Genomic DNA, 110,181 nt, shown 5'->3' on the forward strand with positions numbered 1-110,181 from the left:
AAATCCCATCGAGAAAAAGTGGGCTCAAGTGAAGTTTTTACGCCAAGGTTGGATGGAAAATGACTTATCTAAATTGTTTTATGATATTCATCCAAAACATAACTCTTTTGTAGTGCAGTGACTATAGATAGTTGTGAAGTTTTTGAATATTCTTCTTAGAGGTAGTGGTAGATTTTTCGTCAATATAGCTCTTAGCAATAATTTTAAATAAGTCCTTCTGCTCATAGTTATTTTTATCATTATTTTTATGTTCAGTAGGATCAATATTATCAGCCAGTAATGCTTGAGCTTTATCACGTACCAGCCGAGCCTCTTTTAGTGACACCTCTGGTTTAAATGTAGAGCCAATGATTTGCTTGGCAGATTTATAAATACCAATCTGATAAGTTTTTTGCTTTGGCTTAAAATCTTTAGGGGATTGATAGCGATAAGTCACCTGCCAAAACAACGAGCCATTGGGATGTTGTATGAGATATAAATTGTTGCCATCACCATGGCGCGTAACTTTGGTGGGTGTGGACTGTTTGGCGATTGCTTTCACACCAGCGTCAGTTAATCGATAGTCTTGTCTTCTCGTCATGGCTTATACCTCAAAGCGCTCAGAGGTTTAACAACAACCTCACTGCATAATTAACAACAGAAAATGACGTTGTATATTATTTAACAACTTATTTAACAACATTGTAGAGGTGCTAGCAGGTAATAACAAGTAATCAATAAAGACAACTATGTATATGTATAAGGGGTTTGGAGGGTTTGAGGTAATGCGAGGTTATGTCTAAATACAATGATTGGTGCGCCCACCAAGACTCGAACTCGGATCGATCGCTTAGGAGGCAACTGCTCTATCCTGTTGAGCTATAGGCGCATTATGGAGTGACATTGTAGAAAAAAGCAGTCGTAAAAGCAATCAGCAAAAAGGTAAATACAAATAATTTATTGCGATTCGCTATTACCAAGCGCATCAGCGACATTTACTGGGTTATTACCGGATGCCTTGCTCGCCTGTGAAGAGGGTTCAAATAAGTCATTTACACTGTTCTCATAGCCATTGATATTATAGTACTCGTATTTTTCTAATATAGTTTGACCGGCACTTGAGAGTAAAAAGTTACGGAAACTAACGGCAACAGGATTATCGGTCAAAACCACACCTTCAAGCGCTTGATCATCTTTTAGAGCGTAATTAAAAGAGGTTAGTGTGCGTGCTTCTTTGTTGGTGCTATTGGGAGTAATGTCATCATTATCAGTCTTATCGTCATCCGTATTGCTATTGACCGAGTTAGCACCTGTTTGATTTTGATTACTACTGTGTTGAGTGGCTTTTAGCTTCTCTTGTAGGGGCGAGAGACGCTCTTTGGACAGCTCGTTATTGGCAATAATAATATCTGTGTCAGAGATCAGATCAGAGCGTTCGTCGTTCGATATCGTTAGTAACGTATTAGCAGGAATATAATTCGCCAAAACTTGTATATGAGGATAGCGAGACTCAAAGCTCACAATAACGTCATCTATCGGTACTTGTAGGCTTTGTTCTGCACGAATAGAAAGCGTACTATCAGGGGAGGTGTCCGTGCTTTCTTCGTTTGCGGCAGGTGCAGGTTGCGTCTCACTGGTTATGATAGGCAGCGGGTCTGTATTTTTGTGATTACTGGTCCACAACCAAGTAAGGAGAGCGATAAAAATTGCTACCAGCAGGGAAATTAGTCCAACCAGTAGCAGTTTGTAGTCTTTCATATATTACTGCTCTCTATCTATTAATGGGTTCGTCTTAAAAGTTGTATCAGTCACTATATAGGATATAGCGTTTCTTTAAAGCTTGTGATCCATGACTTCATCAGTTAGCTGTGCCAACATATCCGCAAACACGTCCTTTTCTATGGCAGATGATTCTAACGATTCATTGTGTTTATTGCTATCATTGTCATTAGTATTGAAATTAGAGGGTTGAACGCTTGCATCAATAAACTCATTAGCAGTTGTTCTTTCATAGCCCACTGCTTGATGGGCTGCTAATGGTGACTGACCTGCTGTCAGTCTGTCTTTCAACCATTTAAAGCCATGTGTCTCCCACCACAACTCAAAACGCGATAACGTGCTACCACGCACTGCAGCAGGTAAATCTAATGTGCGTAGTTTTTGTGCCAGTATAGGGTCGCTAATAGCTTGGTGAATACTAAGATATAGTGAGCGACTGTCATCAACATACGGGCGCCTGTTTTGCCATGATCTGTCATCGATTTTCATACGTGGTAGGCACCAAAGCTCACCACGATAATAAACAACGTACAAACGCTGCTTAGGATGGACAAAAATAGCATCAATAGGACGTAATGGCATAATATTCAATAACCCCGTAAAAGTGTCGTCTTAATATAGGGTGTAACAGCTGATTCGAAAAAGCCACGCCCTTCATCTTTTCATAATCAAAACACTTGTAACTATGTGTGTGATCAATGCGACAATAGATGTCGCAAGGTATTATAATACTGGTATTTATACTAGCAAACGATAACCATCAATGGCACACTGATATATAGAGTGATTTTTTATCTTCTCAATATTTATTACTATCGTTACCAATGCGCTTGGGTCATATATATAATGACTTTTGCTCATTGTGACCAGCATAACGACCCATATACTAGCAGAAATGCCATGCAGTAACGACTACCAAACATGCATTGATGAGTGTTGTTTTCAGCGCTGTCCATGCAGTGGCTGATTACTGACATGAGTCTTTTACTAGTATGTTTTAGCCTGTCAGTCACAATAAACAGCCTTTCTTAACATTCATATTCTACGCCTACTTTAATCAGATTATTGTCTATGTTTACCATCATTCAGTCGCACCGTACCGAAAACCTTGTCGATCAACTACTTGAACAATACCAGTCAAAAAGCCAGCATGTTTTTGAGCCCTTTATTGTTATTGTGCCCTCGATGGTATTGGGTGATTGGTTGGATAAAACAATTGCTAGCCGCGCGGGGATTAGTACGTTGGTGCGTACTAAGTTTTGGGGTCAGTATCAATGGACACTCATGCAAGATGTGCTCACCCGGCACAATGCCTATTTGTTAGAAGCAGATCCTGAAGCGGCTACATTGAATGTGCCTGAAGTTGCTGTGTTGTCACCAACGGTGATGCAGTGGCGCCTGTTTGGTTATCTCACTTACTATCAAGAGTTGATTGTTAAGGATGACACCCACCCAGTACATCCGCTATTGGCATCCTTGATTGATGAGCCGCAAGTAGCAACGACGCAAGAGGGCGTACAACAAGATAAGGCGCAGCAAGACGCTCGTATTTGGCAGCTGGCAAGTGATTTAGCAAGAGTGTTCAACCGTTACTTGACCCACCGTGAGGACTGGCTTGCGCTATGGTCACATAATATGCCGCTCAATGTAGACGCATTGATAGCAGATAAAGATGCGTTATCACTACGCTTTGATCAGTACGCACGCGGCACACCGGAGTGGTTGGTGGCGCATTATGTAGAGCTTGAGGCAGCGCAGCGATTCTTATGGTCGCATCTGTTTGCCGACGTGCATCAACACCGTGTAAGCATCGAAAACACTTTTTGGTCAGCTCTAGAAAATAATAACGCGAATGAGCGTGCTCAGTTGCCCAAAGTATTGCGTATTTTTACTATTCAGCAACTGCCGCAAACCGAGCTTGATTTTTTGCAGCAGTTGTCCAAATATATGAAGATCACGCTATTACACTATAATCCTTCTAAGCTATTCTGGGCAGATATTGTTGATAAGTCTTGGCTACAGCGCCAGCAAATCATCAATCCCGAAAGCGTATTTTTACGTGATTATGGGCATAGTTTACTGTCTCGTTTGGGTAAGCAGTCTCGTGATACTTTTGCTATGCTTGCCAATTTATCAGGTAACGAACAATATCAAGATGATTTAGTAGAGTGGCATGATAGTTTTGATGATGATCTGAGCCGTATCAGTGATGAGAGTGAGCACAGCATGGCTGATTCTGGTCGCTCTCAAGCCATGCAAAATAGCCAAAGTTTATTGCGACGTTTGCAAAATGACGTATTGATGCTTGATGAGCAATCGACCCAGCAAGCTGCGGCAACAACAGTCTCTCAAGCCGTAAATGAGCAAATAGTGTTGGGCGCTGAGCCAGAGTCGCCATGGTATGACGATGACGTACTAGAAAACAAGCGTTTTGAAAAGGATCGTTTGTGGGCAATCTCTGCTCAAGACAATAGCCTAAGCATTCACTCCTGTCACAATTTGCAGCGTCAGCTTGAAGTACTACGTATTATGATTGGCCGTTGGCTCAATGAACCTATTAAAACTGGTGAGAAAAAACGCCATATATCAGATATCGTGGTGTTATTGCCAGATGTTGAGCGTCATCATGCGCTGATTGGCTCTATTTTTGTTAGTGGTAAGGGCCAAGATGGCTTAACCTTACCTGCGAAGGTGACGGGCGTTGTCGATGCTGATATTCGCCAGTTATGGGAAGCGATCATCGGGTTTTATAAGCTACTAGGCAGTCATAGTGCCCGTTTTGAAGCAGCTGAAGTTTTAGACTGGCTGATGCTACCGCCCTTATTTGAGAGTTTTGGGTTGACCCGTGAACAGATGAGCCGTGGCTGCGATTTGCTGCTAGAAGCAGGCTTTGTTCGTGGTTTTGATGAGCGTCATCTAAAACAAACTTTAGATATCAACGACTATGATTATCGCTTTAGTTTTGCCCAAGCATTAGATAGGTTAACCTTGGGTCTTGTGATGCCAGAAGCAAATCTCAGCGACTGCCTATACCCTTTAGAGGAGAGTGAGTGGCCAGGTACTGCTGTGCCCGAGATGAGCTTGCCACTGGCACAGGTTAGCCTAAATGACGCCATGATTGTAGAAGCGCTTTGCCGTATATATACAGGCTTGGTGGCAAGGCGTGATGATCATACACAAAAAATGAAGGCAGAAGATTGGTTAGATCAGATTGAGTCGCAGGTGATCCACCGCTACTTTGGTGATGTCGATCAAACGCGTACGACGCGTGCCATCTACAATGCAATGAATGGTTTTAAATCAAGCTTACGTGCCAATCGTCACTATAGACAGTACTCTAGTGGTGATATCGACAACAGAGAAGTGGAGCAAAAGCTGGCAGGCGTTGAGCAGCTGCCACTAAAGCTGAGCTTTATGCTAGACAGTATCGAAGCAGAACTTGAGAGTCAGCAGGTCAGTGCGGAGCCTACGGGTGTGATTACTTTTGGGCGATTTGGGGCGCTTAGGAACGTGCCTTTTGAGCTGGTGGTGATGCTCAATATGGACCTCTCTGAGTTTCCTGGGCGTGATCGTGACAACCGGTATGATTTGATGAAAGCGACCAATTCACGTCGCGGTGACAGAGTCAGCGAAGATGACGACAATGGGGCATTTTTGGATGCGCTACTGTGCGCTCGCAGTGCATGCTGGATGTTCTACAATGGCCAAAGCTTGACCGATACCCATGAACATCTACCTGCCAACCCAGTAAGTGAGTTGCTACAGTTTTTACAAGGTGAGGTACAGTGGCAGGTGAACTCACTTGAGACGTTGTCTGAGGATGTCGATCCAACGACAGAAAGCCTTAAACGTTATCTACCAAAGCTCATCAAACAGTGGCTGGTTACTGAGCATCCAGCACTGCCTTTTCATAAGAGCTTATTTGAAACAGATATTGAACATCCCCCTGTGCAAAATATTGATACCTATAGTGTCAACATTGACCCAAGCAATCCCGCTGATGATGTTCAGAATAGCAGTCCTGCCGCTGCGGCCGATGAGCTAGACGATCTACTAAATAAAGCCATGCGAAGCACCAAGCTGGCCCAGAAAAAACAATTCCCACCTGCGCCACTGTGGCACGCTGTGTTTGAGACATTACAAAAGAGAGACTCCAGCAAATACCCACAACTGGTTGGCTTACCTACAAAAGCACAGTATGAATCAATAGCTAAGCTGCTTGGTCGTAGTATGGGTCAGCTTGGACAGATAGATGACCAAACCATGTCTACATTGGTTGATATGCTGGGGCTAGATACACTTTTAGGTAATAGCGATACTGACAGTATGGCTAGAGCAGTGCTTATCCCAGCAGTATCCGATAGCGTATTCAACATCGGTGAGATCGATGTTGAAGGTATGTTGATATATCAAGTACGCCATCCCGCCAAAGCTTTTTTGCGCACCCAAAAGGTACATGTGGTGCAGGGTGAGGATGCATTAGCACATCAGGAACCGCTATTTTTGGACAGCTTAACGACTTATCAGATTAAAGAGTATTTAATCAACAAGCTGGCGGATGATAAGCGTACTGATAGCACTGCTTCGAAAAATATCTCAACCTTGATGTATCAAAAAATCATACCAGCAGGGGTAGCACGCCAAACCACCCTACCTAACCAACAACAAAAGCTGCAGCAGCAGTGCATAGAGTTTGAAGAGCAATTAATTGCTAATGGATTTGTTGATAGTAGCCTGCTAAGTGAAGGCGTAGCAGACAATACTACAGGCCTACAGTTACTAACGCCCACCGCTGAACATCCTATTCAGGTGGCGCTGCCAACGATCTTGAATGGTACTGATAACGAGATACTGTGCAAGCTATTACCCGAAAAGGTTAAGATTAAAGGGGTAGTGCCGATATTACAATCAAAATCAGAATTACAGGCACTAGCGTCACCAGACTCTATAGATACTCATAATAGTAGCGCTGCTGTTGAGACAGCGACGGCCTATGCTGAGCAATCACCCAAGCAGTGGTTGAATATACTGCCCAATTCTGCCAGTCCAAAACACTTACTCAAATTTTGGCTGTCGCATTTATATTGGCAGGTTGCCAGACGGACCACTGCTGAGCAGATAGCTTTAGATGACGGCGTGAGTATTTGGCGCTTTAATAAACCCAGCTCACAGGTAAGTGCCTATAAAGATTTCATCGCATTTAAACTAAGCCCCATCGTCTATGAAGATGCAGTGATAGAACTGATAAAGTGGACGATTTTTGGCAACCTATCGGGCCAAGTTCCCATGACATTATTGCCTGAATATGCATTAAGTTATCTGGCTAAGTGCTCCAAATCGCAAGAAGATGATAATGAAAACGACAGCTATTGGCCAAAACGAGCAGACTTCTCAGATTGGCTAAGACCGGGCTATCACTCAGACATGGTATACGACACTTGCTCTCAGCATGCCATTTGGCAATATGTACTGCGTGATCAAGATGCCTTTAGATCATTATCAGCATCATTAACTACTTTGGCGCAGCCATTGTATGCGCCGATGTTTACGGCACTAAAAGGATTGGATAACTAGTGCTTAGTGTCTTTTTTTATTCTTTTGATCTCATTAATAATAATTAAAAGTATGCGCTTATATGACAGATTTTACTGACACAACCGAAATTATTGAACCTTCTGTACAACCAAATTTATTTGACGATCATCCAGATGTTTTGGGTGACTCAGGGGCTATAGCTGAAGAAAAAGAAGAAATAGTACCAGCGGTTGCGGTTGCATTGACGGGTCAGCATCTTATCGAAGCCTCAGCGGGCACAGGTAAAACGTGGACGCTGACAGGCATTGTACTGCGTTTATTGATCGAAGCGCGGCGTGCGCCAGAGCAAATCATTGCCACAACCTTTACTCGAGCCGCCGCTGCCGAGATGCGTCAGCGCATTCACGACCGTCTGGTAGAGTTCTATCAGCTATTACAGTGGGTCAACAACCTGAGTGCAGATATCAATAACAAAGATAACTTATATCCCAACCTATTGCAGGTACTACCTGATAGTGGCGATAACAATAACAACAAGGATAAGCCAACAAGCAACGACTCAAGTATCGAATCAAATACCGAAATAGATGTTGATGAGTTTAATCAAGATATTGACCATGACAATAAATATGCTCAGCAGGCGGCCCGAGAAAAGCGCGCACAAGTCAAAAAATACCGTGAAGAATGGTTAATAGAGCAAGCCAAACACGTACGCCTAAATGACATTATGCAAGACCCTGTGAATCTGCACTTGGTCGGTTATTTGCTCGATCATGTGTATAGCTATCCTATGGCAGAGGCGATACGGCGCACCGCATTAGTATTAACGACATTGGATAAGCTATTTGTCGGGACACTTGATAGTTTGGCGCAAAAGTGGCTGATCGAGTACAGTAGTGAGACAGGTCATCAGCAAGGTATGGCAATTATTGAAGACAGCAGTATTGAGCTGGTTACTGACAGTATTATTCATGATGAGCTGCGTCAGTTTCAAAGCCGTTTGTATCATGAGCAGCCCAAACTATATGCGCTTATGGATCAGCAAGGTAAGCTGACAGCAGTAGGTGATCATAAAAAATTCGTTTCTCGCTCGCTGAAATTTATTACTGCGCCGATTGATGAGATAACACTAGAGCAAGGTTTTGATTTTGATGCGTATGAAAAGCTGATTCATGATTTTGCCCAGTTAGATCTAGCAGATATTCAGCCCTATCTAAATTCTGATTACAGAAAGTCTCAAGGGTTTCGTGGAAACTCTAATTTAACCAATCATTTCGATGCTCTTGTCGATGTTCATCAAAAGGTAGGGCAATATCAGCTGACATTTAGCAGCTACTTGAATGAGCGTGAAAGAAAGATATTGACGTCTTTGCAGGATGCCAGATATCCAAATGAAGATGGCAAAATTAAAAACTTTAATAAGAATAGGGAGAAAGAGCATCAGTCCCTTTTTGAGTTAGAGACCATTAGTACATTGATGGCGCTCTTAGATATAGTTGAAGGGTTAAATCAGCATGTTTTATTGGTTTTAGCCAACCTCAACCGCCATATCGTGCTTGCGGTACGCAATAGACTGCCAGTTATTTTAGAAGAGCGAGGAGAGACCACATTTAGTCTACAAATGGTGCGCTTAAACCAAGCATTAACAGGTCGACAAGGCGATAAGCTGGCGCGTTATATACGTCATCATTACCCCATTGCATTAATTGATGAGTCGCAAGATATCAATGGCGAGCAAGCCACTATGATTGAGAGCATCTATTTGCCAAAGCGTAATGGCAAACAGTCGGATAATGACAAGCAATCGACTACCAAAAAATCCAGTCATGAGTTTTTACTACTGGTTGGTGACCCAAAGCAAGCGATCTATGGGTTCCGTGGTGGAGATGTGACCAATTATAACTATATGAAAGCGCAGTTTGACAAAAGTACCATTTGGACACTCAACACTAACCGGCGCTCCACCCTCAGTTTGATTAACGCACTCAACTGCTGGTTTGGTATACCTACAGCAACAACTGCTGAGAACAAGCTGGCGCAGCTAGGCAGTGGTATTTATTATCAGCACAGCAAAGCCGCAAAAAAGCAGAGTGAATTGTCTTGGTTTAAGAATTCAGACGAAAAAGATAGTGGTTTGATGACAGAGGTACTCTCTACTCAGCCAGTGAGTGTACTACACTTGCCTAATGGAAAAGATAGCGAGCTTGACTATGATGAGTATGAAATCACCGCACGTCATATTGCTAGCTTGCTCAGTAGTGGTCAGGCATTAAACGATCAGCCGATTCAGCCCAGTGATATTGGGGTGCTAGCCCGTACCAAAAAAGATCTAAAACAGGTTGAAGATGAGCTAGTCAAACTGGGCGTACCCACCTTGACCACCAGCGACGTCAGCATCTTTGAAACGATCATGGCAGAAGATATCGCAGCGCTACTTAGTGCCATGCTATACCCGTATCGTCATGACATGATTAATCGAGTGTTGACCAGCCATCTGTACGGACTGAGCATCAAAGATGTCCAAGCTATGATGATGGATCATGAATCAGGTGTGGTTGAGAGTGATGACAGACTTAATAGTATCAATCCAAATAGTAGCGATGTTCAAAATATAGAATATAAAAAGAGCTATCAGGATTTTATTACGTATCTAAAGGAAGGGGCACAGCGTTGGCAGCACTTTGGTATCTTGTCAGCGCTGCACTATTTATTGGATAGAAGCCCCATACAGTCACAAGGCGTTTGGCAAGCTCTAGCCGCTCATCCAGAAGGTGATCGACATATCATGGATTTACGCCATGTGATGGATGTATTGGCACAGTATGGCTTAGGCATGGGTGAGCATGAGCTGCTGGCTTGGTTTAGGCAACACATAGAGACCGCACCCAATAGTGATTGGGCGAAGCAGTATCCGCTACCGACAGAGTCTGGCGTGCAGCTCATGACTATTCATAAGTCAAAAGGGCTTGAGTTCCCCATAGTCTATGTACTGGGTATGGGAGACGCCAGTAGGAAGTCAGGCAATAATGAGAAGCATGGTCTATATCTATATAATGCCCAGCAATCGCCTTCAGCGTTAGTACAGCAATCCACAGAAGGTCAGTCAATGGGTAATCAGCGCCGTTTTTCTGCGTTACAAGGATCTGCCACTAAAGATGCTTACTTCACTGATATCGAGACAAATGAAGGTTTTGATGAGCTACGCCGACTTGGTTATGTGGCATTTACGCGGGCTAGTGAGCAACTTTATGTGGTGTTGCGAGATCCTAGTAATAAGACAGGGTTTGAGCTAAAACCAGTATTTTATTGGTTTGACTCTCCAGACGCAAAATTTGAATTACCTGATAGGCTAAAAGGCACGATAGGTATGCTTAGAGGGCATAATATCAATGAGTTCTATAATAGTCATTATGCTAAAACAGTAATGTCAACAGATAACGAACTTACCATAGAACCCACGACAGAAGCGATTGAGTATGCCGCCTTCACTGATGTCATGAAAACGAGCTATTTTTATGGTTGGGCGAAGACCAGCTTTACGGCGTTAGCTCGTCAGCTAGACGAATCAACACAAACAATGGCTGTTGTTGATGAGCGTATTGATGATGCGATAGACATTGATATGGCAGACACTGCTAGATCGGCTGAGTCTTATCTTCATAGTAGCCTTGATAGTAATGCGTCTCTCGAAAAAATTGATGAGATGAGTCCCAAGTCAGAAGACGATATTCGCTTTACCTTCATAAAAGGCGCTAATGCAGGTACGTTTTTGCATGAGATATTTGAAAAAATTGACTTCACTAACAAACCGCAGTGGTCTGGTGTGATCGATAGAGCCGTCAGTAGTTATCAGCTACCGCTGGTGTATAGCAGTGCTGAATATCAAAGCCGTAGAGCACAAGGCAACCGAGAAGAGAGTTCTGTCTTATTTAACGCTGATGCAATAGATACGACAAAGCATGAAGCGTTGATTACTTGGATTGAAGAGGTGCTGTGTACTCCGTTGCTAGCGTCCAATCAGCCACTTTATTCTCTCAACGAAGAGCAACGCTTTGCTGAATTAGAGTTCAATATGGGGCTGTCAGAGCGCTTTAAAGCAGAAGATATCAGTCAGTTATTTCAACAGTATCTACCTGATGAGACAGACAAGCATGTCAATCTCGTGCCGCAAAATAGGCCGCACTTGTATCGTTACTTACGCGGTGAGATTGACTTGGTTTATGAGCATGCTGGCAAGTATTATGTGGTCGATTATAAGAGTAATTTTTTAGGGAATAGCCTAAGCGATTATAATGAAAGTACACTCAAAAAAGCCATGTCTAAAGCAGGCTACTGGCTACAAGCAGCGATTTACCAAGTAGCATTACATCGATTCCTTTCAATGAGAATCGCTGATTATGCGGGTAATGAGGACAAGTATTTGGGAGCGGTAGAGTATGTATTCCTACGAGGGGTATATAACCCCAACGATCAAGCAGCTGCTACCGTGTCGCAAGAGGCTAATGAAATGAGCGAATCGCCTTACAACGGTCGCTATGGGCTTGTGACTTGGGATATTCCAATTGATTTTATCAAAGGTCTAGATGCATTGTTTGGTATGCCTGACTAGTGGGTTCTGTACAACGATTTGATACCCAAAAACATTATATTGATTCACCAGATCATCACAGAGACATATCATGAGTAACAAGAGCAACAATAAAAGCAAAGCGGCAGTTGACCTGCAGGAAAGTTGGGCCAGTACTATTAGTGACTATATTCTACTACGCCGCGGACAAACCTACTCAGCTTATCAGGCGACAGACTTAGAAGCGAATACTGGCAGCAGCCTAACCGATGATCAAACCGACAAGTTAGAAGACAGCTACTTATTTACTGCTTTGTTTATGATGCTAGCAACTCATTTAGAGGAGGGGCATACTGTATTGACTATCACCGCTACTGAGCACGAAGTACCGTTACAAGGTCAAATTAACCATGAAGTAGTCACGCTATATGGCTGGCAGCAACAGCTATTAGAAATGCTAGCTATGCCACTCTTTGTTCTGATAGATGATGTACAGGCAAGTGATGACGCTGGCGACGAAATGTCCTTGTTTGATTTATTAGATACTTTATTTAGTAAGCGAGATCAACTTTGGATACAGCTCGCGCTCAGTAATTATGAAAAGGACATGCTAAACAAGCGTTTTGATGCGATTACTATGCTATATCAAGTACTAAGAGATACGGATTTAGTTTATTTCATGCATTTAATCGATGTTCATGCTTTATTCGGAGAGGTTCAAACTAGTGGCAATAATAATAAAAATAGCCTAAGCAATAGAAATAAACCTATTATATACGAAGAGACCCACAACAAAAATGCAGGAAAGTCTATAACTTTTTGGCTTCATCGTGCATGGCAAGCTGAATTTAATTTAGCAAAAAATATCAACAATATTTTGAATCAAAAAGTAAGCCCTCTACAAATAGCAATACCTCAGAGTCTTCACGAAAATCAAATAAAGGCGATTAATGTCGCTAACAATAACGCGTTTAGTATTATTACAGGTGGCCCAGGGACGGGCAAGACATATACTGTGGCTCAGCTAGTGATCGCCCTACAACAGGCTTCAGAGGGTAAGGGTACTGAAGAGAATATTAAATTCAGTACAGATAGTGCCAGTTTAGCGTTAGCAGCACCAACTGGGAAAGCAGCGCAGCGTATGCAAGAGTCTCTACAAGCGGCTCTAGATGCAGCAGATGTAAAGCTGCAATTGCAAGAAGCGAAAACGATTCATCGTTTATTAGGTATTGGTCGAACGGGTAGTCCACGCTATGGTGCTGATAATCCACTGGGCGAAGATATCATTATCGTTGACGAGGCATCAATGTTAGGGGTTGAGCTTGCAAATTATCTTGTCAGTGCGGTAAAACCAAGCGCAAGACTTATATTATTAGGAGACGCCAATCAACTAGCAGCAGTCGATGCAGGAGCAGTATTGGCAGACCTGTGCCGCATTCCATTACTACAACCTATACATGCGGAGTTAACTGAAAGTCGCCGATTTAGTGCCGATTCAGGTATCGGTAGATTAGCTTACGAAATCAACAATACAAAAGCAGACACAAAAGCAATTTGGCAACTCCTAAAAAATGATAACGCATTGAACTTTCAACATATAAATATGATCCAGACAGAAGACTCTAAAGGTAACAAACTAAAAAATAGCCTAAGCAGTGAAAAAAATATCTTAGAAGTCACGGCACATTATAAGAACTATCTAAACAAGATAGAGGATCTTTTAAGAATCCCAATAGAAAAATCTGTGCCACATTCGGTAAAAACTACAGTCGCATCACTAACAGAAACCTTCAACGAATTTAGAATTTTGAGTGCTGGTCATAGTGGAGAATGGGGCGATCATTATATTAATAATTATCTTACCCAGTGGCATCTGACTGAGCTAAAACTACCACTCGGTCAAAACACATGGTTTCATGGTCGCCCAATCATGGTGCTACAGAACAATTATGAGTTAGGACTATTTAATGGTGATATTGGGTTTTGTTTACAAACCTCAGATGATAAGAGTAGGTTGGAAGTGTTTTTTGAAAATAAGACGCAAGGGATTGCGGTCAACTTACTGAATGAGGAACTGATTGCTACGGCATATGCAATGACTATCCATAAGTCACAGGGGTCTGAGTTCGATCATGTGGCAATTACTTTTGACAACAGCCATACTAGATTACTGAGCAAAGAGCTTATTTATACAGCAGTCACACGTGCCAAGAAAAAGGTGACGATATATAGCACCAAACATGCTTTTGAAATAGCAGTTAAGACACCAACGGAGCGTCATACTGGCTTAGCCTTGCAGTTTTAGCTATTGTAGTATTTATTCTGTTTTTCATACAATAAAAAAGCATCCAACTTGGATGCTTTTTTATGATTGACACATTTCAAAGAGTATAAGGCTTACACTTTATCTTCTTTGATAGCATAAATACCGGGTAGGTGACGCAAGTAACCGTGGAAATCCATACCACAGCCATATACATAGCGATCCGCCACGTTGATACCTACAAAATCAACATCAAAATCTGCAACTTTACGCTCGTGTTCTTTGTTTAATAGTACACAGCACTCAAGCGATAAAGGTTTTTCTTTACTTAGCTCTTCGACAACAGCTTTTAGGGTAATACCTTCGTCAAAAATATCATCAATCAACAATACGTGCTCGCCTTCAATGCTCACGTCAGGCTTGAATTTCCAGTCGAGGTCATTAGTACCTTCGTTGTCACGATAACGCGTCGCATGGATATAGTGCATACGATGATAGAACGTCAGGTGGGTAAGTAACTGGCCAGCTGGAATCAATCCGCCATTCATAACAACCATTACAATTGGGTTCAGACCAGCGTAGTGTAGATTAAGCTGAGCGGCTAGGCGCTCATAAGCAGCGGCTACTTCGATACTGCTGATAAGGCACTCTGAGTTGCGTAATGTTTTTTCGATTTCTTGGTTACTGATTTGGGTCATCGGGTGCGCCTTTGGTAAAAAGTGCCGCTTATTTTAGCAAATTTTAGTGAATTTGCCCAACGTCATAAAGCGTTTAGGACAAAATTAATCTAACTTTTGGGGTTATTCTGGCTTTTCTACAATAAATGGGCGGTAATAATTTGCTAAACGGTTAAGCGAGTCATTGGGTAAGTCGGGTAATAGCTTATTGAGGGCCATATTCATACCCTTATCAATTGCAGATTTAGCAACCGGTACTGACTTACGCTTGATCATACCGAGCTTCAAGGTTTCCGCATAGCGAGTTACAAAATGAGTTAGCGTGGCGTCGTTCATCGTTTCTAGTGCTGTCTTGAACTTGGCTCTATCGACGTGCTCCGGTGTGATAGCAGCAAACCCTTCGACAATGGTTTTTGCATTTGCTTCAGACAGCTTGAATCCTACTCGTTTGGTGCCTTCATTATCGATAAATGTCGCATGATCTCTCAAAAAATGAAAGCTCGGTAATACTTCTTCGTTATTTTCCTTACCCAATAAGATATTAATTAGGGTATCGGTCGTACTCTCAATCGTTCCAACGATTTTACGCATAGAAGCTTGACGCTCAGGGTTTGGAATAATCTCTACCAAACCAATTAACAAATTGTCCGTCAAGTCACGAGCAGTCTGGTGTGTAAGCGCATCGCGGTAAGGATAGTATTCCACGTGTTCATCTGAAGCAACGACTTGTTCGGCCTCACTGATTAATGCTTTTAATTTATCTGAAGGGTGGAATCCAAAATAATGTGCCATTGCGCTTCCTTTATTTGTTGTTTTTCATCTCTTACATACGTTACATTTGTCGTGAAATCGGTTACTATTCAACCAGAATTTTAAATAAAGACTCACCACACTATATGCTACTTAGTGACGTGCTCTAATTGTAAAATGCAAGATTGTACTGATATTTGTCTTTCAACATTCCTACGATTTATCCAACTATGGGTGAGATGAGTCACTCACCGCACACTAATTTAGCATATTTTTTATATTTTGATTTAAAAAGCTTGAACTTATACGGCTACCTACTACTTGTCTAGGGAGAGATGAGATGAATAGTGCTATTGTACTTCTATTCGGCGTTGCTGCCATGCTGTGCGGCTACGTGTTTTACTCAAAATTCATTGCTACTAAGATATTGGCATTGGATAACAGCCGTCCCACGCCAGCACACACTATGAAAGATGGGGTCGATTATGTCCCCACCAACAAGTATGTGCTTTGGGGACATCATTTTACATCGGTGGCAGGTGCTGCACCGATTATCGGTCCTGCGATTGCTGTTATTTGGGGCTGGGTACCTGCCGTTATTTGGGTAGTATTTGGCACCATTTTTATGGCTGGTGTACATGATATGTCAGCCATTTGGGCAAGTATGCGCAATAGAGGCCAGTCGATTGGCTCTATTGCTGGTACTGTCATGGGCACGCGTGTCCGTAGTCTGATGATGGTTGTGATTTTCTTGCTATTGCTGATGGTTAATGCCGTATTTGGTGTGGCTATTGCAAACATGATGATCAAAACCCCATCTGCTGTACTGCCAGTTTGGGGAGCCTTGGTAGTTGCGCTTATCATTGGCCAGTGTATTTATCGCTACAAGATGAATCTCGTTTGGGTATCTATCATTGGTGTTAGTGCACTATATGGCCTTATCTATCTTGGCCCTATGTTCCCGATTGTATTGCCTGAGACGGTCTTTGGACTGCCTGATAATGCGGTTTGGATTATTATTTTGTTCAGCTATGCAGCTATCGCCTCGTTGCTACCTGTATGGATGCTGCTTCAGCCTCGTGATTACATCAACGGATTGCAGTTGTTTGTCGGTTTGATTCTGTTATATGCTGCTATTTTTATTGGTAAGCCAGACATCGTGGCACCAGCAATAAATACAACATTGCCTGTTGATACACCGTCACTTATGCCGCTATTGTTTGTGACCATTGCTTGTGGTGCGATATCTGGGTTCCACGGTCTGGTTGCGACAGGGACGACATCTAAGCAGATTGATAAAGAAGAAGACGCGCGTTTTGTTGGTTATTTTGGCGCATTAGGCGAGGGCATGTTGGCGCTTGGCGCAATTTTAGCAGCAACAGCAGGCTTTGCGACACTTGGAGATTGGCAAGCGGTCTATCAAAAATTTGGTGATGGTTCTATCGGTGCCTTTATTGATGGCGGTGCGACTATTTTGAATGCTGGTGTTGGTATCGATATGGTGTTATCACAGACGATGCTTACAGTTATGGCAGCATTGTTTGCAGGTACCACCATGGATACTGGCGTACGCTTACAACGTTATATTTTCCAAGAGTTTGGCGAGTTTTATAATTTACCAATACTGAATAAAAGCGTCGTGGCAACGTTACTTGCTGTTGGCAGCTGTTTGCTATTAGCCTTTGGTGCTGGTGGTATTGATGGTGCTGGTGGTATGATTATTTGGCCATTATTTGGTACAACTAACCAGCTCATGGCAGCATTGACCTTAATGATTGTAACGGTCATTTTGCTACGCAAAGGTAAGCCAGTTTGGTACACCTTAGCGCCGTTATCATTCCTGTTGGTCATGACTGTCTTTGCACTACTGATTCAGTTAAAAACCTTCTTCACAGATGGAAATTGGCTGCTGATCATCATGGATATCATTATCTTGATCGCTACAGTCTTAGTGACGTTCGAGAGTCTATCCGTACTACGTAAAGAGTGGTCAATACATAAAGGTAAAGGCGGAGAGGTTTAAGCTTTTAGTTGTCTAACATGTTTACCAAACAAAAACGCTAGCAGCAATTGCTGGCGTTTTTTGTATCATATAGGCATGATAGATAACAATAAATAAGAAAAGGGGTGAGTGTATTATGGAAAATAAAAATATTTTAGCAGACACCAAAAGCGCCCAACCATGGTGGCAACGGTTTGCTGCTGGTCTAAATGAGTTTTATCATGCGCCTTATCGACAGACAATGGCACGAGCTGCCCGTGATGAGGAGGATTTTTTTATGCTACTCATGTTTGCTGAGAGTTTGGGCATCGATAATCCCGCCAGCTTTTATACGTTAGAGTTGCAGCCATTATTTTTAGAGAACTTTCATGAGTGGCATACGCGTATGGGCATGGATAGATGTCCATTTGATCATGTTGGTTGTTGCTAGGGGTTTGGTAGCTAGAGAAAAATAAAAACAGTTTGAAAAATGAGATAGAGATATGGCATTACATCACTTACATGGATTCGTAGAACAGCTAACGACACAGCCGATTATATTTATCGGGGGCAAGGGCGGTGTAGGAAAAACCACCACTGCGGCTGCACTTGCCAGCTATTACGCAAGCCAACAGCAAAAAACCTTAATTGTTTCAACCGATCCTGCACACAGTTTGGGTGATGTCCTAAATACCCGTTTAAAGAACGAGAAAACAGTCATCTCTCCCTACCTAGATGCCATCGAGCTAGACCCTGATATTATCGTTGACGAGCACTTTGCCCAAGTTGAACATACGATTAAGTCCTATGCCAATCCAGATATGATGCCCAAAATTCGTGAGCATTTGAGACTATCAAAGTCAGCACCTGGTGCCCAGGAAGCAGCGATGCTTGAATCAATGTGTCAGCATTTGGTTGCAGCCGCGAGTGCAGGTTATGAACATATTATCTTTGATACTGCACCTACGGGACATACCTTAAGATTATTGGTACTACCAGAGATGATGGGAGCATGGACAGATGGTCTACTAGCGCAGCAGCGTAGACAAGCCAAACTGCGCTCAGTGGCGACGCATTTGGACAGTCATAATCAGAAAAGTAATCAAAAGAGCCATCAAACCGACTCCCTTACAAAAGAAGTGCCAAATCCATTTGCAGCAAAAAAAACTGATCGCTGGGAGCAAGCGGTATCGGTATTAGAGAAGCGCAAGCAATTATTTCGACAGGCAGGGTTACTACTACATGACCGCACCCAAACCGCAATTGTATTGGTTATGACTGCGGATGTTCTGCCATTGGCAGAGACTAAGCGAGCTATTGAGCAACTAGAAGAGAGTAAGCTCACACCAGCAGCGATAGTTATTAACCAGCTGATAACGCTCACTCAATCGGATGAGTTTTGGCGCCGCCGTGCAGAGCGCCAACAGCAGTTAATGCAGGATATTGAAAAGAATTTTTCCAAGTATCCCTTGTATCCGATTTATCTACAGCAAACAGACGTACGCGGCACCGAGGCATTAAGTGCTTTATTGGAGGCAAAAAACTAGCGGCACAAAACTAATGTAGCCCTATTAGGTTTTGCTTACTGTATATGGTTACGATTCGCGCTTATATGATTGCAGCTTACCTGACAGCGACCATGCCATGTCTGTACGTAGCAACTGCGCTTGTTCGGACTTGCCACTGCTAAGCGATGACCATTGCGGTTTGCCGCGAGCTTTTTTTAGCTCGCTTGGCAATTTGTGTGTGGGCCATACGGTAATAGATTGAACCTCTTCATTATCGTCATCATTATTTAATGATGTCTCAAGGCTATCTTTTTCGCCTTTGTATAACAGTTGAGTGGCGTCTGTCGCAGCATGACCGCGATGACGCAAGGCAGTGAGTAAGTCTATCGCTCGCGTAGCAAGCAATGTCAATGTCGCAGGATCGATATATAAGCGTTTTACTCCTGTGATTCTATCAGCAATACTACTGGTATTAGACAGTAACCCGCCTGCGATACCGCCAATTGCAGCACCTAAACCCAATGTCGTGCCAAGCGCCGCTGCATCAATACCCAACCCCAGTAGCGCACCCGCTGCGGCACCAGACGTGGTGCGGATACCATAGCTTTTGAGCAATTCAGGATCGAATGGGTCTTGTTGGTAGGCTTGCAGTTCAAGTGGGGTTACCGCCACAGCATTATCATAGAATTTATAAAGATTAAGAAGGTTGTGCTGCATCGCACGCTCACTTTGTCTGACCGCTTCTTGCATTTGTGCCAATATAGGCATCGGGTCATCATCTTCATTGATCTCACGTACGAATGCAGCGACATTCAATAAAAAATCCGCAATGATGATATTGGCTTCATCATACAGCTGTGCCCAGTCCTCAGTCCGGCGCTGCATCAATTGCTCAAGCATCTCAGAGTGGGTGAGCATGGTAGCAAGATTGGTCCATAAACGCATCTCGTCCTCAAACTCAAACGCAACGGAATCAAAACGTGTAGAGATATGTAGATTGCGTCTTGCCAGCATGGTCTGCCAGTCATCGATATTGGCATCCTGACTGTCAGTAAAATTAAAAACGGGCATGACAGGAATAGCCGCCCAAGATAAAATAGCCAGCTCGTCTTTATATTTACCCAATACAGGCTCGCGCGCATCTACCACATATATGGCCATATCACTTGCTAGCAGCTGACGAATCACCTTGGCTTCTTGGCTATAATCATAGGACAAGTCATAGCTGTCTGCACCTTGAGCAACATCGGCAGCCAAAAATTGCTGCAAACGCTCAATACCATCACGGCGACTGGCGGTATTATCCTCCAACCAGTCCATCAGTCCTGATGCATCCTCTAGACCTGGCGTGTCGTACAATGCTACCAGTATCTCCCCCGTTTTACTGTCTGTCAGGCTGGCTTGTTCCACATGGCGTGTGGTTGCTGCTTCGTTTTTGACCTCACCAAAATACACATCTCGCAATAAGGTACGCAGTATGGACGTTTTACCGGTATTGGTATGACCAACCACTGCTAATTTTAGTGCTTCGCCACTGGCAATGGTTTTCTTTGTCGTATTTTTGGTTGCAGTTGGCGCTGCTGATTCATTTGATACCGGTTGATTGTCATCAGTCAGCTTTGGCTGATCGATTGCCGCTTGCAAGCTATTGGGGCTACTATTGAGATTGTCGTAGTTATTTGAGTCACGAGGCAACGCCTTATCTGCAAAGAGACCAACAGGCTTATGGTTTTCGTGATCATCTTTTTTATTATCATTATTCATAATTGCGTCTTATCATTATTGATGACTAAAATAGCCATATATAGTAAAAAAAATCTGGTTGAGTGTTGGTTATGCATACGTACTATTGCTTCGATACATCGCCGTTATAAATCACCTATGAGATTGCGCTAGGCGGGCGTAATAGTACCTTGAGCTTTTTCTTAAACCCTTTAGCACGAAAAAACCGCTGCCACATGCGGTAAAAGACCCCAAATATCAGACTAATAATCTTGTCATGGCTATCCTCACCAACTGCACCATATCTGACGGGATTATTGCTTATATCTTCTTCTACATAAGTACCAAACCAACGGTCAAAAATAATAAGGACGCCGCCGTAGTTTTGGTCAATATATTCGTTATTGGTGCCATGATGGGCGCGGTGATTGGATGGTGTGTCAAAAATATACTCAATCCATTTTGGGAATTTCCCAACCGTCTCGGTATGGATAAAGAACTGATAGATCAGATCTAGCGCATAAAAGAAAAATACCCAGACAGGATGCACGCCTAGCAGCATCAGTGGAACAAAGAACAACCACCATCCCGTTACTGAGTACAGCAAACTCTGGCGCATAGCAGTCGATAAGTTCATGTTATCATCTGAATGATGTACGACATGCGCTGACCAAAACCAATTCATACGGTGTGATGCACGGTGAAACCAATAGTAGCTAAATTCAACAGCGACAAATATAGGGATGGCAGTCAGCCATGTCACCTCGATGGTGAACAATCGATACTGATACAACCACAGGCAAATAGGTAGCACGATCAGTGCTTGGACAATCAGCTCAAACCCTAAATAGGAACCACCCAAACTAAAATTGGTCATCGCACGGCGCCAGCTAAAGTGCTTACCGTTACCACGCCTAGACTGATAGAACCACTCCGCCAAAAACAATAAGAAGAAGGGACCGCCTGCCAGCGGCAATAACCATTCTTGCCAGTGTGCAGGTAAGATACTTGCCAGCATCGGCTGCCATGACTCGGGGGAGGCCGCTAGTATGCTTTGGTTTAGTGCCTCTTTGTAATCGTCTAATACCTGACCATACTGACCGAGCGTCAAGAGAGTATTGTCTGCTGCCATATCGGGCTCCTAGCCACTATAAAACATCCTTGTTATCTCAATGACTGTTATCGCTAATTTTTAGCGGGTCATGAGAGGTACAACCATTGATCTATCATACTTGTGTTATGTTGTTTTAGTTACGATGACAAGTACCGTTAAAGAAGTCCCTTAAAAATACGACCCTAAAAGAGTCAACAGTCTAATAATTAACGTCAACTAAGCCAATGTTTCGCGCAGAGAGTGCGGTTTGCCACTGCTGATAGCGAACGGCTTGTTTGTCTATTGGGGCATTGTTAGGTGTCAAATCAGTATCAGTAAGTGGTTGAGTGTCACTGAGTAGCTGTACAATCAGTCCATCTGTTGCATGAGCGGCGATTTGGTCAAGCTTACGTAGCGTACCACGGTCAGGCAATGCCTTACTATGAATACCTAGTAGTACTTGTACGGGATGCTCATCCAAGTAGTCTTTGAGACGTGCCATGTCCTCACGGTCATCCACAATACCGAAATTCTCAATGCTTTCTGATTTTTCAAGACCTGACTGCCACCATGTTTGCTGATCTGAGGGGTATTCGAGTAGGGCAACCAGTTTCTTGCCAGCACTCACCGCCGCTTTGGGTGCGATAGGTGCTGGCGCTTCTGTAAAGTCATCGGCATCAACCACATGGCGCTGCCAAAAATTGATTATCTTTTGATAATACGGCTGCTTGATGTCTAAACGCATTTTTTTGCGGCGGAACATCAAGGCACAAAACGCCCATGCGATCGCGCGCGGCACAATGCCATACATAAGCAAGCTACCCACTAGTAAGCCTGCCCATTGCCGTGCAACAGACAATGGCATGGCGTCTGTCACAAGGCGGCTTTGGGCAATGGCGGTACTGTCTGGCACATCGAACCCAACCATACTTGGCAACCAGCCGAGTATTTGAGTCAAGCTTACTAGTGCCTGATCAGAGAGCAAAGTCGACTCCCAGCTAAAGCTATACTGGCGCACAATCAACAAAAATATAATCGCAAGCAGCATACCCGTCAGCGTTGCAAGCCACAACTGATGGCTGAATCTACCCAGATACCAGCGCATACCGCTATGCTGCAATTGTCGCTCATACAGATCGACTGCCGCCTTGGTCACATCGTCCTTACCACGTATGAGGTAGCTTGGACTGACAAAGCTGGCAAACCAACTGGGCGCTTGTTGGTCTCGGTTGATGAGTGTCATGACCAGCCAACCGCCAAGCATAATAGTGTGGAACCCAAGCAAGCAGACCAGTACATAAAAGAAATTCACGACGTTGGACTGCAAGAGGGTAAACAATCCCAAAAACCCTGATAGGCACCACACCACACTCATGACAATCATAATGCCTTTTATGCGACCATCAATTTTACCAAGTACCCGAGCGAGCGCCCCATTGCTATCGATACGAGATGCACGTCTGTGCAATTTTTGGATAGGTGTGCCATCCTCACCCTGTAGTTTTTCAGTGATAAGTAACGGGTCAGTAGCAAACACATGCTGATCGCTCTCTAAGGCACGTACTAGTTCGGTCAATTGGTCTTGAGGTGATAGCATAAGGCGCTGATATCCGTATAAAAACATCAATATAAAAATAAGATACAACAAAACGTCGGTCTAATCGCTAGCAATTATTGTAGCGTATATTGACTATAGCAAACCCTCATAAAATCAGCCAAAATAAATAAAGACTTATAAACAAGGAAAAGTATCATATGAATGACAAAATTTACCTGATTATCGGTGGTACAGGCGGTATTGGTCAAGCTATGGTCCAGCAGCTGGTGCAAACCAATCACAGCCATAGTGTACAAATATTTGCCACTTATCATCGCACTGAGCCTGATATCGAAACAGAAAACCTGCACTGGCTACCGATGGATATCAGCGATGAGGACAGCATCAAAAGAGCGGCCGATACCATTAAGCAAACAGTCGGTCATCTAGATTGGGTCATCAACTGCGTGGGGTTATTGCATACAGATACCGCGCAGCCAGAGAAAGCGTTGCGACAAATAGATACCGAGTTTTTTTTGCAAAATATGCAAATCAATGCGCTAGCAGGGTTGCTCATCGCCAAGCACATCAAGCCATTGCTTGCCAAAGCTGAACGTAGTGCTGAGCATCCAGCGATTTTTGTGACCATATCGGCCCGTGTTGGCAGTATTACTGACAATCAGCTCGGCGGTTGGTATAGCTATAGAATGAGTAAGGCGGCGCTCAATATGGGTATGAAAAATCTAAGTATCGAATGGGGCAGGTCACTAAAAGAAGTGTGCGTGGTTGTCATGCAACCAGGCACTGTTGATACTCAGCTCTCCGCGCCGTTCCAAGGCAATGTCGCTGAAGGACATCTGTTCTCACCAGCATATAGCGCGAAGTGCTTGTTAGATGTGCTATCAGGTATGACAGCTGCTCAATCAGGCAGTTTCGTCGATTGGGCGGGAGAGTCCATACCTTGGTAGCAGTTATATTAGCTAAATAAGACCATAAAAGATACGCCGTTAGTAAGCCATGAATAAGTCCATAAACTCATTTACCGGTGTTTGTTCTAGTCTTTCTTGATCGTCACACAATTCAATGATCTGCTGACAACGGCTGTCGACAAAGCGGGTTGCCAGACTGGCACGGAACTTTGCCTCCAATACAGGAATGCCTTCGGCGCGTCGGCGTTTATGACCGATGGGATATTCAATGGCAACTTTTTCTGTGCTGCTACCATCTGCAAAAAATATTTGAATGGCATTGGCGATAGAGCGCTTACTGGGATCATGATAGTCCTTTGAGTACTTTACGTTTTCTTCTACTACCATTTTGCCGCGTAGCTCATCGATGGATAGATGCTCCTCGTGATAGTCGTCCTCGTAGTGCTCCGCCATTAGATCACCTGTCAATAGTGGCACAGCTACCATATATTGTAAGCAGTGATCGCGATCCGCTGGGTTATCAAGCGCGCCTTCTTTTGAGATGATGCGAATCGCTGAGTCATGCGTAGTCAAAACTATTTTTTCGATATCATCCACTCGGCCTTTGACATGTGGATGCAAAATGACCGCTGCTTCACAAGCGGTCTGGGCGTGAAATTCAGCAGGAAAGCTTATTTTGAATAAAATATTTTCCATCACGTAACTGCCAAAATCACGCTGAAAGGTAAAACGGCGCTCGTCTTGTGGCTTTGTGGCCAGATCCTTATTGGTATGGCTAAATAGCACATCATAAAACCCCCACTGCGATGCGGTGAGTGCTCCAGGAATGCCCATCTCGCCACGCGCGGTGATATCTACTAGGCGTACTGCACGACTGGTAGCGTCACCGGCTGCCCATGATTTGCGGCTGCCAGCATTGGGGGCATGGCGATAGGTACGCAGTGCCTGACCATCAACGAGGGCTTGTGAGATAGCGGCCATGATACGCTCACGGGTTAACTGGTAGAGTTTGGCAATCACCGCAGTTGAAGCAAGTTTGACCAAAAACACATGATCCAGGCCCACACGGTTAAATGAGTTTTCAAGCGCGAGTACGCCTTGAATTTCATGCGCCATGATCATCGCCTCAAGCACAGTTTTCATTGTGAGCGGCGCTTGTCCTTGGCTGATGTTTTTCTGACTGATATAGTCCGCGACCGCCAAGATACCACCTAAATTATCGGAAGGATGGCCCCATTCAGCAGCGAGCCACGTATCGTTATAATCAAGCCAGCGTACGATACAGCCGATATCAAAAGCGGCTTTGATTGGATCTAGCCGATAAGCAGTACCAGGAACACGCGCGCCATGTGGTGTTATCTGGTCGGAACAATTAGGGCCTAAGTGCTTGGTACACTCAGGAAATCTCAGCGCCAGCAGACCGCAGCCAATGGTGTCCATCAGGCAATAACGCGCGGTGCTCCATGCCTCAGCAGCGTTCGATGATTCGTCATCTATTGAATAATTAAGCACATAATCGGCAATCTTTTGGATTTCGACGTCGTATTCCGGACGAACATTGCTCTCTACGGTTGCATTTTTTGTATTTGCATTGGCTGTATTTGAATGATTATTTGACATGGTTGTGTCCTCTTCCTTGAGTGTGCCGCTTTATTAACCAATGATTCTGGTTATCCTTTTAAAGCCATCGTCATTTAAAAGTAGCACACTCAATATGGAACAACCAATTTGAATTGTGTTAAGAATTAAGACCTTACTTGCCGTTTAAATCATGAGATATAGCAACCCTAAGATAAACAGCGCCGCTATAATAAACAGCAGAAAACTCAAAACTTTGGTTGTGGTTGATGCGGTGTCGGTGCTCTCTTTTTTGACTTTATTTTTCTTGGCGACATACAGTACCATCTTTACATGCTCGATATTGTCCTCGAGATAATGCTCGCCTTCAGGCACAAAGCCCAAAGACTCATAAAAACTTAGCAAGTACACCTGGGCCGAGATAATAATCGGGCGCTTTTTGCCATATTTTTTGCGGCAGTGGGCAATCGCTTGTGTCATCATTTGCCGTGCTAGACCGTCACCTCTATGCTCGGACAGTACGAGCACTCTACCAATAGCTGGCATAGTAGTGTGGTTGGTTTTGATGGCAGGATCAGCAACCGATAGATTTGATTTTAGTGTATTAAATTCGGGCGGGACGATGCGGCAATAGCCTACTAACGCTGCGTTTTGATGGGCAATAAGGTGCAAGCAATCGAAATCGACCTCATCCATATCTTGATACGCACAGTTTTGTTCGACAACAAAAACTTGCGAGCGTGCTTTTAGGATATGATAAAGATCAACTGAGGTCAGCTCGTCAAAGGTTTTTAGAGAAAATTCACAATTCATAATGGTTTAGGTTCTGGCAATAGGCGGTAAAATAGGGGCATTATAACGATTTAAACAGGCATTCACCATGCCTAACCATTGAGGGTTTGGCTAATCTTATCTAAGTTTAGGCTATCAGACATAGCGCTAAAGATCTCAAAATACTTACCGCGCTGGGCATACAGTACTTCATGTGTGCCTGTCTCAACCACTTCACCATTTTCTATGACTACCAGATCATCAGCATCGATGATTTGAGCAATGTTATGTGAGACCATGATGACGGTACGGTCCTTTTTGATGAGATCTAAGCTTTTTTTGACCTGCTGACTGGCGATAGCGTCTAGGCTGGCGGTCGGCTCGTCCAAAAACACAATAGGTGGGTCTTTTAGAAACATCCTTGCCAGCGCGATACGCTGCTGTTGACCACCTGATAAGGATTTGGCGGTACTCTCATAGCCATCAGCTAACCCTATAATCTGCTCGTGGATAGAGGCTTTTTTTGCCGCAATAATAATGTCATCAATGCTGGCATTCATATTGCCATAGCGGATGTTTTCACTGATCGTACCCGAAAAAATATGATTGCTCTGTAGTACTAGCCCAATGCGTTGACGCAGCTCGTGAGTATCGCAGTCAGTCAAATCATGACCATCTAAACATATCGTGCCAGCGTCTGGCGCGTAGAACTTGACCAACAGATTAATAATGGTGCTTTTGCCAGCACCAGAGAGACCCACTAATGCAGTGATACGATTGGGCTTGATGGTAAAACTAACGTTTTTTAGCGCTTGTGTACCATTCGGATAGGTAAAATCAACGTTTTTAAGCTCGATATGGCCTTTTAGATTGTCGCTACTGATGCCAGCAATATTTTCGACTTGTTTATCGTCTTCTAAAATATCAAAGAAACCTTCGGCATAGGTCAATGCATTATTGATCTGGTCGTAGATACGGTGTAATTGACGGATAGGGGCGGCGACATTCTGAAATAGCATGACATGAAACAAAATCATACCAATAGTCATCTCACCTTGTAGCACAAAATACGCGGTGAGTAAGATAATAACCACGACGCCAATCTGCTCGATAAAGGTTTTGATAGCGTCATAAACAAAACCAATACTGCGAATACGCAGCTGATTATCCGTCATTTCTTTTTGAATGGCTAAGTGCTTCTCAGCTTCGATAGACTCACGAACGAAAGATTTGACGACGCTGATCGAATTGATCAAGGAGATTACCAAACCACTTTTGGCTTCGCGAAACCCGCGCATCTGCCGACGAAAGCCTTGCAGACGGCGTGCTTGCTTTTGGCTGATAAAAAAGTAAATAGGTATGATGACAAGGCCGACCATGCCAACCCAAAAATTGGTCGAAAACATGATGATAAGTGCCACAATCGCATTGGCAAATAGCGGTAGCATATCGATAAAGAAGTTTTGCACCAGGCTGGTAAGACTGTTGACACCGTAATCGATACGGGTTTGCAGTTTGCCACTGTCATTCTCACTGCTGGTATAAAAAGCCATGCGATAGGTCAGGATGCGCTCAATGATGCGCTGTGATAAATCGCGCGACAGATTGATGCGAATTTTTTCACCAAAAAAACGCTGACCAAAAGAGATAAATATCGACAGTATCTCTTTAGTCAATAACACCGCGCTAATAATACCTAGCATACGCAGACCCGCCTGCCATGGCTCAGCAAGCGTGGCAATCTCGGTCAAGGTATCGACGGTATAACGCAGCACAAACGCGTTGACCTGCGCGGTAAAGGAGCCTAATGCGGTCAGCGCTAAGGTGGCAATAATAAGTAGGCGGTAGGGTGCAGCAAATACTGCCAGTTTTTTTAGAATATCCCACAGCAGCGCTCGCCGTTCTTTCTTTTCGACTGGAGGTTTTTTGTCTAATTGCACGCGGCGGGGTTGGGGAGATGTTGGCATAACACTCTATCGTAAATTAAAATAAGCCATGGCTACGCTTAAAATGCATCCGCTGGTACAAAAACTTCACCAATCATAATACGCCTTGCTGAGCGACTCATCGACACTTTTTTGGCTTGCCAGCTTCCATCGACCAGTTCGGTTTTTCCGCCGACGAGCAATGTCCCTGATGGATGACCAAAACGTACCTCGCTAAGTTGCTGCTCAGATTGACCGCAACCAGCTGCTTGGTTGACCAGTGTACCTTGTGTGGTTGCCGCGGCAGCAATGGCGACGGCTGCTGTGCCCATCATGGCATGATGCAATTGCCCCATGCTCATGGCACGTACGACTAAGTCAATCTCGCTTTCATCGACCGATTTACCACTAGAGGCGGTATAGCTCTGTGCTGCGCCTACCCAAGCGATTTTAGGAATGTGTTGACTGGTCTGTGCCTCGCTCACGTCTTTGAACAATCCCATCGCCACGCCGCCTGTGGCACGGATTTTCTCAAGTTTGGCAAGTAGTTCGCTGTCGCTGTTGATGTCACCTTGTAGCTCAGTACCTGTAAAGCCCAAGTCTTCCGCTTTCATAAAGATGGTTGGGATACCTGCGCTAATAAAGGTCGCCTTGACACTATCGGTATTTAAACCGCAGCCCATCACATCGAAGTCATCGATCAAGTTGCCAGTAGGGAACATATCGCTAGTGGCATCTACAGGATCGATAAACTCGATTTTTACTTCAGCAGCTGGGAAGGTCACGCCGTCTAATTCAAAGTCACCTGTTTCTTGGACTTGCACCTTATCATTTGCACCTTTATACACTGGCACATGGGCAATAATCGTTTTACCGATATTCTCTTGCCAAATACGTACTTCACAAATACCGCTTTCAGCATCTTCGTCGATACTATTAGCAATTTTGTCGGCATCGACCAAACCCATATTAATGGCACAGGCACCAACGGCCGCAGTTAAGTTGCCACAGTTTCCCGCCCAGTCAATCATAGGCTTGGCGATATTGACTTGTCCAAACAGATAATTCACATCGTGATCTGGTCTGTCAGAGGCTGATAAAATGACCGTTTTTGAGGTGCTAGAGCTACCATTGCCGAGACCATCGATTTGCTTACCGTAAGGATCTGGGCTACCGATGACACGTAGCAAAAATTGATCACGTGCCGCGCCAGCGACTTGGCATCGCTCAGGTAAATCAGACAGTTTAAAAAACGTCCCCTTTGAAGTGCCACCGCGCATATAGGTAGCCGGAACGGATATTTGTGGGGCAAAAGAGGGCTTTGGTTTAGACATTTTTTAAATTCCTGTTTAGTATTTTCAACAAGGTAAAACGATATAAAATACTTCGATCAAAAAAAACAGTGAAACGACTAAAAAATCTAGCTGATACACCAATTAAAGAAGTCTCTAATTTCATCTAAGTCATCAACACAGTTTTCAACACTTTCAGTGGCCAATCTCTGTCTGAATCTTAACCACTCTCCATTATTTTTAGTTTCGAAGCATAAGTGTGGCTCTATAGCTCCTTTAGACCAAACCCAAATGGAGTGATTTTTCATATCTTCTCTTATTTTATCAAGATGAACCTTGGCATCGCTTTCTGCTGCCATTAGCTCATAAACGTCACTGGCTCTAAAACCTTTTTTGTTACAAGGATGACGACCTTTTAGCTCAAAACCATGCGTTGATTGAATTTTTCCTATGATATTTAAACACTCTTCAGTAGAGGTGTTCTGTTTTTCTATTAAGTTTTGTTTTATTGCGCCTGTAAATGCGAAATCTAAGTCAGCTAGAGCTTTGGTGGCTATTCCCATCTTCTCAAGTATATCTATCATATTTGGAATATTGTTTGCTCCACTTGCAATGACTAGAGCAAGTTTATGTTCTCCTAGAGTCTTTCCAGTCACACTATTGAAAAGAGCTGGCAGTACTGTTTTTTCCGTAGCTCCTTCAGCTATTAAAATCTTATCAGAAAATAAGATTTGTCCAAGATTATAGGTATCAAATAGCAATCTAGCTTGTGAATTATTGTCAAGTAAGGTTTGTTCAAGAGCTTCTTTCAGTCTTGTAGTTACCATAGTTCCATTATTATTCTTTCTAATAATATTAGTAATTGGTATGTCTGATTGTTCAATCATATAAGGCGAATGTGTAGAGAATATAATTTGATATCCTCTATTAGAGAGAATTTTAAGAGAAGATCGTAATAACTCAATTGCTTGTGGGTGTAAAAATAACTCTGGTTCATCAATTAAAAGTATGTTTGTCTTTCCTTGCTTGGCTACATCTTTTGTTATTTCTGCTAAATGTCTAATCAATGTCATTTGAATAGCACGCTGTGAACCATGACCCATATCGATAAAATCGGACTGTCTTGCTGTGCCAACTTCACTAACTTTGATTGTTCCTTGTTTAAACAAATCTGCAATACTTGGAGTTGGTATATCAATATTTAACGATAACCCCGGAAAGAAATCACCAATCTTGTCATTGATGGAGGAATCAAAACTAGATAGCTCGTTCAGTCTCTGACTACCATTCAAATTTAGTTTTTTCCCCACTACTTCAAGAGCCTTATTTATCTCTGTTGCTTTAGAGTCTATAATTTCTTTTTGTAGGTGAGCGATGAGTTTTCCTATTGTATTACTCGCTTTAAACTTAGAAACGTCCTCTGCCGAATCTTCCATTGAGTTTATGAAAGTTGGCTCAGGAAATAGCGTGGTTATCGCTTGTGGTAATCCATTAGGATTTGTCCACACACCAAGCTGTAGTTCTGAAGGTTTCTGTATACCCATCACAACAGAGTTTTTTCCAGTACCAGGTTTCTCTTGAAAGAATCGAACATACAATGAACCTTCTTCAATATGTGGCTCAAGGCTAGTAATCTGTTGTTGGCTTAAATGCTGTAGAGATGTGTTATCGAGACCTTCTAGTAATGCAATAATCTCGATAGGTTTTGTATTATCAAAAAAGCTTGATTCATTTTGACCTTTCCCACGTACTAAAGTATCGACGCATTTTAAAATATTTGATTTACCAGCATTATTATATCCAACCAAAGGCGTATAGTTTTCAAGAGTTATCTTTGTTTCTTGGCATGATTTATAATTCTGTATGTGTAGTTCTTTAATTTTATGCATTACTACTCCAAATTATATTTATCAAACTCAAGTTGACTATCTAAGTCTGAGATAGCTTATCAGAAATCATAATAAAAGAGGTGAAAGCTGATTTAATATGAGGTCTTATCCTTAAGACCACGTACCGTAAATTGACCAGCACGATACTGTTGAATAGACTCAGATAAATGTGAACTATTAGCAGGCGACTTCAATAAATAAAGTGTCTCCATTAAACTATTGTAATGATCAAGCGACATGATAACTGCACCCTTATTGTTTTGACGACCTATAGTGATCAAGTCATCATTACAATTTACAGTATCTAAGACCGCTTCAAGGTTTTTGTTCGCCTTAGAAAAACTGAGAGTTTTCATAGAATTTCTCTTAGTAATAACCTCTATAAAGTATCATACAAATATCCGTTATTATCAACGAAAAAACCGATGTCATATAAGGATATACAACATCGGCGACTTTTATATCTTGCTATTTATCATGCTAAAACCTACAGGATAATGCTAGACAATATCTAGCGTACCTTCGATAAACTCTTTAGCAAAACGTTGTAGCATACCACCAGCATTGTACATTTTTACTTCATCAGCCGTATCTAAGCGGCAGATGATAGATGTCTCAGTGGTACTACCATCGGCACGATGAATCACTAGAGTCATCAGCCCGCCAGCAGACACTTCGCCCGTAACATCAAAAGTTTCTGTGCCATCGATATTTAGCGTATGGCGAGTCACACCTTCCTCAAACTGTAGCGGTAGCGCGCCCATACCCACCAAGTTTTGGCGATGAATACGCTCAAAATCTTCAGCAACGACGGCTTCTACACCAGCGAGACGCACCCCTTTAGCAGCCCAGTCACGACTTGAACCTTGACCATAGCCATCACCTGCGATGATGATAAGCGGCTGTTCACGGTTCATGTAGGTTTCAATGGCTTCCCACATGCGCATGACCTGACCTTGTGGCTCTACGCGCGCCAGTGAGCCTTGGACAACCTCACCACTTTCATCACGTACCATCTCGTTTAATAGCTTAGGGTTGGCAAAGGTGGCACGTTGCGCAGTTAAATGGTCACCGCGATGGGTCGCGTACGAGTTATAGTCCTCAGCAGGCAAGCCCATGGTGTCTAAGTACTCGCCAGCAGCGGACGTACCAAGAATAGCGTTTGATGGTGACATATGATCGGTTGTAATATTATCACCTAGGACAGCAAGTGGACGTAGGCCTGTCAGTTTGTTTTTCTTAGCCATTTTGCCTTCCCAGTACGGCGGACGGCGGATATAAGTGGTCATTTCGCGCCAGTCGTATAGTGGGCTTAATGCCTTGCCCGTGTCTTTTTTGGCTTCATCAAACATAGGAATATATACAGAATTGAACTGCTCAGGCTTAACAGCAGCCGCAACGATGGCATCGACTTCATCATCATCGAACCAGATGTCTTTTAGATAGACGTCATTGCCATCCGTGTCTTTACCCAATACGTCTTTTTCAATATCAAAACGAATGTTACCAGCGATCGCATAAGCAATAACCAGTGGCGGTGATGCCAAAAATGCTTGCTTGGCGTATGGATGAATACGACCATCAAAGTTACGGTTACCCGACAGCACTGCCGTGGTAAATAAATCATTGTCGATGATTTCTTTTTCGATATCAAGGTCAAGCGCACCGCTCATACCATTACAGGTGGTACAAGCAAAGCCAACCACATCAAAGCCGATTTCTTGCAATTCTGGCATCAGACCTGCTTCTTCTAGGTACATTTTGACCGTTTTTGAGCCAGGTGCTAAGGATGACTTCACCCAAGGTTTACGTAATAATCCTTTGGCATTGGCGTTACGAGCAACTAAGCCTGCGGCAACCATGTTGCGTGGGTTTGAAGTGTTGGTACAGCTGGTGATCGCAGCGATAATTACTGCGCCATCTGGCATTAGACCATCTTTTGGCTCTGGTAGCTTTTGATCGGGCGCGTGGGCGATACCTTTGGCAACCAAATCATCAGTTGATACGCGGGCATGTGGACGCGACGGGCCTGCCATATTACGACCTACTGATGACAAATCAAACTCAAGGACACGTGCGTATTCGGCTTTTTCCATGCCATCAGCCCATAGGCCAGTTTGCTTGGCATACTGTTCAACCAATTTGATTTGTTCTTCAGAACGACCAGTCAGTCGCAGATAGTCAGTGGTTTGCTCATCGATATAGAACATCGCGGCAGTGGCACCATATTCAGGTGTCATATTAGAGATTGAGGCACGGTCACCAACGGTCAGCTGACGGGCACCTTCACCAAAGAACTCAATATAAGTAGAGACCACACCTGCATCACGTAAGAATTCAGTCATCGCCAGTACCAAGTCCGTACCGGTAATGCCTTTTTGTAATTTACCCGTTAACTTAACACCAACGTAATCAGGCAGACGCATATATGATGGGTTGCCTAGCATGACGCTTTCAGCTTCTAGACCGCCGACACCGATTGAGATCACACCTAGGGCGTCGACCATCGGCGTGTGACTATCAGTACCAACTAGCGTATCGGCAAACGCGACTTCTTCACCTGCTTTATTGTGCACAACTTGTACGACAGGTGACATTTTCTCTAGGTTGATCTGATGCATGATGCCGTTACCAGGCGGCACGACGTTTACATTGTCAAAAGCATACTGACACCAGTTAATAAAGTGAAAACGGTCATCGTTGCGGCGCTCTTCAATCGCACGGTTTTTCTCAAATGCATCTTCTTCAAATCCTGCATGCTCAACAGCCAAAGAATGGTCAACAATAAGCTGAGTTGGCACAATAGGGTTTACTTTAGACGGATCACCACCTTGCTCAGCGATGGCGTCACGCAAGCCTGCCAAATCAACAAAGGCCGTCTGACCCAAGATATCATGACAGACTACGCGGGCAGGGTACCAAGGAAAGTCTAAATCTTGCTTACCCTCGATATGCTGTTTTAGGGCATCGGTTAACTCTTCTGGTGGGCAACGGCGTACTAAGTTTTCACACAATACTTTTGAGCAGAATGGTAGCTTGTCATAAGCACCTTCTTCGATACGCTCGACCGCTTCACGGGTGTCAAAGTAGTAAAGGTCAGTATCGGGAAGTGGTTTTTTGAATTCATCGTTCATTGGTTGTACTAGGGCGTTGTCCATAAGTCACCTTTGGCTGTTGGCTAATTTTCATAAATAGTTAAGCGATAATATCAGGTAAAAAGTCATTCCTTTAGCAAAAACATCGTTTGCGTAGGCTTTGCTAAAGAAGTGATATTAAAAAATAGAAAGGTATGGTTTATATAAAGAGTAATAGGCATATGATGATTAAGCCTAAACAGTCAACAAGGCTAAATTATTATATCGTTATCAGCCAGCACTATCGCTAGCTGATAACGTTACTTAATAAGCTGCCTAATAATAAGCATTTAACACTAACTGTCTTAACGCGCGCTCATATCTGGCACTGGACGCAGATCTTCACCCGTATATTCTGCACTTGGGCGAATGATACGGTTGTTAGCACGTTGCTCAAATACGTGAGCGGCCCAACCAGTCAAGCGTGAGCAGACAAAGATAGGTGTGAACAGTTTGGTTGGGATGCCCATAAAGTGATAGGCAGAAGCATGGAAAAAATCAGCATTACAGAACAGTTTTTTCTCGCGCCACATCACTTCTTCACAGCGAACCGATACTGGGTATAACACTTCATCACCGACGTCAGCAGCCAGTTTTTCAGCCCAGCTTTTAATCACCACGTTACGTGGATCTGACTCGCTATAAATTGCATGACCAAAGCCCATGATTTTGTCTTTACGAGCCAGCATGCCCATCATCTCTGTCTCAGCTTCATCAGGTGAGCTAAAACCTTCAATCATATCCATAGCCGCTTCATTCGCGCCGCCATGCAATGGACCACGTAATGAGCCGATGGCACCAGTGATACAAGAGTGAATATCAGATAGAGTAGATGCACACACACGAGCGGTAAAGGTCGACGCATTGAACTCATGCTCTGCATACAAGATAAGCGAGACGTTCATGACTTTTTCATGTAGCTCGTTTGGCTTTTCGCCTTTGAGCAGATGCAGGAAGTGTCCACCAATAGTGGCGTCGTCTGTATCAGTCTCGATACGCACATTATCATGGCTAAAACGATACCAATAGTTGATGATCGACGGGAACGCTGCCAGCATACGGTCAGTTTGATCATTTTGCTGAGCAAAGTCAGTCTCAGTTTCAAGATTGCCAAGCATCGAGCAACCAGTACGTAGCACATCCATTGGATGCGCGTCGCTTGGAATGCGCTCAAGCACATCTTTTAATGCTTGTGGTAGGCCGCGTAGTTTTTTTAGCTTGGCTTGATAGGCATCAAGCTCGCTTTGCGTAGGCAAGTTACCGTATAGCAGCAGGTACGCCACTTCTTCAAAAATACACTTGTCGGCTAGTTCTGATACGTCATAGCCGCGATAGGTCAGACCAGAGCCTGATTTGCCGACGGTAGATAGAGCGGTTTTACCAGCGACTTGTCCGCGTAGACCTGCGCCTGACAATACTTTTGTTGATTGGTTTTGTGCTGCCATGGTTACATTCCTTTTGTAGGTAGCTTTTTTGGGTGAAAACAGTATTTCTAACAATGTTTCTGATGAGAAATTTATTGATTAATGACCGACTATAGCGCCAGTTGAGCGTTATGCAGGCTGTTCAGGCTGTGGACCGTCTAAGTCGACATTACAACGCTTAAACTCAGCTTCAATAGGGCCGTTCAAGACCTCCATCGCGCTGCCTTCGCCTTCTGCATTATTGATTTCCATATACTTGACACCCAGTGGCGACTCCATAAATGTCTGGATTTCAGTCATTTCTTCTGGGGTGGGGTCAGCCATTGGGGTTGCGACTTCTTCGCCATTCATGACGCGCAATTGCTCATTGCCAAAAGCAAGCAGCTTTTTACCTACATCCGACGTATAAAAGCTATCTAGCTCTTTTAACTCTGCATCGGTGAATTGAGACTTATAAAAGCTATCAACTTCGGCTTTACCCAAGTCCTTATCACGCGATTCAAGGCAGCTGACTTGCTCTTCACTGAGCGCACCACTATTGATAATTGGCGCAAACAGTAGACTGTTAACGGTATCTAACGTAATTGTCGTCATGACCAAGTCGTCTTGAGAGACAGCATCTGATGGCACAGCTTGGGTCGCAACTGTATCGGTTGCTTCACTGGTAGTCGTGTCAACGTTATCGACGGTTTCTGGCGTGTTATCACAGCCAGTTATGAGTAGTAGTGCCGCCAGCGTACTACTGAGTAGTGACGCTCTAAAAGCAGTATGAGAAGTAAGCAATGACATAAATAACCTAAAGGTAAATGAATACGAATTTTAAGAAGATAAAACACCCAGAGGTAGTGTATCTTCGCAGCGTTAATAACAACCAATCGCTAGTTACTTGTTACTAGCAAATAGCTTGTCTAATGTCTGCTCAAACTCATGATAGTTTAAGAAATCATAGAGCTCCATACGGGTCTGCATGGTATCGACGACTTTGTCTTGTGTGCCATCATTGAGTAGATGCTGATAGACGTTCAGTGCCGCTTTGTTCATGGCGCGGAAGGCTGATAGCGGATACAGCACCATCTCGACGCCCACACTATACAACTGGTCAGTGGTGTATAGATCTGTCTGACCAAACTCTGTCATGTTGGCCAATACAGGAATGTCCAATACATCAGTAAACTTATGATACATCTCGATATCGGTTAGCGCTTCTGCAAAAATCATATCTGCACCCGCTTCTTGGAACGCAACAGCACGTTCAACCGCAGCATCTAACCCTTCTACCGATAAGGCGTCAGTACGAGCCATCACTACAAAATCAGGGTCAGTTTTGGCGTCTAATGCTGCTTTTAGACGATCTACCATCTCTGAGATGCTGACGATTTCTTTGTTAGGGCGATGGCCACAGCGCTTTTGAGCGACTTGGTCTTCGATATGTACAGCAGCGACGCCTGCTTTTTCCATTTTTCTAATGGTTTGAGCGATGTTAAACGCGCCACCAAAGCCTGTATCGATATCTACCAGCAGCGGCGTATCGACTGCGTCAGTGATACGGCGAGCATCTTCTAGTACATTATCGAGACTGGTCATACCAAGATCAGGTAGACCAAATGAAGCATTGGCCACGCCAGCACCAGAGAGATACAACGCTTGATGACCGACTTGGGTAGCCATCATCGCTGTATAAGCGTTGATAGCACCTGCGATTTGTAATGGTTGATTATTATCATTTTTTTGAGTGAGAGCACTGCGAAAGCGCGCGCCTGCTGAAGAAGTTGTCATGCTAGTATCCTTGCAGATAGAGAAAGTATTATCATTGTTGTGACTGATTATACCCAATTATTGACCTCTAAAAAGCTTGCTGATAAAATTATTAATTATCTAAACTAAAAATTAATATTAAAATATTTAACAGTATTCATAATATGAATAGCATTATGTGTATATTGATGTTCCACTAGAATAAGTATTCATATTGCTTAAATAACCGTATTAAATAATAGTGTATATTTTACATTTAGTTACAATTACTAGACCTATATTTTCTCTTTTTTTGAGAGTCAACCATCAAAAAAGCCCTAATAGCTAAGCTATTAGGGCTTTTGTTTGAGCCAGACTATAAATCTTAGTTTAAGAGAATAGACCTGCTAGGTTTGCTAAGAACAACAATGCAAAACCTGCTAAGAATACCAAACCTGCGATAGATAGTGCATTCATACCTGCTGATAGTTTCTTATGTTTTTTGACCAGTGAGTAATTCAACCAACCAAAAATAGGCGCAGAGACAAATGCCGATATCATGGCAAACTTAAGCATGGCGCCCAATTGCCCTGTGAAGAAGGTAATAATCACGAGCCCGCCACCGATAGCATAAGTCGTCCAAAAAGCGATCTGCTTTTTATTGATCTCACTCTCACCTTTAAGCAAACGCCAGCACTCAGCATTGGCACGTCCATAACCATCAGCACAGGTAATAGTCGTGCCGAACATACACATAAAGGCGACAAAGGCCACCAGTAGTCTTGACCATTCACCAATAGTTGCGGTATACATATTGATCAGCTGGTTGATATACGCGCCGCCAACCAATTCAATCTCTTGCCCTGAGCCATACTGGACGAATACACCTAATGATAAGAAAAACAACGCCAAAACCGCTGAAACCGCATAACCCACATTAAAATCAAGTAAGCCTTGTCTGTGGGTCGTGTGATCTGCTTTCACCTTGGCAGAAGTCCACATAGAAGTAATCGCTGCAAATTCAAGTGGTGCTGGCATCCAGCCCATTAGCGCCACAATAAAGCCTAATGTCGCCAAATTCCAAGGAGAGGCGGCAACAAAATCTACTGCCATCACGGTTGGCTTGCCAGCAGCAATGATAACCGCTGCGATGGTCGCTGTCGTAAGCGCAATCATAATCCACTTGGTGACGCCATCGAGTAGCTTATAGTGACCGGCTATCAAAAAGAACCAAGAGACCGCAACGATGATGAGAGACAACGCCATCGTCGATAGTCCAAGGGAGGCGGGTAGCATAAAGCCCAAAATTACTGCCGCAATCAGTGAGACCGCACCAGTGCTAATGACCGCTGATAGGATAGAGAGAATAAAATACACCCATAGATATAGCTTTGAGCGTTTGGCGTAGCCTGCAATCAAGCTCTCACCAGTATCGTAGACATAATCCGTTGCAAAGCGAAAAAACGGATACTTAAAAACATTGGCCAAAACAATCATGATTGCAAGCTGCCAGCCATATATGGCACCAGCCTGTGTTGACGAAATCAGATGCGATCCACCGATTGCAGCGGTCGCCATTAAAATACCTGGACCAAAGATGCGCCAACTAAAGCCTTCTTGCTGTGCAGTGACGGTATCGTCAGTGGTACTTGGGTTATTGAGTGGTTGTGTGGTCATGAATACCTCTAAATGTTTAAAACGGCAAATTATCACTTACCTGTGTCAGCTTGCCAATGATCAGTGGACAACCGATTTATGAGTTATTTTCTCTAAAACGATTAGTATCGTATCGACTTTAGCACACCAGTATGCTTCAGGAGAATGATTATTCTATTTATTAATAGTGATAGTTATTACTATTTGTTTGCTCTGCCATTATTTTTGGTTAGCATATTAATCTGATAATATCAAGTATTAGGGCAGATTATTTTTGGCGTTTCTTTATAACACAATATCCACACAATATCTGGTCATCTAAGGACGTTACACAAATTTTTGTCGCCGGTAGGTGATGCCTCGTTCTTCATAGACCTGATAGATAGCATTCAATAGCTCAGAGATACTTGGATGCACAAAATCTTTGAGGGTATGTAAGTAGATAGGGGAGGTGACATTTTCGTGTACCAAACGTTGATAGCTTATTTGTTCGGTACGTACGGTCTTTAGGCTGGCAGGTACCAAAGTAATACCTTCTCCAGCCGCGACCAAACCTAGTGCTACTTGCAAGTCACTTACCGTCGTCGTCATATACGGAGATATGCCGTACTGTGCAAATAAATGTAGTAAAGGTTCAGTGATTGGTTTATTAGATGCAAGTTGCTCACCGGCATCAGCTCTGATTGGTTTATCTAATTGGGTGTTGTCTGAATAACTACGAGCGTGCGCCGAGGGCGTTACTGTGGCTGCTATCGGTAAGTGCGTTTGATGGTATAAAATCAAGCGGTTGTTTGCCAGATCTATCAACCGCTGCTCCTCTACATAGGCAAGAGGATGCGATTTGGGTAGTGCGACCACATAGCGCTCATGACGCAGTAGTATTTGCTGAATCCAAGGGTCTTGATGCGCAAAACGCCCAAAACCCACGTCAATATCACCAGACTTGAGCGCCTCCATTTGCTGATATGAGCTAATATCTTTTAGATTAACCTCGATATCAGGGTTAGACTGCTTTAGCTTTGCGATGATTTCGGGTAATAAACCATATAGCACCGAGGGCACAAACCCAATGTTGAGCGCAGTACTTGGCGCGGATAAGCGCTGGGTCATACTGGTCACGGTCTCGATTTCTGTCAGTATGGTGCTTATCTTATCGTAAAAGAAACTGCCCGCTTCAGTCAGATGCAGAGGTCTATGGTAGCGATCAATCAGCACCACACCGATATCGGTTTCTAGCTGCTTGAGTAGACGGCTCAAACTTGGCTGCGACAGCCCTGTTTTTGTCGCAGCAGCACTAAAGCTACGTAAGTCTGCGACCGCAATAAAGGCATTAAGCTGTTTTAAATCCATATTATTGAGCCTATCATGATATATAGTCTTCATTAGGTGTTGTCTGAATAGGTGTGGGTGCAATCATTTGAGATGATACGCATAAATATTAGTGATATCGAACAAATTGTGCTTGAAGATAGGAGTGTGAGCAACTATATTGAGAACTAATGGTGCTGTTACATTTTAGCAAGAAAATTATCATTCATTTTAGCAGTCATTTACTGCCAGTAGAACGAACTGGCTTGGTGTTATTCTATGAGCGACGACAAAAAGAACATCGGTACTGACTTTGATGAAGAGTTGGCCAAACTGGTGCAAGAAAAGTCGCGTAAGCGTACCAAAAACAACATTTATGAGCGTTTTATTAGCCGTGTTAAGAGCACTGAAGATGATGAAAACATAAGTAACACGGGTAAGTCAAAACCACTGAACACAGCAGATAAGCTACCTGCTTTTGAGCCTTTGAGTGCAACAGAGCTGCTACTTTTTGAAGAAGACAATAGCGATCAAGCGCGAGTTTTAGAACCAGTAGATATCAAAACAACAAACGCTACCTTTGATTTTTCGAATCAAAATGCAGTGTCGCAGACCAGTCGACCGAGTATAGATGCGCTTAGGAACAAGGCTGTTAATAACAATATTGTTAATAACAGTGCTCTGAGCAAGAACGATCATACGCAAACCCAGCGCCTCGATACCAGCTTGGATGATCAGTATGTAGACGATAATGAGGAGACGGATACTTCTTTTACTGATGAGGATTCGGATACTAAAGGGTCATCATCAGAACCCCATAGCGCAGAGACAGCACCCTCACAGAGTACTGCCACCAGTAATAAAAAACCTATCATCATTGGTATGATTTTTGGTTCATTACTGATCGCTATAATAGTGCTCACACTCATATTCACAGGTGTATTATCAACCTCTACATCTGATGCTGATCGTAGTCTTGACAACAACCCAAAAGCAGTACCTACTACAACCGATACGCCAGCTACAAATCTTGATTCAACTACTCACGCTGATAACCAACCTACCACAGCACCTAACTCTGACGACGACGCGCTAGTACCAGTTGCCCAACAAAGCACTCCAAATGACGATGTACAAAACATACCTGTGAGCGATGAGGGAGAGGAAGAGCTTGCCAGCGATGTAGCTACCTCAGAGGCTGAGGCAGCCATCACTTATGAGGATTTCAGGGAAGAGTCACAGACCACACTATACCGCGAGACCAATGATTAACTCAGTATGTAGTTATGTAGCATCGTGTTGGCATCTATCATCATCCCATAACATTCTATCTAGCAACTGACACCATCTAACCGCTATTTTCTAGATTTATTAAAAGCGCTGTAAAAAACTGACACTTTAGTGCCATCGGTCATCTGATCCTGCTCATTGGTACCAAAAGACATTGCAATGTAACAAAAATACCATATTATTATACATATAAGGCGATTAGCAAACCGTCAATCATATGGACTGATTTGGTACTTACTTATGGACAGCTTAAAAAATTCAGATAGTAAAGGTATAAATCGACCTACCAGCACATTATCTCCTACAAATAACAGTAAACGACGAAGCACTGTGTTTACCATAGCTAGTGTCTTTCTTATTTTTGTAGTCGTGACCGCATTTGTCTCTTATCGCATCTCATCAACCCTCTCTCAAACCTCAAATTCGGGGACTGGTTTGACTACAAACCATGACCTCTCCTTGTTTTCTAGCCCAGAACACACCCAGAGCCTAGGTATCCAAGCCAGCCATGTCATAACTGATGCTAGAGAAACAGACACTATTATTAACTATAATGAGTTTAAACAAGAAGCTCAAAACATACTGTTCCGTGAAGAAGAGGAAATCATACAGGCGCAGTCCAATCCACATAGTGTCGCGCCTACGATTAGCGCGGAAGGCTTTAGATCTGAAGCGGATAAAACCTTATACCGTGATAGTGAGTATTAAGCCTCAATAGTTGATGGTAATGGTTACCGTATCGGTGTACTGATCGGGCATAAAATCCGTACTCGGGACAGTGACGTATACTGTCTGAGAAGTGCTCGTACCGGTCCCACTACCAGTGATGCCATTGCCAGTCGCGTTTGCTACGTTACCCCATATGGCACCACTAGGACCTGCAGTACGGCGTAACTGATAAGGTACCTTCAACACTAAACTACTGAGATCTAGTAAGCTGTTTTTGAAGGGTTTTAAAAAAAATTGAGGCTTCGCGAACGAAGCCTCAATTGATGTAAGTGTTTTGTTTGTCCCAAAACGGCTCTATCCAGTATTACGTAACCCTGCAGCTAGCGCATTGATACTACGGATTAATGGATCCTCTACGTTAATGTCGTCAGAATCGTCACTGCTCACAGTATCTTGCTGTCTGGCACGCTTTAATAGCTGAATCTGTATATAGTTAATTGGGTCTAGGTAAGCATCGCGCCACTGAAGGGAGGCGGCTAGATTTTGCTGGCTAGACAATAAAGAGTCTTGCTCAAGTAAGGAGTTCAATCCTGAATAGGTCAGTTTATGCTCATCGAGGACTTCGCTCATAATTTTCTCACGTAACGGCTCATCATCACATAATTGGCTATAGGCCTCGGCAATATTCATATTGGCTTTGGTAAAGGCCATCTCAATATTGCTCATAAACACACTAAAGAACGGCCATTTAGCGTTCATCTCTTTCATCAACGCTTCGTCAGCCTTAACGCTACTTAGGGCACTGCCGACGCCATACCAAGCAGGTAGGGTAAAGCGTGCCAGCGACCAGCCAAATACCCAAGGGATGGCTCTTAAGGTAGTTTTACTTGGTAGGCCTTTTTTGCGGTGGGCAGGACGTGAGCCAATATTCAGTAAAGAGATCTCTTGTACAGGCGTCACCTCTGAATAAAACTGATAAAACCCTTTGGTGTGATCAGTCAGCTCGCGATAACGTTGCTCGCCCGCGTCCGCTAAGCGTGTAAACAGCGCTTCATACTCTGTCAGCTCGGTCGGTTGTACCACAAACCTTGTTGAGCAGGCTTTGAGTGTACCCGTGATGGCCATGGTCAGCTCAAATACAGCAGTATCTGTATTGGCATACTTGGCATAGAGTACTTCGCCTTGCTCAGTCACTTTAATCTGCCCATGTAGCGTGCCAGCTGGCTGTGCGGCAATGGCTTTGTGCGTTGATCCACCACCACGGCTGACTGAACCACCACGACCATGGAACAACCGTGTTTTGATGCCATATTTTTCAGCAATACTGTTGATAGTCTGCTGGGCACTATACAACTGCCATGCAGAGGTAATGATTCCGCCATCTTTTGATGAGTCTGAATAACCCAGCATGATCTCTTGTGTATTATCCGTATTCTGTAGCAGGCCACGATACAGTGGATTGTCTAACACGGCAGGCAAGATTTTATCGATATTTTTAAGATCTTCGATGGTTTCGAACAACGGCGCCACTGGCAAATCAGCAGACAATTGACCTTCATCATCAACTCTGCATAAGCCTGCAAACCGCATGAGCAGCAATACCTCTAGCAGCTGGCTGGCATTATTGGTCATCGAGATCACGTAGCTGCCAAAAGTAGCCTGTCCCACCAGTTTGCGTAGGGTAGCAACCGAATTCATCAATGACAATTGCTCACGCGTTTTGTCTGTCAGGTTATCAGTGTAAATAAGTGGCGTACCTGGATTTTTTAGCAAACGCGTCAACCACTCTTGTCGCTCAATTTCACTTAGTGTCTGGTAATCGGGCAGGTTAGAGGCACTGGCAAAGATATCGGCAATCACTTCGCCATGGTAGGACGACTCTTGACGAATATCGAGCGCTGCCAAATGGAAGCCGCAAGTCTTTACTAGGCGGATGATATCGAGTAGTAATCCATCTGCATGCGCTTTGTCATGAGTAGTGACACTTTGGCGGATAATGCGTAGGTCTTCTAATAGTTCTTCTGGATTGGCATAGGCGTCTTTTTCAGCCTCGATGTCCGTACCTTTGCTTTGGATACGGCGATTGGTGGCTTTGACTTTAGTCAGGATGATAGAGAGCAGGCGACGATATGGCTCATTGCCATAGTCATCTAGGTTATAGTCAAACACACGCTGATCGAGCTCATCATAACTTTTAATTTTGGCATATACGTCAGGTGAAACGGTGACAATGGTGTCACTATGAATCAGCTGGCGGCGCAGTTTTTTGAGTAGTACTTGATAGTGACGCAGCACGGTATCAGCATGCATCAATACAGCAAGTTCTGTGGTCTCAAAAGTCACAAAAGGATTGCCATCTCTATCACCGCCAATCCATGAACCAAAGCTCATAAATGCAGGTAGTGGATAGTTTGTGAGCTCTGGATAGATATCGACAATGGCTTTTTTGATATTACGATATACTTTAGGAATGGCATTGAACAAACTGGCATTAAAGTAATGCAGGCCATTGTTAATCTCATCATATACCAATGGCTTACGGGTGCGTACTTCATCAGAAGACCATAGCAAGTCAATCGTTTGCGCGGTTTGCTCCTTGGCTTGCTCGTAGGCGAAGCTGTTTTCAGACACGTTGTTTAAAGCGTCACTATGTGTAAATAGGCTTTGTAAGATATTCATCGTGGTACGGCGACGCGCTTCGGTAGGATGCGCCGTAAATACAGGTGTAAATTTTAGCTGATCAATGAGCTCCTGCATTTGAGCGGGCTCAATATTACGCTCGCGGCACTCAAGTAAGGTACGACGAAATGATCCTTCCCAGCTTTGCTCAGATTGCATACGCTGTGCATGACGCTGCTCACGCAAGTAATTCTCTTCACTTAGATTGGCTAGGAAAAAATAGATAGAAAAGCCGCGTATGACGTTTTTTAAGGTTTGATTATCCAAAGAAGCAATAAAATCGATAAGCTGCTGTTTATGTGCCTCATTTGGCTCACGGCGCTGTTGAATAAAGCCTTTGCGCAGCGTCTCAATCGTATCTAGCGTCTGCTCACCAGATTGGCGAGAAATAGCATCACCTAATAATGAACCCAACAAGCTGGTGCGTTTACGTAGTACATTGTTATCTAGTGTCATCTTCAACCTTCCTATCAAATGAGTGGATACAATACTATGGTTATCTTATACGTAATATCCTTATGGTTTTTTGCAATTTAACATAAATAGGTGAGGCCTGCTTGATGTTGATGGTCAGTTGTTTATTTTTCTGACCTTTTTCTGATCTTTGTCATCCTATTGATTATGCCTGGCTCAGTTCGTTTCTAATGTTCTTCGTATAACTAACAGGCTTTGGTACAAGTTCTTCTAATTATGTTTTAGGATTATCTTACAGTTTATCTATCTCGCAGCTCATCTATATAATCAGCCCAATCTTGCATCATCTGTATTCTAGTATCGATTTCATCAAGTCTGTTGTAAGCTCCGCCATGTGTGTCTTTGATACGATGACCTAGCTGTAATTCTGTGACGATATCTGAATAGCGTAGCTCAGGCTGTTCCATAAGCAAGGTTTTAGCTGATGCTCGAAATCCATGCGCACATTGCACGTCTTTATATCCAAGACGGTGGAATATCTGCACCAACGTCGCTTTGCTGATATAAGCATTGCTTGAGCCACGCATTGAAGCAAACACATACTCCTTATGCCCTGTGATTGACTGGATATCTCGTAGACGCTCGATCACTTGCGTGGCTAAGGGAACAACTAAGTGCGAGACCATGTCATCGCGTCCTTCGCCTTTGGTCGGAGAGAACGCCCATATATTAGTATCCCAATCGATATCATCCCAGCGCATCGAGCGCAGATCGATACTACGTACAAACACGTAAGGTAATAAATTCATGGCCTCTAATGTGATTTTACTTGCACCTTTGAATTCAGACATATCTTTTAGAAGCGTCGCAAATTGATCTGGCTTAGTGATCGCTGGCAAGTGATTGCCTGAGTTAGCAGGGGCAAGCTCACCGCGAGTATCAATCGCCACATTTCTATCGCACAACCCTCGAGCAACAGCGAATGAAAACACTTTTTCAGTATACAAACGAGTGCTCGCACCAACAAAGGTGGCTTGATTGTCATTATTTTGAATTGACTCACACACACTAAGTATCATCTCGCTGGTGATATCGTTCATTCTCAAATCACCAATCTCGCTACACATATATCCTAGACATAAATCCCAAAATTTGAGGGTAGAGTCACTAAATGCGGATCTTTTAGACTTATTTTGATGGCGACCTGCTGTCTTGTGGTCGCGCCATGCTTGTGCAATCTCAGAAAACGTTGCATTTTTGAGGTGTGTGTATCTGTTGACTTGTTCTTTTTGCTGAATAGCTTTAGGGTCAGAGCCTTTGGCAACCATGTTGAGGATAGTCTCGGCTTTGTACTTCACCTCATATAAATCAATATCTTCGACTTTACCGAGCATCATTCTGGGGCGCTTGCCCTCGATATGCGGATGAGAGTAACGCAGGTAGTATTCTTTTTTGCCGTTTGGATAGACACGAATGCTCAAGCCTGCCACACCTGAGACACTAACTGAATAGTCCTTGTCTCGGTATTCAAGCTTATTGATATCGTTTGCGTGATCGACAGCCATAAGGTATATCCGTAAATTTGATTGGGCAGTTGCATAAGGTTAATAACCAAAGAAGAGTATTCTTCAAAAACGTACAAATAGTCATTGGACACCAATATGGACACTGGTATTAATCAGATAAAACCACAAAGTTATACTCCATAGGGTATGCATTATATAATTATCCCCAAGGTTAACTTGGGGATAATTGTACCATATTTACCTATATATCCAGTAGACTACGTAATAATTGAGTTATAGAGCATTTTTAGCCACTATTTAAAGACATAAATTTATAAAAAAATAAGCCAAACGCCTTATTTTGCAAGAGTTACAGACGATTATTTACTAAATCATTAGCCTTCTGCTTGCATAGAATATAACAAACAGGGTGGTAGTACGGTTCTATGCAAGTAGGAGAGCGTATTTTGAGGTCTATATTTTTATCTTTTACCCTAAAAGTGAATAAGTTCTACAAGTGGTAGATAATTAATTACAGAGATCTAAAAATAGCAGTGAGTGTTTTATGGATTACTTACGCCGAATCTATAGAAGATATCAATAATATTTAAATAGGGTAGGATAAATGACAAAGAATAAGATAAACTGCCATCGCAAGCGTTGACTTGATATATTTTATTTCAGACTAAGCAGTGGTATTAAATTGCCAAGAGTTATTAGCCAAAACGGATAACGCTGAGCAAGAGAATAGAGTAATCAGTTAGGAGTATAGTAGGTCGAGCATAAAAGAGCGCTTATAAAAGATTATTGATATTAAGGTGAACCACTATGGAACCAACACAAAACGCTATAGAACATAAACCTGTATTCATGCCCAAAGTCAACAGTGATAATCTGGTAAAAACAGATATGGTAAGAGTTGAGCGGCATGTGGGATTTTCGAGTAGACAAAAGAAAAAAACGATCAATGACTTGCATCAAGTCATTCGTAAAAAGTATGGGTTTAAACAAGTGCTGGAGCTGTCCAGTAAATCGGGCAATAAACTGAGTTTTCCGCTGAGTCCATTTAGCCTACAAATCACTAATGAGTATGATGGCAAGCAGTATAGTGTCGAAAATGCCTTTCAAGCCAGTATGGTGTTTGAAGATGGTGGTCCTTATGAAGACTTGTTGACTGTAGCACCCAGACAGGCCAGAAAAGATGAGCGATTGATGACATCAGGAGAGCTCACTGGTTACGACTACTTCGGTATGGAATGGGGCGTAGAGCCATTGACGACGTTTTATGATTGGCTATATGTGAATGCGCTCAAGCAAAATCCTCATTTGCATGAAGAGGTAATGCAATATCAAGCCTTTACTGATATTACTTTTAATCCTGCAAAATCTATTCATAATGCAGCCTACGCACTGGCTCTGTTTGTGGCACTAAATAAACGTGAGCTGCTCGGTAATGTTGAAGATCCAATGGCGTTTTATGACTTATGCAATGAGTTCAAAGTTAGCAATACTGAGCACCTGTTAGAAGAAGGTTGGGTTTAAGCGCTAGGCTAGCGCTCAATTGAGAATAATAAATAGTTTGAAATAAAGGTTGGGTTGCAGACAAAAGTACTAATCCAGATCTGAATCATTCCGCAAAATGTCATTTGCGAAATTGAGACTACCGAGGATGATTCGGTAGTTCATAGTAATGATAGCGATAACTTATTAAATACTTAGAAAGCAGTTGTCGCAAAATTTGCGACAACTTAAGTAATAGAATAGTTTTAACTTATTCTGGTTTTCATGTACTTAATGTACAAAGACCTGAAAACAATCTATGAACCCAGTCTTTTATAGACTATATTTAACATAATATACATTATGCGAAAACAAACCAATTGGTTCTGGGTAAATAAATTCACCCATAGAAAAAGCCCACGTATATAAAAATACATGGGCTTCAACGTCGTTACTAAGGAATATTTATATACTAACTTATTTCTTCTGAGATTAGCAATTCACTTATGAAATTAACAGAGTCAAATCTGTAAAATTCCCCATCAAGTACAAATTGACAATCCTCTAAATCTTGTGTGATTAGAACCTCGGTAATAACACCTTGTACAGTAACGACAAGGTCACCCAAAGGCGTATCATACAAAGACACATCACCCTTATAATCCCCATAAGGTTTATGAGTAAACTCAACCTGAGCACCTAGATATTTGGTAAAATATTGAATAGACATATTGAACTCCATTTTAGTTCGATTGTGTTTAGCAAGGCTCGCAGATTGCAGTCCGTGAGCCTTGTGTTTATGGATTAGAACATCACGTTGTGATTCTCTATATCCAGTTTCTGTTTAGCAACTACCTTCCTCATGAATGAATTCAATTCCCTAGATACATCAGAATGATTAGAAGCACAAAGCTTGCGAAACTCTTCCTTCAGCTCAGAATTGACCCTAAAGGTAATCGTTGTATCAAGCTCGGTACTAAAGTCGGTTCTACCAGGATCATAATCAAACATATTTAAACCCATAAAAGATGAAAGCAGACCCCTATCATACCGTTATTACATTGTAATAACAACGTAATAACGTGAAATAATTAAAAGAAACAGCTGAAAGCGTTTGTGTGTAAGGGATTGCGAAGAAATCAGGACTTGTTTCTAGTCCGAATATTCGCACTAGAGTCCACCATTAGATAGAGTGGACTTTACGGACGCGCGCCTAATCCACCGCTGCCGAAGTGGCGTTGTCATAGTCGCGCTATATGAGCTTCTAGAGTATTGAGGGGTTATCTAATGCCTTAACGCTACCTAATGGCGAAAAGATGCCATCAGGCGCTACAGGCGTTAGTATCAACGCTATGACTGCTGTGTAGACAAAAGATGTTAACTGTAGGGAAAAGAAACGACACTAGGAAGCTGGGCTGATTTCGCATAATGGACATTATGACGCCCCACTATGTGCAAAAAAAACCCACTGCTGGGACAAGTCTAGCAGCGGGCTTTTTTGTCATAACGTCTGTTACATTATGCGAAAACAAACCAGCGGTTTTAGTAATTGACTGAACAGCAATTAGTCATAATATAATTTATATTCTTTGCCGTGTGTTTTATTTTAGCTCAGTATTTTTAATATTAGTTTGGCCGTTGTTAGCGACAAGTTTCAAGCAAATGATTACGCAAAGTATCGCCATCTTTGTTTAAGATGTTACTGAAAACTTCTTATCCTGCGTATAGTCAGGATCTTGAGCGTTCCACAACACATCATAATCCACATTGCATGACATTTGGTGCTTATCAAAATAATCCTGTTCGAGCTGTATGGCTGCTTGTAGATCATCATCAGCATACTGCTGTAACACGGTAGGATTACTCATACCTTCGTCATCGATGTCTTGTTTATACATCTTGGTGATGGCAGCGATTTTCATAGCGGCTCTTGTGTCATCTATTTGTGTTACATCTGCTATAGCACTACCGACAGTTGTCAGTCCTATGATTGATAGCAATGTTAGCGTTCTATACGTTGACATGTCAGTCTCTACAAGCTTTATCCTATAAGTGTTACGGTCTATTACATCATAGCCATATTAGGACTATGATGTAATATCGTATCATTCAGGTTCACTTACCAAGATCTTGATTACATAGTGCTTTTATATTGTTCCCTTTATCGGTTTCTATGATGATTTTTGGGGCTAATTCATTCATTGCCAAGGACGTTTCTATGGCTGTATTGACCACTTCTTATGAGAAAAAATCTGCAACATTGGCCTGTAGTAGCTTGTTATTGGCTACTTTGACTGCGACTGGTTGCCAGTCTACCGTTGAGCCCGTCGAAACTCCTAACTCTCAGGCTATGAGTAGCCCGTTAACGATTGTCAGTACTGATATAAGTCAACAAACCCTTAGACAGCAAGCATTACGTATACAACGCGCACTGGCAAATAAGGACTTTTCTAGGATTACTAATGACATTCATCCCACACGTGGCGTTCGTTTTTCCATGTATGCTTATGTACGTCCTGAATCTGATAAAGTCTTTAGTCGCAGGCAATATAAGCAGTATTTGAGTCAGTCCAATATTCGCTTTACTTGGGGCAAAAAAGACGGCACTGGCGATTTACTCATCACGACACTACCTACATATTTGGATACATGGGTGAGTGGTAAAACGTTCGATAACGTAGCCATTAGGGTTAACGAGTCAACCAATAATGGTAATTCAATCAATAACCTAAAAGAAATATACCCACAATCAGAGGTTGTAGAGTTTTATTATAATGGTACTGAAGCATACGCTGGCATGGACTGGCGTGTACTACGCTTGGTATTTGATGAATATCAAGGCAAACGTTATCTCATTGCGGTTATTAACGATCAATGGACGACTTAAAGACTTTAAAGATGGATACCAAACTTAAGGAAGAATTATCGTAGCGCACTACCCTTTTCTGATTTTTAATAATATATATTCATTTAAAAGAATGTTTTATTGTTTTGACTCGAGAGGCTCTTGACGAAAAAACTTCACCATAATCTCATAAATATCCGGATAAGCATCGATGAGCTTTTGCGGAGTTTCGAAAAACACCTCGCTAAGCACCGCAAAAAACTCCGCGGGATTAGTCGCCCCATAGCGGTCTAATCCTGATTTACGATGTGTTTGAAAATCCTCAAAATCGCGGCTCATAATCTTTGTCCATCGCGCAGGATCCATATCGGGTTGCATCGGTGGAAAGCCATTGGCACGGCCATTCATCATATCGAGTTTATGGACAAACTCATGAATAACCACATTGTGCCCATCGCGTTCGCCTGAATGTTTGGCATCCTTCCACGAGAGAATAACAGGCCCGCGCAGCCATGCCTCCCCATTACGGTGCTGAGTACCTTCATGGACGATACCGAACTCATCTACTGTGCTACTGCTACTCTTATATGAGCCAGGATAGATGATAATAGATGACCAACCAGCATACCATTCAAGACTTAGGTTTAAGATCGGCAGACACGCTTGTAGTGCAATGGACTGTCTGACAGCATCGGTAATCTCAAAGTCATGAGCACCAGTGATTGATTTGTCAGCTAAGAATAAAGTTGCTAAATCAAATAAATGTGATTTCTCATCAGCATTTAGTCGATCTAAGATAACGATACGTTTGGCAGCCTGCATCCAATCAGCATGGTTGAACTCACTATTGTCTAATATACGCTGCTCACGCCAGTCTTTTATAATGCCAAACATAGTCGCTACCCCTATTCTTAAGTTATATATTATCTGTTTTTTATTGGTACTAAGCCTACTTGCAAGCCAAATGGGCGAAAAACTTGATTAAGCAGATCCACACTATAGTTGCCATTATCATTTTCTATATCTGATATCGTCTTGCGCGATACTTTGACGAGCGTTGCAAACTGCTCTTGGCGTACGTTTAATACCTGTACACGCAGTATCTTTAATGCTTCGCCTTGAGTGAGTATACCGTCTTGTAACTGTTCGACGACGTTGTTTTTAAATACCTTACGTGCATGACTGTCAAGTGGCAGCGCGTTTTTTGATGCACGCTGTTTTTGGTTGTTATTGATGAGTGAAGCCTTGTCTTCATGAATATCTTTATGGTAATTCATAATCCCACCTTTATCCTTAATACGTCTGATAGTGCCTGTTTTATCGGTCGATCTTTGAGTTTTTCAATTATGCAGGTCACACAGTTCATATAGGTCATGTTAATTCAGCAATCGCCATGCTTCTAAATTCTGAGGCAAATAATCAAAACCAATGGCTGGAAAGGATAAAATGCGCTCAGGCACACCCCTAGCAGCTAAACGCGTCTTCAAATTCAACAGATTTTTGGCTGTGGTTTTAAGCTCGCCTAATAACACTTCAGGCGGTACTACGTCTGCTAGCTGCTCAGCGATCAAATCAAAACGATAGCGACCTCCTGATTCAAGCTTATCAGACGACCATGCATCTACCGTTTTCCATTTTATGCTGCGCGGTATCCCTTCAGGGTCTGCACGCATCGGTGCAAAGTCGTATATAGGTGTCAGCCAAATCTGGTCTGCATCTCGCATAAAAGCATGATTACGTCCATGATTGTCTGAGTTGCCAAAAGCAATATTTAATAAATCGCGCTGTACCCATTCGATGACAAAGGCTTGCTTATCAAAATAAAAGCCCTCATCCACCATGTTTGAGCTTTCAATGAGTGCAATGAGCTCATGTATCACTGCATGATGATCCAACATAGCACCTGCACCCTTTTTCAGCATGCTATAAATAGACTCTATCGCAAAGCGCTTATAAGGCGAAGCTGACTGACCTATCTGAATATCAAAACGAGGCAACCACAATGAAGGATACCTATCACCTTCGATTAGCCTCATACCATCGATATCAATCGTCTTAAACCCCATAGCCGTCAACTCATGATAATAATGATACTCTGCACGCAAGATGTCACAGTCTAGACTCGTCCGCTGACCTCGAGGGTATTTGACCAAATAATACCTATCCTCGCTGTCCGCCAGTTGCTGATTATCGATCCAAATCGCTTCGTCATCACGCCAGCGTAATAGTAACTTAGGAGCCTCACCGCCAGCACCCGTCGCACCGCCTGCCATGGCGCCCTGCTCGCTTGCATACTCCAAAAAATTGACGTCGCGATCTGCTATATCAGCCAGCGTAAATAAACGCTGCTCGTCTTGTGTAGGCAGAGGGACAGCCTCTTTGATACGCAAATGACCTATCGGTGCGATAGTTGCACGCCTAAGCAGCTCATAATCCTGCTCTGCCTTTGATAGCCGCGTCAAATCTAAACGCTGCATCCAATATCTGCGACTAGCACCAGCTGGTATCATGTCATCTAAGACAGGTAACCAACCCTCTGTTATTGTCGTACCAAATAGTTCTACAGGATAATTGATAGATACGGCAAAGTGATTATCAGCTAAAAAATGCTCATAGCTATAATTATCACTGCCTTTATTATCTTGAGACAGACTTGTCGTCTCATCACTATATATAAGCTCTATCAATTCTTTGTCATCATTAAATATTAGCTTAGCAATGTCTTGCCAGCTATCATCAAGAAAGGCTTGTATGGTTAGTGATAAATTAGTCATATCAACTCAGATTTATGATAAATATATTACTCATTATATATAATTTCTTGATTATGAGTAATATATTTATCATATTATACTAGTTTACAAATTTATGAGCGTTATATTACTCATAAAAACGGACTATTTTTTACCTTATTCATCCTCTTCTAACCTATCGAATCAAGCTGTACTTCCACTACACGCAGCGCCATTGATTTCCAGTCCAAGTCCAAACCATCAGTAAATACCACATGATGACTGATACTGACATACCCGTGCACAATTGCCCATATGTCTAGAGCGATTTGCTGACGCTCTATCATACTCGTATCTTCGGATAAGTAAGATCCTGCGACTCGTACCAATTTTGCAAACGCGCTGTCCCGTGCAGCAATGGCTTCCTCTGATGGCTGATAGCCTGCATCAGACTCTCCAAAAATTAGCCGATAATGCGCTTCATATTTTTCAGCCACGTTGAGATATCCCAGGCATGACTCTAGTACCTGCGCTTTGCTGGCTCTGCCATCATCAGGTATGACATCCATGGCTTCACGTACCAGATGAAACCCCTCGATATACAATGCATCTAATATACCTTGCTTACCTTGGAAATGACTGTATATACCGATGGTCGATAGTCCTGCACGCTTAGAGATAGCACGTACACTCAAAGCACTCCCGCCACCCTCCAAAAACAGTTGGGAGGCTGCATTTAGGATTTTAGTTCTAGCGTCCATTAGATTCTCACTATGTCTTGACAATTATAACAGTGTTATATACAAACAGTTGTTATTAAATATCACGGATGAACCATTACCTTAGGAGCAAGGATGCGATGAGTATTCAACAACTAGAAACAGACTACCTAATTATAGGCAGTGGTGCAGTCGGCATGGCTTTTGCTGACGTACTGCTAGCAGAGACAGATGCCAATATCATTATCGTTGATAAGCATCATAAGCCAGGCGGTCATTGGAATGATGCCTATTCATTTGTCACACTGCATCAGCCATCATCATTCTATGGCGTCAGTTCGCGCGAGCTATGCGGCGGTACCCTTGACAATATAGGCTTAAATAAAGGATTGTCTGAGCTAGCGACAGGCGCTGAGATCATGTCTTACTACGATAAAGTCATGCGGCATACCTTTTTACCCAGCGGGCGTGTCCAGTACTTCCCGATGTGTGAGTATCAAGGAGATGGTCACTTTACATCATTGCTGTCAGGCACTACGCACAAGGTCAAAGTCAATAAAAAGGTCATCGATGGTACTTATTTCAAAACCTCCGTGCCAGCAACCCACACGCCAAGCTTTGACATTGCTGATGGCGTCAAATTTGGTCCATTGAATGACTTACCAAACCTCACTGAACCATGCGATGGTTATGTGGTCGTTGGCGGCGGTAAAACAGGTATTGATGCAGTTTTGTGGCTATTAGAAAACCAAATTGACCCTGATCAGATCACGTGGATTATGCCTAGGGATGCTTGGTTGATTGATCGCAAAAACACTCAACCATCACGCGACTTCTTTGTGCATACTATTGGGGCACAGGCGACTCAAGCAGAGGCAATTGCTGAAGCTAAAAGTATCAGCGATTTGTTTGATCGTTTAGAGCAAGGTGGCGTGTTGATGCGCATCGATCCAAATGTACGACCGAAAATGTTCCATGGTGCCACCGTGAGTAGTGAAGAGATAAAACAGCTACGCCGAGTCAAAAACATCATACGTAAGGGCCGCATCACTCGCATAGATAAAGACACTATTTATTTTGCTGATACGCATATCCCAACGACGACCAACACTATGCATATTGATTGCTCTGCCCGTGCGGTACCAGTAACAGAGACCTATACCGTATTTCAGGATAACACCGTCATCGTACAAAATATGCGTACTTACCAGCCTGTATTTAGTGCCGCATTTATCGCGCACATTGAAGCCAGTTATGATGATGACGCCATCAAAAATAATCTATGCCGCGTGGTACCACTACCCAATCATGACACGGACTGGTTGGTAGGTATCGTGGCACAAATGCAAAACCAGATGCGCTGGTCACAAGAGCCTGCACTACGTGAATGGTTGGTGAACAATCGCTTGGACGGTTTTACCAAGTTGGTACAGCCCTGTGAGAGTAGAACGCCTGAAGAGCTGGCTATCTTGCAGCGTCTAAAAAAAGCGATGCCACAAGCCGCCGCCAATATGCCTAAACTGATGGGTGAAGTCGTGCAAATCAATGCAGAGCGTCAAACTAATGCTACCCACGCCTAAACAGATAGTTACCAAGGAGATAGACATGCGAGAATTTCAGACCAATAAATCAGATTTTTCCAAAGCACGTTTACAGGAAACACCAGCTTGTATCCTCAATGAGGGTGAAGTACGTGTCAAAGTCGATCGCTTTGCCTTTACAGCTAATAATATTACTTACGCTGTCATGGGTAATCAGCTGCGATATTGGCAATTTTTTCCGCCGAATGGTGACGAGCCTGAGAAATGGGGAGTCATTCCCGTATGGGGGTTTGGTGATGTAGTGGAGTCTAGTAGCGACGCCCTACCTGTTGGTGAACGTCTATTCGGTTATTTCCCGCCAGCAAACGAGCTGATCATCACGCCCAAACGCGTCACGCAAACCAATCTGATGGATGGTAGCGCCCACCGTTCCGAGCTACCACCTGGTTATAACCTGTATCAGCGCGTCAATCATGAGCGGGGTTATGTTCGCGCCAACGACAACCAGCGGATGCTGCTATTTGTACTGCATCTCACCTCATTTTGCTTATATGATTTACTAAAGAGTAATGATTGGTTTGATGCAGAGCAGATCGTTATCATCAGTGCCTCGAGCAAGACCAGTATAGGTTTGGCATACGGTCTGGCCGAGGATACAGATGCCCTGCATGTCGTCGGTCTTACCTCGGACCGCCATACAGACTTCGTTGATTCGATTGATACTTATGACAGTGTATTGAGCTATGACGCTCTTGAGCGAATTGATGCAACCAAACCTACTGTTATTGTAGATATGTCAGCCAATACCGATGTCCTGAGTAGGCTACATAAGCACTTAGGCGACAACATGCGTTACACCAGTAATGTCGGTCTTACCCATTGGGATGAGCCGAGACATTCTGAGGGCATCATTCAAGCGCGTAGTCAGCAGTTCTTTGCACCCAGTCATGTGCAGCAGCGTATGAAAGAATGGGGCCCTGAAGCGTTCAATGAGCGCTCTATGCGCTACATTATGATGAGCATGGCAAAGACCAGTTCATGGCTGAACATTCAAGAGCTTGACGGAGTAGATGGTTTATTGAGTGCTTATCAAGATATCTGTGATGGCAGGATAGATGCTGATAAAGGCTTGGTAGTGGTCATGAAGGATGAAGATTGATATAAGTCAAAGTGACTGTTTATTCGTTACTAATAACTAATTAGCTGCTAATAACATTATATAAAAAAGCAGAGAGCCAGTTGCTGCGCTCGCTGCTTTTTTGTGTCAGGTCTTTATTGGGAAGTCTCAAGTTAAGTTTTTAGAGACTATAACTTCAAGACCTAAGCTGAACAAGCTCAAGGCGCCAAACCTTCCTCTTGTAAGTAATCATGCAGTCCTTCTGCAAACTGACGATATCCTATAGCATTGGCATGGATTCTATCGGATTTTAGTGTGTCATCAGATAGTACCGCTGACCAGCCGCCTGAGTATAGCGGTATGTCCTTCTCATCAGCCACCTCTTCATACAACGGATTGTCACTTACTTTACCGAATAATGCACTGGCACTTAGGTATGGTTCAGCAATCAGGACGACATCAATATTTGCAGAGTGTAAGGTATCAACCGTTCGCTCAATATTAGCACGCGTCGTATCAGGCTTAATACGCTGCAATACATCGTTACCGCCCACCCCAAGCAGTACCAAATCAGGGGACTGTTTGGTGATATCTTCTACTCGAGCCAGCACATCGGCAGAGGTATCACCGTTGACACCTGCATTCACCACTTTCCACTGGCTCAAGTCAGCAAGCACGCTAGGGTAAGCTGTCTCTGTACTAGCGCCATAGCCATAAGTGAGTCCCCAAGCGCTATCACCGTACTACCAGCGGGCAATACCTGGTGCTGTGATTCACTACTGCACCCAGTCAATCCGATACCAAATGAGAGTCCTATACTCGCCAGCAGCGAAAACTGTCCCCGTAGCTTCATGCCTGCTCCTGTTTCTATACCAATTAAATTTATCATCATCAAGCTGTTATTTTCTAAAACCTATTATTTAACTCTTGTTGTATGTTACTCAGTAACCGTTGTATAGTTCATACAGGAGATAGACTGCCTGTTGGGCGAAATACAAGTGCTACCTAGCTTAGCACAGACAGCGTAGTCGTCATAAAGTATAACTTTACCAAGGATACGTGAGGTACTTATGAACAAAAAATCATCTCAATCCCAGTCTCAGAGTCAATCTCAAGAAGACTCTTCAAAAGATCAAACCAAAGAACAAAGTCAGACGCAAAACTCGAATAAAGCCAAAGCCACCTCTGACGCCAGTATAAAAAACAAAGACAAGGATAACGTTTCGGAGCAAGCGCAAAACCAATCACAACATCAGTCAGCAGACACCACCCCCTCACAAGCACCCAGCTTTGATGAACTCCAAATAAGCGAAGGTCAGTATCGTCCAGTGGCACAGGCCGTTGGTGATTGGCTTGATAACATCAATATGGATGCCCTCAATTATCTAAACGAGCAAGCAGAAAACATCTTTTACCGCAAAGGGGTTACCTTCACGGTCTATAGCGATGCCAAAAATATTGAGCGTATGATTCCGTTTGATATTATTCCGCGTATTATTGCCGCGAGTGAGTGGAAACAAATAGAGGCTGGCTGCAAGCAACGTATTACCGCTCTGAATGCTTTTTTGCATGATATTTACCATGACCAAGCCATTATGAAAGCCGATATCGTACCTGCCAGCTATGTGTATGCCAGTGGCTGCTATGAGCCATGGATGATGGGTATTGAACTCGACAAACCGATCTACTCACATATCAGTGGTATCGATTTGATTCGAGACGAGTCGGGTAAGTTTTGTGTTCTAGAGGACAATTTGCGTACACCATCAGGTGTCTCATATATGCTTGAAAGCCGTAACATATCAGAGACACTACTGTCCGACATGTTCGCTGATACTCCTATTATGGGTATTAGCGACTACCCTAGCCGTCTTAAAGCCTGTCTTGCCAGCTCAACCTCCAAATATGATCCACAAGTCGTCATTTTGACCCCAGGACGCTTCAACAGTGCCTATTATGAGCACGCCTTTTTAGCGCATGAGATGAATGTACCACTCGTACATGGCTATGACTTGGTCGTTGAGGACAGCAAAGTCTATATGCAGGGTATTCGCGGTAAGGTACAGGTCGATGTGATCTATCGCCGCATTGATGATCCCTATATTGACCCGCTCGCCTTTCAGTCTGACTCTATCTTGGGTGTGTCAGGATTGATGAGTGCGTACCGTGCTGGCAACGTGGTTATCGTAAATGCACCAGGTACAGGCGTGGCAGACGATAAGAGCCTTTATCCATTTGTGCCAGATATGATCAAGTTTTATTTGAATGAAGAGCCTATCTTACCCAATATCGAAACCTACCAATGCCGTAAACCTGATGATCTTAAGTACGTGCTTGATAACCTAGACAAACTGGTGGTAAAAGAAACGCAAGGCTCAGGCGGCTACGGGATGCTTATTGGCCCAACCTCAACCAAAAAAGAAATCGAAGATTATCGCGTACGCTTGCTTGAAAACCCAGCCGGCTTCATTGCCCAGCCAACCATCTCGCTCTCTACCAACCCTACGGCTGTAAGCGACGGTATCGCGCCGCGACATATCGACTTGCGTCCCTTTATTCTCAGTCACGGTGATGGCACGGTAGATATTGTGCCCGGCGGATTGACCCGCGTGGCCATGGTTGAGGGTTCTTTAGTCGTCAATTCATCACAAGGTGGCGGTATCAAAGACACTTGGGTCGTTGATGACAGTCATTCAGAGACTCAGCTATCTGGCAAGTGTACGTCTTTATCATCACCAGTCGATGCCAATGCGTCAAGCAACGTTTCAGGGCATGCAAACTACTATGATCGCGTACAACCCTTAGAGGCAGGTTATGAGAGTTTAGACGATGCACCTATGATACTGCTACTCTCTACCGCCAGTCATTTAATATGGCTAGGTCGATACAGCGAACGCCTTTATCACTATGACGACGTCATGAAACAACTCATCAAGGGCGATCTAAAAAAATCACAGGTCAAACATCTGATCAGTCACTTAGGGTTTAATGCCGATAGTGAAGAGTCACTTAGAGCCATGAAAACACAAATGGTGTCTGATCTGGAACAAAACATCATTCCCAATATCGTGCAGTCGATTGAAGACAATGTACAAGAAGCCAAGGGTGTCATTGGCAAAGATACGGCTGAACTCTATAACTTGATCAAACGTCTATCAAGTGCTGGTACTTATCGCGCCGCGACCCTGCAGCTACATGCGTGTAATGCGGCGATGAAACAAGAGAATCCGACAGTGACTTGTTTTTGGCAATTAGGGCGTCACTTCGAGCAGCTTGAGCGAGCCGTCTTGTTGCAGGAGGACTCAATAGAGATCAGTCTTGACTTTAAGTACTGGATTAATCAATTACCAGAGAACACACGCTGGCGTGAGCTTATCCGCTTGACCAACCAGATGATTCGATCAAAGAAGTTTAGCGACTTTGAGCTGATCAGCAAAGAGTTCAACCTCATACTGCGTCAGGGTGTTTAGAGGGTGCATAGAAGGTGTATAGCCAATAACTAAGAGTAATTGCTTATTGAGACATACGAAATAAACAAAAAATAGAAAGATGCTATAAGGAAAATGCCATGAAACTTCAAATCAGTCATCAAACCAACTATTATTACGATGAGCTGGCGCAGCGTAGTGTACAGTATATACGCATGACCCCTATGCAAATGCCGCACCAAACCATCCATAAATGGAATGTCATGCTGCCTAAAGTGGCAACCAGCCAAAAGGACGGCTTTGGTAATGACTGGCTCACGCTCAGTCGTAACGAGGCACATAACAACTTACAGATGCAAGCGTCTGGTGTCGTTGAGATCAACACCGAAACCGAACGCTTGGAGGACATGGATCATGTCCCCTACCTGCTATTTACGGTACAAACCCCGCTGACTAAATGCTCACAAGCAATGCGCGAATTTGCAGCGCCGTATCTAAAAACGCCTACCCATGACAGCCTAAAGTCTATGGCAAATGCACTAATCATGAAAATGCCTTTTGTCAAAGATGTCACGCATGTGGGCACAACTGCTGCAGAGTCTTTTGCGATTGGTGCAGGTGTGTGTCAAGATCATACGCATGTATTTTTGAGTGTCCTGCGAGATCAACAGATTCCAGCGCGCTATGTGTCCGGTTATCTGTATGACCATACCGAAAACCATATGGCGAGTCACGCGTGGGCTGAGGTGTGGCTGGATGGTTACTGGTATACTTTTGATATCTCAAATCAGGCATTTACGCCGAACTCACACGTTTATGTGGCTATTGGACGAGATTATCTAGACACGGCACCTGTGCGCGGCGTACGAATGGGCGGCGGCTACGAAAATCTTTACAGTCTTGTACTGGTCACAAAGCTATCATAGCGTTTGCTATTTTTATTACGTTTATTTATTGAGGATACCTTATGACCTATTGTGCTGCCATTCGTCTAAAAGACGGTATGGTTTTTGCCAGTGACACGCGCACTAATGCTGGTGTTGATCACATATCGACATTTAGAAAACTGTATCAATACGGAATTGAAGGCGAGCGCTTCATGGTGCTGCAAACTGCTGGTAGCTTAGCGACATCGCAAGCGGTATTCAACAAACTACAAAACGACATTGATCAGCGTCTTGAGAGTAATCTTAATACGGTCGCCACTTTGTTTGATGCTGCGCAAATGGTTGGTGAATGTATGCGTGAAAAAATGAACTATGCCAAATCAGTCGCCAATTCTAGTCGCGATGGTGCTTTTACCAGCTCATTTATGCTTGGTGGTCAAATCAAAGGTCAGCCCCCTGAGCTATACCTGATTTATCCTGAAGGCAATTGCATCAAAGCCACAGAAGACACGCCGTTTTTTCAGTTGGGTGAAAGCAAGTATGGTAAACCTATTTTGGATCGTTCTGTCAGCTACGACACGGATGTGAGACATGCAGCGCGCGCCTTGATGCTCTCATTCGACTCAACCATCCAATCAAACTTGTCAGTAGGTATGCCTATAGATTTTGTGCTTTATGACAATGACAGTTTAACCTTACCAGTAGGCCGCCGTATCGATGAGAATGATGAATACTTTAATACGATTCGTCATCAATGGTCAGAGGCGCTACGTCGCACTTTGGTTGAACTGCCTAAATGTCCTGATGGTTATTGGGGGTAGTGTTTTCTACTAGGGCGTGCCCTTAAACCCAATTTAAAGACCAGTCGTCATATCCATAAAATCACACCATCAAAAACGGTGCGGTACGACTGTCTTTTGATTGGGCTACCGCTTCTGGTGTCCCTTGAGCGACAATCAGCCCGCCTGCATCGCCAGCCCCTGGCCCAATATCAATCATCCAGTCGCTATTGCTAGCCACCTGCATATCATGCTCAACCATGATGACTGTGTTGCCTGCATCGACGAGACCATTTAACTGAGCCATCAGCATAGACACATCAGCAGGATGTAGTCCTGTGGTTGGCTCATCTAGTATATAAAGGGTATCACCTCGCTGGGTGCGTTGCAGCTCGGTAGCAAGCTTAATTCGCTGGGCTTCACCGCCTGATAGCTCGGTAGCTGGCTGACCTAAACGCAAATACCCAAGACCCACTTGGAGCAACGCATCTAATGCACGCAATATGGGCGCTTCATCAGCAAAAAACTCATGAGCCGCCTCAACGGTTAGATTCAGCACCTCAGCGATGTTTTTGTCTCGATACGTGACAGCAAGCGTCTCGTCATCATAGCGCTGTCCATGACAGACTTGGCAAGGCGCATAGACGCTTGGTAGAAATAATAGCTCCACACTAACAAACCCTAAACCTTCACAGTTTGGGCAGCGTCCTTTGGTCGTATTAAACGAAAACCTGCCAGCATCATAGCCGCATGCTTTTGCTTGCTCGGTTGCGGCAAATAACTTGCGTACGTTATCGAACAGCCCTGTATAGGTTGCTAGGTTCGAGCGCGGCGTCCGTCCGATCGCTTTTTGATTGATGTTGATAAGACGGCGTATATGCTCCATGCCAGCAACAATCTCTCCGCCGGTTACCGACTCAAGCTCTTGTTCAAGCAAATCGGCCTCACCTACTGGCGCCTCTGCAATCGTTTTTTGTCCCAGTGCTTCGTTGATGAGATCAACTAGGGCTTGGCTGACGAGGCTTGATTTTCCCGATCCTGATACCCCTGTGACGCTCGTCATCACCCCAAGCGGAAACTCAACGTCTAGACCTGCTATGTTGTTCCGCTCGATATTTGCAAGTTTGAGCCATACTGAAGGTTGCCTTGTATTAGATTTTGACTGAGCATTAGATGTTTTATCGGCAAAGAGGTATCGACCCGTATGCGACTGCGTGACGTCACGCAGCCCCTCTACCGGACCACTATAAACAATCTCGCCGCCACGCGTACCCGCCTTTGGCCCAACATCAACCACCCAATCAGCATGTCTGATGACACTGACATCATGCTCAACGACAAACACAGAGTTGCCAGACGCAATCAGCTCATCTAACGCGCCAAGTAGTGCTTGTGTGTCGGCAGGATGTAGACCAGCAGAAGGTTCATCAAGCACATAAACCACCCCGAACAGCTGCGAGCGAATTTGAGTGGCTAACCGCAGGCGCTGTAGCTCACCAGGAGAGAGTGTCGGAGTGGTACGTTCAAGCGAGAGATAACCCAAGCCAAGCCTTGTCAACGCCTCAACACGAGAGAGGATATCGCTGGCAATACGCTGAGCGACAATTGCCTTTTCGCGGTTTGGGGTGTTATCAGCGATTTTGGTACGTGCAGTTTTCTCTAGTTTTTTTGCCATATCTGTAAGTGTAAGCTGTGAGAGCTCACCGATATCGAGACCTGCAAATTTTACTGCTAACGATTCTTTTTTTAGCTTTTTGCCGTGGCACTCTGGGCACTCAGATATCTGCATAAACTGCGAGACACGTTTTTTGGTACGCGGGCTTTGGGTAGTGGCAAAGGAGTGTAATATAAAATTTTTGGCACTGGTGAACGTACCCATGTAGTTTGGCTTTTCGCCCTTTTCAATCGCTTCACGTGTTTGCTTGATATTGTATTCAGGATAGACAGGCACTGTTGGCGTCTCGTCCGTGAACAAAATCCAATCACGCGTTTTCTTCGGTAATGTATGCCATGGTTTATCAATGTCATAGCCTAGTGTGGTCAATATACGGCTAAGATTTTGCCCTTGCCATGCTGGTGGCCACGCCGCAATCGCACGTTCACGTATAGTCTTGGTGTTGTCTGGAACCAATAATTCTTCGGTAACTTCAAACACACGGCCAATCCCCGAGCAGGTCGGACAAGCACCATCTGGTGTATTGGGCGAGAAAGCATCGGCATATAGTATTTCTTGCTCTGCTGGATAATCCCCTGCACGCGAGTACAGCATACGCAAACCATTCGATATCGTCGTCACACTACCCACAGAAGATCGTACCGAAGGTGTCCCTCGCTGCTGCTGCAACGCGACTGCTGGCGGCAACCCTTCTATAGCATCAACATCTGGCTCATCAACCTGATCAATCAGTCGTCTGGCATAAGGCGACACCGAATCAAGATAGCGACGTTGTGATTCGGCAAACAATGTACCAAATGCCAATGATGATTTTCCTGAGCCTGATATACCAGTAAAGACCACCAGTGCATTGCGCGGTAAGTCAATATCAATATTTTTTAGATTATGAACGCGCGCACCTCTAACCTGAATATTTTCTTGGTCGGGGTTGTATAGAGCATTTTTTACTGTGCTGGTCTTATTGACCGTCTTTTCTATATTTTTTGGGTTCGCCATAGCGTTATTATTCCTATCAAGTCGTTATTTATTTTTAACGTGCTTAGCTGTCTGTATTCTTAGTTATCTGTATTTGATTAGCAGAAATACTAACACGTACCTATGCAAAACCATGGCTGGGCTTACGTATCAATAGCATAGATAGACAAAACAATAACTCAAACCTTCAAGCGTTTAATAATAAAAAACCCGCATTGATGCGGGTTTTATTTAGTACTAAAGTTAGGATAACAGTGACTTGTAGGTTAAGACACCACCAACCGCATCGATTGTGAGCTTACTTGGCGTCTTTTTCAAATTCTGTGAAATCTGATTTGCGAATTTTTGCATGAACACCTTTGGTTTTATCAACCACTTGCGACACTTCAAAGTCGGTTGCAGCACTCAAATAAGCATAAGCTATTGACTCATCAATACCATATTCTTGATTCAAAAAACGAATAGCTTCACGAGTAGACTTTTTCATTGCCTCATCTAAATCTGCATCTAAGCCAGGGGTGATCCAAAATTCAGCATTTTCTGCCAATGGTTGCTCAATTTTTTTGCCAGGTACAGGATCCTTTCCAGCTTTCAACAATGTAAATTTAAATGTTGCACGTGCTGATGCTTCTAATGCTGTCAGTGCTACCTCACCATCACCTTGTGCAAAATGGCTATCACCCGTATAAAACAAAGCACCATTTACTTGAACTGGGTAGTAAACAGTAGCGCCAGCACCCAATTCATTAATATCTACATTACCACCGTAAAACGAAGGAGGTACTGAATGTACCTTTTCTGAGGTGTTAGCTGCAACACCCATCAAGCCCATAAACGGACTAAGCGGAAAACGAATAGATGAACCAGAAGCAGTCTTTAAGACACCTTCATAGTCACCTGAGGCACTTTTTTCTATGGGTGTGAATACCGAAACATTACCATAGCGTTCAGGGTTAGCTGCAGAGGCACCTGCTTGGGGTATCTTTTTAGGAAACTCTCCAGGTAAAGCACCCTTACCATGACGATTGGAAATAACACCGTAAGGAACACGCGGCTCTACCTTTAACACCTCGACCTTTAATACATCACCAGGTTTTGCGCCCTTTATTTCGATAGGGCCTGTCACAATATGAGGTCCATCTTTGTCGAAATCGTGATCCAATGTAGATTTAGTGATAGCTTTTGCTTCATCTAGAATAAATGCTGCGTTGACTCCTTTTGAGGTGAAAAATTTTTCAGCGTCACGCCCTTGATCTTCAAGTAATCCTTCATGTGACACCGTATCAAATGTGACAGTACTACCAGACGCCACAGATAATACTGGCTTGGCGTCTTTATTTGGCAAATAACCCCACGTAATGGTATCTAAAGTCGATGGTACATAATAGTTGCCCTTATAGTCGCCTTCTGTTAACTGAACAGGTTTGTTAGACATTTGCTTAAGCATAATAAAGCTGTCTGCGTAGGATGCTGAAGCACCAAATACGCTAAGGGCAACCAAAGAAAGCGCTGTATTTTTAAACATAAAAGATACCCTTAATAGTGATAGATTATAAATGCATCTATAACTCGGCAAGTTTTATGCCATACCCTAACAGCCATTTTAGCTAAGAAACGCACTACTTTATTGCATCAACTTGACTTAATGTAGTGCATTGCTGAATGAAAAGAACTCTTTTAGAGCATTCAGGAATTTTAAGTACACCTTAATATATTAAGACACGACCAACCGCATCAACTGGGTACTGATATAACCGCCAAACGTCCCGACAGCATAACCCAAAATACCCAAGAATACACCAACGGGCGCCAGCGACGGATGAAAAGCTGTTGCAACAATAGGCGCTGACGATGCGCCGCCAGTATTGGCATTGGAACCAACCGCTAAGAAGAAAAACGGTGCGCGAATGAGTCTAGCCACAGCAAAGACAATCACGACATGGATGCTCATCCACAATAAGCCGATGAGTAGTAAACGCCACTGAGAGACGATGCCAGCCAGATTGATTTGCATACCGATCGCAGCGATCAGCACAAAAATGAATACCGTCCCTACTTTGGATGCGCCTATATGGTCAAGGCGACGAATTTTGGTGAACGAAAATACCACTCCTATCAAAGTAATAATGACCACCATCCAAAAAAATGAACTGGCAAAGCTGTATTGTACTGCCCATTTGTATGGCGAAAAGAAGGCAGCAATTTGTTCGCCAACAAAGTGCGCGACTCCTACCATGGCAAAACATAAGCCGAACATCACCATCAAATCGTTGATAGTCGCTGGGCGGGCATGATCGCGCTCATAGCTCTCGACAGCTTTAATGACTTTATCGATACTACTGGTATCTGCCCTTAAGAATCGATCAATCTTGGCACTATGCTTTGCCATCACTAAAATAGCGAGTAGCCACAATGAGGCGTTGGTAGCATCGACCAAAATCATCATACCAAACAAATCATCACTGACCTCAAACAGCTCCTTCATGGCCGCTTGGTTAGCTGCGCCGCCTATCCAACTGCCAGCCACTGCAGAAAACCCACGCCATAGCGTATCATCAGTGAACATAGCAGGTGATACCCATTTTGCAATCCCTAAGCTGATAGGTCCACTGATAACAATAGCGACACTGGCGGCAAAGAACATGGCAATGGCCTTCCAGCCTAAGCCCAATATTTTGGGTACATCCATAGATAGCGTCATCAGTAACAAGCTGGCTGGCAACAGATAGGTGGCGGTAAACCCATAAATTTGCGCGCCAACCCCGTCAGCGAATACCCCTAAGCTGTTTAGGGTTGCTGGGATAAAGCAGCAGAGCACAATACCAGGCAATACCGCATAAAACCGACGCCAAAACTTACCTGGCAAGCCCTGAGTATAAAAAACCAGACCAATAATGGCCATGATAATACCAAAGGCCAATGGCAAGTTATCGATTGCTAGATTTGAGGTGGCAGGCATCAACGTGCTCCAAGACAGACAACAGACAAAAGTAAATCAGTATAGACAAGGCAAAAAACTCGCGCAAGCAGGCGTCAATGATTAATTTGCCGAATATGCTTTGATTGAAATAGCAAAACCACAGTAGCCAAAACACTCACTAAGTACCTAAAAGTATGGCAAGACCACATAAAAAAACAGACACGCACAAAAAAGCCAGATAACAAGTATCTGGCCTTTTATTACTATATATAAGCGATCAATGATATCAATCGCTCAATATAACAGTACTACGAGTTGTTACCACGGTTGCCGCCGTTAGAGCGACCTTGGCCACGGCTGTCAGAACGACCCGCTGGACGACCTTGGCTACCGCTTGGACGACCGCGACCTGTTGCAGCGCGCTCACCACGTGGAACACCATTGCTATCGCCACGGCTAGGACCACCAGTACGCTTGCCTTGATACGGCTTGCCGCCTGAACGCTCATTTGGCTTGCCAGATGAGTCACGTGGCTTACCTTGATAACCGCTGTCGTTACTAGCACGTTGGCCAGTTGAGGCACTATCGCTTGAACGACCACGACCACCGCCACTAGATTTGCCAGCATAGCCACCGCTTGAACGACCACGGCCTTGACCACCGCCGTTAGAGCGACCACGACCACGGCCACGACCTTTACCTTTGTTTTCGCTAGGTACGTACGTTTTCTTAGGCTCCATACCTTCGATAACACATACTTCCATCTTGCGATCTAAGTAACGGTTGATGGCATTTAGCTGTGGACGATCATCCATGCTACATAGGCTGATTGCGACACCAGTACGGCCAGCACGACCACAACGACCAATACGGTGGACGTAGTCTTCTGTTTGACGTGGTAAGTCATAGTTGATGACATGTGAGATGGCTGGTACGTCTAGGCCACGAGCAGCAACATCAGTCGCTACTAGAATTTTGCATTTACCATTACGCAAGTCTTGAACAATACGGTTACGCTTGCTTTGTGGCAAGTCACCATGTAGGAAGCTTGCTTTGTGACCTGCTTCTTGTAGCTGTTTTGCCAATTTTTCAGTACTGCGTTTGGTCGCAGCAAAGATAATGATTTGGTCCATATCTTTGTGGCAAACAATCTTATCAAGCAATTTGTTCTTATGTTCAAAATCATCACAGTAGTACACTTTTTCTTCGATGTGTGCAGATTCTACTTTGATAGAAACACGCTCAGGGTTCTTAGTAAAGCTCGCTGCGATTTTACCTACTGGGCCATCCCAAGTCGCTGAACACATAATGGTTTGACGATCTGTTGGCGCTGCACGAAGGATATCACTGATATCATCAGCAAAACCCATGTCTAGCATGCGATCCGCTTCATCAAGTACCAGTACTTCTAGGTTTGATAGATCAACACGGCCTGCATTGATATGGTCAAGCAAACGACCAGGGGTTGCAACGATGACTTGAACGCCTTTTCTCAAAGCAGTGATCTGACCGTTGTATGGTGCGCCGCCAACTAGTGGCACACAGAACAAACCGCGCATGTCTTTAGAGTACGTACGTACGCTGTCGTGTACCTGCTGAGCAAGCTCACGCGTTGGCGTTAAGATAAGTGCTTTAGTCAGCTTGTCAAAGCTCGTAGCACGGCTCAAGCGATCGAGTACAGGAATAACGAATGCGGCTGTTTTACCACTACCTGTTTGCGCTGATAATAGAAGGTCACGACCTGCTAGTGCAAAAGGAATGGCTTGTTCTTGAATAGGGGTTGGGTTGGTATAGCCACTGCGATCAAGCGCAGTAAGAATTGGCTTAGCAATGCCAAGATCAGTAAAGGTGACTTTGTTTTCTTCAGTGGCGTCAGTAGCAGCCGCTTCAGTATTTGTAGTAGTGTTTGGCGTGTCAGTGCTTTCGATGATACCGTTTTCAGCGGCAATGGTAGATAAGATGTCAGTCATAAGAATCCTTGGTAAGTATAAGCTGCTGTAAATTCAGCAAACTTGATGCATACCACTGATAACCGTTCACCACGCTGCTCTTATTAACTGACTACCGAGCAATATAAAATCGTCGATAATCAGAAACCAAGCCAATAGAGCTTAGCGTCTTTATAATAAATGCGTTCGTGCTGTCTGACGTATTTTGGTGGTAGTGCCGAGTGTCTTATCCTTGCTTGATATACGCTCATTATCGATGCTTTGTCCAAAGCAGATAAAGGCAAACAGCAACCAATCTAGACCCTATTTATGGGGCAGTAGATAAGATATGAGTCAAAAATAACGGATATTGTTATAAAAAGGTTATTTAAGTACACAAAATCATCGGCAACAATTACTTATGGTCATCCTAGACCCAAAATCGCAGGCGATGTTATCAATCTCATAATTCACGATAGCCTGAACTAACGTGGCGACGCAGTATAGCACAATAAAAAATTATATGTACCTATTTCTTCAGATACTGAGTAAATAGGCTTTATATCATCAAGATTGAGACTATTAAATAGTTGATCTCATACGATATATGACTATCTGACGACTTTGACATCAGTGACATAGGTCGGTAGCTGCCAAGCACCGCCCGCGTCGATAAGTCGGCAAAGTCCAGTGGTACTCTCGTGGCTTTTCTCAAACGCGCGTCCTGTCCATACCCAGTCAACTTTGCTCATACAGTCGCCGATACCGCGTCCTTTTTGTACTGAGCTCAGCTTACCTTTGTCATAGCTTGTAGCGCTGGTCGTCACCAATGTCGGCTTATATGGTTTGCTATCATTGAGGACCCATGCACCGCCACCTGCGTTATAAGCGGCTGTCCAGCAATCATGCTGTGCCAGCAATTGTGAACCATTCAAACGACTGACACGCCAAGGAGACTTGTCCGATAGATTTGGGCAGTCGCCATCTGCATCCTTCATCGTGCCCCTCATTAGTGACGCTAATTGAGAAGACTTCATGACAAATTTTTTGTCATTACTCGAATCAGCTTTACCACTTGGCTCTACAAAACGTAATACTGGTACCGCTCTAGGGGGTAGTACGCTGCTATTCGACTTCGCTGTGCCATCACTAGTGATAAAAGCGCTTGGCGTGCCTACTCGTCCTTGGACATCATCAGCTTTTAGCATGACCGCACTAGCGCCTTTGTCTGAAAGCTCCCAGCGTGAGTTACGCAGCGTCAATGTGATCTTACTCGATCTCTGCAGTGCATTGATGAGCGCTGTCACCTGTGCTTGAGTGAGCTCAGCGTTACCTGCCGCTGTAGAGTATGGCTTGGTTTCGCCGTAGTTTCTATCGTTAATAGATAGAGATATTCGATGACGGTTACCCAACTGCATTAAAGCTTTAGAAGAGCTATCTCTTGCGCCGCCAAGTTTCACCTTACCATCCACGCCAGCATTTGCCCCTGCACGGCGTGTCAACAGTATAGACACAGGGAACTCGCTATTATTTTCTGCTTGATACCCTGCCAGCCGGCAAGTGAGAGTATTGTCACAGACCACTTGCCAGTCTTGACTGGTAAATTCAGTATGTGCATGTGACACACTCGCTGTACCCAACAAGGCAGTCGCGATAGCGGCTATCATAGGTAAACGTATTTTGTTTTTTGGGCAAGACATAGGAGTGTTTCTTATTATTTTAGCGTTAGACTCCAAATGCCCGTCACTATCCACGTTATGAGCATCATAATTTCGTCCCTTTACATTCATGCGGTGATCAAACCCATTGTCAGCACTCAAGCCATTGATGCTCAAGTGATCAGAACAGCTCAGCAGTGATCCCGTGTTCGTATTGTTATAGTCCTTCATAGTTATTACCCATCAATCGAATAAGTATAAACACCTGTCTATCGCGACAGTAAACCGCTATCTTAACGTACCGATGTTTCTATCTGTTATTCTAATGTAGCATTATGTAAAAATAAAATAAAGTACATCCCCCTCTTTATATCCGTAAATCAGTATCAAAGTAAAAAAGGCTAATAAGTGAACCACTTATCAGCCTTGCTATGATGCTCAAACAGCCTACAACGTCTAGGTTAGTTGATTGGTTTTAGCTCCAATGCTATCGCACGTTTGACGGCAGGACGCTCAGCAATGGCATGAGCCCAGCGCTGTACATGCTTATAATCTTGTACTTGTAAAAACTCTGCCGCATCGTAGAGCTTACCAAGTACTAACTGTCCATACCATGCCCACACGATCATGTCTGCTATATTGTAGTCAGACTCGTCATTGCCACATAGGTATAGGTTGTCTTTTAGGTGAGTATCCAATACATCAAGCTGACGCTTAGTCTCCATTGTATAGCGGTTAATTGGGTACTCTAATGGCTCTGGTGCATAGGCATAGAAGTGTCCAAAGCCACCACCTAAGAAAGGTGCGCTACCCATTTGCCACATAATCCAAGATAGACAGTCTGCTCGCGCTTTACCTAGTGACAAAGGCAAGAATTTATCAAACTTTTCTGCCAGGTACATCAAAATAGCACCTGACTCAAAAAGTGCGATAGGCTTGCCCGCGGTATCCGCAGAATGGTCAACCAAGGCTGGAATTTTTGAGTTAGGGTTTATCGTCACAAAGCCAGAGCCAAATTGCTCACCTTGAGAGATATCAATTTTATACGCATCGTACTCAGCGCCACTAATACCAGCTTCAGCCAGCTCCTCTAGTAATATATTTACTTTGACACCATTGGGTGTGTTTAGGGAGTATAGTTGTAGCGGCGCATCCCCTATCGGTAGCTCTTTGTCATAGCGTGCTCCAGATGTTGGGCGATTGATGCTAGCAAACTTACCGCCATTATCTTTATCTTGTGTCCAGACTTTAGGTGGCACGTATTTGTCATTTTGCACATTGTCAGTTGTTTCAGTACTCATAAAATATCCTTAGTGATGACTATTCATTATTATTCAGCTTGTATTTGCTCTTATTGTTTGGTGACTGTCTTCTTAGTCACTCGATAATACGACTGGCTGGCAAGACTTTACTATAACGGCAACCTATATTGACATTAAAGTCCTATCTTGTAATCAATGTTGCGATTCCATGCCTGTCATGACGTTAGACGATTAATAGATACCGTATGGAAAATGCTATAGCTCGCCACATAGTCTATTAGCAGGTTCTGTTATCGCCTCCGTTACCTTGAGTCACTTTTATTATCATTCAGGCTTTCTTATACTACTCAGCTTGTATGGCGCACTCTGATCGCAAACCTACGATCTTTCCTACTTCATAATCAGACCCCTAATGGGATTGACATGCTAACGCTTACCCCGACACAAGATAAATATCTACCCTATGTACTGGCGGTAGCGCTGTTTATGCAAATTTTAGACGCCACTATCTTGAATACCTCATTACCGCAAATGGCGCAGGCATTAGGCGAGTCTCCCTTAAAAATGCAATGGGCAGTCATCAGTTACGCGCTGACATTGGCGATTTTTATCCCTATCAGTGGGTTCTTAGCAGATAAATATGGCACCCGCCGTGTGTTCTTATCAGCGATTGTGATCTTCTGTATTGGCTCAGTACTGTGCGCCGCCTCGCCTACCTTAGATTTTTTGATTGGTTCACGGGTGATACAAGGTATTGGTGGTGCGATGATGACGCCCGTGGCACGTCTGATATTGGTGAAGTCATACCCACGCAATAAGCTGCTCACCGTCATGAACTTTGCGGTCATACCAGCATTGGTCGCGCCCTTAGTGGGCCCAGTACTGGGCGGCTATATCGTACAGTATGCCAGCTGGCATTGGATATTTTTGATTAACATACCAATGGGGATAGCTGGATTTATTATGGGCAAAAAACTGGTGCCTGCTTTGTTTGAAGATACCAAGCGCCTGGATTGGACAGGGTTTTTACTGTTTGCCGCTGCCGCTTGTGGGTTTACGCTTGCAGTCGAGTTTGGCTCACATACAGGGCGTGGGTTTTATGGCTTACTGTTTGGCTTGGGGGCAAGTTTATTGATGGGCGCTTATGTCTGGCATGCCAAGCGTCGATCGACTCCTCTGTTTCCTTTAAGTTTATTTGATATTCGCACCTTTCGTATTGGGATTACTGGTAATTTATTTACCCGCCTTGGTATCAGTGCTGTGCCATTTTTGCTACCACTGCTACTACAAGTGGTGTTTGAATATTCACCCTCACAGGCAGGGTGGTTACTCGCCCCCATTGCCGTTGGCGCTATCGGTATCAAGCCTTGGGTTAGTAAAATTATCCAGCGTTTTAGCTATCGCAAGGTGTTGGTATACAACACTTTATTTATGGGCTCTCTCATCATTGTATTGGCGCAGTTTAATGATGCCTCGCAGTGGTTGTGGTTTATACCCATACTAACCATAATGGGCGCTTGTAACTCAATGCAGTTCAGTGCAATGAACACCATTACAATCGGTGATTTGCAAGGAGCGCAGACCAGTAGCGGGAATAGCTTGATGGCGGTCAATCAGCAGTTGGCTATTAGCTTCGGCATTGCTTTTGGGGCAGCGGTATTAAACATCCTGCGTGAGCGCTTGCAAATGGATACGCTAGTTGCCTTTCAAACTACCTATTGGATATTGGGCATTTTGACCATACTATCAGGGTTATACTTTTTGCGCCTAAAACCTGAGGACGGTCGCGGCTTATATTGAATATTAACGATAACGGTTCCAAAAATACACATTGTTAAAGGCTGTTAAAAGACAATGCTGTCAAAAATGACGTCATAGACGACATCATTACTTTTAGAGGCACAGCGTCCACACATAAAAAAGCCAGCGTATCACTGGCTCAAAACCAATAGTACGCTGGCACGTTCATATTATCGCTTATCTATAATAATGATCTAAGGCGCGTCATCGTCGCTGATTTGTGATTGGATATAGCGCTCTGCACCAATACTCTCAATCAGATCTTCTTGTGTCTCTAACCAGTCCTGATATTCTTCGTTACCGTCTTTTAAGGTGACCAGTAGTTGACGAGAGACATAATCAGCCTTTGTCTCGCATAAAGTAATGGCATCAGTAATAATACTAAATTTTTGCTTTTCTAAACGTAGATTGCAATCGATGACCTCTGGCACATCTTCACCAACCAATACTTTACCTAGTTCTTGTAAGTTTGGAAGGCCACCTAATAGTAAAATACGCGCAATCAAATCATCTGACCACTTCATCTCAGCAATAGATTGCTTATAGAGTGAATCGTTAAGCGCCTCTAATCCCCAGTGACGAGCGATACGCGCGTGCAAAAAATACTGATTGATTGCAATCAACGACTGCCCAAGCACTTTGTTTAGTGCGCGAATGACTTCTTTATCCCCTCTCATTACCTCTCTCCCTTTCATATTTATACTAAATGCTATGGTGTTTTATTCGTGTCTATTATGATATCAGACAAGATTAGGAGTCACCTCAGCCATTTGGCTTTGTAGGTAATTTGGCAGACCAATCATATCAATCAAACGCAGCTGTTGCTCTAACCAGTGTGCATGATCCTCTTCCGTATCTTTTAGCTGCTCAACCAACATCTCACGCGTGACATAGTCATGCTCTGCTTCACAAAGTGCAATGCCGTCTTTTAGGTGCTGCTGTACTTGGTACTCTAGATCTAAATCAAGCTGCAACATCTCAGGAACAGTGCTACCGATGTTGATTTTATCAACTGTCATCTTAGGGGTGCCGCTTAGCATCAAAATACGGCGGACAATCGCCTGTGCATGTAGCGTCTCATCATCCATTTCGTGATGGATACGATCATATAGTTTGCCGTAGTGCCATTCAGCGTACATCTCTGAGTGGATGAAATATTGGTCACGAGCGGCAAGCTCACCACCTAGCAAGAAATTCAAATAATCAATAACTTTTTGGCTACCTATCATAATGCGTACTCCTCTATTTATATTTGCACTTTACCCTATATTCACAATTAAACATATAAGGACAGCATGATTGGTAAACTGGTCAGTAAAGAGCAAAGTCAACAAAATATCTTACAATCTTAGACAGATATAGTAGCATACAGGCGCTGTATAGCATGTAATGTTGTGAACTAAGAATAAGATGCTAATTGAGAATTATAATTGTCTACAATTGCTAATCAGGGTACCTGCTACAGGTCTGTAGCAAGTAGGTCGGTGTATCAAAGAGGTTATATGGACGCTTGCAACCTACCCCTTATGTATAATGAAAGAGTAAATTCAATATATTGAATATATATTTTTATGTTGGAAATACAATAGCTTACGCTAAATAATCTTAAACCGCATATGCTAAAACATCGAGACTGGCATGATGCTCGTCCAAGTAGTCATTAACCATAGGCTCGCAGCATCCACAGCACGTTGCCACATCTAGAGTGTCTTTTAGACCATCAAGGGTATCAACACCAGATGCAATAGCTGCCTTGATTTGCTTTTCTTTTACGTTGTTACAGATACATACGTACATGAACGGGCTCCTCTGAATACCACTACTTATTCGATGAATCACGATATGCAGTATAATAACGATAACTATTATCATTTTCAATAACATTTAACATCTTTTTTTAGTCGCAGCAGTATTACTATGTCTTGTTTCATCTATTTATGTAAGTGGATATAAGCGTGCATGTAACCGAATATTGTCGAAGGTAGTGAATTAACGATGAACTGTAATTTTGCTTATTTTTTAATCGATTTTGTAGATGACTGCTGTTATATTGAACCCCTATAAACGAAGCCCATTGGAATTTTCCTATGTCTGATAATAATTTTACGATACGACCTATTGATTTGTTTAAAGTCTTATCTGATCCGACACGCCTAAAAATATTTCAAATTCTTTTCAAAAAAGAAACACGTTGCGTGGGCGATCTAGTAGACATGCTTGATCAGCCGCAGCCCACGATATCGCGGCATTTGAACCATTTGAAAAAATTAGGTATATTAAGCTGTGTACGTGACGGTACATGGATGTGGTATGAGGTCGCTGATGATTTACCAGAGTGGTGTCGGGATATTCTAGACATCACTTATGATCAACTCGCCCCAAGTGATATCGATAAAGACGAGTCAAAACCTGCTTAAGTACCATAATAGCGACAGTCAAGTTCACTGTAGCTAAGATGATGAGAGCAGCCAATAAAAAAGCCTACATAAGTAGGCTTTTTTATTGGCTCGTCAACTGCTTATGTCAGATCTAAGAAGTCACTGATAAACGCATTGGCTGGCTGATGTATCAGCTCCTCTGACGTCCCTACCTGCTCTACTCGCCCTTGGTTCATCACCACAATCTCATCTGATACGGCGCGAGCTTCTTCTTGATCGTGAGTCACCATGATGCTTGTGATACCGAGCTCATGATGGATGTTTTTTAGCCAGGTACGTAGCTCCTTACGTACTTTGGCATCTAGCGCGCCAAATGGTTCATCAAGTAGTAATAGCTTTGGCTTTACAGCGAGTGCGCGCGCTAGTGCAATACGCTGACGTTGACCACCTGATAACTGATGTGGATAAGCATTGGCCACTTGTGGGAGCTGTACCAGATCTAGTAGCTCTGCCACACGTTTATTGATATCCGCTTTACTAGGTCGCTCATTTTTTGGCAGTAGAGTCAGACCAAAGGCGACGTTGTCTGCGATGTTTTTATGGCGAAATAGCGCATAATGCTGAAACATAAAACCAATATGTCGCTTTTGTACAGGGGTGTTGGTCACGTCCAGCTCATCAAACAATACCTGCCCAGAGTCAGCATATTCTAAGCCTGCGATAATACGTAGCAAAGTGGTCTTACCGCAGCCTGAAGGACCTAATAGCGTCGTCAACTTGCCAGTCGGTACAGTGATATTGATATTATCTAAAGCCGTAAAGTTACCGAATTTTTTATTAACGTTGCGAATCTCAATGCTCATAATCGTATCTCTTATTATGTCTTTTGTCGTATCGTAGCAAAATACTGGGCAGCTACTACATCAATCCTATTAACGCTGCCAAGTTGGATATCGTTGAATCGCGTCACTTATCACTTATCAACACTCTCAGCTGTTGCAGTCGTTGCATTGGCACTTACTGGTAGCTCAGGTACACTCGCTAAGCGCTCAGACTTTGCAAACTTACGTTCTTGCATTTTGGTCATGACTTGCTGAATCAATAGCGTTATCAAGGCAAGTGCGGCCAGTAAGCTCGATAAAGCAAACGCAGCAGTAAAGTTATAATCATTGTAGGCAATCTCAACCAATAGCGGCATGGTGTTGGTCTCACCGCGAATATGACCAGATACAACGCTGACAGCACCAAACTCACCCATCGCACGCGCATTGGTCAAAATCAAACCATACAGCAGTGCCCATTTGATATTAGGCAGTGTCACATGCCAAAAAGTCTGCCAACCACTCGCACCTAAGGTTAACGCTGCTTGCTCCTCGGAGTCGCCTTGGGTCTGCATCAGCGGTATCAACTCACGCGCAACAAAAGGAAAGGTCACAAATAGTGTCGCCAAAATGATACCAGGTACGGCATAAATCACCTGAAAGCCCATACTCTCAAGCCAGCCACCGATTGTAGAGTTCAGACCGAATAGCAGCACAAACATTAAACCGGCAACAACTGGTGATACTGAGAATGGTAAATCAAGCAACGTGGTCACCAGCTGCTTGCCTTTAAACTGGTAGCGTGTGACCAACCATGCAATCGCAATACCCATCACCATATTGATCGGCAACACAATGGCGGCGGTAATCAACGTAAGCTTGATTGCTTGTAGTGCTTCAGGATCAACTAATGAGGCAAGATATAACTGCCAGCCATTTTTGAACGCTTCATAAAACACAGCCAATAATGGCACCACAAGCATCAAGACCATAAACAGCACGGCAATAACAATAAAGGTGCGGCGTATCCATGGGGAATCTTTAGTCGCTGCGTTTTTTTGGTAGTCGTAGCTATTAGATATTTGCATATTAGCGAGCTCCTACACGGCGCGACAGTTTCCACTGCATGATATTAATGGTCAACAAGATAATAAACGATATGAGCAGCATAAATAGTGCGACCGCAGAGGCGCCTTGAATGTCAAACTGCTCAAGCTTACTGATGATAATGAGTGGCAAAATTTCAGACTGCATCGGTATGTTGCCAGCGATAAAGATAACCGAGCCATACTCACCAGTCGCACGAGCAAACATCATACCTGCACCCATCAGCAAGGCAGGCAATAACTCTGGCAAGATCACTTTACGAAATGTCGTGAGACGATTGGCACCCAAAACCGCAGATGCTTCTTCAAACTCGACTGATAGCTCAGCGAGTACTGGCTGCACGGCACGAACGATAAAGGGGAAACTGACGACGACCAGTGCCAACCAAATACCTATTGGCGTAAAGGCCACCTGAATATCAAACTTGGCAAACCATTGACCAATCAAGCCATTAGGCGCATATAGCGTCGCCAGTGAGATACCTGTGACTGCCGTTGGCAACGCAAATGGTAGATCGACCAAAGCATTGATGAGTGACTTTCCCCAAAACTCATAGCGAACCAGCACCCAAGCGACCAATGTACCAAACACCATATTGGTCAGCATCGCCAAAAACGACATCCATAAGCTCAGCTTGATAGCAGCAGTGACCTGCGGCTGAGTAATGGTATCCCAAAACCCAGTCCACCCCATCTGGGTTGTGGTATAGGCCATCATGGCAAACGGTAGTACCACCAATAACGACAAGCTAAAGACAGTTATACCCATGCTCAGACCAAACCCAGGTAGCACATTGCGCTGACGCAAACGGGTTAGCCAACCCTTTTTGTGGGCGGGTTTACTGGCAGAAGAAGATGTTGCACTCATAGTGATGTCCTATTGCCTAACTGGTGGTACTTAGCGAGGGTGCTCACCGTAAGACCATTATTACTATTGTTATAAAAATTATTATTGGTCGGCTTATGATATAAAGGACATAGTGCGTACGACCATGTCCTTTATGGGGTGCTTCATGACTGACTGAACTAAGCGTTGGTCAGTTTTAGTTGTGACGCAGTAGCGGCTCTAAATCATTGACTAACAATTACTGCGGTGCATTAATCGCTAACTGATCAAACACACCACCATCGCTGAAGTACGTGCTCATGATCTCGTCCCATGTGCCAAAGGCATCGTTCGGACGGAAAGTCTCAACTGGCGGCAGTTTGTCACCGTTTTTCTCAAGTACGCTTTGGACGCTAGGACGCAAGTATAGGTCAGCGGCTAGCTGCTGAGCTGGCTCACTCCACAAGTAATCAAGATACGCTTTGGCAGCATCTGTAGTGCCTTTTTTGTCTGTTACGGTCTTCACGACAGCCACAGGGCTCTCTGATTTGATTGAGTATTTTGGATACACGATATCGACTTGACCAGCACCAAAATCAGTTGCCGCTAGGTTGGCTTCGTTTTCAAAGGTCACCAAAACATCACCGATACCGCGCTGTACGAAAGTCGTCGTTGCTGCACGTCCGCCATTCTCATAGACTTTGACATTTTTTAGCATGTCTTTGACGTAGCCTTTAGCTTTTGTTTCATCTTCATTAAAAGCATGTAGACCATAACCATATGCACCTAAGAACGCATAACGACCGTTACCTGTGACCTTCGGATTGGCCATGACAATCTCAATACCATCCTGGGTCAAGTCTTCCCAGTCTTGAATATTTTTTGGATTGTCTTTACGTACCAAAAATACGATTGTACTGGTGAACGGCACTGCGTTGTCTGGGAATTTACTTTCCCAATCTGACTCAACCAAGCCTTTTTTCTCAAGTAACTCAATATCAGAGCCTTGGTTCATAGTGGCAACATCTGCTTGTAGGCCGTTAGCAACAGACAATGCTTGCTTGCTTGAGCCGCCATGCGATTGCTTAATTAAGATATCGCTGTCTGGGTTCTCAGCTTTATAGTGCTCAACAAACAATGGGTTGTAGTCTTTATAAAAGTCACGTGCCACATCGTATGAGACATTCAGTAGCTCAATGCTCTGCCCTTCTGCTGCTGCACCATCAGCGTTAGCAGCCGCATCAGTCGTCTCGCTATTGCTACAGCCAGCCAGACCAAGTGTTAAGGCAACGCCAGCAATACTTAAGGCACTGAAGCCACTGAGAGTTTTACTTTTTTGTTGATAACCGGCTATGTCTGTCATAAATACCTCGAAGATGTCTGTTGTGTGATGCAAGTATGCTAACAGTGCCATCTTATTATGTTTAATGATGAATATGCGTATGTTATTGCCAAAAGGGAATAACAAGCGGACAACTCTAAACATATCAATAATTTATCGCACTGCAAGTTATGTATAACTGTTGGTTTAGCAATGGACAGTGTTGCTACTGGCACAAATGCGATCTGCCTTACATATGCCTTCTTGTATGTACCTTAGTAATGATAGGCAAGATAGACAGTTCTACAAATTAGATAATCAGCGGCTACTTGCTGCTCGTCTTGGTGCTCGCCAACTGATCAAAACGGCCGCCATCGACAAAAAATCCATCCATAATTTGGTTCCATGAGCCAAAGACCGTCACAGGATCAAACGTCTCGATATCAGGTAATGTATTTTTGTGAGCAGCTAGGACTTGCTCGTTACTTGGGCGCATGTACATCTCTGCCATGAGCTCTTGTGCAGGTTTGTCCCATAAACCTTTCAGATAAGCATTTGCTGCTGCCGTCTTACCTGATTTTTCAGTTACTGCCGTGACCACTGCTACTGGGTTGGCGATGGTAATAGAGTAACTTGGATAGACGATATCGACCTGACCTTTGGCAAACTGTTTGGCCGTCAGATGCGCTTCGTTTTCGGTCGTAATCAGCACATCCCCTAAGCCGCGCTGAGTGAAGCTGGTGGTCGCTGCACGCGCGCCATTGTCATAAGTGACTACGTTTGCTAGCAGCTTTTTGATAAAGCCATCAGTTTTAGTAGGGTTTTCGCTGCTCTTTTCTTTAAATTGGTGCAGCCCATAGCCATAAGCACCTAAGAACGCATAGCGTGCCGTGCCACTGGTCTTGGGGTTAGGGATGACGACTTCGACATCATTACGTGCCAAGTCCGACCAGTCTTTAATGTTTTTTGGATTGCCCGTACGAACCAGTAGCACCATCGTACTGGTATAAGGGACAGCGCCATTGGGTAACGCTTGCTGCCAGTCAGTGCTGACTAAGCCTCTCTCGACCAATAAGTTCATATCGGTTTCTTGATTAAAAGTCACCACATCAGCCTGCAAACCATTGGCCACGGACAGTGCTTGCTTACTTGAGCCACCATGTGATTGGTTGACCTTTACCTCGCTGTCTGGATGGGTTTTGAGATATTCAGTACGAAATAGCTCGTTGTAGTCTCTATAAAAATCGCGAGATACGTCATAAGAGACATTGAGCAGGCTAACGTCTTGTGAGTCGTTATTGCCAGCTGCGGCGGCATCATTCTGTGTGGCTTCAGTTGGGCTACACCCGGTCATTATGGCCGCTGCAGTAATGATACTGCTGATACCAAGAGTCTTGGCAGATAGGCGGCTGTCACTCACGAACTGAATGCTTATTGTTTTTGGCATGAGATTCTCAGTAAAGGTAATAGAACGTTTGTGCCAAAATAATTTTTACTATGAATGACTATTTTGGAGGACGTTTTTATTTTTGGGTTTTGGGGAGGATGAAAACTATGCTATCAGCATAAATAGCAAACGCTTAGTGACGAATTCGCTTATCGAATAGTGATGTTGGCATAAGTGCTGTTATTCGTCTGAGAGCATAAGGAATAAAAAGGGCACATCACTGCTGGCAGGTTTATTCAGTAGACTATAATTTGGGTAAGCGGTACCATTATTTGTATACGATAAATTTTTCAGACCCTAGTAATTTGAATCTTTACCTTTTTACTTGACCAAAGGCATTTATATGACTCTTTCGTACCGTCGCTTTTATTCTGCTGGTAGGCTCATGATGATCACCTCTACCCTTGTAACTTTAATAGGTTGTAATAATGTGTCGCCTACTATGAATAGCGCTAATCAAAGCACTATCAAATCAGTAATTAGTTCAGTAGATGAAGTTTTTGCAGACAAACTTTCAGCGGATTATGCTTCTGCAGACTACGATAAACGTGCTCAAGGCTATGACTGGGTTGGCGTAAAGGTACGAGCAGAGAGTGATCAGCAGATTGATATTAAAGTTCGTTCACGCAGCGATATTAAAAAACCTACTTGTCACTTCGATGGCAAGGCGACACTCATGGGGCAAGATGCCGCTCACGGTACGATTTTTCAGGCACAGGTAAATGACAGCACCGCCTTTTTTCAATTTAAAGATGACACTCTCACCATCGACAGTACAGACAAGTATGCACTGAACTATTTTTGCTCAGGTGGTGGCTCGCTTGCTGGAGAATATAAAAAGTTGGCAGCAGGTCTAGAGATCTAATAGTCAGCGCTGGTGTTTGGAAATAGTAGAAAAAAAGGTGCCAGACCATAAGTCTGACACCTTTTTTATAACTGGTTTCGTACGCGTTATTTATACTGATGACCAGTCGTTATACCGCAGACGCCCCTGTTAATTTAACTTCAGCACGTTCTTCGCGAGCGATACCGGCGTAGTAATCACGCAAAATCTGTAATACTTCTGGACGACTAAAATTATCTGGCACATCCATGTCTTCTGATAGTGCTTTACGCAGTTTAGTACCTGAGACTTTAACGTGCTCGGAGGCATCGTGCGGACAAGTCTTGTCAGAGGCCATCGCATTACAAGCATTACACCAGAACGTCCAGCCAATTTTTAGTGGTTGGGTGATAAGGTCATCTTTACCAACATGTTCAAAAATCGTTTGCGCATCAAACGCACCATAGTAATCACCCACACCCGCATGGTCACGGCCGACAATCAGGTGGCTACAGCCATAGTTTTGACGGAATAGCGCATGCAGTAGCGCCTCGCGTGGACCGGCATAGCGCATGTCTAACGGATAACCCGCTTGGATAACAGTATCTTGTCTAAAGTAATTATCGATTAGCGTTTTGATGGCTTCTTGACGGACTTCTGCTGGGATATCGCCCGGCTTTAGCGCGCCTAGTAATGAATGAATCAATACACCATCACAGATCTCAATTGCAATCTTGGCCAGATATTCGTGTGAGCGGTGCATTGGGTTACGTGTTTGGAATGCAGCCACTGTTTTCCAGCCTTTAGCGTCTAAGATTGCGCGAGTCTCTGCGGGCGTTTTGTAGATCTCTGGATATAGTGTTGGGAACTCGCCTTCGCTAAGTACTTCGACACGACCGGCAATATTGACAGCTTCTTGATTCAGTACTTGCTGCACACCTGGATGCTCAGAATCGGTAGTTGTAAATACTTGCTGGCACTCGTGCTCTTTATCGATAGTGTAGGTTTCTTCTACTGTCAAGATACCCATGACTTCGCCATCTTGAGCAACCAAGGCTACTTTGTCACCTTGACTCAAACTTTCCGCAGTCTCTGTTGGCGCAGATAGAGTGATAGGGATTGGCCAAAACAAGCCTGCGTTTTCGCCGCTCTGCAAGCGCATGTTGTCTACCACGCCCTGCCAGTCCGCTTGATTCATAAAACCATTTAGTGGCGTGAAGCCGCCGATACCGAACATGATCAAATCGCCGCGCTCACGTGAGCTGAGGGTGATAGATGGCAATGTGCTGGCAAGCTCTAACGCTTGAGCACGCGCATCATCATTCAATAATAGTGGCTTGAGTACTTCACTGCCATGTGGCGGAACCAATTTTGATTGGGTTTGGCTTGTAGTCTGATTTGTGGTCTGAGACATATAGTTATTGAAACCTCTTATAAAAGAAACGGTCGAATAAACGAAGCGTTATATAAAAAATGAGCAATAAAATACCTAATAGAAGATAAATAAAGCGATAATAGTTAGGCATTGAATTTGATACGCATAGGCTACCTAACTTTCGTTATGAAAATTTATGCTGTGTTTGGATATGGATATGTCTGAAAGGAATTTATGATTCTGAGTGCAAGCTTATATCATGTATAGCTGAATTATGCGCATTGCACCCGGCAATAAAACCTATTACACACGCAAATCATTTTCGTCGCTGATTTTAAAATTAAAAACAAAACTGAGATTACGTCATGTATCAATATAATTACGCTGACCAGACTTTGGTAGAGGAACGAGTTGCCCAGTTTCGCGACCAAACTGAGCGATTTTTGGCAGGTGAGCTGCCAGAAGAGCAGTTTTTGCCACTGCGACTGCAAAACGGCCTTTACATCCAGCGTTATGCGCCAATGTTGCGTATTGCCATTCCTTATGGCTTACTTGCCAGCTATCAATTGCGAAAATTGGCTGAGATTACCCGCAAGTATGATAAAGGCTACGGGCACTTTACCACGCGTACCAATATCCAGCTGAACTGGCCAAAGCTTGAAGATGTGCCAGATATCCTAGCTGAATTGGCATCGGTACAGATGCATGCCATCCAAACCTCAGGCAATTGTATCCGTAATACCACAACGGATCCGTACGCTGGTATTCATAAAGAAGAGATTGCTGACCCACGTCCCTATTGTGAAATTATTCGTCAGTGGTCAACCTTCCACCCTGAGTTTGCTTTTTTGCCGCGTAAATTTAAGATTGCTGTGATCGGTACCAATGATGACCGCGCAGCAACGCAAGTACACGATGTCGGTCTACACGTAAAAACCAACGATGACGGTGAGATTGGTTTTGAAGTATTGGTTGGTGGCGGTCTTGGACGTATTCCTGTCCTTGGCAAAGTTATCAATAAATTCTTGCCACGTCAGCATCTGCTGAGCTATTTAGATGCTATCTTGCGTGTCTATAACTTGCATGGCCGCCGTGACAAAGGCAGCAAATACAGATCTCGTATCAAAATTTTGGTCGAAAGCATGGGCGGTCCAGCGTTTGCCAAATTGGTCAATGCTGAATGGGAAGCCCACACCAAAGACGGCCCACTTACCTTGACTGATGAGAACTTTGTAACAGCGACTGGTTTCTTTAGTGAGCCTGACTATGCATCGTTCGACGCACTACAAGTACAGTCTGAGCTACAACAGCAACTAAACGCTGATAGAGACTTTGCCAATTGGTACAACCAAAACACCGTAGCGCATAAAGTAGCAGGTTACCGTGCAGTCGTAATCTCGCTTAAAGCGGGCTTGGTTGATGGTAAATACGTACCATCTGGTGATGTCAGTGACTCGCAAATGGATGCACTCGCTGATCTGTCTGATAAATACAGCTTTGGTGAGCTGCGCGGTACGTATCAGCAAAATCTAGTATTCGCTGATGTGCAGACAAATAACCTTTATGAGTTGTGGCAGCAGCTGTCCGACCTACATTTAGCGCGTGCAAACATCAATACCCTAACAGATATGATTGTTTGCCCAGGTTGGGACTATTGCTCGCTTGCCAATGCGACCACCCACAACATCGCTGAGCAAATCGAAAAGCAATTCGATGATCTTGATTATCTATATGATTTGGGTGAGATTCGCCTAAACATGTCTGGCTGTATCAATGCCTGTGCGCATCATCATACAGGCGATATTGGTATCTTGGGTGTAGATAAAAAAGGCGAACATTGGTATCAAATTAGTCTTGGCGGTAACTCTAGCGACGATGCCAAACTTGGCAAAATCTTAGGAAAATCTGTGCCTGCTCTTGAGGTTGCCAACACTATACAGCAGATCGTTGATGTCTATGTGGACTTACGTGCCAGCACTGATAATGATGTAGAAAGCTTTGGGCAATTGGTTGAGCGCGTTGGTATTGATCCATTTAAGGAGAAGGTCTATGGCTAATCACCATATTTTGGACAGTCATGGCGTCGATATTGGCAGTCAAGATACATGGCATGTACTTACTACTGATGCACTGCCAGAGAGCATTGTATCGACCAACATTACGTTGCTTGAGCTACTACAAAAACAAGAAAAACCTGACGTGATCGTGCCACTCGTTGATCTATTAGATACGACAGGCGCACAGGCTGGTGGTCTGATTAAAGAGGTTTATGAGCTGATCGTACAGCACAGTAGCCGACTTGGATTATGGGTTACTGCCGATACTGACGCTGATGCCCTAGAAGGACTTAGTGAGTTCTTATCAACGCACGCGCTTATCGTGATTGATGTGCCGAAATTCGCTGATGGTCGTCACTTTAGCTTTGCACGTACGCTGCGCCAAATCGGTTACACAGGCGAGATTCGAGTGGCTGGCGCATTTGGCCGCGATCAAATTGCTTATATGTTACGCACGGGCGTTGATAGCTTTGTATTGAGCGAGCATGACCTAGAAGCTGACTCTAAGTTTGGTATTGAGCAAGCTTTTACCGCCCTTGCCAGTAGCTATGACGGTCGAAGCGCTTCAGATTTACCGATGTTTGCACAACCGTCAGAGACTTCAGTTGCATAGCTGTCGCATTGACCATTAATTTTATAGTCATACCTAATATTTTTAATCAAAACTTTTATATTAACAACAATTAAGGAACGTATTATGAGCCAATTACACCCAAACCTAGACCTTGACCAAGCCAACCAAGACCTGCAAGGCAAGTCACCTGAGCAAATCGTTGAGTGGGCACTGACTCAAGCAAAGAACCCAATCATCACGACCAACTTCCGTCCATATGAATCAGCAATTTTGCACTTGGTTGCTAAACAGCGTCCTGATATCACAGTATTGTGGGTAGACTCAGGCTACAACACTGATGCTACTTATCAGTTTGCCAACAAGCTTATCCATGACTTGAACCTAAATGTCGTTACCTACATTCCTAAGCAAACGGCTGCACACCGTGACGCGACGATGAATGGTATCCCAGGTATCGATAACCCACAGCATGACGAGTTCACTGAGCAAGTTAAACTTGAGCCGTTCCGCCGTGCATTAGATGAGCTAAAGCCAGATGTGTGGTTCAATGCTATTCGTAAAGACCAAACTGAATTCCGCCAAGGTCTTGACGTACTTAGCTTATCAAAAGACGGCGTACTAAAGGTAGCGCCATTGTTTGAAAAAACAGATGCTGATCTAGACGTATATCTAGAAGAGCATAACTTGCCAAACGAGCATGACTACTTTGATCCAACTAAGGTAGAAGAAAGCCGTGAGTGTGGCTTGCATACTCAGCTGTAATTTCAGCTGTTTATGAATTTGAAAAGCCCTTTCTTTTATTTAAGAAAGGGCTTTTTTCAGTTTTTCATTGGACTTAAAACTTTTTTTCTACACGTTTACCTTGTCTATTAATGTAGAACCATTCACCATCTTTTTTGACATAGGCGGTACCATCTTTAAAAGGATCAATAAATGGAATGTCATCATAGTCTAATTCAATTGCTACATCACCATTTTTGTCAATAAATCCATGCTTACCGTTATCATAGACAAGTGCTAATCCGTTAATGAAGGGGAAGACCATTGCATAGTCTAGCTCTTTGACTACTTGATTCGACCTATTAATGATCATAAACTTATCATCATTATTAACGACGGCTAAACCACCTGAAAACCAAGTCACACTATAATATTCAATGGGTATCACGATATTATTTAGCCTATCTATAAATCCGAACTTTTCATTTTTTTCAACCGCTGCTAGGCCTTCTGTAAAGGAAATAGTAGAATCATATTCATAAGGAATAACTAACTTATTATTAATATCAATGTATCCATACTTCCCTTCGTTCTCAACTGCAGATAAACCCTCATTAAAACCCATTAAATCATCGTACATTATCGGAATAATTATCTGTCCCTGTTTATCAATGACTCCTCTTCTATTATCTACCACAACCACAGCTAAACCATCTTCAAATGGATAAGTAAGGCTGTATTTGAGAGGTATAACAACTTCACCCTGCATATTAATGTATCCGGATAAGTTGTCCTTATGAACACTTGCTAGACCTTCTACAAAAGCAATTGGAAAGTCATACTGTGTTGGTATTTTTATCACACCTTGCTTATCGATGAATCCATACTTACTACCTTTTATTACGGGCGCGAGTTCACCATCAAACTCACAGTGTTCATCAAATACAACCCCATTTGGTAACTTATAACCTTCAGCCAACGCGCATTCTGCTAGTACATCTGAACTAACTAGCAACCCTAAAATAAGTCCGAAAAAGACAGTACTTGATTTTTTTAGTCTATTAAACGTATTGTTTTGACTCATTATGATGCCTTCATAATTGTTCTGAATTAAAAAATATAAAATTATGCCCTTCTAAACCTCTAGTACGCCTATCATATCTCATAAAATCTATTCCCTTTCTCACAAAAAACCATCATTAACATGACAAAAACGAATATACTAATGCCAATTCACTAGGTGAGAGTGTGCCTGTGATACCTCATAATGGCGACATTCCTTATATCTTTTCTACCTTTTATAATAAACAATTAAATATATGGTGACATTATGAACACCTTCCCGCTATTTTTTAAATTAGAAGACCGTAAAGTGCTCATAGTGGGCGGCGGCGAAGTGGCACTGCGTAAAGCGGATTTGCTCAGCCGTGCAGGCGCCTGTATCACTATACTTGCACCTGATATCAGCCATGAGCTACAAGCTTTGCTAACTGATGATAAGCACCAGTTTATCTATGAGAATTATAATAAAGCTTATATGTCAGGTGCACGGGTCATCATTGCTGCGACTGACGACGAAACACTGAACCATGAGATTCATGCAGATGCGACTGAGCTAAACATTCCAGTCAATGTGGTCGATACCCCGCATTTATGTGACTTTATCTTTCCAGCCATTATCGATAGAAATCCTATTGTGATTGGTATCTCATCAAATGGTAAAGCGCCAGTATTGGCACGGCTATTACGGGCACGTCTTGAGACCCTAATCCCGCAAGGCTATGGTAAATTGGCCAAACTGGCTGGTGACTTCCGCAGTGAGGTAAAAGCAAAAATACCCACACTCACTGGGCGTCGTCAGTTTTGGGAACGCGCGTTTGAAGGTCAGGTCAGCCAGCTCATGTTTGCTGGTAACGAAACAGAAGCTACTGCCCAGTTGCAAGCTGATTTAGATAGTACCGCAGCTGCTATTCATCATAAAAACCATTCTGATGCCCCAGTAAATACAACGCCTACGCTATCAGATGATTCAGATAACAAAGCACCTCCTGTCGGTGAAGTCTATATCGTTGGTGCAGGTCCTGGTGATCCGGAGCTATTGACGTTTAAAGCGCTGCGTTTGATGCAGCAGGCTGATATTGTCTATTATGATGCCTTGGTATCGCCACAAGTGCTGGATCTTTGCCGTCGTGATTCTGATAAAGTATTTGTCGGTAAAAAACGCAGTAACCATACGGTCGCACAGCTTGGCATCAATGAGTTGTTGGTTAATAGCGCCAAAGAAGGTCGCCGTGTCGTTCGTTTAAAGGGCGGTGATCCTTTTATCTTTGGTCGCGGTGGCGAGGAGATTGAAAGCTTACGAGCAAACAATGTGCCCTACCAAGTTGTACCGGGTATTACCGCTGCCAATGCCGCGGCAAGTTACGCTGGTATTCCCCTCACCCACCGCGATCACTCACAGTCCGTACGTTTTGTGACAGGGTTCTTGAAGGCTGGCGCACCCAATAGTAATTTTAAAAATTTCTTAAACACTGATGAGACCGTCGTGTTTTATATGGGCTTGCACTCGCTGGCACGTTTGACCGAAGGTTTGGTTGACGCTGGTCGTAGCGCTGATACACCCATTGCTATCGTCTCTAATGCGAGCATGCCCAATCAGCAAGTACTGACGGGTACGCTTGCCACGATTGTTGCCAAACAAGAGGACGCTCAGCTGCCCACGCCTGCCCTACTTATTATGGGAGATGTGGTTAGTCTGCATCATGATTTGGCTTGGTATAACTTGCAAAATCAGCAACACAGTGAGGCTTTGGCTAAGAACTGGCTGCGTGGAGGAGTCACAGGCGAAGCGACTAAACAGCCTATAGACCAGCAAGCACATGCACTATCGATGGTAGCAAACCTCGCGATGCAGCAAGAGGATGGACCCGAGCAACTGATTATTGATTAGCCTTTCCCTACTATGTAAAGCTTATCAGCAAAAAGTTTTGCTCCAGAAAAAAAATAAAACCCTGCCAATAGATGATTGGCAGGGTTTTATTTTGGCAACAGAGAAAATCCCAACGATTCTTGCTAGAATGAAAGCTACCTAACCCCTGTTCTGACGTTTAATAATAAGCCAAACTATGCCCCCATCTATTGCTTCTAAATATACCTCTACTAAACCTTTAAAAATATTGCACACGTCCGATTGGCACTTGGGTCGACGCCTATATGGTCGTCTGCGTTATGAAGAGTTCGAGGCGTTTTTACAGTGGCTAGAAGACACCATTAGCGCACAGCAAGTGGATATATTGATTGTCGCAGGTGACATCTTTGATACCATGACGCCCAGCAACAAAGCCCAAGCGCTATATTATGAGTTTTTAGGTAGGGTCTCACGCTCCTGCTGTCAGCATGTGGTCATTGTCGCAGGCAATCATGACTCACCAACATTTTTGGATGCGCCAAGCAATGTACTCAAATTTTTGAATGTCCATGTGATAGGCACAGCTTGTGATGATTTAGAAGATGAAGTACTGGTCTTAGGTGATGATGATAACAATCCTCATTGCATCATCGCCGCTGTACCCTACCTGCGCGACCGTGATGTACGTAGCAGTAGCGCTGGCGAGTCTGCGGATAGCAAAGACGCCAATGTTATCAAAGGTATTCGCGCCCACTATGATGCAGTAGCAAGTATTGCAAAAGAACAGCAGGCAGAATTAATAAAAACTCATCAACGGCATATTCCTATCATTGCCACAGGTCATCTATTCGCAGCAGGCGGCAAGACAACCGACGATGATGGCGTGCGCGATCTCTATGTTGGCTCACTTGGCAAAATCTCTGCTGATATGTTTGATGAGGGTTTTGATTATGTCGCCCTTGGTCATCTGCACGTGCCGCAGCGCGTTGGTGGCCGTGAGAGTATTCGTTACTCAGGTTCACCTATCGCCATGGGTTTTGGAGAGGCCAAGCAACAAAAACAAGTACTACTTATACAATTTGGCAATTCTGAATCTTTTGATAATGACAGCTTAAGTCTAAACGTTCTCCCTCAGCTTGCCAGCACAGACGCTCCTGTCCAAACCGCAAAAATTGAAAAGCCAATAGAAAAAACAGCTAAAAAAGTAGTTAGCAAAGTAGAGCTGTTTATGGACGATTTGTTTGGTTTTGACGAGCCAATGGAAGATACAGAAGCAGAAAAAACAGTGATTCCCAATGGCACTTCTACTCAGCAAGATCAAAGCAGTCAAACAATACCTGCTAAGGCTACCACTACCAATAAAATGCTGCACCGAAACGATGCCAATCAGATGCAAGTAGTTTCCCTGCCCATTCCAAAATTCCAACAGCTGGCGCAGATATCTGGTGACCTGCCTATAATCTCACAAACGATAAAATCGCTCACTCCAGCTGAATCTGTTTGGTTAGAGGTGGTTTATACGGGTGACGAGATTGTGAGTGACTTACGTGAGCAAGTACAAGCGATGGTAGATGGCTTGCCATGTGAGGTGCTAAAAATTAAGAATACCTGCACTTATAACAAAGTACTAAATCAGCAGCAGACTTCCGAAACCTTGCAGGATTTAAATGAGATGGAAGTGTTTGAGCGCTGCTTGAATCTAAATGGCGTGGCTGAGTCGCAAAAAGATTCGTTGCGCGATGCCTATGGTCAGATACTCTATAATCTACGTCATGAGGACAAACAGGCAGAATGACATGAGTTTTAAATCATGAGTACATTTCTACTCTTTTTGTTTTACTTTTTCAAATTTCTTGCAGCTGCTGCTATCACTAATAATAAGACACATCCATGCGCCTAATCGAACTCAGACTCAAAAACCTTAACTCCCTCAAAGGCGAATGGCATATTGATTTTGCTGACACCGCCTTTACTGATGAAGGTATTTTTGCCATCACGGGACAGACTGGCGCTGGCAAGACCACCATATTGGATGCGATTTGTTTGGCGCTATATGGTGAGACACCAAGAATTAATAGTATTAGCAAAAGTAGCAATGAAGTCATGACGCGGCAAACAGCGGAATGCTTCGCTGAAGTCGTGATTGATTTGAATGGTGAGCAGTACCGTTGCCGCTGGGGACAGCGCCGCGCTTACAACAAAGCGGACGGCAATCTGCAAGACGCAACTCATGAAATCGCCAAGATACACGTTGATGATCCTTCAAAAAAAGATGAGCTGCTAGAAAGCACTCTAAAACATACTAAGAATAAAATCATTGAACTGACTCGGATGGATTTTCAGCAGTTCACTCGCTCCATATTGCTCGCTCAAGGCAGTTTTTCAGCATTTTTGAAGGCAAAAGCCGATGAACGCGCCGATATTTTAGAAAAAATTACAGGTACTGATATTTATGCCACTATCTCAGCACATGTCCATGATAAGAAACGCACTGAGGAAGAAATCCTCAACAAGCTACAATACGGTTTAGATGGCTTAGCGCTTTTAGATACTGCCGAAGAAAGTCAATTAAGAGCCGAATTGCAGTCATCTCAAAGTGTTCAAAATACGCAGCAGAAAGACATTCAAAATTTGGCAGAAAAAATTAAATGGCTAGATAGTGTTGCAGAAGCAAAAGAAAAACTGAGTAGCTATCAACGCAATCTTGATAGTGCCCAGCAGGCGCAGCAAGATTTCATCCCTAATGCCAAGCGTCTGACTGCTGCCAATATGGCGTTAGAGCTTGATAGTCAGTTTAGCCAGCTGACTCATAGCCGCGACAACCTAAAACGCTTGCAAGATGAGCAGCAGCAGATAAATCAGACATTACCGCAGCAAAAAGACCATCAAAAACAAGCCACCACTCGTCTAGAGTCCGTACAAGTCCGAGTGCAAACGGCTAGCAACGTATTACGGGATACTCTGCCCGATATTGCAAAGGCGCGTAAATTGGATACAGACATTGCGCAGAATAGGTACGCTTTAGAAGAGACTGAACAAAGACAACACGCTTTATCTATGAGCACTCAGCATTTGCGTCAAGAAATAAACGATCATAAAAAGTCAGCTGAACATAATCAAACTCAGTTAGTAGAGGTAGAAGGTTATCTCACAAATAATAACGAGCTTAGCGACATTGACAGCGATATTGCTAATTTTGAGAGTTATTGCAAACATCTAAAGTCATTGCTACAAGATAATGTTGACCTAAACATCAACAAAACCAGCCAGCAAAGCGATATAGAGCAGTATCAAAGCCGTCTTAAGACCTTGCATGAACAGCAAGAGAGACAAGTAATCGAAGAACAATCGCTGCAAACCAAGACCACAGCATTGCAACAAGAGCAAACCACTTTAACTGAAGTACAATCTTTATCTGAAATGCGGAATGAACAAGAGCAGATCGATAACCTCAGTCGTCAACTTGAACAAGTGGGGCTAAAAGCAGATCAGCTTAATGAGATTAGCGCACAAGCCAAAGACATAGATATCACGCTACCAGTGATAAAAAACGAGTTAGTAGAATTGGCTAACATCATTGATGATACAGTGTCTGCTATCCACGCTGCTAAAGACAAGCGGCAAGACAAACAAGCACAGCTGTATCTACTACAAAAAGTAGCCACGCTAGAAAGTCACATTGCCGATTTAAAAGACGGTCAACCCTGCCCCCTATGTGGATCGCTTGAGCATCCTTATCACACAAACCATCCCCACGTTGTGTCAGATACCGAAGCGGAGCAGATTCAGCAGCATATAACAGATTTAGACACTACCATATCCAATTTGGAAAACCGATTATCTGCGCATCGTATCAGTCAGGCGACCAAACAGCAGCAGCTTGAGCAGCAGCAAGATCAGAAAAAATTGCTACAAGATCAAGCACAAAAACTAGCGGCTGATACCAATCAGTCAGTCCGTTTGGTGCTTGATGGAAGCTACTCGCCATTTATCGCGGCAACGATACTGCCATTGCAGCAACGTGAGCCACAGGTAAATATACTACCTCTATTAGATCGTATTCAACATCAACTTGCTGAACGTAGAATTGCTCTTAAAGACACGCTGTTCAACTACGAAACACTTGGTGAGAATCTATCTACCATACGCGATGACATAAGCGCGCTAGCACAACAGCAGCACAAGCTGGCAAGCGACATTGGTGAGATTGAGACGGATATCAAAATCAAGTCCGCGAGTATAGATAATATTAACAAAGAGGTTCACGATAACTTCTCCAAATTGGTAACTCTCAAGAATGACATTGTACAGTTGTTAACGAAATATACTGCTGGCACGTTTCAGTCAAAGGCACTAACGCAGATATGCGCCTCGCAGCCCACTTTATCCCCCTTGATGGAGAGTATCGATAATCAAACCGTATTGGATGAGGCAGATTATCAGGCACATATCCATACCTTGCGTCAGCAGCACGCGGCACTACTCACCATAAAAAATGAATTCAATCAATCTAAAGAAACACAGCAAACGCTGACGACAGTATTAGGTCGTCTAAACATACAGATCGATACCAAACAAACCCAGTTGAATAACAACCAACAGGAGCTTGATAAGCTGGTTAAGCTCGTGACTGAAAAGACAGAGACGCTTGAACAGCTAAAAACAGCCAGAGAAGATGTTTTTGCTGATAAAGACCCTGAAGCAGAAGAAAAGCGTTTGCGTGAGGCGTTAGAACAGTCTCAGATTGAGCAAACCTCTGCACAGCGGCAGCTCGATAACTCTGAGCTTGAGCTTAAACAGTTGCTTAACAAACAATCTCACGTGACTGAGCAAGTGACCACCGTAATAGGTGCGCTCAATACTCAAGAGGACGCTTTTAAATCAATACTTGCCGCCTCCAATTTCATCGATGAAACGGATTTTGCGAATGCGCGCCTGCCCATTGATGAACGTCATACGCTCAAGCAGCAGCAAGAACGTATTGATTATGCGCTAAAGCAAGCGCAGTCTCTATTAAAAGAAACAGAGAAAGCATTGGAAGATAAGCAAGCTAACCCGCTGACAACAGACGACAAAGAGACACTCACTCAACAGCACACTCAAGCACAAGAAGCGTCTAATAAACGTATAGAATCGATTGGCGCTATTAGTCAGCGACTAAAAGACAATGAGGATAAGAAAAGCACCCAACAGGCACAGATAGAGGCCATCAATGCTCAAAAGGATAAGCTGCAAGTGTGGCAACAACTACACAAATTGATTGGCTCATCCGATGGCAAAAAGTATCGCACCTTTGCACAGGGTTTGACCTTTGACCTCATGGTTAATCATGCCAATACTCAGCTGCAAAAAATGAGTGACCGCTATCTGCTGGCGCGTGATGATGACAGCCCACTTGAGCTCAATGTCATTGACAACTATCAAGGCGGTGAGATTCGTAGCACCAAAAACCTCTCAGGCGGTGAAGGCTTTATTATTAGTCTTGCTCTAGCACTCGGACTATCACAGATGGCCAGTCAAAACATTCGCGTGGACTCGCTATTTTTGGATGAAGGCTTTGGGACATTGGATGGAGAGTCTTTAGATATTGCGCTGGATACGCTGACTAATTTGCAGCAAGAAGGAAAATTAATTGGCGTGATATCCCATGTGCAGGCATTAAAAGATCGTATTTTGACCCAAATCAAAGTAGAAAAGCTCTCAGGTGGATTCAGTCAGATAACAGGACAAGGCTGTCAGCGAATCGCGAGCTAACGTTTTGTTATTGCACGCGTCTCATAAGGCAAAAATAAAAAACCACCGAACATTGCGCTCGGTGGTTTTTTTGAACATACGGCTATTTTGTGTTTAGTGGCTAATCATTCAGCTACTCGTTACTTAGTGACTACTTATTTAGTTACTAGGCCACTCAGCTCACTCATCAGTACGGATAGTGTTGAGAGACCAATTTGAGCGTCTGCATCGTCACTATACATATCGTCAAGCTTTTGCATTTCTGTGGTGACCGCTGCCAGTTGGTCAACGTGTCGTGCTCTCCACTCACTAAAGGCCTGCTTGGCATCTGGTTTTGATAGTATTGCATCCATCAGTAGGCGCAAGCTGCGTGACAACTCATTAACTAATGCATGACGTGCACGGCGATCCCAGTAGTCTTGCTGTGGTAAATTGGCAATATTGTCCATCATCCAATCTAACTGCAATACTTGATAAGCTTCGAAATACAAAGTTGCGATCTCATCGACAGGACGCTCATATTGCTCAGCAAGCAATGCAGCGTCAAGGGCATCGACATGATACGGTAGCATTGCAAATAGCGTAGCATCGTTATCAGACAGCTCTTTTTTCATTAAATGCTTGGTATCTTCTTGCAGATATTGTGCAAATTGCTGCTCGATAAAGCCACTTGGTTTGGTCAGTTTTTCAACACTGTCACTAAAGCGGCTAATCATATCAGCGACTTGCAGATTTTGCCCAAAGGCATTGATAAACCAGACCACACCGCGCTCTAATGAATCACGCAAACGCAGCTCAAGATTCAACAGCAGTGTTGCATCAACCTGATTGTCTAACGCTTCTAGTGCCTTCCAAGCGCGCGATACATTGAATACATCGCGGCTGATCACATAACCTCGGACGATGGTTGCCAACGATTGATCAGTTTCTTCAAATAGACGGAATAGCGCCTCAATACCTAAGCGGTTGACCACGCTATTGGTCAAGTAAGTACTGATGATCTCACGATGCAAGCGGTGTTCCGTCATCTCATCAAAGAAACGTGAGGCAAGCTCATCTGGAAAGTACTTACGTAGCTCGTTAATGAAGTATGGATCATCTGGAAGATCGGACAATAACAGGCTGTCATACACCCACATTTTGCCATATGCCAAGACGACTGCTAGCTCAGGATTGGTTAGTCCTGTATCTGCTTTTTGACGTTTTGCAATCTCTTCGTCTGATGGTAGATACTCAATCGCACGATCCAGACGCCCTTCACCCTCTAGCATCTGAATAAAGCGCTGATGATCACTTAAATTAGCAGCGGCTCTGATGTGACTCAGTTCAATCGCTTGTGGCTGCAAGTAGTTCTGACGTAATACAAGTTCTGCTACGGTATCCGTCATACTCTCAAGTAGCTCATTACGCTGTTTGAGCGTCATATCACCTTGCTCAACCACTTTACCCAGTAGGATCTTAATATTGACTTCATGATCCGAGCAGTTAACACCGCCTGAATTGTCAATCGCATCGGTATAGACACGACCACCGTTTTGGGCATACTCAATGCGTGCTTGCTGGGTGAAACCTAAGTTACCACCTTCGCCAATGACTGCGGCGCCAAGCTCACTACCATTCACACGCAGCACATCATTGGCACGATCGCCAACGTCCGCATGCGTCTCATTCACACTTTTTGCATACGTTCCAATACCACCATTCCATAGCAAGTCGACTGGCGCTTTGAGTAAAGCACTGATCAGCTCATTGGGGGTTAGCGTATCAGCACTGATTTCAAAGAGAGACTTCATCTCAGGACTGATCACGATGGTTTTATCTTGGCGAGAGAAGATACCGCCGCCTTGGCTGATCAATGAGGCTTCATAATCTTCCCATGATGAGCGTGGCAACTCAAACAAGCGTGCGCGCTCAGCATATGAGGCTGCAGTATCTGGATTGGGATCAATAAAAATATGCAGATGGTTAAAGGCAGCAACCAGCTTAGTATGCGTTGATAGCAGCATGCCATTGCCAAATACATCCCCGCTCATATCACCAATACCGACCACAGTGAAATCATCACGGTTTTGAATATCTTTGCCTTGCATACGGAAATGACGTTTGACTGACTCCCAACCACCACGCGCCGTGATCCCCATCGCTTTATGGTCATACCCTACTGACCCACCTGATGCAAAAGCATCATCAAGCCAGAAGTTGTACTCTGCTGCTAGCGCATTGGCGATATCAGAGAATGTCGCAGTGCCTTTGTCCGCAGCAACAACTAAGTATGGATCGTCCTCATCATGGCGTACCGTGTTGGCTGGCGGGACAATCGTACCATCAACGATATTGTCTGTGACATCGAGCATACCACGCAAGAATGTCTGATAGCAGGCGATACCTTCGGCTTGGAACGCCTCACGACCGTCGGCCATGCTTTTGGTCTTGACGATAAAGCCACCTTTAGAGCCAACAGGCACGATCACTGCGTTTTTGACCATTTGTGCTTTGACCAGACCCAGTACTTCGGTACGGAAATCTTCCATACGATCTGACCAGCGCAGACCACCACGGGCGACTTTTCCGCCACGCAAATGCACGGCTTCGACACGCGGAGAGTAGACAAATATCTCAAACATTGGTTTTGGCTTTGGCAGATTTGGAATATCTGCGGCCAAGAACTTAAACGACAAACGATCTTTGCGCTGACCTTCACTATCCGTCTGATAGAAGTTGGTACGTACCATCGCGTTAATCAGGTCTAAGTACCAACGCAAGATACGATCTTCATCTAGGCTATCCACATCTACAAGTGCAGCGGTTATTTGCTCTTGGATTTGCGTAGCTTTTGCTTGGCGATCGTCTTCACTATGCTTAGGATTCATACGCGCATCGAATAAACTACCTAACGCTACGCTGATATCACTGTTTTTGACTACCGTTTGCTGGATATAGGTACTAGAGAACGGCGCGCGTGCTTGTAACATGTAGCGCGACAGTGCACGCAGCACCACCACATCATACGTATCAAGCTTAGTAGTTAGTACAAGCTCATTGAATGAATCACTCTCAACACGTCCTGCCCAGATTTGTTTTAGGCTGTCTTCGAACTGACCACGTACGACTTGCATATTGACGGTATCGACATGCTCAAGGGTCAACTCGTACTCTTGCATCCAGATAGGCTGCTCTGGCAAATCAAACTCATATGTCTGTGCTGAGATGACTGACACACCGAAGTTTTCGAGTATCGGTAATACTTTTGACAAAATAACAGGTTGCTCGCGACCATACAGTTTTAGGTGGAGCTGATTACGTGCATCGCCTGTCGACTGGTATAAATGCCACAGCATCGGGTTCTCTGTAGTCAATCCAGCCAAACGCTTGGTATCCTCGACGGCAGTACGCGCATCAAAACGCTCTTGGTATGCCGCGGGAATATAATCTAAAAAGCGACGACTCAAGGCATTGGCTTGTTGCTCACCGACATTATCGAGTAGCATTTTTTGGTAGTTATCATCCCATGACTGCATGAGTGCTGATAGTTTGGCTTCAAGCGTTGCAATGTTGACGTCATTTACCTGACCGGGCACAGTACGCACATGGACATGTACGCGGGCATGCGCAGATTCATTAAATTCAGTCGTAAACCCTGACGACATGCCGTTGTAGGCATCTTTTAGGACGTTCTGTACCTTAATGCGTAGCTCCGTGTTGAACTTATCACGCGGGATATAGACTAGGCACGACACAAAGCGCTGGTAATGATCGATACGGCTAAATAGACGTAGGCTTTTCTTATCTTGTAATTGGCTGATACCAGAGACAATTGGATATAGCTCTTCAACGCTGGCTTGGAACAAGTCATCGCGCGGCAAGGTATTGATTACATGCATCATCTTATGATGAGCATGACCATCACGTGGCAAGTCTGCCATAGCCATAATCTTATTGGCTTTTTCGCGCAATAGCGGAATTTGCTGAACCGTCAGCTGATACGCTTGTGACGTGAGCAAACCGATAAAGCGATACTCACCAACCAACTTACCATTATCATCAAATTTATGGATACCCAAAAAGTCCATATATACCGAGCGATGGATCGGTGATACACGACTTGATTTGGACAGCATCAATACGCGCGGTTCAGTCAATAACTGCTTTAACCCTTTAGGTAGTTGACTAAAGCTCTCTGACAACTTGTCTTGTTCAGAGCCGCGTAACAGACCAAGTCCACTATTGCCAATGGCAAACAGATCTAAATTGGTCGGTTCGCTTACTTCGATTTCGTGACCACCTTCTAAGCGATATTCGCGATAACCTAAGAATATAAAGTGGTCATCTAATATCCAATCCAAGAACGCTTGAATTTCTTGCTGTGAATAAAACACTTCTGGTAATGGTTTGTTAGACAACTCAGCTTTGATGTCATTGAGCTGAGCACGCATTTGTTTCCAGTCACCAACGACCGTATCAAGCGTATCGATTTTAGACAGCAGCATTTGCTGTAGAGCATCCAAGTCTTCATTATCTTGATAAGCGATTTCACAGTGAATCAATGACAAATGAGAGGTTGCACTTTCATGTGCGCCTTCAACATAGGTAATCTGACCGTCATCATCACGCTTAACACTCACGATGATGTTGTACGTGCGGTGCACATCGATGCCTTCAGCCTCAAGGCTCATCAAGATGGTATCGACTAAAAACGGTCTATCATATGCGACGATTTGGATCACCGTGTGTGAGCTATGAAAGTGTTGCTCTTCCGCCAATGGGTTAAATACGGCTAGCTGCGGCTTGCTGCAATCATAGGCTTTGAGCAACGTAAAATGATGTAGCGCCATGCCCGCCAAGTCAGCATTGCTAATCGCCTCTGCAGTCTCTTTATGCAGCGGCTGATAGTAGCTATGAATAAAATGATCAAATAGTGATTTGTCTTTTTGTACATAGCCGGTAGCAATATCGCTTATCTGGCTAATGCGCTCTTTTGCGATACTGAGGGAGTTTGGCATTGTCCTTCGTCCTTTTTATAGATTTGGTTTGTCTCTTTATTTATGTTTATCAATCCGTATCAACTGCTTTTATTGCACATTTCTTTTCACAGAATCGTTGTCAAAAATTGCAATATAATGGCAGTGTGTCCAGTCACGTGACTTATTATTTTATAACTTCTACAGATTTTCTCCTTTTTCGTTCTTATTTTTATAAATATGTAGCAATCAGGATGTAATCCTACTATTACAGTGAAGTTTAACGCACCTGCGGCGTTAGCTAAAGCGTACAACATCATTTCATGAATCAGTGATATGTCGATAACCTTTGCTAATGAGACAATGATGACGCAGCCAGTAATATTCAAGATTAAATGCTGGCACGTGGATACTCATAGTAATCAAGACTGTTTTTTTGTTAGAATATGTCGACATATTTACGAGCGTACGACTAGCTCATTATTAACTTAATGCTAAGGGCAAACGGTATGATGAATATTTTGGTGATTGGCTCAGGTGGTCGCGAACACGCACTGGCATGGCAGTGTGCAAAAGATGACAATGTCGAAAATGTCTATGTCGCTCCAGGCAATGCAGGCAGTGCACTTGAACCTAAATGCCAAAACGTCGTCTTAGCGTCTGCGAACGCTGATGCGAGTGAGCATGCCGCTGTCATCGAATTTTGTCAAAATAATAGTATTGATATGGTTATTGTTGGACCAGAAGCACCTTTGGTTACAGGTATCGTTGATGCCTGCCGCGAGGCTGGTATTAAGGCATGGGGCCCTACTGCTTACTGCGCGCAACTAGAAGGTTCTAAAACCTTTGCCAAAGAGTTTATGGAGCAGAACCATATCCCAACAGCCGCTTATCAAGGGTTTACAGAGGCTACTGCGGCTAAAGCCTATGTCGATGAGCAAGGCGCACCCATCGTGATCAAAGCGGATGGACTTGCCGCTGGTAAAGGCGTCATCGTGGCTGAGACCATCGAGCAAGCGCACGAAGCAATCGATGATATGCTCGCGGACAACAAATTTGGGGATGCTGGTAGCCGTGTGGTGATCGAGCAGTTCTTGCAAGGCGAAGAAGCCAGCTTTATTTGTATGGTCGATGGGGAAAATATCTTACCCATGGCAACCAGCCAAGATCACAAGCGTGCTTTTGAAGGTGACACAGGTCCGAATACAGGCGGGATGGGTGCGTATTCCCCTGCGCCTGTCGTGACCGCAGATGTGCATAATAAAGTTATTGAGCGCGTCATTCAGCCAGTTGTTGATGCAATGAAAGACGCAGGACATCCCTATACTGGATTTTTATATGCAGGTCTTATGATTGACCAAGCAGGCGACCCATATGTGATCGAATTCAACTGCCGTTTTGGTGATCCAGAGACGCAGCCTATCTTGATGCGTCTGCAATCATCGATGGTAGATTTGGTCGCGCAAGGCTTATCAGGTCAACTACCTAGCGAAGCAAAATGGGATGAGCGTCCTGCTTTAGGTATCGTTGTTGCCTCAAAAGGTTATCCTGAAACCTCATCGAAGGGCGATGTCATCGCAGGCTTGCCAGAACTAGATTCGACAAACAGCAATGCTGTCAAAGTATTCCATGCAGGTACAGCGTTTTCTGATAATCATGAAAATGAGATTGTCACTAATGGTGGTCGTGTATTATGTATTACTGCCTTAGCAAGCAATATCTCTGAAGCCCAGCAAGCAGCACTAGCAGTCACTGCTGCCATTAGCTTTGACGGTGCACAATATCGCCGTGATATTGGTCATCATGCCATCACTCGTGAAAATGCGTAACGAGCTTATACCCATCAAGAGCCATTAAACGCTCATCTTGCGTTGTCGTTTCAAAATTGGTGCGTATACTTTACAGCATTATTCGACCTAGCTTTATGCTAGGTCTTATTTTTGGTACGCCGTATAACGCTCAGTAATAATACTCGTACCATCTCACGGCTTACAAAGTAACTATCAACAGCCAGCCTACGCTCATAAACCCAATGTGCTTTATATGGTACAATTTTATACCCGTGCATCACATCTCCCTTGTATTGTGGGTATCGAACCCGCAAATCAATAGCAACTGGATGAATGATTATATTTATGGCAAATGATACGTCTAAACCTTCTAGCAACAAGCAATCAATTGATAGTCTAAAAACCTCAGGGTTTGATCGCCGAATGTCGATTGCCAAAACCTCCTTGAATATTGGTCGTCGTTGGGCGGGCAATAGCGTGTCTGGCATGTTTTTAAATAAAGAAGCACGCACAGCACGTAACCAAGCGTTTATGGAAGCTCAGGCAAATTATCTGGCATCAGAGCTTGGCAAGTTAAAAGGTTCAGTCGTCAAAATCGGTCAAATGCTAGCAATCTATGGCGAGCACATACTGCCGCCAGAGATTACACGTGCCTTACAAACGCTCAATGATGATACCGCAACGTTGACGTGGCCTACGATTGAAAAAACATTGCATAAATTATTGGGTGAAAAACTAAGCGAGCTTGATGTCGACCCTATTCCTATTGGAACAGCGTCTCTTGCTCAAGTTCATCGCGCTACCGTACTGGCGACAGGCGAACAAATGGTACTAAAGATTCAATATCCAGGCGTGGCTGATGCTATCAACTCTGATCTTGCTCTTTTTAAACAGTTACTCAGAGTCAGTAATATTGTTCCACAAACACGTGCACTTGATGCTTGGTTTGAGGAAATACGTGACCTACTCCATCATGAGGTTGATTACGAAGCAGAGGCCGCAACGACAGAGCGCTTTTATGATCGTTTAAGTGACGACCCGCGCTATATCGTTCCGAAGATCAACCGTACCTACTCTAAAAAGCGCTTACTTTGTATGTCTTATGAGCCAGGTATCACCGTGGTCTCTGATGAATTACAGTTACTACCTCATGAGCGCCGCAGTGCAATCGGTCAAGCTGCTATCGAAATCATGATGCAAGAGATTTTTGTATGGGGTGAGATGCAGACAGATCCTAACTTTGGCAATTATTTAGTGCGCGTCAGCGAAGGCGACGACATCGATAAGCTTGTTTTATTAGATTTTGGCGCTATCCGCCAATTCGATAATCATTTACTGACCATAGCCCGCGGACTGCTACGAGCAGGATACCGTCACGATCATCAATCAATGATGCTTGCGATGACAGGATACGACTTTTTCGACAGTATGAGTGACAAAGTACGCTCTGATATTGCCTCGCTATTTTTACTGGCGACAGAGCCTTTCAGTGATCCTGACAATAATAAAGATATCCCTAGCGAGTGCCTGAATGAGCAAAAATGCTATATCTGGGCTAACAGTAAACTGCACTCACGCTTATCCACCAAAGCCACTCGCGCAATGCAATCCTTCGAATTCAATCTTCCGCCAAAAGAGTTTATGTTCATTAGTCGCAAATTCATTGGCGCATATACTCTTTTGACAGTTCTTGACGCTTATACCAATTCTAATAATTTGGTTAAACCCTACCTATAGTCGTTAATTCTAGTCTTTAAGTTCGAGATTTCTTGGACTGCTCTTTAGGAGCAGTTTATTAATTTTCTTTTTTTTGCTTAGGCTATTTTTTATTCGATCTAATGTCTAGCATTCTTCTGTTACTTAGGTCATTTTCCTTCATACAATGATGTCGCTTGCCAATCATCAAATCTGGTTTTATACCATTTAGGCTTACGGATATTCAACTCCCAGCACACTTCTTGCCGTGCCAAATACTTCACTTCAAAGTGAGTACGCTGACTATCTGCAGGGACTTGATAACGAGAATTTGGAAGACACCATACCTTAGTTGCCTGAAACTCTGCGTTGTCCATATATGCTTCAATATTGGTGACCACTACTACCTCACCATTTACCTGCAAGCGAGACAATAGAAATTCAAAGAAAGGCATATTTAGCCATTGTTGATTGGGGTTCTGCTGTTCGGGGTTAGGATAAAGAATAAAAATCTTGCACAGGCTATTGGGCTTTATAGCATGTACGGTCCAAGCAATAGCATCTGCATGAATCGCATCTAGGTTTGATAAGGCCTGTAGCGTAGTCTGTTTTGAGAAAGCTTCAAATTTATTACGGGTGCGCTCAATCGCTATTAAATGCTTGTCAGGATTCTGCGCTGCAAAGCTTAGCGCGTGCTTGCCCTTCCCTGCTCCGATCTCTAGTATCAGCGGTTTTTCACTCAAATTTTCGTTGATGATTTTAGGTATCACAAAGTCACGCGGTGCTGAGAGTCTCTGTGGTTGAAACGCTCGCGCTTGCTGATGAGTGAGCTCAGTATTGTCTGTCATTTATTATCCTTAAAGCATTTGTCTTTTGTCATTATTCGGCCCCATGCTATTATATAGCCAATCTAATTTAATAGTAATATAGTGATGACCAGTCCTTCAAAATGCATCCTAATGTAGACGATGATAGAAGGCTGCGCGTAAATGATACTAATAACATTAAGGATGCTCCCACTTTTATTATGACTGACTCTAATTTCCATGCTACGCCCAAAACCTACCCTTGCCCACGCTGCGGCACACAGACTGCCTGGCAAGACAATAAATACAAGCCATTTTGTAGTAGTCGCTGTAAGCTAATCGACTTAGGGGCTTGGGCAAATGAAGACTATACGCTACCTGCAGAAACCACGCCCTTCTCTGACGAATTATAACCCCCTATTTTACTCAATTTACTATACCAAGGATGTCTTACATGTCTGCTACCTACCTCATGCCTACTTACAACCGTCAACCTATTAGTTTTACACGTGGTGCAGGTAGTTGGCTCTATACCAAAGATGATACGCCATACCTAGATGCTCTAACTGGTATCGCGGTATGCGGACTCGGGCACTGCCATCCACAAGTGACAGAGGCGATTGAGCAGCAGGCGTCTACTTTGATTCATACCAGTAACTTGTTCGGTATTGACTGGCAAGAGCGTGCGGGAGAGGCGTTATGTACGGCCGCCCAAATGGACAGTGTGTTTTTTGCCAATAGCGGTGCTGAAGCGAACGAAGCTGCACTAAAAATTGCACGCCTGTATGCGCATCAGCAAGGCTTTACGCGTCCAAAAGTGATCGTGATGGAGCAGTCATTCCATGGTCGTACATTACTATCGCTATCAGCTACTGCCAACCCAAAGGCTCGTGAAGGGTTTTATACGCTAGATGAAGACTTTATCCGTGTGCCATTTGGTGATATTGCTGCAGTTAAGCAGGCAGCTTTGGATCATCAGGATATTTGCGCCATTTTTGTAGAGCCAATCCAAGGTGAAGGTGGTCTAAATACTGCGGCAAATGGTTTCACTTATTTAGAAGAGTTACAGGCAGAGTGTGATGCTCACAACTGGCTATTTATGCTCGATGAAGTACAAACAGGTAATGGCCGTACTGGTAAATATTTTGCTTATCAGCATAGCAGTGCTCGTCCTGATGTATTGACGACTGCTAAAGGCTTAGGTAATGGCTTTCCAGTCGGCGCTTGTATGGTACGAGGCCGTGCTAATGGTTTGTTTGGTGCAGGCAGCCATGGCTCTACTTACGGTGGCACACCTTTAGCCAGTCGTGTGGTACATAGCGTGTACGATGTACTCACCAATAGTGACATTATGGAAAATGCAGTGACTGAAGGTTTGTTCATTCGTGAAAGCCTCGTTAATGCATTAGGACAACATGGTGTGAGTAGCCGCGGCGCTGGTATGATGATTGGTATTGCGCTACCAGAAGATATGGACTGTAGCCAGTTGGTAGATCGTGCGCGTGATGAGCAAAACCTAATCCTCAATGTAACGGGGGGTCATGTCGTCCGTTTGCTACCACCACTTAATATGAGCCGTGATGAGAGCACACAAGTTGCTGAGCGCTTGATTGACCTACTAAGACCCTCATTCTAAGAACTGCTTGAATATATATAATCAAAAAAGCCTATAGATATCATTATCTATAGGCTTTTTTCTAGCTATTTATTTGATAATACGACTGTCTAAAACAAACCGCTCTAATGTGCATGGAAATATTTTTTTAACACTTCTAGACAACGAGTGATTTTGGCAGGTTGTTGGTCACGGTTTAGAGTGACCGCATAGAGAACAAAGCTTGGCAGTTGATAGCCAGTTAACACTTCTACTAGCTCTCCACTCTCAAGCTCTTTTTTGATGTCCATTTCCATCATTCTAATCAAGCCATGACCTTCTTTTGCCAGAGTCGTGGCCATAAAGACGTTATTGGTATAAATACGCGAGTTCATTTTGATACGTGTTTTCTTACCAGTCTCTGTTTGAATCATATCAACCTGATTGGCCTCTTTCATGATTTCAATAGATATCAGTTGATGGTCGGCCAAGTCTTTTGGTGTATTGAGCTTAGGGTGGTGACGTAGATATTGAGGCGACGCTACGAGCAACTGACGTACATCGGTGAGCGGATGACTACTTAGGCTTGCATCATTGATCGATGGACTCATACGAATCGCAATATCGATACGCTCATCAATCATATCGATATAATGATTATCTGCCAGATAGGTGACACTAAGATCATCATGCGCCGCCATCCATGTGGATAGCGCTGGTAATATATGGTTTACACCAAGCTCAGGCGTCGTCGATATACGTAAACTACCTGCGAGCTCATCACGCAACTGATTAACTTTAATTCGACCTTGTTCAGCAGCACTGACCACATCTTTTGCAGACTCATAAAAGCTCTCACCAGCTTCTGTTAAGCTTAGCTTACGAGTTGAGCGGTGTAATAGGACAACACCTAGCTCATTCTCTAGTGAACGAATCTGCTGACTGACTGCACTGGTGGTAATACCAAGCTCACGAGCTGAGCCACTAAAAGAACCATGTCCGACCACACTGGCGAACACAGCCATACCGCGTAAATTATCCAACATATTCTCACCTAAACTTCATTTCAGTTTTTAATATAACTTAATCATTATAACGACTTTTGATTTATCTTATCGTTACTAAATATTTTCTCTTATATAAGAGCGCCCATTTGTGCTGCGGTAAAAACAAAAATATCAAGGCGATAGCGTATCATCACCTTGATATCTTATATAAAACCGTATTTAAAACATATTCATATTTGAAATGGTTTTAATAACCGTTTTTTAGAACTTAATACAGTTGGACCTTGCCCATTTTGCCCTCGCCCCGCTCCGTCAAATACTGCATCACTGGTGTGTTCAGCAATTTTGTCTCAGCAACCGTTTTTGCTTGCTCTAAGCGTTTTTGTTGACGACGCTCTGGTGTTTTATCATCACTTTGCATGATGCTATTATCGATTTTTAAATCAATCTGTGCCTGTGTGAATTGCTGTTGCAACTTTGCAGCCAGTTGCTGAAAAGTCGCTTGTAAATGCTTGCTGTCCACACTAGTCAAGAACGTTGCATTGCCATTACATTGACCTGTCATTGTGCCTTGACGAGCAAGTGCTAACTCATCTTGAGCTAATACTTCTGCTTCACGAGCAGTCTGCAGCCAGTAATCCCATTTTTCCGAGTTCCACTCCCCCGTCAGTTCTTGGGACGTACAGCGTAACAAAGTGCGCGGGTCTTCATCAGATGGTAATAGTAACTGAGAATTATTTGCATCAGGCTCAACAACAGGTTCAGGCTCAACAACAGGTTCAGGCTCAACAACAGGTTCAGGCTCAACAACAGGTTCAGGCTCAACAACAGGTTCAGGCTCAACAACAGGTTCAGGCTCAACAACAGGTTCAGGCTCAACAACAGGTT

At 43.7% G+C, this 110,181-nt stretch carries 78 protein-coding genes, 1 tRNA gene and 3 pseudogenes; 30 read left to right on the top strand and 52 right to left on the bottom strand.

All coding sequences use genetic code 11. The annotated features are described in order from the left end of the window. Positions 1 to 121: 121 nt before the first annotated feature. From NJD71_RS09080 to NJD71_RS09095, 4 genes are all read right to left on the bottom strand, one after another. Positions 122 to 580: an Arm DNA-binding domain-containing protein gene (locus tag NJD71_RS09080; protein WP_319051649.1), complete on the bottom strand. Its 459-nt coding sequence runs from the start codon at positions 578 to 580 to the stop codon at positions 122 to 124. A gap of 212 nt (positions 581 to 792) precedes the next feature. Then, positions 793 to 868: transfer RNA gene (locus NJD71_RS09085), tRNA-Arg, on the bottom strand. A 68-nt stretch (positions 869 to 936) separates the two neighbouring features. Then, positions 937 to 1,737 (bottom strand): hypothetical protein, encoded by an 801-nt coding sequence (locus tag NJD71_RS09090; RefSeq protein WP_319051650.1) that lies wholly within the window; start codon positions 1,735 to 1,737, stop codon positions 937 to 939. Positions 1,738 to 1,812: 75 nt separating this feature from the next. Next, positions 1,813 to 2,340 (bottom strand): hypothetical protein, encoded by a 528-nt coding sequence (locus NJD71_RS09095; protein ID WP_319051651.1) that lies wholly within the window; start codon positions 2,338 to 2,340, stop codon positions 1,813 to 1,815. A 489-nt stretch (positions 2,341 to 2,829) separates the two neighbouring features. Here NJD71_RS09095 and NJD71_RS09100 point away from each other — a divergent pair, with 489 nt between their 5' ends. The 3 genes from NJD71_RS09100 (at position 2,830) to recD (ending at position 14,165) form a co-directional block, all read left to right on the top strand. Then, positions 2,830 to 7,332: an exodeoxyribonuclease V subunit gamma gene (locus NJD71_RS09100; RefSeq protein WP_319051652.1), complete on the top strand. Its 4,503-nt coding sequence runs from the start codon at positions 2,830 to 2,832 to the stop codon at positions 7,330 to 7,332. 61 nt (positions 7,333 to 7,393) lie between these two features. After that, positions 7,394 to 11,902, top strand: a complete 4,509-nt coding sequence (locus tag NJD71_RS09105; RefSeq protein ID WP_319051653.1) for a UvrD-helicase domain-containing protein — start codon at positions 7,394 to 7,396, stop codon at positions 11,900 to 11,902. A gap of 70 nt (positions 11,903 to 11,972) precedes the next feature. Further along, positions 11,973 to 14,165: an exodeoxyribonuclease V subunit alpha gene (gene recD / locus NJD71_RS09110; protein WP_319051654.1), complete on the top strand. Its 2,193-nt coding sequence runs from the start codon at positions 11,973 to 11,975 to the stop codon at positions 14,163 to 14,165. A gap of 92 nt (positions 14,166 to 14,257) precedes the next feature. Here the strand turns inward: recD and NJD71_RS09115 are convergent, their stop codons facing one another. Both NJD71_RS09115 and NJD71_RS09120 read right to left on the bottom strand, forming a co-directional pair. Then, positions 14,258 to 14,821 carry a hypoxanthine-guanine phosphoribosyltransferase gene (locus tag NJD71_RS09115; RefSeq protein WP_319051655.1) on the bottom strand — a complete coding sequence of 188 codons (564 nt, stop codon included), beginning with the start codon at positions 14,819 to 14,821 and terminating at the stop codon, positions 14,258 to 14,260. A gap of 102 nt (positions 14,822 to 14,923) precedes the next feature. Beyond that, positions 14,924 to 15,592, bottom strand: a complete 669-nt coding sequence (locus NJD71_RS09120) for a hypothetical protein (RefSeq protein WP_319051656.1) — start codon at positions 15,590 to 15,592, stop codon at positions 14,924 to 14,926. 298 nt (positions 15,593 to 15,890) lie between these two features. On the opposite strand from NJD71_RS09120, the gene NJD71_RS09125 reads away from it, so the two are divergent. The 3 genes from NJD71_RS09125 to NJD71_RS09135 all read left to right on the top strand — a co-directional run bounded on the left by NJD71_RS09125 (position 15,891) and on the right by NJD71_RS09135 (position 19,078). After that, positions 15,891 to 17,573 (top strand): carbon starvation CstA family protein, encoded by a 1,683-nt coding sequence (locus tag NJD71_RS09125; RefSeq protein ID WP_319051657.1) that lies wholly within the window; start codon positions 15,891 to 15,893, stop codon positions 17,571 to 17,573. A gap of 115 nt (positions 17,574 to 17,688) precedes the next feature. Next, positions 17,689 to 17,982 carry a cory-CC-star protein gene (locus NJD71_RS09130; protein WP_319051658.1) on the top strand — a complete coding sequence of 98 codons (294 nt, stop codon included), beginning with the start codon at positions 17,689 to 17,691 and terminating at the stop codon, positions 17,980 to 17,982. Positions 17,983 to 18,034: 52 nt separating this feature from the next. Further along, positions 18,035 to 19,078 (top strand): ArsA family ATPase, encoded by a 1,044-nt coding sequence (locus NJD71_RS09135; protein WP_319051659.1) that lies wholly within the window; start codon positions 18,035 to 18,037, stop codon positions 19,076 to 19,078. A 48-nt stretch (positions 19,079 to 19,126) separates the two neighbouring features. Here the strand turns inward: NJD71_RS09135 and NJD71_RS09140 are convergent, their stop codons facing one another. The 3 genes from NJD71_RS09140 to NJD71_RS09150 all read right to left on the bottom strand — a co-directional run bounded on the left by NJD71_RS09140 (position 19,127) and on the right by NJD71_RS09150 (position 23,451). Beyond that, the gene (locus NJD71_RS09140; protein ID WP_319051660.1) at positions 19,127 to 20,803 is read right to left on the bottom strand and encodes a DUF3482 domain-containing protein; all 1,677 of its coding nucleotides are present in this window, start codon (positions 20,801 to 20,803) and stop codon (positions 19,127 to 19,129) included. Positions 20,804 to 20,918: 115 nt separating this feature from the next. Then, complete coding sequence (locus NJD71_RS09145; protein ID WP_319051661.1) at positions 20,919 to 21,893, bottom strand: sterol desaturase family protein; 975 nt, start codon at positions 21,891 to 21,893, stop codon at positions 20,919 to 20,921. 181 nt (positions 21,894 to 22,074) lie between these two features. After that, positions 22,075 to 23,451: a DUF2868 domain-containing protein gene (locus NJD71_RS09150; protein ID WP_319051662.1), complete on the bottom strand. Its 1,377-nt coding sequence runs from the start codon at positions 23,449 to 23,451 to the stop codon at positions 22,075 to 22,077. Between the two features lie 158 nt (positions 23,452 to 23,609). On the opposite strand from NJD71_RS09150, the gene NJD71_RS09155 reads away from it, so the two are divergent. Next, entirely contained in the window at positions 23,610 to 24,359 is a 750-nt protein-coding gene (locus NJD71_RS09155) for an SDR family oxidoreductase (RefSeq protein WP_319051663.1), read from the top strand. Positions 24,360 to 24,398: 39 nt separating this feature from the next. Here the strand turns inward: NJD71_RS09155 and NJD71_RS09160 are convergent, their stop codons facing one another. The 12 genes from NJD71_RS09160 to NJD71_RS09215 all read right to left on the bottom strand — a co-directional run bounded on the left by NJD71_RS09160 (position 24,399) and on the right by NJD71_RS09215 (position 41,073). After that, positions 24,399 to 25,940, bottom strand: a complete 1,542-nt coding sequence (locus tag NJD71_RS09160) for a bifunctional 2-methylcitrate dehydratase/aconitate hydratase (RefSeq protein ID WP_319051665.1) — start codon at positions 25,938 to 25,940, stop codon at positions 24,399 to 24,401. A gap of 144 nt (positions 25,941 to 26,084) precedes the next feature. Further along, the gene (locus NJD71_RS09165) at positions 26,085 to 26,711 is read right to left on the bottom strand and encodes a GNAT family N-acetyltransferase (RefSeq protein ID WP_319051666.1); all 627 of its coding nucleotides are present in this window, start codon (positions 26,709 to 26,711) and stop codon (positions 26,085 to 26,087) included. A 71-nt stretch (positions 26,712 to 26,782) separates the two neighbouring features. Further along, a complete protein-coding gene (locus tag NJD71_RS09170) occupies positions 26,783 to 28,636 on the bottom strand; it encodes an ABC transporter ATP-binding protein (protein WP_319051667.1) in 1,854 nt (617 codons plus the stop codon). 38 nt (positions 28,637 to 28,674) lie between these two features. Beyond that, positions 28,675 to 29,928 (bottom strand): 2-methylaconitate cis-trans isomerase PrpF, encoded by a 1,254-nt coding sequence (gene prpF, locus NJD71_RS09175; RefSeq protein ID WP_319051668.1) that lies wholly within the window; start codon positions 29,926 to 29,928, stop codon positions 28,675 to 28,677. A gap of 86 nt (positions 29,929 to 30,014) precedes the next feature. Next, a complete protein-coding gene (locus NJD71_RS09180; RefSeq protein WP_319051669.1) occupies positions 30,015 to 31,775 on the bottom strand; it encodes an ATP-dependent nuclease in 1,761 nt (586 codons plus the stop codon). 92 nt (positions 31,776 to 31,867) lie between these two features. Then, positions 31,868 to 32,131: a type II toxin-antitoxin system Phd/YefM family antitoxin gene (locus tag NJD71_RS09185; RefSeq protein ID WP_319051670.1), complete on the bottom strand. Its 264-nt coding sequence runs from the start codon at positions 32,129 to 32,131 to the stop codon at positions 31,868 to 31,870. Positions 32,132 to 32,275: 144 nt separating this feature from the next. Further along, positions 32,276 to 34,909, bottom strand: a complete 2,634-nt coding sequence (acnD, locus tag NJD71_RS09190) for a Fe/S-dependent 2-methylisocitrate dehydratase AcnD (protein ID WP_319051724.1) — start codon at positions 34,907 to 34,909, stop codon at positions 32,276 to 32,278. 305 nt (positions 34,910 to 35,214) lie between these two features. Beyond that, complete coding sequence (prpC, locus tag NJD71_RS09195; RefSeq protein WP_319051671.1) at positions 35,215 to 36,354, bottom strand: bifunctional 2-methylcitrate synthase/citrate synthase; 1,140 nt, start codon at positions 36,352 to 36,354, stop codon at positions 35,215 to 35,217. A 108-nt stretch (positions 36,355 to 36,462) separates the two neighbouring features. Continuing rightward, positions 36,463 to 37,122, bottom strand: coding sequence for a DUF2059 domain-containing protein (locus NJD71_RS09200; RefSeq protein ID WP_319051672.1), 660 nt, complete (start codon positions 37,120 to 37,122; stop codon positions 36,463 to 36,465). Positions 37,123 to 37,215: 93 nt separating this feature from the next. Further along, positions 37,216 to 38,109 carry a methylisocitrate lyase gene (gene prpB, locus NJD71_RS09205; RefSeq protein ID WP_319051673.1) on the bottom strand — a complete coding sequence of 298 codons (894 nt, stop codon included), beginning with the start codon at positions 38,107 to 38,109 and terminating at the stop codon, positions 37,216 to 37,218. A gap of 348 nt (positions 38,110 to 38,457) precedes the next feature. Beyond that, positions 38,458 to 39,744, bottom strand: coding sequence for an NRAMP family divalent metal transporter (locus tag NJD71_RS09210; protein WP_442967667.1), 1,287 nt, complete (start codon positions 39,742 to 39,744; stop codon positions 38,458 to 38,460). A gap of 306 nt (positions 39,745 to 40,050) precedes the next feature. Continuing rightward, complete coding sequence (locus NJD71_RS09215; RefSeq protein ID WP_319051674.1) at positions 40,051 to 41,073, bottom strand: LysR family transcriptional regulator; 1,023 nt, start codon at positions 41,071 to 41,073, stop codon at positions 40,051 to 40,053. A gap of 237 nt (positions 41,074 to 41,310) precedes the next feature. On the opposite strand from NJD71_RS09215, the gene NJD71_RS09220 reads away from it, so the two are divergent. After that, entirely contained in the window at positions 41,311 to 42,303 is a 993-nt protein-coding gene (locus tag NJD71_RS09220; RefSeq protein ID WP_319051675.1) for a hypothetical protein, read from the top strand. Between the two features lie 348 nt (positions 42,304 to 42,651). Further along, positions 42,652 to 43,029 carry a hypothetical protein gene (locus NJD71_RS09225; protein ID WP_319051676.1) on the top strand — a complete coding sequence of 126 codons (378 nt, stop codon included), beginning with the start codon at positions 42,652 to 42,654 and terminating at the stop codon, positions 43,027 to 43,029. Positions 43,030 to 43,032: 3 nt separating this feature from the next. Here NJD71_RS09225 and NJD71_RS09230 read toward each other — a convergent pair whose 3' ends face one another. The 3 genes from NJD71_RS09230 to NJD71_RS09240 all read right to left on the bottom strand — a co-directional run bounded on the left by NJD71_RS09230 (position 43,033) and on the right by NJD71_RS09240 (position 47,648). Beyond that, positions 43,033 to 43,233, bottom strand: coding sequence for a spore coat protein U domain-containing protein (locus NJD71_RS09230; RefSeq protein WP_319051677.1), 201 nt, complete (start codon positions 43,231 to 43,233; stop codon positions 43,033 to 43,035). Between the two features lie 111 nt (positions 43,234 to 43,344). Then, a complete protein-coding gene (gene ppc / locus NJD71_RS09235) occupies positions 43,345 to 46,125 on the bottom strand; it encodes a phosphoenolpyruvate carboxylase (RefSeq protein WP_319051678.1) in 2,781 nt (926 codons plus the stop codon). Between the two features lie 257 nt (positions 46,126 to 46,382). Then, complete coding sequence (locus tag NJD71_RS09240) at positions 46,383 to 47,648, bottom strand: tyrosine-type recombinase/integrase (RefSeq protein ID WP_319051679.1); 1,266 nt, start codon at positions 47,646 to 47,648, stop codon at positions 46,383 to 46,385. Positions 47,649 to 48,416: 768 nt separating this feature from the next. On the opposite strand from NJD71_RS09240, the gene NJD71_RS09245 reads away from it, so the two are divergent. After that, a complete protein-coding gene (locus NJD71_RS09245; RefSeq protein ID WP_319051680.1) occupies positions 48,417 to 49,130 on the top strand; it encodes a DarT1-associated NADAR antitoxin family protein in 714 nt (237 codons plus the stop codon). Positions 49,131 to 49,560: 430 nt separating this feature from the next. Here NJD71_RS09245 and NJD71_RS09250 read toward each other — a convergent pair whose 3' ends face one another. Both NJD71_RS09250 and NJD71_RS09255 read right to left on the bottom strand, forming a co-directional pair. Further along, positions 49,561 to 49,818 (bottom strand): hypothetical protein, encoded by a 258-nt coding sequence (locus NJD71_RS09250; RefSeq protein WP_319051681.1) that lies wholly within the window; start codon positions 49,816 to 49,818, stop codon positions 49,561 to 49,563. 961 nt (positions 49,819 to 50,779) lie between these two features. Beyond that, on the bottom strand, positions 50,780 to 51,112 hold the full coding sequence (locus NJD71_RS09255; RefSeq protein WP_319051682.1) for a hypothetical protein: 333 nt from the start codon (positions 51,110 to 51,112) through the stop codon (positions 50,780 to 50,782). Between the two features lie 194 nt (positions 51,113 to 51,306). Between NJD71_RS09255 and NJD71_RS09260 the strand changes: the two genes are divergently transcribed. Then, the gene (locus NJD71_RS09260) at positions 51,307 to 51,975 is read left to right on the top strand and encodes a hypothetical protein (protein WP_319051683.1); all 669 of its coding nucleotides are present in this window, start codon (positions 51,307 to 51,309) and stop codon (positions 51,973 to 51,975) included. 96 nt (positions 51,976 to 52,071) lie between these two features. Here NJD71_RS09260 and NJD71_RS09265 read toward each other — a convergent pair whose 3' ends face one another. The 4 genes from NJD71_RS09265 to NJD71_RS09280 all read right to left on the bottom strand — a co-directional run bounded on the left by NJD71_RS09265 (position 52,072) and on the right by NJD71_RS09280 (position 55,426). Next, a complete protein-coding gene (locus NJD71_RS09265; RefSeq protein ID WP_319051684.1) occupies positions 52,072 to 52,827 on the bottom strand; it encodes a zinc-dependent peptidase in 756 nt (251 codons plus the stop codon). A gap of 29 nt (positions 52,828 to 52,856) precedes the next feature. Further along, entirely contained in the window at positions 52,857 to 53,210 is a 354-nt protein-coding gene (locus NJD71_RS09270) for a helix-turn-helix transcriptional regulator (RefSeq protein WP_319051685.1), read from the bottom strand. A gap of 99 nt (positions 53,211 to 53,309) precedes the next feature. Then, positions 53,310 to 54,707, bottom strand: coding sequence for a type II toxin-antitoxin system HipA family toxin (locus NJD71_RS09275; RefSeq protein ID WP_319051686.1), 1,398 nt, complete (start codon positions 54,705 to 54,707; stop codon positions 53,310 to 53,312). A gap of 149 nt (positions 54,708 to 54,856) precedes the next feature. Continuing rightward, positions 54,857 to 55,426, bottom strand: coding sequence for a TetR/AcrR family transcriptional regulator (locus NJD71_RS09280; protein ID WP_319051687.1), 570 nt, complete (start codon positions 55,424 to 55,426; stop codon positions 54,857 to 54,859). Positions 55,427 to 55,524: 98 nt separating this feature from the next. Here NJD71_RS09280 and NJD71_RS09285 point away from each other — a divergent pair, with 98 nt between their 5' ends. Together NJD71_RS09285 and NJD71_RS09290 are read left to right on the top strand one after the other, a co-directional pair. After that, complete coding sequence (locus NJD71_RS09285) at positions 55,525 to 56,964, top strand: NAD(P)-binding protein (RefSeq protein ID WP_319051688.1); 1,440 nt, start codon at positions 55,525 to 55,527, stop codon at positions 56,962 to 56,964. A gap of 25 nt (positions 56,965 to 56,989) precedes the next feature. Next, positions 56,990 to 58,084 carry a DUF2855 family protein gene (locus NJD71_RS09290; RefSeq protein WP_319051689.1) on the top strand — a complete coding sequence of 365 codons (1,095 nt, stop codon included), beginning with the start codon at positions 56,990 to 56,992 and terminating at the stop codon, positions 58,082 to 58,084. Positions 58,085 to 58,260: 176 nt separating this feature from the next. On the opposite strand, the pseudogene NJD71_RS09295 reads toward NJD71_RS09290, so the two are convergent. Together NJD71_RS09295 and NJD71_RS09300 are read right to left on the bottom strand one after the other, a co-directional pair. Beyond that, positions 58,261 to 58,722: pseudogene (locus tag NJD71_RS09295) on the bottom strand (GDSL-type esterase/lipase family protein); the annotation flags it as partial. Beyond that, positions 58,704 to 58,895: a hypothetical protein gene (locus NJD71_RS09300; protein WP_319051690.1), complete on the bottom strand. Its 192-nt coding sequence runs from the start codon at positions 58,893 to 58,895 to the stop codon at positions 58,704 to 58,706. The gene NJD71_RS09300 and the pseudogene NJD71_RS09295, both read right to left, overlap by 19 nt. 217 nt (positions 58,896 to 59,112) lie before the next feature. Between NJD71_RS09300 and NJD71_RS09305 the strand changes: the two are divergent. The 4 genes and pseudogenes from NJD71_RS09305 to NJD71_RS09315 all read left to right on the top strand — a co-directional run. After that, positions 59,113 to 60,738: pseudogene (locus NJD71_RS09305) on the top strand (circularly permuted type 2 ATP-grasp protein); the annotation flags it as partial. 141 nt (positions 60,739 to 60,879) lie between these two features. Further along, positions 60,880 to 61,512: an alpha-E domain-containing protein gene (locus tag NJD71_RS13940; RefSeq protein WP_336623811.1), complete on the top strand. Its 633-nt coding sequence runs from the start codon at positions 60,880 to 60,882 to the stop codon at positions 61,510 to 61,512. A gap of 98 nt (positions 61,513 to 61,610) precedes the next feature. Further along, a complete protein-coding gene (locus NJD71_RS09310) occupies positions 61,611 to 62,396 on the top strand; it encodes a transglutaminase family protein (protein ID WP_319051691.1) in 786 nt (261 codons plus the stop codon). A gap of 41 nt (positions 62,397 to 62,437) precedes the next feature. After that, positions 62,438 to 63,178: a peptidase gene (locus tag NJD71_RS09315; protein ID WP_319051692.1), complete on the top strand. Its 741-nt coding sequence runs from the start codon at positions 62,438 to 62,440 to the stop codon at positions 63,176 to 63,178. Between the two features lie 61 nt (positions 63,179 to 63,239). Here the strand turns inward: NJD71_RS09315 and uvrA are convergent, their stop codons facing one another. From uvrA to yghU, 6 genes are all read right to left on the bottom strand, one after another. Continuing rightward, entirely contained in the window at positions 63,240 to 65,807 is a 2,568-nt protein-coding gene (gene uvrA, locus NJD71_RS09320; RefSeq protein WP_319051693.1) for an excinuclease ABC subunit UvrA, read from the bottom strand. A gap of 277 nt (positions 65,808 to 66,084) precedes the next feature. After that, positions 66,085 to 67,311 carry an acetamidase/formamidase family protein gene (locus tag NJD71_RS09325; protein ID WP_319051694.1) on the bottom strand — a complete coding sequence of 409 codons (1,227 nt, stop codon included), beginning with the start codon at positions 67,309 to 67,311 and terminating at the stop codon, positions 66,085 to 66,087. A 189-nt stretch (positions 67,312 to 67,500) separates the two neighbouring features. Beyond that, positions 67,501 to 68,745, bottom strand: coding sequence for a DUF819 family protein (locus tag NJD71_RS09330; protein WP_319051695.1), 1,245 nt, complete (start codon positions 68,743 to 68,745; stop codon positions 67,501 to 67,503). A 269-nt stretch (positions 68,746 to 69,014) separates the two neighbouring features. Further along, positions 69,015 to 70,676, bottom strand: coding sequence for a DEAD/DEAH box helicase (locus NJD71_RS09335; RefSeq protein WP_319051696.1), 1,662 nt, complete (start codon positions 70,674 to 70,676; stop codon positions 69,015 to 69,017). A gap of 569 nt (positions 70,677 to 71,245) precedes the next feature. After that, on the bottom strand, positions 71,246 to 72,523 hold the full coding sequence (locus NJD71_RS09340) for a DUF1176 domain-containing protein (RefSeq protein ID WP_319051697.1): 1,278 nt from the start codon (positions 72,521 to 72,523) through the stop codon (positions 71,246 to 71,248). A 230-nt stretch (positions 72,524 to 72,753) separates the two neighbouring features. Continuing rightward, complete coding sequence (gene yghU, locus NJD71_RS09345; protein WP_319051698.1) at positions 72,754 to 73,593, bottom strand: glutathione-dependent disulfide-bond oxidoreductase; 840 nt, start codon at positions 73,591 to 73,593, stop codon at positions 72,754 to 72,756. Between the two features lie 384 nt (positions 73,594 to 73,977). On the opposite strand from yghU, the gene NJD71_RS09350 reads away from it, so the two are divergent. After that, on the top strand, positions 73,978 to 75,354 hold the full coding sequence (locus tag NJD71_RS09350) for a DHA2 family efflux MFS transporter permease subunit (RefSeq protein ID WP_319051699.1): 1,377 nt from the start codon (positions 73,978 to 73,980) through the stop codon (positions 75,352 to 75,354). A gap of 194 nt (positions 75,355 to 75,548) precedes the next feature. Here the strand turns inward: NJD71_RS09350 and bfr (NJD71_RS09355) are convergent, their stop codons facing one another. The 3 genes from bfr (NJD71_RS09355) to NJD71_RS09365 form a co-directional block, all read right to left on the bottom strand. Beyond that, complete coding sequence (gene bfr, locus NJD71_RS09355; RefSeq protein ID WP_319051700.1) at positions 75,549 to 76,031, bottom strand: bacterioferritin; 483 nt, start codon at positions 76,029 to 76,031, stop codon at positions 75,549 to 75,551. Between the two features lie 63 nt (positions 76,032 to 76,094). After that, a complete protein-coding gene (bfr, locus tag NJD71_RS09360) occupies positions 76,095 to 76,583 on the bottom strand; it encodes a bacterioferritin (protein ID WP_319051701.1) in 489 nt (162 codons plus the stop codon). A gap of 376 nt (positions 76,584 to 76,959) precedes the next feature. Then, complete coding sequence (locus tag NJD71_RS09365) at positions 76,960 to 77,151, bottom strand: (2Fe-2S)-binding protein (protein ID WP_319051702.1); 192 nt, start codon at positions 77,149 to 77,151, stop codon at positions 76,960 to 76,962. Between the two features lie 290 nt (positions 77,152 to 77,441). On the opposite strand from NJD71_RS09365, the gene NJD71_RS09370 reads away from it, so the two are divergent. Next, a complete protein-coding gene (locus tag NJD71_RS09370) occupies positions 77,442 to 77,771 on the top strand; it encodes an ArsR/SmtB family transcription factor (protein WP_319051704.1) in 330 nt (109 codons plus the stop codon). A gap of 101 nt (positions 77,772 to 77,872) precedes the next feature. Here NJD71_RS09370 and NJD71_RS09375 read toward each other — a convergent pair whose 3' ends face one another. From NJD71_RS09375 to NJD71_RS09395, 5 genes are all read right to left on the bottom strand, one after another. Continuing rightward, positions 77,873 to 78,595, bottom strand: coding sequence for a sulfate/molybdate ABC transporter ATP-binding protein (locus NJD71_RS09375; protein WP_319051705.1), 723 nt, complete (start codon positions 78,593 to 78,595; stop codon positions 77,873 to 77,875). A gap of 110 nt (positions 78,596 to 78,705) precedes the next feature. Further along, positions 78,706 to 79,641, bottom strand: a complete 936-nt coding sequence (cysW, locus tag NJD71_RS09380) for a sulfate ABC transporter permease subunit CysW (protein ID WP_319051706.1) — start codon at positions 79,639 to 79,641, stop codon at positions 78,706 to 78,708. Between the two features lies 1 nt (position 79,642). Then, positions 79,643 to 80,527 (bottom strand): sulfate ABC transporter permease subunit CysT, encoded by an 885-nt coding sequence (gene cysT, locus NJD71_RS09385; RefSeq protein WP_319051707.1) that lies wholly within the window; start codon positions 80,525 to 80,527, stop codon positions 79,643 to 79,645. 217 nt (positions 80,528 to 80,744) lie between these two features. Continuing rightward, the gene (locus tag NJD71_RS09390) at positions 80,745 to 81,848 is read right to left on the bottom strand and encodes a sulfate ABC transporter substrate-binding protein (protein ID WP_319051708.1); all 1,104 of its coding nucleotides are present in this window, start codon (positions 81,846 to 81,848) and stop codon (positions 80,745 to 80,747) included. Positions 81,849 to 82,131: 283 nt separating this feature from the next. After that, positions 82,132 to 83,253, bottom strand: a complete 1,122-nt coding sequence (locus NJD71_RS09395; protein WP_319051709.1) for a sulfate ABC transporter substrate-binding protein — start codon at positions 83,251 to 83,253, stop codon at positions 82,132 to 82,134. 343 nt (positions 83,254 to 83,596) lie between these two features. Between NJD71_RS09395 and NJD71_RS09400 the strand changes: the two genes are divergently transcribed. Continuing rightward, a complete protein-coding gene (locus NJD71_RS09400; protein ID WP_319051710.1) occupies positions 83,597 to 84,118 on the top strand; it encodes a hypothetical protein in 522 nt (173 codons plus the stop codon). A gap of 109 nt (positions 84,119 to 84,227) precedes the next feature. Here NJD71_RS09400 and sat read toward each other — a convergent pair whose 3' ends face one another. Continuing rightward, on the bottom strand, positions 84,228 to 85,490 hold the full coding sequence (gene sat, locus NJD71_RS09405) for a sulfate adenylyltransferase (protein ID WP_319051712.1): 1,263 nt from the start codon (positions 85,488 to 85,490) through the stop codon (positions 84,228 to 84,230). A 326-nt stretch (positions 85,491 to 85,816) separates the two neighbouring features. Between sat and NJD71_RS09410 the strand changes: the two genes are divergently transcribed. The 3 genes from NJD71_RS09410 to NJD71_RS09420 all read left to right on the top strand — a co-directional run bounded on the left by NJD71_RS09410 (position 85,817) and on the right by NJD71_RS09420 (position 88,844). After that, positions 85,817 to 87,508 (top strand): nitrite/sulfite reductase, encoded by a 1,692-nt coding sequence (locus tag NJD71_RS09410; protein ID WP_319051713.1) that lies wholly within the window; start codon positions 85,817 to 85,819, stop codon positions 87,506 to 87,508. Beyond that, positions 87,501 to 88,121: a DUF934 domain-containing protein gene (locus tag NJD71_RS09415; RefSeq protein WP_319051714.1), complete on the top strand. Its 621-nt coding sequence runs from the start codon at positions 87,501 to 87,503 to the stop codon at positions 88,119 to 88,121. Before NJD71_RS09410 ends, NJD71_RS09415 begins: the two co-directional genes overlap by 8 nt. An 84-nt stretch (positions 88,122 to 88,205) precedes the next feature. Beyond that, the gene (locus NJD71_RS09420; RefSeq protein ID WP_114700031.1) at positions 88,206 to 88,844 is read left to right on the top strand and encodes a phosphoadenosine phosphosulfate reductase domain-containing protein; all 639 of its coding nucleotides are present in this window, start codon (positions 88,206 to 88,208) and stop codon (positions 88,842 to 88,844) included. A 73-nt stretch (positions 88,845 to 88,917) separates the two neighbouring features. Here the strand turns inward: NJD71_RS09420 and NJD71_RS09425 are convergent, their stop codons facing one another. Continuing rightward, complete coding sequence (locus NJD71_RS09425; RefSeq protein ID WP_102093561.1) at positions 88,918 to 89,886, bottom strand: WG repeat-containing protein; 969 nt, start codon at positions 89,884 to 89,886, stop codon at positions 88,918 to 88,920. 246 nt (positions 89,887 to 90,132) lie between these two features. Here NJD71_RS09425 and cysG point away from each other — a divergent pair, with 246 nt between their 5' ends. The 3 genes from cysG to NJD71_RS09440 all read left to right on the top strand — a co-directional run bounded on the left by cysG (position 90,133) and on the right by NJD71_RS09440 (position 97,464). Next, positions 90,133 to 91,752 carry a siroheme synthase CysG gene (gene cysG, locus NJD71_RS09430; RefSeq protein WP_319051715.1) on the top strand — a complete coding sequence of 540 codons (1,620 nt, stop codon included), beginning with the start codon at positions 90,133 to 90,135 and terminating at the stop codon, positions 91,750 to 91,752. 175 nt (positions 91,753 to 91,927) lie between these two features. Then, positions 91,928 to 93,505 carry an exonuclease SbcCD subunit D C-terminal domain-containing protein gene (locus NJD71_RS09435; RefSeq protein ID WP_319051716.1) on the top strand — a complete coding sequence of 526 codons (1,578 nt, stop codon included), beginning with the start codon at positions 91,928 to 91,930 and terminating at the stop codon, positions 93,503 to 93,505. Positions 93,506 to 93,600: 95 nt separating this feature from the next. Beyond that, a complete protein-coding gene (locus tag NJD71_RS09440) occupies positions 93,601 to 97,464 on the top strand; it encodes an AAA family ATPase (protein ID WP_319051717.1) in 3,864 nt (1,287 codons plus the stop codon). A 134-nt stretch (positions 97,465 to 97,598) separates the two neighbouring features. On the opposite strand, the gene NJD71_RS09445 is transcribed toward NJD71_RS09440, so the two are convergent. Further along, positions 97,599 to 102,443, bottom strand: coding sequence for an NAD-glutamate dehydrogenase (locus tag NJD71_RS09445; RefSeq protein ID WP_319051718.1), 4,845 nt, complete (start codon positions 102,441 to 102,443; stop codon positions 97,599 to 97,601). A 470-nt stretch (positions 102,444 to 102,913) separates the two neighbouring features. On the opposite strand from NJD71_RS09445, the gene purD reads away from it, so the two are divergent. Further along, on the top strand, positions 102,914 to 104,230 hold the full coding sequence (gene purD, locus NJD71_RS09450) for a phosphoribosylamine--glycine ligase (RefSeq protein ID WP_319051726.1): 1,317 nt from the start codon (positions 102,914 to 102,916) through the stop codon (positions 104,228 to 104,230). 306 nt (positions 104,231 to 104,536) lie between these two features. After that, entirely contained in the window at positions 104,537 to 105,928 is a 1,392-nt protein-coding gene (locus tag NJD71_RS09455; RefSeq protein WP_319051719.1) for an ABC1 kinase family protein, read from the top strand. 128 nt (positions 105,929 to 106,056) lie between these two features. Here the strand turns inward: NJD71_RS09455 and NJD71_RS09460 are convergent, their stop codons facing one another. Further along, the gene (locus NJD71_RS09460; RefSeq protein WP_319051720.1) at positions 106,057 to 106,734 is read right to left on the bottom strand and encodes a DUF938 domain-containing protein; all 678 of its coding nucleotides are present in this window, start codon (positions 106,732 to 106,734) and stop codon (positions 106,057 to 106,059) included. Positions 106,735 to 106,913: 179 nt separating this feature from the next. Between NJD71_RS09460 and NJD71_RS09465 the strand changes: the two genes are divergently transcribed. Together NJD71_RS09465 and NJD71_RS09470 are read left to right on the top strand one after the other, a co-directional pair. Beyond that, on the top strand, positions 106,914 to 107,105 hold the full coding sequence (locus NJD71_RS09465; RefSeq protein WP_319051721.1) for a DNA gyrase inhibitor YacG: 192 nt from the start codon (positions 106,914 to 106,916) through the stop codon (positions 107,103 to 107,105). Between the two features lie 41 nt (positions 107,106 to 107,146). Further along, a complete protein-coding gene (locus tag NJD71_RS09470) occupies positions 107,147 to 108,328 on the top strand; it encodes an aspartate aminotransferase family protein (protein WP_319051722.1) in 1,182 nt (393 codons plus the stop codon). 104 nt (positions 108,329 to 108,432) lie between these two features. Here the strand turns inward: NJD71_RS09470 and NJD71_RS09475 are convergent, their stop codons facing one another. Together NJD71_RS09475 and NJD71_RS09480 are read right to left on the bottom strand one after the other, a co-directional pair. Beyond that, positions 108,433 to 109,332 carry a LysR family transcriptional regulator gene (locus NJD71_RS09475; RefSeq protein WP_319051723.1) on the bottom strand — a complete coding sequence of 300 codons (900 nt, stop codon included), beginning with the start codon at positions 109,330 to 109,332 and terminating at the stop codon, positions 108,433 to 108,435. A 229-nt stretch (positions 109,333 to 109,561) separates the two neighbouring features. Beyond that, a pseudogene (locus NJD71_RS09480) lies at positions 109,562 to 110,181 on the bottom strand (DNA polymerase III subunit gamma/tau); the annotation flags it as partial.

The sequence above is a fragment of the Psychrobacter sp. PP-21 genome, from assembly GCF_033790785.1.
Lineage (GTDB): Bacteria > Pseudomonadota > Gammaproteobacteria > Pseudomonadales > Moraxellaceae > Psychrobacter.

Coding starts and splice junctions, on each gene's coding strand:
- NJD71_RS09080 (WP_319051649.1), bottom strand. CDS start 580: ATGACGAGAAGACAAGACTATCGATTAACTGACGCTGGTGTGAAAGCA.
- NJD71_RS09090 (WP_319051650.1), bottom strand. CDS start 1,737: ATGAAAGACTACAAACTGCTACTGGTTGGACTAATTTCCCTGCTGGTA.
- NJD71_RS09095 (WP_319051651.1), bottom strand. CDS start 2,340: ATGCCATTACGTCCTATTGATGCTATTTTTGTCCATCCTAAGCAGCGT.
- NJD71_RS09100 (WP_319051652.1), top strand. CDS start 2,830: ATGTTTACCATCATTCAGTCGCACCGTACCGAAAACCTTGTCGATCAA.
- NJD71_RS09105 (WP_319051653.1), top strand. CDS start 7,394: ATGACAGATTTTACTGACACAACCGAAATTATTGAACCTTCTGTACAA.
- recD (WP_319051654.1), top strand. CDS start 11,973: ATGAGTAACAAGAGCAACAATAAAAGCAAAGCGGCAGTTGACCTGCAG.
- NJD71_RS09115 (WP_319051655.1), bottom strand. CDS start 14,821: ATGACCCAAATCAGTAACCAAGAAATCGAAAAAACATTACGCAACTCA.
- NJD71_RS09120 (WP_319051656.1), bottom strand. CDS start 15,592: ATGGCACATTATTTTGGATTCCACCCTTCAGATAAATTAAAAGCATTA.
- NJD71_RS09125 (WP_319051657.1), top strand. CDS start 15,891: ATGAATAGTGCTATTGTACTTCTATTCGGCGTTGCTGCCATGCTGTGC.
- NJD71_RS09130 (WP_319051658.1), top strand. CDS start 17,689: ATGGAAAATAAAAATATTTTAGCAGACACCAAAAGCGCCCAACCATGG.
- NJD71_RS09135 (WP_319051659.1), top strand. CDS start 18,035: ATGGCATTACATCACTTACATGGATTCGTAGAACAGCTAACGACACAG.
- NJD71_RS09140 (WP_319051660.1), bottom strand. CDS start 20,803: ATGAATAATGATAATAAAAAAGATGATCACGAAAACCATAAGCCTGTT.
- NJD71_RS09145 (WP_319051661.1), bottom strand. CDS start 21,893: ATGGCAGCAGACAATACTCTCTTGACGCTCGGTCAGTATGGTCAGGTA.
- NJD71_RS09150 (WP_319051662.1), bottom strand. CDS start 23,451: ATGCTATCACCTCAAGACCAATTGACCGAACTAGTACGTGCCTTAGAG.
- NJD71_RS09155 (WP_319051663.1), top strand. CDS start 23,610: ATGAATGACAAAATTTACCTGATTATCGGTGGTACAGGCGGTATTGGT.
- NJD71_RS09160 (WP_319051665.1), bottom strand. CDS start 25,940: ATGTCAAATAATCATTCAAATACAGCCAATGCAAATACAAAAAATGCA.
- NJD71_RS09165 (WP_319051666.1), bottom strand. CDS start 26,711: ATGAATTGTGAATTTTCTCTAAAAACCTTTGACGAGCTGACCTCAGTT.
- NJD71_RS09170 (WP_319051667.1), bottom strand. CDS start 28,636: ATGCCAACATCTCCCCAACCCCGCCGCGTGCAATTAGACAAAAAACCT.
- prpF (WP_319051668.1), bottom strand. CDS start 29,928: ATGTCTAAACCAAAGCCCTCTTTTGCCCCACAAATATCCGTTCCGGCT.
- NJD71_RS09180 (WP_319051669.1), bottom strand. CDS start 31,775: ATGCATAAAATTAAAGAACTACACATACAGAATTATAAATCATGCCAA.
- NJD71_RS09185 (WP_319051670.1), bottom strand. CDS start 32,131: ATGAAAACTCTCAGTTTTTCTAAGGCGAACAAAAACCTTGAAGCGGTC.
- acnD (WP_319051724.1), bottom strand. CDS start 34,909: ATGAACGATGAATTCAAAAAACCACTTCCCGATACTGACCTTTACTAC.
- prpC (WP_319051671.1), bottom strand. CDS start 36,354: ATGGCAGCACAAAACCAATCAACAAAAGTATTGTCAGGCGCAGGTCTA.
- NJD71_RS09200 (WP_319051672.1), bottom strand. CDS start 37,122: ATGTCATTGCTTACTTCTCATACTGCTTTTAGAGCGTCACTACTCAGT.
- prpB (WP_319051673.1), bottom strand. CDS start 38,109: ATGACAACTTCTTCAGCAGGCGCGCGCTTTCGCAGTGCTCTCACTCAA.
- NJD71_RS09210 (WP_442967667.1), bottom strand. CDS start 39,744: ATGACCACACAACCACTCAATAACCCAAGTACCACTGACGATACCGTC.
- NJD71_RS09215 (WP_319051674.1), bottom strand. CDS start 41,073: ATGGATTTAAAACAGCTTAATGCCTTTATTGCGGTCGCAGACTTACGT.
- NJD71_RS09220 (WP_319051675.1), top strand. CDS start 41,311: ATGAGCGACGACAAAAAGAACATCGGTACTGACTTTGATGAAGAGTTG.
- ppc (WP_319051678.1), bottom strand. CDS start 46,125: ATGACACTAGATAACAATGTACTACGTAAACGCACCAGCTTGTTGGGT.
- NJD71_RS09240 (WP_319051679.1), bottom strand. CDS start 47,648: ATGGCTGTCGATCACGCAAACGATATCAATAAGCTTGAATACCGAGAC.
- NJD71_RS09245 (WP_319051680.1), top strand. CDS start 48,417: ATGGAACCAACACAAAACGCTATAGAACATAAACCTGTATTCATGCCC.
- NJD71_RS09250 (WP_319051681.1), bottom strand. CDS start 49,818: ATGTCTATTCAATATTTTACCAAATATCTAGGTGCTCAGGTTGAGTTT.
- NJD71_RS09255 (WP_319051682.1), bottom strand. CDS start 51,112: ATGTCAACGTATAGAACGCTAACATTGCTATCAATCATAGGACTGACA.
- NJD71_RS09260 (WP_319051683.1), top strand. CDS start 51,307: ATGGCTGTATTGACCACTTCTTATGAGAAAAAATCTGCAACATTGGCC.
- NJD71_RS09265 (WP_319051684.1), bottom strand. CDS start 52,827: ATGTTTGGCATTATAAAAGACTGGCGTGAGCAGCGTATATTAGACAAT.
- NJD71_RS09270 (WP_319051685.1), bottom strand. CDS start 53,210: ATGAATTACCATAAAGATATTCATGAAGACAAGGCTTCACTCATCAAT.
- NJD71_RS09275 (WP_319051686.1), bottom strand. CDS start 54,707: ATGACTAATTTATCACTAACCATACAAGCCTTTCTTGATGATAGCTGG.
- NJD71_RS09280 (WP_319051687.1), bottom strand. CDS start 55,426: ATGGACGCTAGAACTAAAATCCTAAATGCAGCCTCCCAACTGTTTTTG.
- NJD71_RS09285 (WP_319051688.1), top strand. CDS start 55,525: ATGAGTATTCAACAACTAGAAACAGACTACCTAATTATAGGCAGTGGT.
- NJD71_RS09290 (WP_319051689.1), top strand. CDS start 56,990: ATGCGAGAATTTCAGACCAATAAATCAGATTTTTCCAAAGCACGTTTA.
- NJD71_RS09300 (WP_319051690.1), bottom strand. CDS start 58,895: ATGAAGCTACGGGGACAGTTTTCGCTGCTGGCGAGTATAGGACTCTCA.
- NJD71_RS13940 (WP_336623811.1), top strand. CDS start 60,880: ATGATACTGCTACTCTCTACCGCCAGTCATTTAATATGGCTAGGTCGA.
- NJD71_RS09310 (WP_319051691.1), top strand. CDS start 61,611: ATGAAACTTCAAATCAGTCATCAAACCAACTATTATTACGATGAGCTG.
- NJD71_RS09315 (WP_319051692.1), top strand. CDS start 62,438: ATGACCTATTGTGCTGCCATTCGTCTAAAAGACGGTATGGTTTTTGCC.
- uvrA (WP_319051693.1), bottom strand. CDS start 65,807: ATGGCGAACCCAAAAAATATAGAAAAGACGGTCAATAAGACCAGCACA.
- NJD71_RS09325 (WP_319051694.1), bottom strand. CDS start 67,311: ATGTTTAAAAATACAGCGCTTTCTTTGGTTGCCCTTAGCGTATTTGGT.
- NJD71_RS09330 (WP_319051695.1), bottom strand. CDS start 68,745: ATGCCTGCCACCTCAAATCTAGCAATCGATAACTTGCCATTGGCCTTT.
- NJD71_RS09335 (WP_319051696.1), bottom strand. CDS start 70,676: ATGACTGACATCTTATCTACCATTGCCGCTGAAAACGGTATCATCGAA.
- NJD71_RS09340 (WP_319051697.1), bottom strand. CDS start 72,523: ATGAAGGACTATAACAATACGAACACGGGATCACTGCTGAGCTGTTCT.
- yghU (WP_319051698.1), bottom strand. CDS start 73,593: ATGAGTACTGAAACAACTGACAATGTGCAAAATGACAAATACGTGCCA.
- NJD71_RS09350 (WP_319051699.1), top strand. CDS start 73,978: ATGCTAACGCTTACCCCGACACAAGATAAATATCTACCCTATGTACTG.
- bfr (WP_319051700.1), bottom strand. CDS start 76,031: ATGAGAGGGGATAAAGAAGTCATTCGCGCACTAAACAAAGTGCTTGGG.
- bfr (WP_319051701.1), bottom strand. CDS start 76,583: ATGATAGGTAGCCAAAAAGTTATTGATTATTTGAATTTCTTGCTAGGT.
- NJD71_RS09365 (WP_319051702.1), bottom strand. CDS start 77,151: ATGTACGTATGTATCTGTAACAACGTAAAAGAAAAGCAAATCAAGGCA.
- NJD71_RS09370 (WP_319051704.1), top strand. CDS start 77,442: ATGTCTGATAATAATTTTACGATACGACCTATTGATTTGTTTAAAGTC.
- NJD71_RS09375 (WP_319051705.1), bottom strand. CDS start 78,595: ATGAGCATTGAGATTCGCAACGTTAATAAAAAATTCGGTAACTTTACG.
- cysW (WP_319051706.1), bottom strand. CDS start 79,641: ATGCAAATATCTAATAGCTACGACTACCAAAAAAACGCAGCGACTAAA.
- cysT (WP_319051707.1), bottom strand. CDS start 80,527: ATGAGTGCAACATCTTCTTCTGCCAGTAAACCCGCCCACAAAAAGGGT.
- NJD71_RS09390 (WP_319051708.1), bottom strand. CDS start 81,848: ATGACAGACATAGCCGGTTATCAACAAAAAAGTAAAACTCTCAGTGGC.
- NJD71_RS09395 (WP_319051709.1), bottom strand. CDS start 83,253: ATGCCAAAAACAATAAGCATTCAGTTCGTGAGTGACAGCCGCCTATCT.
- NJD71_RS09400 (WP_319051710.1), top strand. CDS start 83,597: ATGACTCTTTCGTACCGTCGCTTTTATTCTGCTGGTAGGCTCATGATG.
- sat (WP_319051712.1), bottom strand. CDS start 85,490: ATGTCTCAGACCACAAATCAGACTACAAGCCAAACCCAATCAAAATTG.
- NJD71_RS09410 (WP_319051713.1), top strand. CDS start 85,817: ATGTATCAATATAATTACGCTGACCAGACTTTGGTAGAGGAACGAGTT.
- NJD71_RS09415 (WP_319051714.1), top strand. CDS start 87,501: ATGGCTAATCACCATATTTTGGACAGTCATGGCGTCGATATTGGCAGT.
- NJD71_RS09420 (WP_114700031.1), top strand. CDS start 88,206: ATGAGCCAATTACACCCAAACCTAGACCTTGACCAAGCCAACCAAGAC.
- NJD71_RS09425 (WP_102093561.1), bottom strand. CDS start 89,886: ATGAGTCAAAACAATACGTTTAATAGACTAAAAAAATCAAGTACTGTC.
- cysG (WP_319051715.1), top strand. CDS start 90,133: ATGAACACCTTCCCGCTATTTTTTAAATTAGAAGACCGTAAAGTGCTC.
- NJD71_RS09435 (WP_319051716.1), top strand. CDS start 91,928: ATGCCCCCATCTATTGCTTCTAAATATACCTCTACTAAACCTTTAAAA.
- NJD71_RS09440 (WP_319051717.1), top strand. CDS start 93,601: ATGCGCCTAATCGAACTCAGACTCAAAAACCTTAACTCCCTCAAAGGC.
- NJD71_RS09445 (WP_319051718.1), bottom strand. CDS start 102,443: ATGCCAAACTCCCTCAGTATCGCAAAAGAGCGCATTAGCCAGATAAGC.
- purD (WP_319051726.1), top strand. CDS start 102,914: ATGAATATTTTGGTGATTGGCTCAGGTGGTCGCGAACACGCACTGGCA.
- NJD71_RS09455 (WP_319051719.1), top strand. CDS start 104,537: ATGGCAAATGATACGTCTAAACCTTCTAGCAACAAGCAATCAATTGAT.
- NJD71_RS09460 (WP_319051720.1), bottom strand. CDS start 106,734: ATGACAGACAATACTGAGCTCACTCATCAGCAAGCGCGAGCGTTTCAA.
- NJD71_RS09465 (WP_319051721.1), top strand. CDS start 106,914: ATGACTGACTCTAATTTCCATGCTACGCCCAAAACCTACCCTTGCCCA.
- NJD71_RS09470 (WP_319051722.1), top strand. CDS start 107,147: ATGTCTGCTACCTACCTCATGCCTACTTACAACCGTCAACCTATTAGT.
- NJD71_RS09475 (WP_319051723.1), bottom strand. CDS start 109,332: ATGTTGGATAATTTACGCGGTATGGCTGTGTTCGCCAGTGTGGTCGGA.